This window comes from Microbispora bryophytorum, from assembly GCF_043197435.1.
Lineage (GTDB): Bacteria > Actinomycetota > Actinomycetes > Streptosporangiales > Streptosporangiaceae > Microbispora > Microbispora bryophytorum.
Window position 1 is genome coordinate 1 of record NZ_JBICTF010000005.1, and the last position, 111,665, is coordinate 111,665.

The 111,665-nt window shown below is 71.2% G+C and carries 107 protein-coding genes (1 of these 107 running past the window's edge); 47 read left to right on the forward strand and 60 right to left on the reverse strand.

The annotated features are described in order from the left end of the window. The 4 genes from ACGFIB_RS17365 to ACGFIB_RS17380 all read right to left on the reverse strand — a co-directional run. A partial coding sequence (locus tag ACGFIB_RS17365) for a hypothetical protein (RefSeq protein WP_393372836.1) occupies positions 1–405 on the reverse strand: 405 nt, incomplete at its 3' end. A gap of 95 nt (positions 406–500) precedes the next feature. Continuing rightward, on the reverse strand, positions 501–1,136 hold the full coding sequence (locus tag ACGFIB_RS17370; RefSeq protein WP_393372839.1) for a hypothetical protein: 636 nt from the start codon (positions 1,134–1,136) through the stop codon (positions 501–503). 195 nt (positions 1,137–1,331) lie between these two features. After that, a complete protein-coding gene (locus ACGFIB_RS17375; RefSeq protein ID WP_393374108.1) occupies positions 1,332–3,707 on the reverse strand; it encodes a family 43 glycosylhydrolase in 2,376 nt (791 codons plus the stop codon). Positions 3,708–3,992: 285 nt separating this feature from the next. Beyond that, positions 3,993–6,926 carry a family 43 glycosylhydrolase gene (locus tag ACGFIB_RS17380; protein WP_393372842.1) on the reverse strand — a complete coding sequence of 978 codons (2,934 nt, stop codon included), beginning with the start codon at positions 6,924–6,926 and terminating at the stop codon, positions 3,993–3,995. A 667-nt stretch (positions 6,927–7,593) separates the two neighbouring features. On the opposite strand from ACGFIB_RS17380, the gene ACGFIB_RS17385 reads away from it, so the two are divergent. Further along, the gene (locus ACGFIB_RS17385; protein WP_357253069.1) at positions 7,594–8,400 is read left to right on the forward strand and encodes an SAM-dependent methyltransferase; all 807 of its coding nucleotides are present in this window, start codon (positions 7,594–7,596) and stop codon (positions 8,398–8,400) included. Between the two features lie 25 nt (positions 8,401–8,425). Here the strand turns inward: ACGFIB_RS17385 and ACGFIB_RS17390 are convergent, their stop codons facing one another. Together ACGFIB_RS17390 and ACGFIB_RS17395 are read right to left on the reverse strand one after the other, a co-directional pair. Beyond that, positions 8,426–9,547: an FAD-dependent monooxygenase gene (locus ACGFIB_RS17390; protein WP_357253068.1), complete on the reverse strand. Its 1,122-nt coding sequence runs from the start codon at positions 9,545–9,547 to the stop codon at positions 8,426–8,428. A gap of 228 nt (positions 9,548–9,775) precedes the next feature. Beyond that, positions 9,776–10,525, reverse strand: a complete 750-nt coding sequence (locus tag ACGFIB_RS17395; RefSeq protein ID WP_393372846.1) for a sulfotransferase family protein — start codon at positions 10,523–10,525, stop codon at positions 9,776–9,778. 334 nt (positions 10,526–10,859) lie between these two features. On the opposite strand from ACGFIB_RS17395, the gene ACGFIB_RS17400 reads away from it, so the two are divergent. Both ACGFIB_RS17400 and ACGFIB_RS17405 read left to right on the forward strand, forming a co-directional pair. Continuing rightward, complete coding sequence (locus ACGFIB_RS17400; RefSeq protein ID WP_393372849.1) at positions 10,860–13,268, forward strand: extracellular catalytic domain type 1 short-chain-length polyhydroxyalkanoate depolymerase; 2,409 nt, start codon at positions 10,860–10,862, stop codon at positions 13,266–13,268. 200 nt (positions 13,269–13,468) lie between these two features. Further along, on the forward strand, positions 13,469–15,202 hold the full coding sequence (locus ACGFIB_RS17405) for a protein kinase domain-containing protein (protein WP_393372852.1): 1,734 nt from the start codon (positions 13,469–13,471) through the stop codon (positions 15,200–15,202). On the opposite strand, the gene ACGFIB_RS17410 is transcribed toward ACGFIB_RS17405, so the two are convergent. The 3 genes from ACGFIB_RS17410 to ACGFIB_RS17420 are packed head-to-tail and all read right to left on the reverse strand — an operon-like array spanning position 15,193 to position 16,772. Next, positions 15,193–15,483, reverse strand: coding sequence for a DUF6510 family protein (locus ACGFIB_RS17410; protein WP_357253095.1), 291 nt, complete (start codon positions 15,481–15,483; stop codon positions 15,193–15,195). The two genes, ACGFIB_RS17405 and ACGFIB_RS17410, sit on opposite strands and share 10 nt — an antisense overlap. Before the next feature lies 1 nt (position 15,484). After that, positions 15,485–16,180: a ferredoxin reductase gene (locus ACGFIB_RS17415; protein ID WP_393372856.1), complete on the reverse strand. Its 696-nt coding sequence runs from the start codon at positions 16,178–16,180 to the stop codon at positions 15,485–15,487. Then, positions 16,173–16,772 carry a sulfite oxidase-like oxidoreductase gene (locus ACGFIB_RS17420; RefSeq protein WP_142576309.1) on the reverse strand — a complete coding sequence of 200 codons (600 nt, stop codon included), beginning with the start codon at positions 16,770–16,772 and terminating at the stop codon, positions 16,173–16,175. Before ACGFIB_RS17420 ends, ACGFIB_RS17415 begins: the two co-directional genes overlap by 8 nt. Before the next feature lie 293 nt (positions 16,773–17,065). Between ACGFIB_RS17420 and ACGFIB_RS17425 the strand changes: the two genes are divergently transcribed. Further along, entirely contained in the window at positions 17,066–17,446 is a 381-nt protein-coding gene (locus ACGFIB_RS17425; RefSeq protein ID WP_393372859.1) for a PLD nuclease N-terminal domain-containing protein, read from the forward strand. A 165-nt stretch (positions 17,447–17,611) separates the two neighbouring features. Here the strand turns inward: ACGFIB_RS17425 and ACGFIB_RS17430 are convergent, their stop codons facing one another. Further along, complete coding sequence (locus ACGFIB_RS17430; protein WP_393372862.1) at positions 17,612–18,703, reverse strand: winged helix DNA-binding domain-containing protein; 1,092 nt, start codon at positions 18,701–18,703, stop codon at positions 17,612–17,614. 64 nt (positions 18,704–18,767) lie between these two features. Next, on the reverse strand, positions 18,768–19,610 hold the full coding sequence (locus tag ACGFIB_RS17435) for an NAD(P)H-binding protein (RefSeq protein WP_393372865.1): 843 nt from the start codon (positions 19,608–19,610) through the stop codon (positions 18,768–18,770). A 133-nt stretch (positions 19,611–19,743) separates the two neighbouring features. On the opposite strand from ACGFIB_RS17435, the gene ACGFIB_RS17440 reads away from it, so the two are divergent. Further along, positions 19,744–20,703: a helix-turn-helix transcriptional regulator gene (locus ACGFIB_RS17440; protein WP_393372868.1), complete on the forward strand. Its 960-nt coding sequence runs from the start codon at positions 19,744–19,746 to the stop codon at positions 20,701–20,703. Between the two features lie 89 nt (positions 20,704–20,792). Here ACGFIB_RS17440 and katG read toward each other — a convergent pair whose 3' ends face one another. The 3 genes from katG to ACGFIB_RS17455 form a co-directional block, all read right to left on the reverse strand. Next, the gene (katG, locus tag ACGFIB_RS17445; protein ID WP_393372871.1) at positions 20,793–23,024 is read right to left on the reverse strand and encodes a catalase/peroxidase HPI; all 2,232 of its coding nucleotides are present in this window, start codon (positions 23,022–23,024) and stop codon (positions 20,793–20,795) included. A gap of 33 nt (positions 23,025–23,057) precedes the next feature. After that, positions 23,058–23,495, reverse strand: a complete 438-nt coding sequence (locus ACGFIB_RS17450; RefSeq protein WP_142576285.1) for a Fur family transcriptional regulator — start codon at positions 23,493–23,495, stop codon at positions 23,058–23,060. 183 nt (positions 23,496–23,678) lie between these two features. Beyond that, positions 23,679–24,278: a hypothetical protein gene (locus ACGFIB_RS17455; protein ID WP_393372874.1), complete on the reverse strand. Its 600-nt coding sequence runs from the start codon at positions 24,276–24,278 to the stop codon at positions 23,679–23,681. Positions 24,279–24,709: 431 nt separating this feature from the next. On the opposite strand from ACGFIB_RS17455, the gene ACGFIB_RS17460 reads away from it, so the two are divergent. The 5 genes from ACGFIB_RS17460 (at position 24,710) to ACGFIB_RS17480 (ending at position 29,331) form a co-directional block, all read left to right on the forward strand. Then, positions 24,710–25,012 carry a hypothetical protein gene (locus ACGFIB_RS17460; RefSeq protein ID WP_357246895.1) on the forward strand — a complete coding sequence of 101 codons (303 nt, stop codon included), beginning with the start codon at positions 24,710–24,712 and terminating at the stop codon, positions 25,010–25,012. A 39-nt stretch (positions 25,013–25,051) separates the two neighbouring features. Continuing rightward, complete coding sequence (locus ACGFIB_RS17465) at positions 25,052–26,419, forward strand: cytochrome ubiquinol oxidase subunit I (protein ID WP_393372879.1); 1,368 nt, start codon at positions 25,052–25,054, stop codon at positions 26,417–26,419. After that, complete coding sequence (locus ACGFIB_RS17470; protein ID WP_393372882.1) at positions 26,419–27,432, forward strand: cytochrome d ubiquinol oxidase subunit II; 1,014 nt, start codon at positions 26,419–26,421, stop codon at positions 27,430–27,432. The genes ACGFIB_RS17465 and ACGFIB_RS17470 overlap by 1 nt, the downstream gene beginning before the upstream one ends. Before the next feature lie 69 nt (positions 27,433–27,501). Further along, positions 27,502–28,917 carry an MFS transporter gene (locus tag ACGFIB_RS17475; protein WP_393372885.1) on the forward strand — a complete coding sequence of 472 codons (1,416 nt, stop codon included), beginning with the start codon at positions 27,502–27,504 and terminating at the stop codon, positions 28,915–28,917. 24 nt (positions 28,918–28,941) lie between these two features. Further along, on the forward strand, positions 28,942–29,331 hold the full coding sequence (locus ACGFIB_RS17480) for an MmcQ/YjbR family DNA-binding protein (RefSeq protein WP_393372888.1): 390 nt from the start codon (positions 28,942–28,944) through the stop codon (positions 29,329–29,331). A gap of 12 nt (positions 29,332–29,343) precedes the next feature. Here the strand turns inward: ACGFIB_RS17480 and ACGFIB_RS17485 are convergent, their stop codons facing one another. Then, the gene (locus ACGFIB_RS17485; protein WP_393372891.1) at positions 29,344–30,720 is read right to left on the reverse strand and encodes an MFS transporter; all 1,377 of its coding nucleotides are present in this window, start codon (positions 30,718–30,720) and stop codon (positions 29,344–29,346) included. 41 nt (positions 30,721–30,761) lie between these two features. Next, the gene (locus ACGFIB_RS17490; protein ID WP_142574060.1) at positions 30,762–31,427 is read right to left on the reverse strand and encodes a GntR family transcriptional regulator; all 666 of its coding nucleotides are present in this window, start codon (positions 31,425–31,427) and stop codon (positions 30,762–30,764) included. A 324-nt stretch (positions 31,428–31,751) separates the two neighbouring features. Between ACGFIB_RS17490 and ACGFIB_RS17495 the strand changes: the two genes are divergently transcribed. The 5 genes from ACGFIB_RS17495 (at position 31,752) to ACGFIB_RS17515 (ending at position 38,423) form a co-directional block, all read left to right on the forward strand. Continuing rightward, complete coding sequence (locus tag ACGFIB_RS17495) at positions 31,752–33,044, forward strand: dicarboxylate/amino acid:cation symporter (protein ID WP_393372896.1); 1,293 nt, start codon at positions 31,752–31,754, stop codon at positions 33,042–33,044. Positions 33,045–33,255: 211 nt separating this feature from the next. Further along, on the forward strand, positions 33,256–34,893 hold the full coding sequence (locus ACGFIB_RS17500; protein WP_393372899.1) for a M1 family metallopeptidase: 1,638 nt from the start codon (positions 33,256–33,258) through the stop codon (positions 34,891–34,893). Between the two features lie 102 nt (positions 34,894–34,995). Next, positions 34,996–35,751: a two-component system response regulator CseB gene (gene cseB / locus ACGFIB_RS17505; RefSeq protein WP_393372901.1), complete on the forward strand. Its 756-nt coding sequence runs from the start codon at positions 34,996–34,998 to the stop codon at positions 35,749–35,751. A gap of 1 nt (position 35,752) precedes the next feature. Next, positions 35,753–37,138: a sensor histidine kinase gene (locus ACGFIB_RS17510; protein ID WP_393372904.1), complete on the forward strand. Its 1,386-nt coding sequence runs from the start codon at positions 35,753–35,755 to the stop codon at positions 37,136–37,138. Positions 37,139–37,379: 241 nt separating this feature from the next. Beyond that, positions 37,380–38,423 (forward strand): D-alanyl-D-alanine carboxypeptidase family protein, encoded by a 1,044-nt coding sequence (locus tag ACGFIB_RS17515; protein WP_393372907.1) that lies wholly within the window; start codon positions 37,380–37,382, stop codon positions 38,421–38,423. Between the two features lie 67 nt (positions 38,424–38,490). On the opposite strand, the gene ACGFIB_RS17520 is transcribed toward ACGFIB_RS17515, so the two are convergent. Beyond that, a complete protein-coding gene (locus tag ACGFIB_RS17520) occupies positions 38,491–39,183 on the reverse strand; it encodes a TetR/AcrR family transcriptional regulator (protein ID WP_393372910.1) in 693 nt (230 codons plus the stop codon). A 54-nt stretch (positions 39,184–39,237) separates the two neighbouring features. Between ACGFIB_RS17520 and ACGFIB_RS17525 the strand changes: the two genes are divergently transcribed. Then, positions 39,238–40,356: an FAD-dependent oxidoreductase gene (locus ACGFIB_RS17525; RefSeq protein WP_393372913.1), complete on the forward strand. Its 1,119-nt coding sequence runs from the start codon at positions 39,238–39,240 to the stop codon at positions 40,354–40,356. A gap of 123 nt (positions 40,357–40,479) precedes the next feature. Then, positions 40,480–42,591, forward strand: a complete 2,112-nt coding sequence (ligA, locus tag ACGFIB_RS17530; protein WP_393372916.1) for an NAD-dependent DNA ligase LigA — start codon at positions 40,480–40,482, stop codon at positions 42,589–42,591. Between the two features lie 100 nt (positions 42,592–42,691). Here ligA and ACGFIB_RS17535 read toward each other — a convergent pair whose 3' ends face one another. After that, positions 42,692–43,159, reverse strand: coding sequence for a tetratricopeptide repeat protein (locus tag ACGFIB_RS17535; protein WP_142574075.1), 468 nt, complete (start codon positions 43,157–43,159; stop codon positions 42,692–42,694). A gap of 208 nt (positions 43,160–43,367) precedes the next feature. On the opposite strand from ACGFIB_RS17535, the gene ACGFIB_RS17540 reads away from it, so the two are divergent. From ACGFIB_RS17540 to ACGFIB_RS17555, 4 genes are all read left to right on the forward strand, one after another. After that, positions 43,368–43,790, forward strand: a complete 423-nt coding sequence (locus ACGFIB_RS17540; protein ID WP_393372920.1) for a winged helix-turn-helix transcriptional regulator — start codon at positions 43,368–43,370, stop codon at positions 43,788–43,790. 405 nt (positions 43,791–44,195) lie between these two features. After that, positions 44,196–45,260, forward strand: coding sequence for an LLM class flavin-dependent oxidoreductase (locus ACGFIB_RS17545; protein ID WP_393372923.1), 1,065 nt, complete (start codon positions 44,196–44,198; stop codon positions 45,258–45,260). A 23-nt stretch (positions 45,261–45,283) separates the two neighbouring features. Further along, positions 45,284–46,000: an NADPH-dependent F420 reductase gene (locus tag ACGFIB_RS17550; protein ID WP_393372926.1), complete on the forward strand. Its 717-nt coding sequence runs from the start codon at positions 45,284–45,286 to the stop codon at positions 45,998–46,000. 51 nt (positions 46,001–46,051) lie between these two features. Beyond that, positions 46,052–46,903, forward strand: a complete 852-nt coding sequence (locus ACGFIB_RS17555; protein ID WP_393372928.1) for a siderophore-interacting protein — start codon at positions 46,052–46,054, stop codon at positions 46,901–46,903. 88 nt (positions 46,904–46,991) lie between these two features. Here ACGFIB_RS17555 and ACGFIB_RS17560 read toward each other — a convergent pair whose 3' ends face one another. Both ACGFIB_RS17560 and ACGFIB_RS17565 read right to left on the reverse strand, forming a co-directional pair. Beyond that, positions 46,992–47,366 (reverse strand): hypothetical protein, encoded by a 375-nt coding sequence (locus tag ACGFIB_RS17560; protein ID WP_393372931.1) that lies wholly within the window; start codon positions 47,364–47,366, stop codon positions 46,992–46,994. Between the two features lie 218 nt (positions 47,367–47,584). Beyond that, positions 47,585–47,836: a helix-turn-helix domain-containing protein gene (locus tag ACGFIB_RS17565; RefSeq protein WP_142574086.1), complete on the reverse strand. Its 252-nt coding sequence runs from the start codon at positions 47,834–47,836 to the stop codon at positions 47,585–47,587. Positions 47,837–48,133: 297 nt separating this feature from the next. Between ACGFIB_RS17565 and ACGFIB_RS17570 the strand changes: the two genes are divergently transcribed. The 6 genes from ACGFIB_RS17570 to ACGFIB_RS17595 all read left to right on the forward strand — a co-directional run bounded on the left by ACGFIB_RS17570 (position 48,134) and on the right by ACGFIB_RS17595 (position 55,112). Beyond that, on the forward strand, positions 48,134–49,060 hold the full coding sequence (locus tag ACGFIB_RS17570) for an ABC transporter ATP-binding protein (RefSeq protein WP_317984982.1): 927 nt from the start codon (positions 48,134–48,136) through the stop codon (positions 49,058–49,060). 2 nt (positions 49,061–49,062) lie between these two features. Next, positions 49,063–49,875, forward strand: a complete 813-nt coding sequence (locus tag ACGFIB_RS17575; RefSeq protein WP_357246958.1) for an ABC transporter permease — start codon at positions 49,063–49,065, stop codon at positions 49,873–49,875. A 195-nt stretch (positions 49,876–50,070) separates the two neighbouring features. Next, a complete protein-coding gene (locus ACGFIB_RS17580; protein WP_393372935.1) occupies positions 50,071–51,234 on the forward strand; it encodes a YcaO-like family protein in 1,164 nt (387 codons plus the stop codon). Between the two features lie 34 nt (positions 51,235–51,268). Continuing rightward, on the forward strand, positions 51,269–52,654 hold the full coding sequence (locus ACGFIB_RS17585; protein ID WP_393372938.1) for a TfuA-like protein: 1,386 nt from the start codon (positions 51,269–51,271) through the stop codon (positions 52,652–52,654). Between the two features lie 165 nt (positions 52,655–52,819). Continuing rightward, positions 52,820–54,085, forward strand: coding sequence for a cytochrome P450 family protein (locus tag ACGFIB_RS17590; RefSeq protein WP_393372941.1), 1,266 nt, complete (start codon positions 52,820–52,822; stop codon positions 54,083–54,085). Next, on the forward strand, positions 54,078–55,112 hold the full coding sequence (locus ACGFIB_RS17595) for a methyltransferase (protein WP_357246969.1): 1,035 nt from the start codon (positions 54,078–54,080) through the stop codon (positions 55,110–55,112). The genes ACGFIB_RS17590 and ACGFIB_RS17595 overlap by 8 nt, the downstream gene beginning before the upstream one ends. A 147-nt stretch (positions 55,113–55,259) precedes the next feature. Here the strand turns inward: ACGFIB_RS17595 and ACGFIB_RS17600 are convergent, their stop codons facing one another. The 3 genes from ACGFIB_RS17600 to ACGFIB_RS17610 form a co-directional block, all read right to left on the reverse strand. Next, a complete protein-coding gene (locus tag ACGFIB_RS17600; protein ID WP_393372944.1) occupies positions 55,260–56,237 on the reverse strand; it encodes a zinc-binding dehydrogenase in 978 nt (325 codons plus the stop codon). A 117-nt stretch (positions 56,238–56,354) separates the two neighbouring features. Next, positions 56,355–57,815, reverse strand: coding sequence for a DHA2 family efflux MFS transporter permease subunit (locus ACGFIB_RS17605; RefSeq protein WP_393372947.1), 1,461 nt, complete (start codon positions 57,813–57,815; stop codon positions 56,355–56,357). Positions 57,816–57,821: 6 nt separating this feature from the next. Continuing rightward, positions 57,822–58,550: an NADPH-dependent FMN reductase gene (locus tag ACGFIB_RS17610; protein WP_393372950.1), complete on the reverse strand. Its 729-nt coding sequence runs from the start codon at positions 58,548–58,550 to the stop codon at positions 57,822–57,824. Between the two features lie 14 nt (positions 58,551–58,564). Here ACGFIB_RS17610 and ACGFIB_RS17615 point away from each other — a divergent pair, with 14 nt between their 5' ends. Continuing rightward, positions 58,565–59,251: a TetR/AcrR family transcriptional regulator gene (locus ACGFIB_RS17615; protein WP_393372953.1), complete on the forward strand. Its 687-nt coding sequence runs from the start codon at positions 58,565–58,567 to the stop codon at positions 59,249–59,251. 85 nt (positions 59,252–59,336) lie between these two features. Here ACGFIB_RS17615 and ACGFIB_RS17620 read toward each other — a convergent pair whose 3' ends face one another. The 4 genes from ACGFIB_RS17620 to ACGFIB_RS17635 form a co-directional block, all read right to left on the reverse strand. After that, positions 59,337–60,854, reverse strand: coding sequence for an NAD(P)/FAD-dependent oxidoreductase (locus ACGFIB_RS17620; RefSeq protein WP_393372956.1), 1,518 nt, complete (start codon positions 60,852–60,854; stop codon positions 59,337–59,339). 82 nt (positions 60,855–60,936) lie between these two features. Then, positions 60,937–61,248: a PqqD family protein gene (locus tag ACGFIB_RS17625; protein WP_167748383.1), complete on the reverse strand. Its 312-nt coding sequence runs from the start codon at positions 61,246–61,248 to the stop codon at positions 60,937–60,939. 11 nt (positions 61,249–61,259) lie between these two features. Beyond that, the gene (stsB, locus tag ACGFIB_RS17630; protein WP_341874023.1) at positions 61,260–62,723 is read right to left on the reverse strand and encodes a StsB family radical SAM/SPASM domain sactipeptide maturase; all 1,464 of its coding nucleotides are present in this window, start codon (positions 62,721–62,723) and stop codon (positions 61,260–61,262) included. 84 nt (positions 62,724–62,807) lie between these two features. Further along, a complete protein-coding gene (locus tag ACGFIB_RS17635) occupies positions 62,808–63,089 on the reverse strand; it encodes a StsA-related sactipeptide RiPP (RefSeq protein WP_142574110.1) in 282 nt (93 codons plus the stop codon). A 315-nt stretch (positions 63,090–63,404) separates the two neighbouring features. On the opposite strand from ACGFIB_RS17635, the gene ACGFIB_RS17640 reads away from it, so the two are divergent. Both ACGFIB_RS17640 and ACGFIB_RS17645 read left to right on the forward strand, forming a co-directional pair. Beyond that, entirely contained in the window at positions 63,405–64,013 is a 609-nt protein-coding gene (locus ACGFIB_RS17640) for a ClpP family protease (RefSeq protein ID WP_357246991.1), read from the forward strand. After that, positions 64,010–64,597 (forward strand): ClpP family protease, encoded by a 588-nt coding sequence (locus ACGFIB_RS17645; RefSeq protein ID WP_142574114.1) that lies wholly within the window; start codon positions 64,010–64,012, stop codon positions 64,595–64,597. The genes ACGFIB_RS17640 and ACGFIB_RS17645 overlap by 4 nt, the downstream gene beginning before the upstream one ends. A gap of 12 nt (positions 64,598–64,609) precedes the next feature. Here ACGFIB_RS17645 and ACGFIB_RS17650 read toward each other — a convergent pair whose 3' ends face one another. Both ACGFIB_RS17650 and ACGFIB_RS17655 read right to left on the reverse strand, forming a co-directional pair. Next, entirely contained in the window at positions 64,610–64,987 is a 378-nt protein-coding gene (locus tag ACGFIB_RS17650) for a helix-turn-helix domain-containing protein (protein WP_357262133.1), read from the reverse strand. Positions 64,988–65,149: 162 nt separating this feature from the next. Beyond that, positions 65,150–65,887 carry a helix-turn-helix domain-containing protein gene (locus ACGFIB_RS17655; RefSeq protein WP_393372961.1) on the reverse strand — a complete coding sequence of 246 codons (738 nt, stop codon included), beginning with the start codon at positions 65,885–65,887 and terminating at the stop codon, positions 65,150–65,152. 129 nt (positions 65,888–66,016) lie between these two features. Between ACGFIB_RS17655 and ACGFIB_RS17660 the strand changes: the two genes are divergently transcribed. The 4 genes from ACGFIB_RS17660 to ACGFIB_RS17675 all read left to right on the forward strand — a co-directional run bounded on the left by ACGFIB_RS17660 (position 66,017) and on the right by ACGFIB_RS17675 (position 70,700). Then, positions 66,017–66,562 (forward strand): RNA 2'-phosphotransferase, encoded by a 546-nt coding sequence (locus ACGFIB_RS17660; RefSeq protein ID WP_393372964.1) that lies wholly within the window; start codon positions 66,017–66,019, stop codon positions 66,560–66,562. Between the two features lie 99 nt (positions 66,563–66,661). Next, entirely contained in the window at positions 66,662–68,803 is a 2,142-nt protein-coding gene (locus ACGFIB_RS17665) for a TerD family protein (RefSeq protein WP_393372966.1), read from the forward strand. 421 nt (positions 68,804–69,224) lie between these two features. Next, entirely contained in the window at positions 69,225–70,142 is a 918-nt protein-coding gene (locus ACGFIB_RS17670; protein ID WP_393372968.1) for a hypothetical protein, read from the forward strand. 285 nt (positions 70,143–70,427) lie between these two features. Next, positions 70,428–70,700 (forward strand): hypothetical protein, encoded by a 273-nt coding sequence (locus tag ACGFIB_RS17675; protein WP_393372971.1) that lies wholly within the window; start codon positions 70,428–70,430, stop codon positions 70,698–70,700. Between the two features lie 107 nt (positions 70,701–70,807). Here the strand turns inward: ACGFIB_RS17675 and ACGFIB_RS17680 are convergent, their stop codons facing one another. From ACGFIB_RS17680 to ACGFIB_RS17700, 5 genes are all read right to left on the reverse strand, one after another. Beyond that, positions 70,808–71,677 (reverse strand): HNH endonuclease, encoded by an 870-nt coding sequence (locus ACGFIB_RS17680; RefSeq protein WP_393372974.1) that lies wholly within the window; start codon positions 71,675–71,677, stop codon positions 70,808–70,810. A 120-nt stretch (positions 71,678–71,797) separates the two neighbouring features. Further along, positions 71,798–72,316: a hypothetical protein gene (locus ACGFIB_RS17685; protein ID WP_357247013.1), complete on the reverse strand. Its 519-nt coding sequence runs from the start codon at positions 72,314–72,316 to the stop codon at positions 71,798–71,800. A 115-nt stretch (positions 72,317–72,431) separates the two neighbouring features. Then, entirely contained in the window at positions 72,432–74,024 is a 1,593-nt protein-coding gene (locus ACGFIB_RS17690; RefSeq protein ID WP_393372978.1) for a CocE/NonD family hydrolase, read from the reverse strand. Positions 74,025–74,049: 25 nt separating this feature from the next. Continuing rightward, positions 74,050–74,499, reverse strand: a complete 450-nt coding sequence (locus ACGFIB_RS17695) for a DUF3237 domain-containing protein (RefSeq protein WP_393372981.1) — start codon at positions 74,497–74,499, stop codon at positions 74,050–74,052. A 56-nt stretch (positions 74,500–74,555) separates the two neighbouring features. Further along, positions 74,556–75,743, reverse strand: coding sequence for a flavin-dependent oxidoreductase (locus ACGFIB_RS17700; RefSeq protein ID WP_393372984.1), 1,188 nt, complete (start codon positions 75,741–75,743; stop codon positions 74,556–74,558). Between the two features lie 69 nt (positions 75,744–75,812). On the opposite strand from ACGFIB_RS17700, the gene ACGFIB_RS17705 reads away from it, so the two are divergent. Both ACGFIB_RS17705 and ACGFIB_RS17710 read left to right on the forward strand, forming a co-directional pair. Further along, complete coding sequence (locus ACGFIB_RS17705) at positions 75,813–76,379, forward strand: MarR family winged helix-turn-helix transcriptional regulator (RefSeq protein WP_229689601.1); 567 nt, start codon at positions 75,813–75,815, stop codon at positions 76,377–76,379. Positions 76,380–76,479: 100 nt separating this feature from the next. Then, on the forward strand, positions 76,480–76,680 hold the full coding sequence (locus tag ACGFIB_RS17710) for a hypothetical protein (protein ID WP_393372987.1): 201 nt from the start codon (positions 76,480–76,482) through the stop codon (positions 76,678–76,680). A gap of 27 nt (positions 76,681–76,707) precedes the next feature. On the opposite strand, the gene ACGFIB_RS17715 is transcribed toward ACGFIB_RS17710, so the two are convergent. The 3 genes from ACGFIB_RS17715 to ACGFIB_RS17725 form a co-directional block, all read right to left on the reverse strand. Continuing rightward, on the reverse strand, positions 76,708–79,536 hold the full coding sequence (locus ACGFIB_RS17715) for an FAD-binding and (Fe-S)-binding domain-containing protein (protein WP_393372990.1): 2,829 nt from the start codon (positions 79,534–79,536) through the stop codon (positions 76,708–76,710). A gap of 40 nt (positions 79,537–79,576) precedes the next feature. After that, a complete protein-coding gene (locus ACGFIB_RS17720) occupies positions 79,577–80,590 on the reverse strand; it encodes a zinc-dependent alcohol dehydrogenase (RefSeq protein ID WP_142574138.1) in 1,014 nt (337 codons plus the stop codon). A 79-nt stretch (positions 80,591–80,669) separates the two neighbouring features. Beyond that, positions 80,670–81,569, reverse strand: a complete 900-nt coding sequence (locus tag ACGFIB_RS17725) for an SMP-30/gluconolactonase/LRE family protein (RefSeq protein ID WP_393372994.1) — start codon at positions 81,567–81,569, stop codon at positions 80,670–80,672. Between the two features lie 320 nt (positions 81,570–81,889). On the opposite strand from ACGFIB_RS17725, the gene ACGFIB_RS17730 reads away from it, so the two are divergent. Continuing rightward, positions 81,890–82,432, forward strand: coding sequence for a YceI family protein (locus ACGFIB_RS17730; protein ID WP_142574142.1), 543 nt, complete (start codon positions 81,890–81,892; stop codon positions 82,430–82,432). Positions 82,433–82,486: 54 nt separating this feature from the next. Here ACGFIB_RS17730 and ACGFIB_RS17735 read toward each other — a convergent pair whose 3' ends face one another. Beyond that, positions 82,487–83,053: a TetR/AcrR family transcriptional regulator gene (locus ACGFIB_RS17735; protein ID WP_357247045.1), complete on the reverse strand. Its 567-nt coding sequence runs from the start codon at positions 83,051–83,053 to the stop codon at positions 82,487–82,489. A gap of 118 nt (positions 83,054–83,171) precedes the next feature. Between ACGFIB_RS17735 and ACGFIB_RS17740 the strand changes: the two genes are divergently transcribed. Then, a complete protein-coding gene (locus ACGFIB_RS17740; protein ID WP_357247048.1) occupies positions 83,172–84,098 on the forward strand; it encodes an SDR family oxidoreductase in 927 nt (308 codons plus the stop codon). 33 nt (positions 84,099–84,131) lie between these two features. Here the strand turns inward: ACGFIB_RS17740 and ACGFIB_RS17745 are convergent, their stop codons facing one another. From ACGFIB_RS17745 to ACGFIB_RS17765, 5 genes are all read right to left on the reverse strand, one after another. Beyond that, a complete protein-coding gene (locus ACGFIB_RS17745) occupies positions 84,132–84,779 on the reverse strand; it encodes a 4'-phosphopantetheinyl transferase family protein (protein ID WP_393372998.1) in 648 nt (215 codons plus the stop codon). Between the two features lie 133 nt (positions 84,780–84,912). Further along, the gene (locus tag ACGFIB_RS17750; protein WP_393373001.1) at positions 84,913–85,884 is read right to left on the reverse strand and encodes a TerC family protein; all 972 of its coding nucleotides are present in this window, start codon (positions 85,882–85,884) and stop codon (positions 84,913–84,915) included. A gap of 166 nt (positions 85,885–86,050) precedes the next feature. Further along, a complete protein-coding gene (locus tag ACGFIB_RS17755; protein WP_142574153.1) occupies positions 86,051–86,359 on the reverse strand; it encodes a helix-turn-helix transcriptional regulator in 309 nt (102 codons plus the stop codon). Positions 86,360–86,435: 76 nt separating this feature from the next. Then, positions 86,436–87,398: a glutathione S-transferase family protein gene (locus ACGFIB_RS17760; protein ID WP_393373004.1), complete on the reverse strand. Its 963-nt coding sequence runs from the start codon at positions 87,396–87,398 to the stop codon at positions 86,436–86,438. 234 nt (positions 87,399–87,632) lie between these two features. Further along, positions 87,633–88,109, reverse strand: coding sequence for an SPW repeat protein (locus tag ACGFIB_RS17765; RefSeq protein WP_142574157.1), 477 nt, complete (start codon positions 88,107–88,109; stop codon positions 87,633–87,635). A gap of 190 nt (positions 88,110–88,299) precedes the next feature. Between ACGFIB_RS17765 and ACGFIB_RS17770 the strand changes: the two genes are divergently transcribed. After that, a complete protein-coding gene (locus ACGFIB_RS17770; protein WP_142574159.1) occupies positions 88,300–88,494 on the forward strand; it encodes a CsbD family protein in 195 nt (64 codons plus the stop codon). A gap of 338 nt (positions 88,495–88,832) precedes the next feature. On the opposite strand, the gene ACGFIB_RS17775 is transcribed toward ACGFIB_RS17770, so the two are convergent. Together ACGFIB_RS17775 and ACGFIB_RS17780 are read right to left on the reverse strand one after the other, a co-directional pair. Further along, positions 88,833–88,958, reverse strand: coding sequence for a hypothetical protein (locus tag ACGFIB_RS17775; RefSeq protein ID WP_263407671.1), 126 nt, complete (start codon positions 88,956–88,958; stop codon positions 88,833–88,835). A gap of 329 nt (positions 88,959–89,287) precedes the next feature. Next, the gene (locus ACGFIB_RS17780; RefSeq protein WP_357262050.1) at positions 89,288–89,932 is read right to left on the reverse strand and encodes a hypothetical protein; all 645 of its coding nucleotides are present in this window, start codon (positions 89,930–89,932) and stop codon (positions 89,288–89,290) included. Positions 89,933–90,107: 175 nt separating this feature from the next. On the opposite strand from ACGFIB_RS17780, the gene ACGFIB_RS17785 reads away from it, so the two are divergent. Next, positions 90,108–90,692 (forward strand): DJ-1/PfpI family protein, encoded by a 585-nt coding sequence (locus ACGFIB_RS17785; protein ID WP_393373006.1) that lies wholly within the window; start codon positions 90,108–90,110, stop codon positions 90,690–90,692. Between the two features lie 39 nt (positions 90,693–90,731). On the opposite strand, the gene ACGFIB_RS17790 is transcribed toward ACGFIB_RS17785, so the two are convergent. The 6 genes from ACGFIB_RS17790 to ACGFIB_RS17815 are packed head-to-tail and all read right to left on the reverse strand — an operon-like array spanning position 90,732 to position 96,989. Beyond that, complete coding sequence (locus tag ACGFIB_RS17790) at positions 90,732–91,733, reverse strand: M24 family metallopeptidase (protein WP_357247067.1); 1,002 nt, start codon at positions 91,731–91,733, stop codon at positions 90,732–90,734. Continuing rightward, the gene (locus tag ACGFIB_RS17795; protein ID WP_142574165.1) at positions 91,730–92,677 is read right to left on the reverse strand and encodes an ABC transporter ATP-binding protein; all 948 of its coding nucleotides are present in this window, start codon (positions 92,675–92,677) and stop codon (positions 91,730–91,732) included. The genes ACGFIB_RS17790 and ACGFIB_RS17795 overlap by 4 nt, the downstream gene beginning before the upstream one ends. Continuing rightward, positions 92,674–93,477, reverse strand: coding sequence for an ABC transporter ATP-binding protein (locus ACGFIB_RS17800; protein ID WP_393373010.1), 804 nt, complete (start codon positions 93,475–93,477; stop codon positions 92,674–92,676). Before ACGFIB_RS17800 ends, ACGFIB_RS17795 begins: the two co-directional genes overlap by 4 nt. Beyond that, complete coding sequence (locus tag ACGFIB_RS17805; RefSeq protein ID WP_229689600.1) at positions 93,474–94,349, reverse strand: ABC transporter permease; 876 nt, start codon at positions 94,347–94,349, stop codon at positions 93,474–93,476. Before ACGFIB_RS17805 ends, ACGFIB_RS17800 begins: the two co-directional genes overlap by 4 nt. Continuing rightward, on the reverse strand, positions 94,346–95,371 hold the full coding sequence (locus ACGFIB_RS17810) for an ABC transporter permease (protein WP_317984975.1): 1,026 nt from the start codon (positions 95,369–95,371) through the stop codon (positions 94,346–94,348). The genes ACGFIB_RS17805 and ACGFIB_RS17810 overlap by 4 nt, the downstream gene beginning before the upstream one ends. Positions 95,372–95,393: 22 nt before the next feature. Next, positions 95,394–96,989: an ABC transporter substrate-binding protein gene (locus ACGFIB_RS17815; protein WP_393373013.1), complete on the reverse strand. Its 1,596-nt coding sequence runs from the start codon at positions 96,987–96,989 to the stop codon at positions 95,394–95,396. 130 nt (positions 96,990–97,119) lie between these two features. Between ACGFIB_RS17815 and ACGFIB_RS17820 the strand changes: the two genes are divergently transcribed. Then, a complete protein-coding gene (locus ACGFIB_RS17820) occupies positions 97,120–97,839 on the forward strand; it encodes an Lrp/AsnC family transcriptional regulator (RefSeq protein ID WP_393373015.1) in 720 nt (239 codons plus the stop codon). 10 nt (positions 97,840–97,849) lie between these two features. On the opposite strand, the gene ACGFIB_RS17825 is transcribed toward ACGFIB_RS17820, so the two are convergent. Both ACGFIB_RS17825 and ACGFIB_RS17830 read right to left on the reverse strand, forming a co-directional pair. Further along, entirely contained in the window at positions 97,850–98,200 is a 351-nt protein-coding gene (locus ACGFIB_RS17825; RefSeq protein WP_142574174.1) for a hypothetical protein, read from the reverse strand. Between the two features lie 127 nt (positions 98,201–98,327). Then, positions 98,328–99,356, reverse strand: a complete 1,029-nt coding sequence (locus tag ACGFIB_RS17830) for an ROK family protein (protein WP_142574176.1) — start codon at positions 99,354–99,356, stop codon at positions 98,328–98,330. Between the two features lie 462 nt (positions 99,357–99,818). On the opposite strand from ACGFIB_RS17830, the gene ACGFIB_RS17835 reads away from it, so the two are divergent. Next, positions 99,819–101,144 carry a cellulose-binding domain-containing protein gene (locus ACGFIB_RS17835; RefSeq protein WP_393373018.1) on the forward strand — a complete coding sequence of 442 codons (1,326 nt, stop codon included), beginning with the start codon at positions 99,819–99,821 and terminating at the stop codon, positions 101,142–101,144. 126 nt (positions 101,145–101,270) lie between these two features. Further along, positions 101,271–101,852 (forward strand): hemerythrin domain-containing protein, encoded by a 582-nt coding sequence (locus tag ACGFIB_RS17840; RefSeq protein WP_357247092.1) that lies wholly within the window; start codon positions 101,271–101,273, stop codon positions 101,850–101,852. A 65-nt stretch (positions 101,853–101,917) separates the two neighbouring features. Here ACGFIB_RS17840 and ACGFIB_RS17845 read toward each other — a convergent pair whose 3' ends face one another. The 3 genes from ACGFIB_RS17845 to ACGFIB_RS17855 all read right to left on the reverse strand — a co-directional run bounded on the left by ACGFIB_RS17845 (position 101,918) and on the right by ACGFIB_RS17855 (position 104,369). Further along, complete coding sequence (locus ACGFIB_RS17845; RefSeq protein WP_191053743.1) at positions 101,918–103,117, reverse strand: hypothetical protein; 1,200 nt, start codon at positions 103,115–103,117, stop codon at positions 101,918–101,920. Positions 103,118–103,228: 111 nt separating this feature from the next. After that, positions 103,229–103,903, reverse strand: a complete 675-nt coding sequence (locus ACGFIB_RS17850; protein ID WP_142574183.1) for a DUF6766 family protein — start codon at positions 103,901–103,903, stop codon at positions 103,229–103,231. Between the two features lie 94 nt (positions 103,904–103,997). Continuing rightward, complete coding sequence (locus ACGFIB_RS17855) at positions 103,998–104,369, reverse strand: hypothetical protein (protein ID WP_357247100.1); 372 nt, start codon at positions 104,367–104,369, stop codon at positions 103,998–104,000. A gap of 142 nt (positions 104,370–104,511) precedes the next feature. On the opposite strand from ACGFIB_RS17855, the gene ACGFIB_RS17860 reads away from it, so the two are divergent. Next, a complete protein-coding gene (locus ACGFIB_RS17860) occupies positions 104,512–104,925 on the forward strand; it encodes an STAS domain-containing protein (RefSeq protein ID WP_393373022.1) in 414 nt (137 codons plus the stop codon). 57 nt (positions 104,926–104,982) lie between these two features. On the opposite strand, the gene ACGFIB_RS17865 is transcribed toward ACGFIB_RS17860, so the two are convergent. After that, positions 104,983–106,104, reverse strand: a complete 1,122-nt coding sequence (locus tag ACGFIB_RS17865; RefSeq protein WP_393373025.1) for an MBL fold metallo-hydrolase — start codon at positions 106,102–106,104, stop codon at positions 104,983–104,985. A 115-nt stretch (positions 106,105–106,219) separates the two neighbouring features. Between ACGFIB_RS17865 and ACGFIB_RS17870 the strand changes: the two genes are divergently transcribed. From ACGFIB_RS17870 to ACGFIB_RS17880, 3 genes are all read left to right on the forward strand, one after another. Further along, positions 106,220–107,452 carry a MurR/RpiR family transcriptional regulator gene (locus ACGFIB_RS17870; protein WP_393373028.1) on the forward strand — a complete coding sequence of 411 codons (1,233 nt, stop codon included), beginning with the start codon at positions 106,220–106,222 and terminating at the stop codon, positions 107,450–107,452. Positions 107,453–107,637: 185 nt separating this feature from the next. Further along, the gene (gene hutU / locus ACGFIB_RS17875) at positions 107,638–109,302 is read left to right on the forward strand and encodes a urocanate hydratase (protein WP_393374110.1); all 1,665 of its coding nucleotides are present in this window, start codon (positions 107,638–107,640) and stop codon (positions 109,300–109,302) included. Further along, positions 109,295–110,542, forward strand: coding sequence for an allantoate amidohydrolase (locus ACGFIB_RS17880; protein ID WP_393373031.1), 1,248 nt, complete (start codon positions 109,295–109,297; stop codon positions 110,540–110,542). Before hutU ends, ACGFIB_RS17880 begins: the two co-directional genes overlap by 8 nt. A gap of 56 nt (positions 110,543–110,598) precedes the next feature. Here ACGFIB_RS17880 and ACGFIB_RS17885 read toward each other — a convergent pair whose 3' ends face one another. From ACGFIB_RS17885 to ACGFIB_RS17895, 3 genes are all read right to left on the reverse strand, one after another. Beyond that, entirely contained in the window at positions 110,599–111,078 is a 480-nt protein-coding gene (locus ACGFIB_RS17885; protein ID WP_393373034.1) for a hypothetical protein, read from the reverse strand. A gap of 9 nt (positions 111,079–111,087) precedes the next feature. Continuing rightward, positions 111,088–111,366: a hypothetical protein gene (locus ACGFIB_RS17890; RefSeq protein ID WP_393373036.1), complete on the reverse strand. Its 279-nt coding sequence runs from the start codon at positions 111,364–111,366 to the stop codon at positions 111,088–111,090. Positions 111,367–111,456: 90 nt separating this feature from the next. Beyond that, positions 111,457–111,665, reverse strand: partial view of a Tex family protein gene (locus tag ACGFIB_RS17895; RefSeq protein ID WP_393373040.1) — the 3' portion only. Its footprint extends 2,209 nt past the window's final position; only the last 209 of its 2,418 coding nucleotides appear in the window; its start codon lies beyond the right edge, outside the window; the stop codon is at positions 111,457–111,459.

The following is a 111,665-nucleotide window of genomic DNA, read 5'->3' on the forward strand; positions in this document are numbered from 1 at the left end:
GCTGCGGCCGTCGGGGCCGTCTGCGTTGGCGGGGACGACCGACCAGGTGGTGTCGGCGTGGGCCGGGGCGGTGAAGACGACCACTGTCACCACGGCGACGGCCACGGCGGCGGCCACGGCGGCAGCACGAGCGGCCAAGCGGGCGGCGCGGGCGGCCCAGCGGGCGGCCACGGTGGTGAGGGCAGCGCGGATGGCCAGGGCGGCGCGGGTGATCGCGGCGGCGGCCCTGGTGATTAGCGCGGTGGTGGTCAGCGGGGTGGTGGTCGGCGGGGTGGTGGTGACCAAGGCGGTCGCGCGGGCGGCCTGATCGGCGGCATCGGCGCGGGGGGCGCGGGCGGCCTGACCGGCACCGGCGGCGGCGCTGGGGGCGCGGCGGGGGGTGCGGGGGCGGCTCTTGGTCGGCAATGGGGTCTCCTGGTTTGTCGTGGGTGTCCGGGACGTGTGTCAGGGTGGCACAGGTCCCGGACGTCCACATCGGGCGGTGGCGCCGCGCCTGTGGTTCAGGACTGGTTGAACAGGGACAGCGTCAGGGTGGAGTGGTATTCACCGGCGGCGACGTCGGTGGAGGTGCGCAGGGCGAGGTCGGCGTTGACCTGGGAGGTGCCGATCTCGTCGGTGGAGTTGGCGGTGGAGACCAGCAGTTCCTGGCCCTCCAGGCCGACCTCGGGGGCTCCGGTGCCGTCGCCGATGACGCTGGAGACCGGCTCACCGGCCGCGACCGCGCCGGTGGTGGACTGGCTGAGCAGGCGCGGCTTCCAGCCCAGGTACTCCGGGCCGATGGTCTTGGCCGGGTCGTCGGCTGCGACGAACTGGCTGGACTGGCCGACGACGGCCCAGAACTCCCCGGTGGGGATGTCTTCGGGCCGGCGGGTGTCGGTGACCGTGACGGTGGGGAGGGTGCCGACGAACTGGCGGGCGGTGGCGTCGGAGCCGTTCTCCTGCAGGGACACGCCGTCGTTGTCGGCGACGGTCATGGAGATCTGGCCGGGGGTGGTGGTGGGCTCGATCTTGACCGAGACGTCGATGCCGCCGGTGGGGTCGTCGTCGGCCGCGGCGGGGCCGGCCAGGCCGGCGCCGGCGAGGGCGAGGCCGAGGACGGAGGCGGCGAGTATCTGGGTGGTCCGGGTGATTTTCACGTGATCATCGCTCCATTTATGGGGGGCGGGGCCGGCCGGCTGATCGGCCGGCCGGCCCCGTGTCGTGCTGAGTCGTGGCTGACGCTCCTGGGCGGTGTCCCCGTCGCCGGGACCGTGGTGACCGTGGTCACCGCCGGATGGTCACCGCCGGTGCGGCCGGCCGTTCAGTAGCGCGGCCGGCCGCGGTCAGGCGGTTCAGCGGCAGCTGGCCGCGGCGTAGTCGGCGTTGTAGGTCGAGGTGACCTGCTTGCCGTCGATCGTGGCGGTCGCCTTCACCGTGACCGTGCCGGCGTCGATCTGCCCGGCGCGGGTGTTGAAGGACTGGTAGGCCTGCTTGCCCGGAGCCACGTCGGCCACGGTCTTGGAACCGAACGGGGTGGTCAGCTCCACCGTCGCCGGGACCCCACCGTTGTTCACGGCAGTCACGGCGACGTACGTCGAGGCGCCGATGCAACGGGAAGAGGCCGTCACGGCCAGGTCGACCCCCTGCGAGGACGCGGCCTCGAACGACCAGGAGTCGACCTCGAAGAGGTCCGCCCCGTCGGGGCCGGCGTAGGTGAAGTACACGTCGTGCACGCCCGTGACGCCGTCGAGCTGGGCGGTCAGCTTCGTCCACTCGCCGAGTGGCGCGTCGACCGGGATGGTCGCCACCACGGGCGAGGTGCGGCCGTCGAGACGAACCTGGATCTTCCCGCCGGTCGCGAGGGGGCGCACCTTGGCGGTGACGGCACTGGCGCCGTCGTCGCCGAAGTCGACCTTCGCCAGCGACGTCCAGTCGCCGTTGTCGATGTCGTGCACCACGAGGTTCGGGGCCTGCGCGCCGAACTCCTCCGACCCGCCGTCGATCTTCTTCGTGGCGATGCCCTGCTGCCAGGCGATCGTCTCGGCCTCGATGACGCGGTACGGGGCGAGGTTGTGGATCTGCTCGACGCCCTTGTAGTCGCCCTTCACCTCCTTGATCGTGCCGTCGGCGTTGAAGTCGAGCTTGGCGAGGTGCGGGCTGCGGAAGCCCTGGGTGGCGCCGCCCGTGATGCGGCTGTTGAGCGTCTGGGCGTGGTAGGTGAAGTAGTACTGCCCGTCGAGCTGGAACACCGACTGGTGGTTGTTGCCGCCGGCGCCGAAGTAGGTGCCGGGGTTCTTGAAGATGATGCCCTTGTACGTTTCGGGGGTCCAGGGGCCCATCGGGCTGTCGGCCATGAGGTAGGCGATCGCCCCGGTCGGCGGGCCGTTGGGGTCGATCGCACCGCCGAAGCCGAAGTTCGACGAGTACGAGTAGTAGTACTTGCCGTCGCGCTTGAACAGGTGGCCGGCCTCGAACACGAGCGGTGCGTCGATGACCTCCGCCGAGCCCTTCGTGCTGATCATGTCGTCGCCGAGCTTGATCACGCGCGTGGACTTCGGGTGGTTGGTGTTCTCGGCGCTGCGCGTCCCGTCGTCGCCGCCACCGCCGAAGACGAGGTAACCCTGGCCGTCGTCGTCGATGAACACACCGGGGTCGAAGAGCCAGTTCTTGCCGTTGGAGGCCCCCGGAGTCGAACCCGTGATGAGCAGGCTGCCGCGCTCGTCGTGCCACGGGCCGACCGGCGAGTCACCGACGATGACGCCGGAGCCGCCGCCGTTGTTGGCGAAGTAGAGGAAGAACTTCTCCTTGCCGTCGACGACCTTGCTCTCCATGGCGGGGGCCCACGAGTTGCTCGCGTAGCGGGCGACTCCGCTCGAGCCCGCGACCGGGATCTCGCCGTGGTCGACCCAGTTCATGAGGTCGTCGGACGAGATGACCGTGATCGTGTTGATGCTGGCGTAGGTGTTGGTCGAGGAGACCCCGGTGGGACCGGGCTTGTACTCCTGCGTGTCGTTGGTCATGTAGATGTACACGCGGCCGTCGTGGACGAAGGCGTTGCCGTCGGCCCCGAACTTGTGCGAGATGAGCGGGTTGCCCTCGCCGGGGTTCTTGCCGAGCGCCTCGATGGTCGTCGACGGCACGAACTCCGCGACGGACACGTCGTCGACCTTGAAGTCCATGAGGTGCGTGTCCGGAGCGGACGCGGGGTCCGACGTCCAGGGCGTCTCGATGAAGAGCCTCGCGGTGGAGACGCTCTGCCCCGCGGGGATCGTGAAGGTGCCCTGGATGAGCCCCCACTGCCCGCGCGCCACCGTCACCGTGCCGACGTTCGTGTAGGTCCCGCCGCCGTAGTGCATGGTGGCGAAGAACTGCTTGGTCGCCGGGCTGTTGGGGTTCTCGTACTTCACCCGCGCGGTGATCGCGTACGTCTTGCCGGCCTGCACCTTGCCGGACAGGTCCTGCATCGGGCCGGAGCCGGTCGTCTTGCGGTTGGTGACGAGCACGGCGTTCGACCCGCCGTAGGCGTCCGTCGTGGGCGACAGCGTCGCACCGTCGGTCGCGTTCCCGTTGTTGACGAACCAGCTGGTGAGGCCGTCCTCGAACCCGCCGTTCACGATGATGTTCGGGGCGGCGGCCTGCACCGGCCCCGTCGTCGCGGCGACCGCCGCGGCCAGCATGGCGCCGGCCACCGCAATCGCGGCGACCCGTCGCCGGGTCGTCTTTCGCACACGCTTCAACACGAAATATCCTCCTTGGCCTCAGACTTTTCTGGGGACATGGACGCCCCGGGGCGGGTCGGCTCACTGCGATGGATGAGCGGCCGCACGCCCCGGCGAATCGCGCAGGTGCGCGCGACACGTTCATGGGGGTGCGGGGCCGGCCGGCTGGTCGGGCCGGTCGGCCCCGGGTTGTGCTACGGCGGTGTCCTCGTCGTGAGGACCGTGGTCACCGCCGGGTGGTCACCGCCGGTGCGGCCGGCCGTTCAGTAGCGCGGCCGGCCGCGGTCGGGCGGTTCAGCGGCAGCTGGCCGCGGCGTAGTCGGCGTTGTAGGTCGAGGTGACCTGCTTGCCGTCGATCGTGGCAGTGGCCTTCACCGTGACCGTGCCGGCGTCGATCTGCCCGGCGCGGGTGTTGAAGGACTGGTAGGCCTGCTTGCCCGGAGCCACGTCGGCCACGGTCTTGGAACCGAACGGGGTGGTCAGCTCCACCGTCGCCGGAACCTCACCGTTGTTCACGGCAGTCACGGCGACGTACGTCGAGGCGCCGATGCAACGGGAAGAGGCCGACACGGCCAGCTTGACCTCCGGCGAGGCGGTCTTGAGCGTGGCGAGCCGGGCCAGCTGGTAGCTGAGCGCCCGCTCCGGAGCGTCGATCTGGTTCTGGGTGCCGAACTCACCGGCCCGTGCCGCCTGCGCGCCGTCGAGCGCGGCCCGCATGCCGGCCCAGGCGTCCGCGGGGTAGTCGCGCTCGTCGAGCGTGCCCGCCTGCGCGATGGCGGCGTCGAGGGCGCTCGTGTCCAGCGCCTTGTTCTGCGACGTCAGCGTGTCGCTGAGCTTGTAGTAGTCGAAGTCGACGTGCCCGCCCTTCTCCTTCGTCGCGTAGTCGAACAGGCCGACCCGGTGTCCCATGAAGTGCGAGAGGCTGCCGTCCAGCGTCTGCGGGCCGACACGGCTGCCCAGCTGGGTCCACTTCAGCCCGTCGAGGCTGTAGTAGAACGTCGTCCACAGCTGCCCGGCGGGCGAGCTGAAGTCGAGGTCCGCCTTCACGTACACCTGGGTCGCGTCTCCCAGCGGCACCGTCGTGCCCGACACGAAGTTCTCGATCGCCGCCTGGTCGATGTCGACCGCGAACGGCTGTCCCCGGTTGACGACGCCCAGCGTGTTCTGGCCGTCGACGCGCTTGACCGCCACGTAGGAGAACCCGCGGTTGTAGGCGGCCAGGCCGGCGACGTCGCCGTTCTTCATGCCGGAGATGTCCATCCTGGTCTCGACGGACTGCCGCGGCCCGAACGTGCGCTGCGACAGCGTGTTCCGCGCCTCCTCGAACCAGGTCAGCTCGTCCTTGCCGGAGAGCTTGCCGTAGACGTACTTGCCGGTGACCACCTTGCCGGTCGTCAGCCGCAGCCATCCGTCCCGGTCGGTGAGCGACCAGTAGCGGTTGTCCGGGGCGTGGTTCCACTCCCACACCGGGTCGAGCCGCGACCCGTTGGGGGCGATCTCCTCCTTGGAGGGGGCCTCGATCGTCACCGGCTGACCGACGACCGAGACATCGTCGACGAGGTAGTCCACGCTCGACGACGCCGGCTGCGGGTTGGCCCACGGAGTCTCGACCGCGAACTTGAAGTTGTCCACGTTCGCCGTCGAGGGGACGGTGTACTGGCCCGTCACGGTCGTCCACTGCCCGGAGGGAACGTTCCCGGACGCCATCGTCTGGACGCCCGCGCCCCAGTCGGCCACCAGGTTGAACCGGATGCTGCTCGGGCCCGAGGTGTACTTGATCTTCGCCGACACGGTGTAGGTCACACCGCGCTGCACCTTGCCGTTGAGGAACTGGTTCGGCCCGGAGCCGTTGAGCGTGCGGGTGCTCACCTTCAGCGCCGCCGAGCCCGCGGCGGGGCCGGTCGTGTCACGGCTGATCGTCGCGCCGTACTGCGTGCCCCATGGCGAGACCGCGTCGGCCTCGAACCCGGGGTTCTGCAGGAGTTCGACGCCGATGAGCGAGTCGTCGTACTCGGGCGGGTCAGGGATCGTCCACTGCTCGTCCATGTACGGCCTGTGCGGAGCGTCGTTGGCGAAGTCGTCGGAGGCGACGATGCTCTTCTGCTGCTCGAACCTCTCCTCCTCCGGGCTCAGCGTGATCGGTTTGGCGAACGCGCCGCCCACCGGCACGACTCCGTTGGTGCCGAAGGTCGGCCAGCCGTCCTGCCACGTCGCGGGGATGAGCGCGGGGGTGCGCCCGATCGGGAAGTTGTCGCGGAAGAACATGCCGTACCAGTCGGTGCCGCCGTTCTCGCCCGCGATCGGCACGAGGCTGCCCTGGGCGAAGCCGTTGGAGTTGAGAACCCCGCGCGCCTCGTAGGTATTGGTGCCGTCGGCCGAGGTGTAGCGCCCGAGCAGGTCCTTGGACCGGAACATGGCGACCTGGCGTCCCTGCCCGGACGGCCAGGTGATGATGACCACGTAGTAGTAGCCGTTGATGTGGAAGACCTGGGCGCCCTCGAACAGGCCGCCGATGAACGGCTTGCCGGCGTAGTCGCCCGCGGTGAAGATGCTCGGGAAATCCTTGTCGATGCCCGACATGTCGGACTTGAGGCGCACGGCGCTCGTATTGCCCGAGCCGTAGAAGATGTAGGCCGTGCCGTCGTCGTCGAAGAACAGCGACGGGTCGTGCAGGCCGCGGCCAAGCGGCGTGCGCGTCCACTTCCCGTTCTCGACGTCGTCGGTGCTGTAGAGGTACGCGCCGCCGAGGTTGTTGGTGTTGAAGACGACGTAGAACTTGCCGTCGTGGTAGCGCAGCGACGACGCCCACTGGCCCTGGCCGTAGGAGTTCTGCCCGTTGCGCAGGGAGAACGCGTCGCCGATGTCGGCCCGGTCGAACACGTAGTTGACGATCTCCCAGTTCACCAGGTCGTACGACTTCATGATCGGCGCACCCGGGCTCAGGTGCATCGTCGTGCTGATCATGTAGTAGACGTCCCGGTGCTCCTTGCTCTCCGCGGCCGGAACGCGTTCAACGCTGATGTCGGGCACGTCGGCGTTGGTGATCGGCACGGTGTAGGTGCCGTCGCCCTTGTCGGTCGAGGTGTACGACGGCGCCGGCGACCAGCCGGCGGCGCTCGCCACACCGCCGTAGGACACGAGACCGCCGCACACGAGCGCGGCGGCCGTCGCGAGCGAGATCCTCCGGAACCGTCGGGGGATCGCCGTGGATCGGCGATTTTCGGGCACGCGAAACTCCTCTGCAGAACGATTGTCAGGACATGCCTGACGTGAGGGGGGTGGGATCTGAGTGAGCGGTCGACGGGGACGCGAGCGAACCGTCGGCTCGCGAAGGTGGAGCTCGTCCTGGGTCAGGTCGGCGTGGCGGTCCCGCTGGAAGGGGTGGAGCCTGCGGGTTCGCGTGAAGGCGATGTCCTACCGGTAGCGCGGCGTGGAGAGGCGGGCGTTCACCTCAGGTGCGCAGGTAAGGCGGTCATGAGGCGGTCGCGCATGAAGGGGGCCGTATTGGTGCGGGCGGGGCGGTGTGAAACGTTCCCGCGGAGGGGCAGGGTGAGCTGCGGCGGGGGGACCGCTCTCATCAGGGGGGCTCCTCGACCTGTTAGCGCTAACATTTCCGGCTGCCGGCAATGACGGTGATCTCCCGTGACCGTAGGTTGGGGCGGCGGGCACTGTCAAGAGTGGGAGACGTGCGCCGAGACCAGTAATGTCCTATCCGTAAGTGGGAAGATTCCCCTTTCGGCACGTCGGGGAGCGGTCCAATCTGGTGGATAACGGGAATTCGCCTACATGACCCCTCTTCGTGCCGATTTCCGATGGTTGATGACAAATTGATGACGCGTCCTCCTTATCGCGATCAAGGGCCGTACCATCCTTGGTGTACGACGAGGAGAGTGTTGTGGACGAGCACAAGGTGCCGGGGGGTGTCGACCCGTTTACACCGAGCGTCGCCCGGATGTACGACTACTACCTGGGTGGCAAGGACAACTTCGCGGCGGATCGTGAGGCCGCGAAGAAGATCATCGAGATCCTGCCCAACCTTCCCGACATCGCCCGGGAGAACCGCGAGTTCCTCATCCGAACCGTCACCCACCTCACGCGGCAGGGCATCCGCCAGTTCCTCGACGTCGGCGCCGGGCTTCCGACGCAGCGCAACGTCCATCAGGTCGCCCAGGAGCTGGCTCCGGAGTCCCGGGTCGTCTACGTGGACAACGACCCCATCGTCCTCGTCCACGCGCGGGCCATCCTCGCCGAGAACGAGCGGGTGCGCGCGGTCGGGGCGGACATGCGCGACCCCGAGGCGCTGCTGGAGCATCCGGAGGTCCGGGAGCACATCGACTTCTCCCAGCCGCTCGCCCTCCTCCTGCTCGGCGTGCTGCACTTCGTCCCGGACGACGACGAGGCCGTGGAGATCGTCTCGACGCTCCGGAAGCCCCTCGTGCCGGGCGGCTATCTGGTCGTGTCGCACGGCTCCCTCGGCGACCTGAGCGATGACCAGGAGGAGCAGGGCCGCAAGGTCTTCAGCCGCACTTCCGTCCCCGGCACCACCTCCCGCTCCTACGACCAGGTCCTCGCGTTCTTCGACGGCCTCGACCTGGTCGAGCCGGGAGTGGTGCCGCTGCACGAGTGGCGGCCCGACACCGACTTCCCCTTCGTACGGAACGGCAAGGCCGGCGCGCTCGGCGGGGTGGGCCGCGTCCGCTGACCCCCGAGGCGGCCGTCGAGCGTGATTACGGCCGCTCCGCCATGAGCGCGCTGATCCGGCCGGCGAGGCCGGGCACGTCGGCGTCCGGCGTCGGATTCAGCTGCCAGTCGGCGAGCTGCAGGGACGCCTCGACCACCGCCTTCGCCCGTTCGTGACGGCGGTCCATGTACGCGTCGAACAGCGACTGGTCGAGCCGGTCGGCGGCGAGCAGCAGCTCGGCCAGGACGGCGGCGTCCTCCAGGCACTGGGCCGCGCCCTGGGCGAGGGTCGGCGGGCAGGCGTGCGCGGCGTCGCCGGCGAGCACGACACGGCCGCGGTTCCACGGCCGGTCCACCAGCAGCGACTCGAACCACGTGTAGTTGATGCGGTCGGGGTCGGTGATGTCCTCGCGGATCTCGTCCCAGGCGCCGCCGTATCCCTCGGCGAGGGCCCGCATCTGCGCGACCTTGTCCCCGATCGCCTCCCGGGGCCTGGCCTTGTCCGCCAGGTAGGCGTACATCGTGTCCGGGCCGGTGGGGCAGTATCCGGCGATGAAACAGGGGCCGCCGTAGACGAGGTCGGTGCGCTCGACCCCGGCGGGGCGGCGGGTGTGCACGCGCCAGATGCCCATGCCGGTCGGCCGCGGGGCGACGTCGATCCCGATCAGAGCGCGCACCGCCGAGCGGATGCCGTCGGCGCCCACCACCAGGTCGTAGGTGCCGCTGGTGCCGTCGGACAGCCGCACCTCCACCTGGTCGCCGGTGTCGGTCAGCGCCTCGGCCGTCACCCCGAACCTGGTCCGCGCCCCGGCCTCGCGTACGGCGTCGGCGAGGATGGCGGCCAGTTCGGGGCGGTTCATGCCGAGGGTGGCCGGCAGGGCGGGGCCGCCGGTGCGGGCGTCGGGGATCTCCGTGAGCAGCGTGCCGTCCGGGGCGCGTAGCCCCAGCGAGTCGAACGGGAAGCCCGCGGCGGCGACCCGGTCCCACAGTCCGAGGTCGCGCAGCACCCGCAGCGCGTTGCCCTGCAGGGTGATGCCCGAGCCGAGTGCACTGGTCCCCGGCCGGATCTCCGCGATGTCCACGGTGACGCCGGCGCGGGCGAGCGGGATCGCCAGGGCCGACCCGGTGGTGCCGCCGCCGACGATGAGGACGTTGCCTACTGCTGGCATGAGTGACTCACTTCATGACGAGGGGGTTGACGGGGGAGTAGACCACGCCCTTGATCGTAAACGGGGCGGCGGCGAGTGGTCCTGGCGGTGCCCGGGTACGTGCGCGAACGGGTACGTGCGCGAACGGAGAGGGCGCCGCGAGGCCGGGCCGCACCCTCGTGGTCGCCGGTCCGCCCTCGCCGGCCCGGCTGTTCGAGTCGATCGCGCAGGACGCGCGCCGGCCCGCCGTCAACCTCTGGGCGGGAAGGGCACGTGGACGCGGCCCTCGGTGCGCATGAGCTCGAACGTCCTGCGGATGGACGCGGCGTCGTTGAGGCGCGGGAACGGGGCGTCCGGGGGAGCGGAGACCCCGAGGAAGGCGCACAGCGGTCCCCATCCCTCGCGCACGTCGAAGACCAGGAGCCGCTCGGCGGGAAGGGCGGCCAGCACCGCGGCGACATGCCGGTGGTAGGCCGCGACGGCCCGCTCCTCGTCCGGACTGTGACCGGGCCGCCAGTCCTCGCCGAAGACCGACTCGCTGATCCGCTCGAAGAGCGGCCGGAGGCTCGTCATCGCGGCGACGACGGGACGGATGGCCTCGGGCGCCTCGTCCTCGCGCATCGGCTCGCGCGGGCTGAGCGAGACCAGCGCGCGGAAGCTGGCGTACCAGCTGCGCGGGTCGCGGACCGTGAGGACGACCTTGGCGTCCGGATAGGCCCGCGCCAGCTCCCGCCAGAAGAAACTGGCGGGCCAGTCCACGCAGGACCGGAAGCCCTCGAAGACGCGTTCCCAGTCACCCGGCCCGCCCGAGCAGACGGGCAGCCACCGTTCGGCGAGCTCCGGGCGGAGCAGGACCTCGAAGGTGTGGTAGCACGGTCCGAAGCCGAGCCGTTCCAGTGCCGCCTTCGTCGACGTCGTTCCCGTGCGCGGAAGTCCCGCGCCGATGACCTCCAGCATCTGCAGGCTCCCGTCGTCGCGCCGGCTGACGCGGTAGACCATGCCCGCCCGCCGGGTGTTCTCACGGCGCGGTGACGCTCCCTCGGCACGCCGCTCCCACGATCTGACAACTTTTCGGCGTTCTCATGAAACTTTCCAAGAGTCACCACCCGTCGAGCGTGCCGGGGTGCCGCTGACGTCCTCCTCTTCGTCGGCGCAAGATTCGCGGTGATCTGCGGCTTGAGTCGCCAGAAAGTTTTAGGCACGCTTCGGAAACATTCACGTCGCCGGATCCGGTGAGGGTGTGGCATCCGCGAGCTGCGAGCAGTACGGGAGCCCGTCCCGGGCGCCATGGCCACACGTCCCGATCGGCGCAACCGGAGGAAGGACAGCTCACGTGAGACGACGCATCGTGGCCTTACTGGCCGCCGTGCTGATGCCCGTGGTCGCGGCGACCACGTTGCTGGTCACCCAACCGGCCGCCGCGGCCTCGCTGACCCGGGTGACCAGCTTCGGCAACAACCCGAGCAACCTGAACATGTACATCTACGTGCCGGACCGGGTGGCCGCCCGGCCCGCGCTGCTGGTCGCGGTCCACTACTGCACGGGCACCGCGTCGGCGCTGTACAGCGGATACTTCCGCGACTACGTGACCGCGGCCGACCAGTACGGGTACATCATCGTGTTCCCCGAGGCCACCCGCAGCGGCCAGTGCTTCGACGTGTACTCGCCCCAGGCGTTGCGGCGGGGCGGCGGCAGCGACCCGGTCGGCATCATGTCGATGGTCGACTACGCCAAGTCGCGCTACAACGTGGACCCCGGCCGCGTCTACGTCAGCGGCGTCTCCTCCGGCGCGATGATGACCAACGTGCTGGCGGCCGAGTATCCGGACGTCTTCACGGCGGGCTCGGCCTTCATGGGCGTCCCGGCGGGCTGCTTCGCCACCACCGACGGCTCCACCTGGAACAGCCAGTGCTCCGGCGGGCAGAGCATCAAGTCCGCCCAGCAGTGGGGTGACCTGGCCCGTTCGATGTACTCCGGCTACAGCGGCTCCTATCCGCGCATGCAGCTGTGGCACGGCACCAACGACACCACGCTCGCCTACCCGAACTTCGGCGAAGAGATCAAGCAGTGGACCAACCTCAACGGCGTCAGCCAGACGCCCGCGTCCACCGACAGCCCCTCGTCGGGGTGGACCCGCACCCGGTACGGCGCCACCGGCACCCAGCCGCCGGTCGAGGGCATCAGCGTCTCCGGTCAGGGGCACTCGCTGCCCCTCAACGGCATGATCTCCTATGCGATCAACTTCCTCGGCCTCACCACCACGAGCTCTCCGTCGCCGTCGCCCTCTCCGTCGCCCACACCCTCGCCCTCGCCGCCGAGCAGCCCGTCCCCGAGCCCGTCCCCGAGCCCGTCCCCGAGCCCGTCGCCGAGCCCGTCGCCGAGCCCGTCGTCCGGCCCGAGCGGTGGCCCGCCGGCCACGACCCTCGGTGCGGCCGCGGCCCGCAGCGGCCGGTATTTCGGTACGGCGATCAGCTCGAGCAGGCTGGGTGACTCGAACTACACGACGATCGCGAATCGTGAGTTCAACATGGTCACGGCCGAGAACGAGATGAAGATCGACGCGACTGAGCCGAACCAGGGCCAGTTCAACTTCAACAACGCCGACCGGATCTACAACTGGGCGGTGCAGAACGGCAAGCAGGTGCGCGGGCACACGCTGGCCTGGCACTCCCAGCAGCCGGGCTGGATGCAGTCCCTCAGCGGCAGCGCGCTGCGCCAGGCGATGATCAACCACATCAACGGCGTCATGGCCCATTACAAGGGCAAGATCCCCTACTGGGACGTGGTCAACGAGGCCTTCGACGACGGCAACGGCGGGCGGCGCGACTCCAACCTGCAGCGCACCGGCAACGACTGGATCGAGGTCGCCTTCCGCACCGCGCGGGCCGCCGACCCGGCCGCCAAGCTCTGCTACAACGACTACAACATCGACAACTGGACCTGGGCCAAGACCCAGGGCGTCTACAACATGGTCAAGGACTTCAAGTCCCGCGGCGTGCCGATCGACTGCGTCGGCCTGCAGGGCCACTTCAACAGCGGCAGCGCCTACAACAGCAACTACCGCACCACGCTGCAGAGCTTCGCCGCGCTGGGCGTCGACGTGGCGATCACCGAGCTCGACGTCGAGGGCGCCTCGTCCACCACCTACGCCAACATCGTCAACGACTGCCTCGCGGTCGCCCGCTGCGTCGGCATCACCGTGTGGGGCGTGCGCGACAGCGACTCCTGGCGCTCCAGCCAGACCCCGCTGCTGTTCGACGGCAACGGCAACAAGAAGGCCGCCTACACCTCGGTCCTCAACGCCCTCAACGCCGCCGTTCCCGACACCTCGCCCAGCCCCACTCCCCCGGTCAGCCCGAGCCCCAGCCCGACCCCGCCGGTGAGCCCGAGCCCGAGTCCGAGCCCGAGTCCGCCGGTCAGCCCGTCGCCCGGCACCTCACCCCAGCCGGGTGGATGCAGCGCGACGATGCGTACGGTGAACTCCTGGCCCGGCGGCTTCCAGTCCGAGGTCACGGTCACCGCCGGCAACTCGGCGGTCAACGGCTGGACCGTGAACTGGAGCTGGTCCGGTTCCCCGTCCATCACCCAGGTGTGGGGCGGCCTCAAGTCCGGCTCCGGCGCCTCGGTCTCGGTGCGCAACGAGTCGTGGAACGGCACGTTGTCCGCCAACGGCACCACCACCTTCGGTTTCCTGGCCAACGGCAGCGCCGAGACGTCGACGCCGACGTGCAGCGCCTCCTGACCGGTGGAACCGCGATGACGCGCTCCTGACCAGGAGGAGCGCCACGGGCACCCCCGCCACGTGCGGGGGTGCCCGTCCGCGTGCGGGGAGTCGGTTCGGCGGGCCTGCTCATCGGGTCCTTTCCACCGAATTCGGTCCTGTCGCCGATCTTCGGCGGGATACTGGGGTTTCCGAACGTGCCACCGACCCACCGGAGAGTCATGCCGCAGCCGCTGGAGCCGGGCGATCCCGCAGGCCTGGGCTCCTACCGCATCACCGGCAGGATCGGCGAGGGAGGGCAGGGCGTCGTCTACCTCGGCGAGGCTGAGTCCGGCGATGTCGTCGCGGTCAAGCTCTTCCACACGCGGCTCGGCCAGGACGCCGCGGCCCGCGCCGACTTCACCCGCGAGGCGGAGCTCGCCCGCAGGGTCGCCCGGTTCTGCACGGCCCAGGTGCTGGAATCCGGCATGGACGGCGGCCGGCCGTACATCGTGAGCGAGTACGTCGAGGGACCTCCGCTGAACCAGGTGGTGGCCGGGCGGGGGCCGTTGTCGGGCGGCGCGCTCGAACGGCTCGCCATCGGCACGGCCACCGCTCTGGTCGCCCTGCATGACGCCGGGGTCCTCCACCGGGACTTCAAGCCGCAGAACGTGCTGATCGGACCGGACGGGCCACGCGTCATCGACTTCGGGATCGCCCGCGCCCTCGCCACCACGAGCACGATGACCAGCCAGATCGTCGGCACGCCCGCCTACATGGCGCCCGAGCAGCTCGCGGCCGGCGAGCTCGGCTTCGCCCTCGACGTGTTCGCCTGGGCGTCCACGATCGCGTTCGCCGCCACGGGCCGCCCGCCGTTCGGCGCCGACGCCATCCCCGCCATCATCAACAGGATCCTCAACCAGGAGCCCGACCTGGAGGGGATCGAGGCGCCGCTGCGCGACCTGCTCGCGGTCTGCCTCGCCAAGGACCCCCGGCGGCGGCCGACCGCGCGGGAGATCGTCGACCGCCTCGTCCGCCCGCGCCACGACGCGCAAGCCGCGCAAGCCGCGCCGGTCATGCCGCCGGTCATGCAGGCCACGCCGCCGGAATCCGCCGCGCCCGGCGTGCCGGTCACGCCGGCCGTACTCGTCTCATCCGGTGTGCCGGCCGGACCCGCCTCCTCAGAGCCGCCGGCCCCGGAAACGCCCCCGCCCGGCACCGACCCGTCGTCCGGGCCGGGCATCGACCCGGGCATCGAGCCGGTCGTCGGGCCGGTCACCGTGCCGGGAGGTGGGCGGCGCAGGCGGGTCCGGGCCGTCGTCGCCGCCGTCGTCGTGGCGGCGGCAGCCACGGTGGCCGCCGTCGTCGCGCTGCTGCCGTCTGTGCACCTGCCGTTCACGGGGGCCGGGTCCGCGGCGACGGAGCGGGCGGCGGCGGTCGCCACGGCCCCGGCCACCTCGGTGGACACCGGTGGTGGCGGCTCGTCCCCGTCCGGGGCCCCTTCGCCCTCCGCCGCCTCGCCCTCCGCGTCGCCCGGCTCCTCACACCGGCCGCGGGTGCGCCGGTCCACGGCCGGGCCGGACACCACCGGGTCCGACACCACCGGGTCCGACACCACGGGGCCGGTCCCGACCCGGACGGTCACCGCACGGCCGACCGTCCGCCGCTCGAAGACGACCGCGCCGGTCCCCGCCGATTCTCCGGCGGCGAAGCCCGCGAAGCCCTCGCCCACGCCGGCCAAGCGGGTCGTGGAGCTGGGACCGGGACGCTTCACCGACTACTGCGTGAGCCTCGGCTGGGAGTGGGTCGAGTATCGAGAGACGCCCACGCCCGGCGCGTACTGCATCAAGCGGAAGGGCGACACCATGTACCTCACCCAGAGCCGGCGCGACGCGGGCTGCCGCTGGCGCTATCACGACCCGAAGGCCTTCCACCGGTTCAAGGGCAAGTCGAACTACTGCTACGCCTACCGCTGACCGCCGGGCCCTGTCCCGTCGCGCAGCGGGATGCGCAGGGTGACGGCGCCGCGCAGGTCGAGCCAGGCCGAGTCCGGGCTCCGGACCAGGCGCAGCACGACCTCTTCGCATCCGGGGCAGCGGGCCACGAGACCGGGGGCCCGGTCGTACACGCGCAGCGAGGCCACCGGGCCGGTCTGGCCGCAGGCGGCGCAGCGGCTGACGGCGGCGGAGACGTCCGCCGCGAAGATCTCGGCCAGCGGACCGGCCAGTGCGTTCCCGTCGAGGTGGTCGGCCTGCATGTCAGTCTCCCGTGGGGCCGAAGCGTTCGGTTCTGATGCGCGCGGGGTCGTGACCGAGCCCCACCAGGAGCGCCGCCGCGGACTCCACGAAGCCGGTGGGGCCGCACACGTAGCAGTCGGCCTCGCCGTACGGGCCGAGATCGGCGGCGGTGAGGCGGCCGGGCGGCCTCGAATGCCCCTCGGGGGCCCGGCGCGTGTAGGCGAGCGAGACCGACACGCCGGGATCGGGCCGCAGCAGCTCGTCGGTGTAGCAGAGCTGTTCGGGCGAGCGCACGGCGTAGACCAGCCGGAACGGCGTGTCCGCACCCGCGGCGCGGCGGGCCCTGATCATGGCCATCAGCGGCACGATGCCCGCGCCTCCCGCGACCAGCAGCACCGGCGCGGGTCCGTCCGGACGCCAGACGAACCAGCCGCCCACCGGGCCGCGCAGCTCCAGCTCGTCGCCGGGCTCCATGTCCAGGGTGAGATACGGCGAGACCTCGCCGTCGGGCACCCGCTGCACGGTCAGCTCCACGCCCTCGGGTCCGGCGAGGGAGTAGCTGCGGCGGGCGGAGTAGCCGTCCCCGGCGGTGAGCTTGACGTCGACGTGCTGACCGGCCAGATGGCCGGGCCAGTCGGGCACGTCGAAGACCAGCGTGCGGGCGGTGCCGTTCTCGTCGCGCACCTTGGTCAGGCGCGCGACGCGCCACCTAGTCATCGGCGTAGCGCTGCTCGCGCCACGGGTCGCCGTAGTTGTGGTAGCCCGCGGTCTCCCAGAAACCCGGCCAGTCCTCGGTCAGCAGCCGGATGCCGTGCACCCACTTGGCCGACTTCCAGAAGTACAGATGCGGCACGAGCAGCCTGGCCGGTCCGCCGTGGCTCGGCGTCAGATCCTCGCCGTCGTAGCGGTAGGCGATCCACGCCTTGCCGTCCATCAGGTCGTCGAGCGGCAGGTTCGTCGTGTAGCCGCCGTACGAGTAGACCAGCGCGTAGTCCGCCGTCGACTCGACGTCCTCGAAGAGCACGTCGAGGGAGACTCCCCGCCAGGTGGTGCCGAGCTTGGACCAGCTGGTCACGCAGTGGATGTCGACGACCGGCTCCTCGTACGGCAGCGCCGTCAGCTCCTGCCACGTCCACCGGTGCGTCTGCCCCGCCTCGGTGTCGATCGTGAACTCCCACCGGTCGAGCGGCACGTGCGGCGTGGGCCCGGCCGACAGCACGGGGAAGTCCTCGGCGAGGTACTGGCCGGGCGGGAGCCGGTCGTCCTCGCCCCTGCGTCTGCCGTGGAATCCGCGGGTGAAGGTGGTCACCCGAGGATCGTAGAGTCCGCCGCGACGTGCGCACCGAGCGGGGGGCGGGGGAGACCTCCGGAACCCGGTTACGGCGTCAGGACGACCCCGCGACCGCCGCCACGGCACCGCCGCGGCATCGCCACAGCACCGCCACCGTATCGACACGGCACCGCGGGATCTCCCCTCGCGCCGGGAGCCGGGGGAGCCGCCGGTCGGCGCGCGCATCGGGAAAGAGTACCTACCGGGAAAGTCCCGCCGGACGATGATCGAATCCACTACGCTCTGCGCGTCTGAAACTGGGAGGATTCGGGATGCCCCTCATCTACGGCGGGTTCGGTCTGGTTCTGCTCGCCTTGTGGATCTTCTGCCTGTTCGACGTGATCATCACGGCGGAGCAGGACTGCCGCAACCTGCCCAAGGGGTTGTGGATCCTGATCGTCCTGTTCCTCCCCGAGATCGGGTCGATCCTGTGGCTGGTCGCGGGCCGGCCGCAGACCGTTTCGCGGCCCGGCGGGCCGCCGTACAAGGGCGACACCGGGCGCTTCCCCGAGTACGACCGGCCGGGCCGGTTCGTCCCCTCCAACCCCGACGACGACGAGGAGTTCCTCCGCCGCTGCCGGGAGCGGGCCGAGGAGCAGCGCCGCGCCTACCACGAGCGGCAGCAACAGACGGAGAAGAACAAGGACGAGTAGCGGCGGGCCGGCGCCGGGTCGCCGGCGAGATCCTGCACGTCGACGGCGGCATGAGCGCCGGCCACCGAGCATCCGATGAAGACCGGCACGGACACTGAGGCGATCTTGCGATTCAGCGGGGGTGTCCCGGCGTCGCCGCGCGCATGGCTGGGGAGCAGTCACGTATCAGGTGGCCACACGGAGGTCGTGTGCGGCTCCGGGCGCGGCGAACTCCAGAAGCCGGGTGCCTTCCGCCTCGACCTCGGCGCGTTCGGCGGCGGACAGCGGCCAGAAAGAGTCGATCTCCAGAGTCGCCGACGTCCTGTGCGTGTCGAGTTTCCACGCGCCCCTCACCTGGCCGTCCACCAGGAAGGTCGCGCGCATGCCGTTGCGCGTGCCCACGCGTCGGCGGGCTTCGTCTGAGATCACGCGGGTGCGGTCAGCATGGGAGGCCAGCAGGTTGTCGTACTCGGGCAGGAAGCGAACCGGGGCGGGGACGTCGGCGCCGGGGCGCGGCGCGTCCGGCAGGTCGAACAGCTCCACTCCATGCTCGTCGCGGAAGACGGCCAGTCGTGGCCGCAGTCGCTCCATGACGGCGTGCAGCCGGGTCAGGCCCGCCCACGTCTGCACATCCTTGACCGAGGCCGGGCCGAACGCCGCGAGGTAGCGCAGCACGATCCGTTCGGGGTCGGGCGCGGGGGCGGGCGCGGTTCCCGTCCAGGGCGCCGCCATCGCGTACCGCGTGGCACCGCCGACGCCCCAGACGGCGCGTGGCGGCACCTGAACCAGTGGCACCCGGTTCCGCACCACTGTGGCGAGCGCGCGGGGCTCGCGGTCGGGCCATCGCTCGTTCAGCGCCTGCCCGAGTTCTTTGGGAGTGAGGTGCCGCTCGTCGAGCAGGGCGCGCCCCGCCTCCACCACCGCCGCGAGGTCCAGGCCGGCCAGGGCCTTCTTGTACGCGGTGTCCAACTCCCGGTCGAGCGCGGGCTGGACCCATGTCCGCAACGAGTGGCAGTCCGCCGCCGTGACCAGGTGGACGGTGCTGCGCATCAGCGCGACCCGCACCACCTGGCGCCCTGTCAGCGCGTCCGCCAGGTCATCGGTGCAGAACCCCCGCACCCTGGTCCAGAGCCCGAAGTAGGGCGCGTACGGAGCCTGCGCCTGCATTCCGGCCAGCCGCGCGATCACCTCCTCGGCTGTCGCGTCGATCCGCTCCAGCAGCATCTGGCGGGCCAGCAGTGCTCGCCCCAGCTCGCGCCGCTCCAGCATCGGCGGCATTGCCGACTCCTTTCGGTTGTCGAGGCAGGGGGACGGCGGTCGTCCGTCCCCCTGCCCCGGTCGGTCAGCCGCCGAAGTCGGCCTTGTGATCCGTGGTCCACTGGGCGTAGGTGCGCGCGGGGTGCCCGGTGATCTGCTCGACGACGTCGTTGACCGGCGCCGGCTTCCCGACCGCCTTCGCCATGAGACCGAACAGCGCCGCCAGGAACTCGGCGTCCATGAACTGACTCATCTGCGCTCGCACGGGCTCGGGATCGAGGTCCTCGACGGTCAGCGTGCGTCCCAGCGTTTCGCCCAGGATGCGTACCTGCTGTGCCTGGGTCAGCGACTCGGGGCCGGTCAGGTCGTAGGCCCGGCCCGCGTGCCCGCCGCCGGTCAGGATCCGCACGGCCACCTCGGCGACGTCCCGCTCGTGCACGGCGCTGAAGGCGGCTTCGGTGTACGGCGCGCGGATCACATCGCCGCCCGGCAGTTGCATCGCGAACGTCAACGAGTTGACGGCGGGGAACAGCAACCGCAGGAACGTCCACTCGATCCCGGAGGCCTCGATGGCCCGCTCGACGTAGCGGTGGTATCGGGCGATCACGTCGGGCTGCCGCCCGGCCCCCGCGTCGACGGCCCCCGACGACAGGAACACCAGCCGCCGCACACCGGCCTCGCGCGCGGCCTCCAGGAGCGGGGCGACGTCGGCTCCGTACTGCAGAACCAGGAAGGCGGCCTCGACACCGTGCACGACCGCCGGCAGCGTCTCGGGTTTGGTCAGATCACCCTGGACGACCTCGACGCCCTCGGGCAGCCCGGCCTTCTCGGGAGACCGGGTCAGCGCACGCACCGGCGCCCCGGCGCGGACGAGCTCCTCAACCGCCTGACGTCCGAAGTGAGCCGTGGCGCCAACGACCAGATACATGAAGGGTTTCCTTTCACCCGAGATGAACAGCGTGAATCCGGAACAGGGTGATCGCGGTGCCGTTCGTTGTGGTCATCACGATAGAAAGCAATTAGGCACAGTTCGTTCCTAATTGCCTGGCAGACTTCGGGGAATGTTGGAAACCTCGGCGCGGCTGCTGCGCCTGCTCTCCCTGCTGCAGACACCCCGCGAGTGGACCGGCGCCGAGTTGGCCGAGCGGCTGTCGGTCAGCACCCGGACCGTCCGCAACGACGTGGACCGCCTGCGAAACCTCGGTTATCCGGTGCACGCCGGGCGGGGCGCCGTGGGCGGCTACCGGCTCGGCGCCGGGGCCACGCTGCCGCCGCTGCTGCTCGACGACGAGGAGGCGGTCGCCGTCGCGATCGGGCTGCGGACCGCCGCCGGTGGCACCATCACGGGGGTCGAGGAGACCTCGCTGCGTGCGCTCGCCAAGCTGGAGCAGGTGTTGCCGTCCCGGCTCCGGCGCCGGGTCAGCACCCTCCAGCAGTACGCCGTCGCGGTGCCCAGGGACGAGCCCGGCCCGCGGGTCGACGCGGACACCCTGACCACGATCGCCACCGCCTGCCGGGACCATGAGCGACTGCGGTTCGACTACCGCAGTCACGACGGTTCGGACAGCCGGCGGGACGTCGAGCCCTACCGGCTGGTCAACTGGGGGAGACGGTGGTATCTCATCGGCTTCGACGTCGCGCGGGCCGGCTGGCGGACGTACCGGATCGACCGGATCAGCCCGCGTACCCCGACGGGTCCCCGGTTCACCCCACGCGAGCTGCCGGAGGACCCCGTCGACCAGGTGCGCCGGGGAGTGTCCTCGGCCGCCTGGCGATACCGGGCCCAGGTCATCATGCACGCGCCGGCCGAGCTGGTCGCCGAACGGATCAACGCGGCCATCGGCACCGTCACGCCGATCGACGACAGCCGGTGCCTGCTGGACACCGGCGCCGGCAGCATCGAGGCGCTCGCCGTCCACCTCGGCCTGCTCGGCATCGACTTCACCGTGACAGAGCCGCCGGAACTGGTCGAACTCGTACGTGCCCTCGCGTGCCGATACCACCGCGCCACCATGCGCTGATCGCCCGCATGGCGAGAACATCGTCTGGGTCCTGAAACGACGAACGTCCGGGCCGGCCCGTGGGGGCCGGCCCGGACGTCATGTCAGGCTCAGACCAGGTCGTACCGGTCGAGGTTCATCACCTTGTCCCACGCCCGGACGAAGTCCTTCACGAACTTCTCCTTGGCGTCGTCGCTCGCGTAGACCTCCGCGACCGCGCGCAGCTCGGAGTTCGCCCCGAAGACGAGGTCGGCCCGGGTGCCGGTCCACTTGACCTCGCCCGTGGCGGGGTCGCGCCCCTCGAACGTGGTCTGGTCCTCCGACGTCGACTTCCACTCCGTGCCCAGGTCGAGCAGGTTGACGAAGAAGTCGTTGGTCAGGACCCCGGGGGTCTCGGTGAAGACACCGAGCTTCGACTGCTGGTGGTTGGCGTCCAGAACGCGCAGGCCACCGATGAGGACCGTCATCTCCGGAGCGCTGAGGTTCAGGAGGTTCGCCCGGTCGACCAGCAGATATTCGGCCGGCAGCCGGTTGCCCTTCCCGTAGTAGTTGCGGAACCCGTCGGCCGCCGGCTCCATCGCGGCGAACGACTCGACGTCCGTCTGCTCCTGCGACGCGTCCACGCGTCCCGGAGCGAAGGGGACCGTGACGTCGTAACCGGCGTCCGCGGCGGCCTTCTCGACGGCGGCGCACCCGGCGAGCACGATCACGTCGGCGAGGGAGACCTGCTTGCCACCGGTCTGGGCGGCGTTGAACGACTGCTGGACGCCCTCCAGGGTGCGCAGCACGGTCGCGAGCTGCTCGGGGTCGTTGACCTCCCAGCCGCTCTGCGGCTGCAGGCGGATGCGCGCGCCGTTGGCGCCGCCGCGCTTGTCGCTGCCGCGGAAGGACGCGGCCGACGCCCACGCGGTGGACACGAGCTGGGAGACCGACAGGCCCGAGGCGAGGATCTGGCCCTTGAGGTCGGCGATGTCACCGGCGTCGACGAGCTCGTACGTCCGCTCCGGGAGCGGGTCCTGCCACAGGAGCACCTCGGACGGGACCTCCGGGCCGAGGTAGCGGACGACCGGGCCCATGTCGCGGTGGGTCAGCTTGTACCAGGCGCGGGCGAACGCGTCCGCGAACTCGTCGGGGTTCTCGTAGAAGCGCCGCGAGATCTGGCCGTAGATCGGGTCCACCTTGAGCGCGATGTCGGTCGTCAGCATGGCCGGTGCGTGACGCTTCGACGGGTCGTGGGCGTCGGGAACGGAGCCCTCGCCGGCGCCGTTCTTCGGCTTCCACTGCCACGCGCCGGCCGGGCTCTTGGTCAGCTCCCACTCGTAGCCGAACAGGTTCCAGAAGAAGTTGGTGGACCACTTCGTGGGCGTCGAGGTCCAGGTGACCTCGATACCGCTGGTGATCGTGTCGGCGCCCTTGCCGGTGCCGTAGCTGTTCTTCCAGCCCAGGCCCTGCTGCTCGATCGGGGCGGCCTCGGGGTCGACACCGACGTTGTCGGCCGGGCCCGCGCCGTGGGTCTTGCCGAAGGTGTGCCCACCGGCGATGAGGGCGACCGTCTCCTCGTCGTTCATCGCCATGCGGCCGAACGTCTCACGGATGTCGCGGGCCGCGGCGAGCGGGTCCGGGTTGCCGTTCGGGCCCTCCGGGTTGACGTAGATGAGGCCCATCTGGACCGCGGCGAGCGGGTTCTCCAGCTCACGGTCGCCGCTGTAGCGCTCGTCACCGAGCCAGGTGGTCTCCGGGCCCCAGTAGACGTCGTCGTCGGGCTCCCAGGCGTCCACCCGGCCGCCGGCGAAGCCGAAGGTCTTGAAGCCCATCGTCTCCAGGGCGACGTTGCCGGTGAGGACCAGGAGGTCGGCCCACGAGATCTGCTTGCCGTACTTCTTCTTGATCGGCCACAGCAGCCGGCGGGCCTTGTCGAGGTTCGCGTTGTCCGGCCAGCTGTTGAGCGGGGCGAAGCGCTGCTGGCCCGATCCCGCGCCGCCGCGGCCGTCGCTGATCCGGTAGGTGCCCGCGGAGTGCCACGCCATCCGGATCATGAGCGGCCCGTAGTTGCCGAAGTCGGCCGGCCACCAGTCCTGCGAGGTCGTCAGCACCTCCGCGATGTCCCGCTTGACCGCCGCGAGGTCGAGGGACGTGAACGCCTCGGCGTAGTCGAAGCCCTCATCGAGGGGGTTGGCCACGGCGGGGTTCTTGGCGAGGATCTTCAGGTTGAGGCGCTCCGGCCACCACTGGTGGTTGGCGCTGCCCTGGGTCGGGTGCGGGGCGCGCGTGTGCGCGACCGGGCAGCCGCCTTCGCCCTCCGTCTTCGGGTCGACAACGATTGCGTCGTGGTTCTCAGTCAAGGCAATCCTTCTGAACTAGCTGGATCATGGGGCTCACGAAGTGCGAAGGGTGGAACAGCCGGGGCACACGCCCCAGTAGATGACGTCGGCCTCGTCGATCATGAAGCCGTGTGTCTCGGACGCGGAAAGGCACGGCGCCTCGCCGACCGCACAGTCGACGTCGGCGACGACACCACACGACCGGCACACGACGTGGTGGTGGTTGTCGCCGACGCGGCCCTCGAACCGCGCCGGGCTGCCGGCCGGTTCGATGCGACGTACGAGCCCCGCCGCGGTGAGCGCGTGGAGAGCCTCGTACACGGCCTGTAGAGAGACGTGGCCCACGCGATCGCGCACCCCGGCGGCGATCGCCTCGACGTCGAGGTGGTCACCGCTGCGGACGGTCTCGAGCAGTGCGACGCGGGCGGCCGTCACCCGCAGGCCGGCCCCGCGCAGCTCCTCGGCGGTCGTCGGAGTCCTGGGCGCGATCATGGCGCTAACAATATCGCCCTAAACACGAAGAGTTCAAGAGAGCGAATTACCCAAATATTAGGGTCTCTAAGGTGATGTACGTCTCATTACGGCACGCGCGCCGTGCGAGCGGTGCCGGGAGCGTCACGGACATGCCGGCGCCCACCCCCGGGGGCAGGGGGTGGGCGCCGGGAGCCGGATGGGTTACTTGAGGATCGGGTAGCGGCGGACGAGTGGGGTGGCGGCCCATTGGGTGCCGAGTCCGAGGGTGGTGCCGGCGCCGGTGAGGGCGAGTCCGATCAGGACGATGGCGTAGATGATGTGTTCGTCCATGAAGGGGTTGGTGGTCAGGGGCAGCTCGGCGGCCCACATCATGAGCAGGAGCAGTCCTGCGGTGGTGGCGGCGATGCGCATGCCCACGCCGAGGATGAGGGCGGTGCCGATTGCGGCGAGGCCGGTCATGAACAGCCAGTCGACCCAGGGCTGGCCGGCGAGGGTGGTGAACAGGCCGCCGAAGGTGTGGTCGGCGGTGCCCTTGAGGAAGCCGGCGGTGGGGCTGCCGCCGTTGGTCCAGGCCTTGGCGGCGGGGGTGGCCAGGCCCCAGCCGAACAGCTTGTCCAGGAAGGCCCACAGGAACACCCAGCCGATGGCGATGCGGGCGGCGGCCCACACGTAGCGGACCGGGCCGGCGGTGGTGGCGGGGATCGTGTCGCCGTGGGTGCGGGGGGCGGGGACGGTGACGGCGGTGGGAGCGGCGTCGTGGAGGCGGTGGTTCCTCTGGTTGCGCTCTTGGGTGGTGGCCATGACCGGCCCCTTTCAACGTTCTTGCTCTCTTGGTGACGTCTCAAGGAAACCGCGATCACCGGGTGTGCCACAGGAGCCGTACGGCACGCTCCGGCCGTCCCGAAGTCCCGTGATCGCGGGACCTTCGGCCCAACCGGTTCCCCGGCTGAGGAATGCCGGCGGAACGGGTGACGCGGGACCCGTACGGAAAGGTCCATGGGCCCTGCCCGGCCGGTCCGGCAGCCGGGCACCGTTGGACGAGTCCGGCGGTGCGACCGGGTTCAAGGCGCTCTGGAGGATCGACGCGCAGTGGGCGGGCATGGCGCGGTGCCTCAAACGCCGGTAGAGCCTTTCGTCGGCTTGCGCAAAGGCCGGTCGCGGCGCTGCCTTCCAGAGCACGCGCGGGGGTACCTACGCACCAGTCCGTGGTTTCCGAGGAGGGGAATCCTCCCATGAGCACAATGACCGAGCACCATCAGCACACGGAACACGATCACCGGCACGGCGCCGGGTGCGGCCATGTCGCGGTGCCGCACGGCGACCACGTGGACTACGTCCACGACGGCCACCTGCACCGGGTGCACGAGAACCATGTCGACGAGTGCGAGGCGAGCGGGCACGCCGTGCACGACGTGCACGACCACGAGCACGGGCCGGAGTGCGGGCACGTGGCCGTGCCGCACGGCGACCACGTCGACTACATCCACGACGGGCACCGTCACGTCCGCCACGACGGTCATTGGGATGACCACTGACCTCAGCCCCAGCCGGGGTCTGCCGGCGGGGAGCGGACGATGCGACCGGCGCTCGCGGCGCCGCTGATCGCCGCGACCGGCCCGGCGGGCGGGGCCGACCTGGTCGCGGCGCGGACCCAGATGGCCCTGTCCCTGGGCTGGCACATCATCGTCGCGTGCCTGGGGGTGGGCATGCCCGCCCTCCTGCTGTTCACCGAGTGGCGGGGGCTGCGCCGAGGCGACGACGACTACCTGCGCCTCGCCCGGCGCTGGGCGAAGGCGGTGGCCGTCCTGTTCGCCGTCGGGGCCGTGTCGGGCACGATTCTCAGCTTCGAGATGGGCCTGCTGTGGCCGGGCCTGATGGGCGCGTACGGCCAGGTGATCGGGCTTCCGTTCGCGCTGGAGGGCATCGCGTTCTTCCTTGAGGCGATCTTCATCGGGATCTACCTCTACGCGTGGGACCGGCTCTCGCCCAGGGCCCATCTGCTGAGCGGGGTGCCGGTGATGGTCGCCGGTGTGGCCTCGGCGTTCTTCGTCGTCTCGGCCAACGCGTGGATGAACCAGCCGCGCGGTTTCGTCCTCCAGGGCGGCCGCGTCACCCACGTGTCGCCCTGGGCGGCCATGTTCAACCCCGCCACTCCGCCGCAGACCATCCACATGATCGTCGCGGCGTTCATGGTGTCGGGCTTCGCCACCGCCTCGGTCTACGCCGTGGCGCTGCTGCGCGGGCGGCGGGACCGCTACCACCGCCTCGGTTTCCTGGTGCCCTTCACCGTCGCGGGGGCGCTGGCGCCCGTCCAGATCCTGGTGGGCGACTACGCCGCGCGTTTCCTCGCCCGCTACCAGCCCACCAAGCTCGCCGCCATGGAAGGACTGACCAGGACCGGCCCGCACGCGCCGCTGAGCGTCGGCGGGATCTTCGTGGACGGCCGTCTGCGCCACGCATTCGAGATCCCCAACGGACTGTCGCTGCTGGTGGGCTACAGCCCGGACACCGTCGTGCAGGGGCTGGACCGCACGCCGCCCGCCGACCGGCCGCCCGTCACGCCGGTCCACCTGTGCTTCGACGCGATGGTCGGCATCGGCGTCCTGCTCGTGCTGCTGGCGGTCTGGCTCGCCTTCAGCTGGTGGCGCCGGCGCGAGATCCCGCGCTCCCGCCTGTTCCTGTGGCCGGCGGCCGCCTCCGGCGTGCTCGCCGCCGTCGCCGTCGAGGCGGGCTGGGTGGTGACCGAGGTCGGCCGTCAGCCGTGGGTCGTGTACGGCAGGCTGCGCACCGCGGACGCGGTCAACCCCGCGCCCCATCTGTGGGCGGGACTGCTGCTGCTGGTCGCCGTCTACACGGTCCTCACGGTGTCGACGGTGTACGTGCTGCGGCTCATGGCCCGCGCCCGGCCGGTGGCCGCGCCGCAGGAACGGGAGACGGCCTGATGGAGGCGGCGCAGGTCCTGCTCGGGGTCATGTGGGCCGGCCTGACCCTGTACGCGCTGCTCGGCGGCGCCGACTTCGGCGGCGGCCTGTGGGACCTGCTGGCCGGGGGCAGCCGGGCGGGCCTGCCCCAGCGGCGCCTCGTCGAGCACTCGATCGGCCCGGTCTGGGAGGCCAACCACGTCTGGCTGATCTTCGTGCTCGTGGTGTTGTGGACCGGTTTCCCGCCGGTCTTCGCGGCGGTGATGTCCACGCTCTACATCCCGCTCACGCTTGCCGCGTTCGGGATCATCGGCAGGGGAGCCGCGTTCGCGTTCCGCAAGAGCAGCACCGAGCTGTGGCAGCAGCGCCTGTTCGGCGCGGCCTTCGCGCTGTCGTCGGTGCTCACGCCGTTCTTCCTCGGCACGGTGGCCGGGGCCGTCGCGTCCGGCCGGGTGCCGCCCGGCCTGGCCAGGGGAGGCCTGGTGGGCGCGTGGGTCAACCCGACCTCGATGCTGGGCGGCGTCCTGGCGGTGGCCGTCTGCGCCTGCCTGGCCGCGGTCTACCTGTGCGACGACGCCGTGCGCTCCCGCCTGCCCGGAATGGCCGAGGTCTTCCGGCGCAGGGCGCTGGCCGCGGCCGCGGTCACCGGTGTGGTCGCCCTGGGCGGCATCGGGGTGCTGCGCGCCGACGCCCCCCGGCTCTTCACCGGCCTCACCCACCGCGCGCTGCCGCTCGTGCTGGCGAGCGCCGTGCTCGGCGTCGTCTCCATCGTGCTGCTGTGGCTGCGGCGCTACCTGCTCGTCCGCGGCACCGCGGCCCTGGCCGTGGCCGCCGTGATGTGGGGGTGGCCGATGGCGCAGTATCCGCTCATGCTGCCGCCGGCGGTGTCCTTCCGGCAGGCGGCGGCGGAACCGGCGGTGATCACGGCGGTCCTCGCCGTCGCCGGGGCGGGCGCGCTGCTGGTGCTGCCGTCGATCGCGTGGCTGCTCGCCGTCCAGCACCGCCTGCCGTTCGAGCGGGGCGGCCCCAGCTGAGCCGTGCCGACGGCGGGCGCCAGGGGCCGTCCCGACCTGCGGAGATAGGCTGGGCGAAGGGGTCGGAGAATGCGTGATCTGTTGCGGGAGTCGCGCCGCCCCCACCGCGTGCGCGAGCACCCGTACGCCCCCTGGTTCGCCGTGGGCGCGGTGTGCATCGGCGCGTTCATGGGACAGCTGGACGCGAGCATCGTCACCCTGGCGTTCCCGGCGCTGGAGCGGGAGTTCGGCGCCTCGCTGGCGGCCGTTCAGTGGGTGTCCCTGGGCTACCTGCTGGTGCTGGTCGCGTTGCTGGCCGGGGCCGGCAGGCTCGCCGACGTGGCGGGCCGCAAGCTGGTCTACCTCTACGGCTTCGTCGTGTTCACGGTCGCCTCGGCCGCCTGCGGACTGGCGCCGTCTCTGGCGGTGCTGGTGGCCTGCCGGCTGGTGCAGGCGGCGGGCGCGGCGATGCTCCAGGCCAACAGCGTGGCCCTGGTCGTGTCGAGCGTCCCCCGGGCGCGGATGCGGGCCGGCCTCGGCATGCAGGCGGCGGCCCAGGCGCTCGGCCTGGCCCTGGGGCCGGCCCTCGGCGGAGTGCTCGTCGCCACGGCGGGATGGCGCTGGGTGTTCTGGATCAACGTGCCGGTCGGCTGCGCGGCCGTGGTCGCCGGGCGTTACCTGCTGCCGCGCACACGGCAGCGGGGGAGGGGCGGCCGGTTCGACTGGCAGGGGCTGATCCTGCTCGCGGCCTCCACCAGCGCCCTGCTGCTCGCCGCCTCCGTGATCTCGGGCCTGGAGCTGCCGTCCTGGTCGGTCCCCGTCCTGCTCGCCGTCGCCGCCGGCGCCGCGATCGGCTTCTGGCGGTGGGAGGCGCGGGCGCCGTCCGCGCTCATCGACACCGTCCTGCTCCGCGACCGGGTCGTCGCGGCGGGGCTCGCCGGAGCGCTGGGCGGCTACCTGGTGCTGTTCGGCCCGCTGGTGTCGATCCCGCAGGTCCTCGTGGCCGGTGGGACCGGCGAACTCGTCGCCGGCCTGGTCCTGACGGCCCTGCCCGGGGGCTTCGCGGCGAGCGCCCTCATAGGCGACCGTCTGCTGCCCCGGGCCTGGGGCGACCGGCGCAGGTGCGTCGTCGGCGCCGTGGCGGCGGCCGCCGGCTGCGCGCTGCTGGCCGCGGATCCCGCCGCCGAAGGCTGGGCCGTGGCCGGCCTGACGCTGACGGGCGCGGGGCTCGGCCTGTTCGTGCCCGCCAACAACACCGTTGTCATGGCCGCCGTCCCCGAACGGCTGTCCGCCACGGCCGGCGGCATGGTCAACATGGCGCGGGGCATCGGCACGGCGCTCGGCATCGCCGCGGTGACCCTGGCCCTGCACCTCGCGGGGGGCTCCCACGCGGCGGGCGCCCACGCCGCCCCGGCCGTCCTGGCGGCCGTGGCGCTGCTGGCCGCCCTCACCGCTTCGGGCAGGGTGGTGCGGCCGGGGGCCGGCCCCTACCCTGGTCGCTCATGACGAGCGTGCGAAGGGGCGATCCCCGTGAGCGATGAGGATGTGGCCGCTCTGCTCCGGGAGATCTGCCTCGGCCTGCCGGAGGCCGTGGAGAAGCCGTTCGGGGGCCATACCGCGCCCTCCTACCGGGTCGGCGACAGGTTGTTCGCGATGACCGGTGAGGATGGGCGGTCGCTGACGTTCAAGGCCGGGCCGGGGGTGCAGAACGCCCTCGTGGCCTCCGACCCGGAGCGTTTCTTCGTCCCGCCGTACGTCGGCCGCAACGGCTGGGTGGGCGCGCGCCTGGACGTCGGGCAGGACTGGGACGAGATCGCCGGGCTGATCGAGGACAGCTACCGGTTGATCGCGCCGAAACGGCTGGTCCGGCTCCTCGACGAACGACCGGCTATTCGGCCGGCGCCTCACAGCGGCGGGTAGCTCCAGTGGTCGTCATCGCGCCGGGGCCGGGGGCTGGGTGACGCGGGCGCCGGTCACGACGAGGCCCAGGCAGACCAGGGCCGCGGCCGCCACCGCCGCCAGCATGACGGGGTAGGAGAGCCACGACGACAAGGTGGCCAGCACGGTGGGGAGCAGGAAGCCCGCGTAGGCGAGCATGTAGTAGATGCCGGTCAGGCCGGCCAGGTCGTCGGGGCCGGCCATGCGCTGGATCTCCAGCAGCCCGGAGACCACCGCGATGCCGTAACCGGCGCCCAGGACGGCCGCGGTGACGGCCGCGAGCCACGGCGACAGCAGCACCGCGTTTGCCGCGCACAGCGCCGCGCCGAGGAGCATCACCGCCATCGCCGCCATCGGAGCCCGTCCCGTACGGGTTCCCGCCTCGCCCTTGCCGGCCTCGCCGTTTCTCGCTTCACGGTTTCCCGCATCATGGTTTTCCCTATCACCGTGCAGCCACCTGGCCACCGGCTGCACGGCCGCGCCCGTGCCCAGGGCCAGCACGGTCAGCCCGGTCGCGTACGCCGGCCCCCAGTCCCCGACGCGGAAGCCCACCAGCTGGGGCATGACCGCGTACGCCAGTCCGGCCGCGCCGAACACCCACGGCGCCATCGGCAGGACCACGAGCCGGAACCGCCTGCGGGCCGGCGCGGGGACACGCAGGTCGTCGACCAGCGCCGTGAGGAGCTGCCGGACCGAACCCGACGCGTGCGCGAGCGGCGGCCGCGTCTCCGGCACCCGCAGGAGCAGCACGGGTATCGCCACGGTGATGAGGAGGTGGACGGCGTACGGGCTCACCATGGGCCACGGCCCCCACTGGGCCAGCACGCCCGCGACACCCGCGCCGAGACCGAATCCCGCCGTCTGGAACAGGGAGGAGCGGCGGGCGGCGAGCCCGCCGCCGGCCCCGCCCGACAGCTCCTTCACCCAGCTGCTGCCCACCGACATGGCGATGCCGACCGCGAAGCCGGTGATCAGCCGTCCCGCGTAGATGGGCCAGGCGCTCTGGCCGCCGAAGCTGAGCACCAGGCTCGCGACGGCCGAGGCGGCGGTGCCGGCCACCAGCACGGGACGTCGCCCGCGCCGGTCGGAGACGGGCCCGGCGAGCAGGAGCCCCGGCACGAGTCCGACGACGTACGCGCCGAGGAAGGCGTCGACGCTGAGCGTGGAGTAGCCGCCCAACCGGCGGTACATCAGCAGCAGCGGGGTGAACTGGTTGCCGCCCCAGCCGCAGGCGAACATCGCCGCGGCGACGGTCCGCCAGGAGTCCGGCCGGAGTGCTTGGGCGGGAGCGCGGGCAGATGCGTGGGCAGATGCGGTGGCAGGCGAGGGGGCGGCCTGCCGGGGTTCCGGCATCCGCTGGGTTCGGGGCATGGAAAAGTCAGACCTTCACGAGAAGTGTGCGTGAGACGCGGTCAGCGGTCGTCGCGGCCGGCGGCGTAGGGCGAGCCGTGCGTCGCGGTGAGATGACCGAGCAGGGCCGAGGCGAAGGCCGCGCTGTCGCCGTCGAGGAGGTGGCGGAGGAGGGCCTCGTGCTCGTCGGCGAGCAGGGACAGCCGCTCCGGCCGCGGGCGCAGCGCGGTGATGCTCATCCGCCGCTGCCGGTCGCCGAGCGTGGCGTAGAACCGGCCGGCCAGCCGGTTTCCCGACGCTTCGACGATGCACCGGTGAAACGCCTCGTCCGCGTCGGCGAACCGGCCGATGTCCGCCGCCTCGGCGAGGGCCCGCTGACGCCGCAGCAGTTCCCGCATCCTCTCGTGGTGATCGCCGCGCAGGCCGATTCGCGCGATGCGCTCCGCCGCGGACCGCTCAAGGGCCAGCCGCAACTCCAGGACGTCCGCGGCCTCTCCCGGCGGCACCGGCACCACCACCGCACCGCGCTTGGGGTGCAGCGCCAGCAGTTCCTCCGACTCCAGCCGCAGGAACGCCTCCCGGACGGGCGTTCTGCTCACGCGTACGCGTTCGGCGATCTCGCCCTCGCTGATGAGGCTCCCGCCGGGCAGTTCGCCGGACAGGATCAGCTCCTTGGTCACGGCGTACGCGGTGTGGGCGGCGGACGGGCGCTTCGCGGGATCGGCCATGCGAGGAGCGTAGCAGCCATGGATACAAGCTTGTATCTATGGGTCGTCACGGCGCGCCGGGGCGCCGCCCGCCCTGACTGGAGGCTTTTCTCGCGCAGGGGAACGTGATACAGATCACAGAGGAAGCGGAATTTTCAGTCGGTTGAGGAGGCTTTGTCGCGGTATGAGGTTCTTCCCGGTGATCGTGTGGCTCGTTGAGCGGCTGCACGTCGACCTGTGCCGCGTGAGCAGTCGTCTCTGTCCCTGAGCGCAGTCACCACTCCCTTCCCCCTCACCTCGCATGCCGCCTCGGCGTCAGCATGCCCTTCTGCCGGAGTCTCGTACGTGAAGAAACTCTCCTTTTCCCTGCAGTTGCTCCTCGGTCTGGTGATAGGCGTCGCTCTCGGGTTCGTCGCCCGCGCCGGTGACGTCACCTGGCTCACCGCCACCCTCACCGAAGTAGGCAAGATCTTCGTCCAGCTCCTCAAGCTCGCGGTCGCGCCGCTGGTCTTCACCGCGGTCGTCGTCAGCGTGGCCAACCTCCGGAACGTCGGCGGCGCCGCCAGGCTCGCGGGTAAGACGTTGCTGTGGTTCCTGATCACCTCGCTGATCGCGGTGGCCTTCGGCATCGGCCTCGGCCTGATTCTCAATCCCGGCCAGGGCGTCACCATCTCCACCGCGGGGGCCAAGGCCCCGGAGAATGCGGGTACCTGGCTGGACTTCCTGACCGGCATCATCCCGACCAACATCGTCACCGCCTTCACCGAGCTCAACGTCCTCCAGATCGTCTTCCTGGGGGTCGTCCTCGGCGCCGCCGCCCTGGCGGTCGGCGACAAGGCCGAGCCGTTCCTCGACTTCAGCCGGTCCATCCTCGACCTGGTGCAGAAGGCTCTGTGGTGGGTCATCAGGCTGGCCCCGATCGGCACCGCGGGTCTGATCGGCAAGTCGGTGGCCAGCTACGGCTGGGACCTGCTCGCCCCGCTCGCGAAGCTCAGCGCGGGTGTGTACATCGGCTGCCTGCTGGTGCTCCTGGTGAGCTACCCGGTGCTGCTCGCCTTCGTCGGCAAGGTCAGCCCGCTCACCTTCTACCGAAAGGCCTGGCCCGCGATCGAGCTGGCCTTCGTCTCCCGCTCCTCGGTCGGGACCATGCCGCTCACCCAGCGGGTCACCACCGAGCGCCTGGGCGTGGACCGCGGCTACGCCGCCTTCGCGGTGCCGTTCGGAGCGACCACCAAGATGGACGGCTGCGCCGCCATCTACCCCGCGCTCGCGGCGATCTTCGTGGCCCAGGTGTTCGGCGTTCACCTCGGTGTGGGCCACTACCTGCTGATCGCGTTCGTCTCCGTGGTCGGCTCGGCCGCGACCGCCGGTCTGACCGGCGCGATCGTGATGCTCACCCTGACCCTGAGCACGCTGGGCCTGCCCCTGGAGGGCGTCGGGCTGCTCCTGGCGATCGACCCGATCCTCGACATGATCCGTACCGCGACCAACGTCACGGGGCAGATGGTGGTGCCCGTCCTGGTCGCCCGTTCCGAGGCCCGTCTCGACGAGGCGGTCTTCAACGCTCCGCCGCAGCCTCTGGACGAGGCTCCCGTCGTGGTCCGCCCCGCGAAGGGTACCGAACCCGCCCTCGCCTGAGCCTCCGTCCCGTCCGCCGGTGGCGACGGCCTCGCCCGCGACTCCCGGTCGTGGGCGAGGACCGTCCGCCCGCCGGCGGCGGGCGGCATCGCGCGGTGATACACGCCTGAGCGGCAGCGGATACACGGTCCAGACGGCGTCGACACATACCCCACCCAGCATGGGCACAGTGCGCGAACCGGCGCACCTTCTCCTCTGAGGTGGTTGATCGATGTCCTCTGCCCGCGTACCCGGCCTGCGACCGCGGCCCGGCACAGACAGCACGCAATCTCGCGAGCCGCAGCCGTCGGGCCCGCAGCCCCGGCCACGTCGGCGCCGCACGCGGGGATCGCTCACCGCGCTGGCCACGACGGGCGCGCTGGCGCTGGCGCTGTCCGCGTGCGGCGCGGTGGCCCGAGCCGGTGACACCGCCGCGACCGGCAGGAGCGACGTCCACGCCGGTGCGTCCGCGTCCGCCGCGGGCACGCCCCGGCCCGGCGCCCACAGTGCCGGCGACCCGCTCTTCACCTACCTCGGCAACGGCGGGTACGACGTCGTCTCCTACGACGTCCGGTACGACTACCGGGCCGGCACCACGAAGATGAACTCCTCCGTGCGCATCACGGCCACGGCGAAACAGGCTCTGTCCAGCTTCAGCCTGGATTCGAAGGTGGATCGCGTCGGCTCGGTCTCCGTGCAGGGCAAGCGGGCCGCGTTCAAGGCGTCCGGCGAGAAACTCGTGATCACGCCGCGGCGTGCTCTGCGCGAAGGCGCGTCCTTCCGCGTCGACGTCTCCTACCGGGTCGATCGCAGCGACGACCCGCGGTCGCCCTCCTATCCGCCCGGGGCGCACTACCTGCAGGCCTGGGTCGAGAAGGACGACGGCTTCGCGGTCATGGGTCAGCCGGACCGCGCCCACATGTTCTTCCCCGGCAACGACCACCCCAGCGACAAGGCCCGCTTCACCTTCCGCGTCACCACGCCCAAGAACCTTCAGGCGGTGGCGAGCGGGACACTGCGGTCGCGCAGGACGACCGGGGGCCGCACCACGTACACCTACACCACCCGCGATCCCATCCCGACCGACGTCGCCCAGGTCGCCGTCGGCCGCTTCACGAAGGTGACGGCGCGTGGGCCGCACGGCCTGCCGATCCGCAGCTACGTCGCGACGGACAGCTACAAGGCGGCGAAGCCCCGGGTGGATGACATCCCCGAGCAGGTCGCCTGGGTGGAGAAGGAGATCGGCCGCAGGTATCCCTTCGAGACCTACGGGGTGCTGGGGGTGCCGGGCGGCTACGACGGCGTCGCTCTGGAATCCGCGACGCTCTCCACGTTCAGCGCCGAGGGACTGGCGAGCCCGGCCGCGGACATCGCACCGACCATGATCCACGAGTTGGTCCACCAGTACTTCGGTGACGCCGTCTCGGTGCGCAACTGGAACGACATGTGGATCAGCGAGGGCCACGCCGACTACTACCAGCTGCTCTATTCGGTGGACAAGGGGTATCGGAAGCTCGACGACGTCCTGAAGCAGCGCTACCAGTTCGAGTTCGACAAGCGGCTCGAATCCGGGCCCCCCGCGCGGCTCAAGACGGCGCAGGACGTGCTGACCGGCGGGAACAACGGGGGCCTGCTGATGCTCGCGGGTCTGCGGCACCAGGTCGGCGACTCCGTCTTCAAGAAGATCGAGCAGACGTTCTACGACCGATACCTGGGCAGGTCCGCGACCACCCGGGACTACATCGACGTGGCCAACCGGGTCAGCGGGCGCGACCTCACCTCCTACATCGAAGGCTGGCTCTACGGGGCCAAGGTCCCCCCGATGCCGGGCCACCCGGACTGGAAGCCCGCGAAGGCCCCGGCCTCCTGACGCTTCCCTCCACCGTCACGCCGTCAGAGGAGGGGAGCACCGGATGTGTCCTTATAAGCTCACAACCACGCCATTCGCCGCTTTTAGGGAGATATTTCGGGTTTGGATGTCAGAAGCGGGCCGCAGAGCCGGGTCACCGTACTGCTCGTCGAGGACGACGAGGTGATCCGCAAGACGGTCGGGATGGCCCTGGAGCGCTACGGCTACGAGGTGTCCACGGCCGGCGACGGCCTGACCGGCCTGGAGCTCTTCCGGGAGGGGCGGCATGACCTGCTGTTGCTCGATGTGATGCTGCCCGGCCTGGACGGCATCGGCCTGTGCCGCAGGGTCAGGGAGACCAGCCTGATCCCGATCCTGATGATGTCGGCGCGCGGCGACTCGCTGGATGTGGTGTCGGGCCTGGAGGCGGGGGCGGACGACTACGTCGTCAAGCCGGTCGACACCGGCGTGCTGGTGGCCCGGATCCGCTCGCTGCTGCGCCGGGCCACGTTCGCCCCCGATCGCGAGCCCGCTTCCGAGCCCGCTTCCGAGCACGGGCCGGACGATTCCCCGCAGCCCGCATCCGGGGGGACGGGCGACCTCGTCTTCGGCGACCTGACCATCGACACGCAGGGCCTTGAGGCGCGCCTGGCCGGCGAGCCGGTCGCGCTCGCCCCCACCGAGCTCCGGCTGCTGCTGGAGTTCGCGGCTCATCCGGGGATCGTGCTGGACCGGCAGACGCTGCTGCGCAACGTCTGGGACTACGGCTGGGACGGTGACAGCCGCGTCGTGGACCTGTGCGTGCAGCGGCTGCGCAAAAAAATCGGGGCCGACCGGATCGAGACCGTCCGCGGTTTCGGCTACAAGCTGCGGCGCTGACGTGAGCACCGAGCCCGCCGAGTCCCGCCGTACGACGCGGGTCCGGCGGCGGACGCCGCCGGACCCCCTGCACCCGCCGGACGCCCTGCATCCGCCGGACCCCCTGCACCCGCCGGACCCCCTGCATCCGCGGCGCACCCGGGCGCCGCTGAATCCCCTGTCGGCACTGGACCCCCGATCGCTGCGATGGAAGATCGCCGCGCTGGCGGCCGCGGCGTCCTGCGCGGTCGCCGTGGCGGTCGGGGTGCTGGTGCACACGACGACGTACGACTGGTCGCTCAATGTGGGCAGGGCCACTGCGCTCCAGGCCCTCATGAGCAAGGCGACCGGCGCCGGCGGCGGGGACGTGTCAGGCTCCGCCTCCGAGGACCCGGCCGCGCTCCCGCCGGAACTGCTGCGGCAGGTGGCAGCGGGGAAGACCGTCACCTGGTACGACGACACCAAACCCGACGAGCCATGGATGTGGGCGGCCGTCCGCGACAACGGTCGCGTGCTGGCCGTCAAGATGGACATGGGTGCCGAGCGGCGCAGCCTTCAGGCGCTCGACCGGCACATCGTCATGGCCACGCTGGCCGCTCTCGCGATCGTGATGCCCCTCGCGGCGCTGGTCGCCGAACTGTCGAACCGGCGCCTGCGGCGCGTGGCGGGAACGGTCCGGCGCATCGCGGGCGGAGACCTCGACGCCAGGATCGGGGCGGGGGGCCGGACCCGCGATGAGATCGGTGAGATCTCGGCGGCCGTCGACTCGATGGCGAGCGCCCTGCAGGAGCGACTGCTCGCCGAGCAGCGCTTCACCGCGGATGTGGCCCACGAGCTGCGTACCCCGCTGATGGGTCTGATCACCTCGGCGGAGTTGCTCCCGGAGGGAGAGGTCACCGAGCTGGTACGCGACCGGGTCGGGGTGCTGCGCGCGCTCGTCGAGGACCTGCTGGAGATCTCCCGCCTGGACGCGGGGGCCGAGCGGGCCGATCACGTGCCGGTGCCGCTGGGCGGGGTCGTCGAGGAGTCCGTGCGCCGGACCGGGCTGCCCGCCCGGGTGGAGGTGACCGCTCATCCCATGGCCGACACCGACCCGCGCCGTCTCGACCGGATCATCGCCAACCTGGTCGCCAACGCGCACCGCCACGGGCGGCCCCCGGTCGAGGTGAGCGTGCGCGGCACGACGATCGTCGTGCGCGACCATGGGCCCGGGTTCCCCGACACGCTGCTGGCAGAAGGGCCGCGGCGTTTCCGTACGGGCGCGAAGGAACGCGGCAAGGGTCACGGCCTGGGCCTGACCATCGCCCTCGGGCAGGCACAGGTGATCGGCGCCGCCCTCGACTTCGCCAACGCTCCGGACGGCGGCGCGGTCGCCACCGTCCGCCTCGAAGCCGGCGCCCGCGACTGACACCCGGGCACCCGGGCAACCCGGGCACCCGGGGCTCGGTGCCCGCCGGAAGGCCACCGGCGGGCACCAGCGGGCATCGGCGGGCATCGGCGCGGAGCCGAGGAGCCGATACGCGGCGGATACACAGCCGCGCGAGTTTCGAGCGACCGCTGACGCACCGTGGCGGTAGCACGGAAATTCGCCCGGCCCAGGGTGGGTGACGTGCGCAAACGGCGCACCGACCACCCCGGAGGTGCCTTTCATGCCCCCAGCCCGCCTGTCCGCCGTTCCCGCCGGAGAGCGGCCGGACGACCGCCCGGCCCTGCCGCTCCGCCGCCGTCGCACCCTCCGCCTCGCGGCCTCGATGTGTGCCGTCATCCTCGTCGTCGCCGCCGTTCGCGGCTGCTTCGGATCTCCTGCGGGCGGCGAGAACACGACAGACGGGGGCCTCGCGGCCGGAATGGCGCTGCCCTGGCCGCAGGACGGCCAGACGAGCGTCGCGGTCGAAGGTCTCGGCGATCTCGGCAGCAAGGGGGAGCAGGAGCCCGTGCCGATCGCGAGCGTCACCAAGGTGATGACCGCCTACGTGATCCTCGGCGAGCATCCGCTGAAGGGAGCCGCCACCGGGCCGGTCATCGAGGTCGACAGGCAGGCCGCGGACGAGTCGTTGTCCCTTGAGGAGTCGAGCGCGCCGGTCAGGGAAGGCCAGAGGTTCACCGAACGTCAGATGCTCGAATTGATGCTGATCCCCTCGGGCAACAACATCGCCCGCCTGCTCGCCCGCTGGGACGCCGGAACGCAGGAGGCGTTCGTGGCGAAGATGAACCGGGCCGCCGCCGGTCTCGGCATGACCCACACCACCTACACCGGCGCCAGCGGCATCGAGCCGACGACCGTGAGCACCGCCGTGGACCAGTTGAGGCTGGCCCGGCAGGTGATGAAGGACCCGGTGCTCCGCTCGATCGTCGCCAAGCCCAGGGTCACGATCCCCGGGATTCCCGGCGCGATCGTCAACACCAACACACTGCTGGGCAGATCGGGCGTGATCGGCCTCAAGACCGGTTCCACCACGCCGGCCGGCGGCGCCCTGATGTGGGCGGCCGAGGCGGCCGCCGCCGGCCGTACGTGGCTGATCCTCGGCGTCGTCCTGCACCAGCGCGCCGGCTCGCCCCCCGCGACCGGCCTGCAGGCCGCCCTCGACCGCAGCCGGATACTGATCGACGCGGTCCGTGAGTCGCTTGATTCGGTGGTCGCGGCACAGTCCTTCGAGCGCCGCCCGGTCGTTCACCCCCAGAGCCTGTCCTGATGGGGACGAGCAGGTGGATGCGCGGTCCGGCGTCATGCGGCGCCGCGGACGTCACCTTGTCCGAGCGTCACCCCGTCGGCCGGGCCAGTTTGGCGGCCACGGCGTCGAGGACCCAGTCCAGGCCGGTCGCGAAGGACACCTCGGCATCCACCTCCGTGCCGTCGTGCACGACCTTGGCCAGCGCCGGGAAGCGGCCCGTGGCCAGCATCCTCATCAGATGCGGGCCGGAGGCGCGCTGCCAGTCGCGGTCGGACAGGCCCGTGGCGCGCTCGGCGCGCAGGTTCGCGATCTCGCGCCTGATCGCGCCGGTGAAGTAGGCGCTGACGGTCTCGACGGCGCGCATGACGGTCTCGACATCGGCGAGGCCGTCGACGGCGGCCAGCGTGGCCTCCGTCACGGCGAGCGCGTTCGGGCCCAGAGCCGGACGGCCGCCGAGCAGGTCGGCCAGCCATTCGTGACGGCGGGTGGCATGCCTGGTGCGGTGGGCGAGGCCACGCAACGCCTCCCGCCAGTCGCCGGGCTGCTCCTCGGGGAGAATCTCGGCGTAGACCTCGTCCACCATGAGGTCGAACAACTCCTCCTTGGTGGAGATGTATCCGTACAGCCGCATCGGCCCGACGTCCAGCCGGGCGGCGACCTTGCGCAACGACACCGCCTCCAGCCCGCCCTCGTCGGCCAGCGCGACGGCGGCGGCGACGATTCGCTCCCGGTCGAGCGGCGCGGGGCGGGGCGGGGGCTCCGGCCGGTCCCACACAGTCATGGATTGCATCGTACAGTTGCGATACGCCGAATCAGTTAAATACAGTGTATCGACATGAGGCATCGTATAGCTGTGGTCGGAGGCGGCCCCGCCGGCCTTACCTTCGCTCGCGTCCTGCACCGTCACGATCACCCCGTCACCGTCCTCGAACGCGATCCCGCCCCCGACGCCCGTCCCCCGGGCGGCACGCTGGACCTGCACGAGAAGCTGGGCCAGCTCGCGCTGGACAAGGCGGGGGTGCTGGCGGAGTTCCACGCGCTGTCACGTCCCGAGGGGCAGGCGATGCGCATCCTGGACACCGACGGGACCGTCCTGCGCGACTGGAGACCCCGCCCGGGTGAACGGGCCAACCCCGAGATCGACCGCGGGCAACTGCGTGACCTGCTGCTCGGCCCGCTGGACGTCCAGTGGGGGCGGGGCGTGGCCGAGGTGGTGCCGGGGACCCGGGACGGCGTGCTGGTCCGCTTCGCGGACGGGAGAGAGGAGACGTTCGACCTCGTGGTCGGCGCGGACGGAGCCTGGTCGCGGGTCCGCCCGGCGGTCTCGTCCGCGACGCCGAACTACACCGGCGTCACCTTGGTCGAGACCTCCCTGGACGACGTCGACACCCGCCACCCCGACCTCGCGCGGCTGATCGGCGACGGTTCCGTGGCCGTGTACGGCGTGAACCGCGCCCTCGTCGCCCAGCGCAACAGCGGCGGGCACGTCAAGGTGTACGCCCAGTTCCGTGCGCCGCTGGACGGGCATCTGGGCCTGGACCCGGCCGACGCCGAGGCCGTGCGTGCACACCTGCTGGCTCTGTTCGACGGCTGGGCGGATCCCGCTCTCGACCTCCTCCGCCGCGGCGGCGCCTTCGTCCACCGTCCCCTCTACGTGCTGCCCGTGTCCCACACCTGGGCCCACGTTCCCGGGGTGACGCTGCTGGGCGACGCCGCACACCTGATGCCTCCGTTGGGGGTGGGCGCGAACCTCGCGATGCTGGAGGGCGCCGAGCTCGCCGAGGCCGTCGCCGCCGCCCCCGGCGATCTGGACGAGGCCGTCCGCGCCTTCGAGGAACGGATGTGGGCGCGGGCCGGCAGGTGGGCGAAGATGACGGTGGCCGGTCTGGAACGCCTCGTCAGCCCGGACCCCACCGACGCCCTCGCGCTCTTCGACGAGATCCAGGCATCCTGACCGCCGACGCGAGAGCGCCGGCGGCTCGCCACGGCTTCACCGGTCGGCGTCACCGCCGCGGTTCCTGACGAGAGTCGGCGGTGACGGCCGCTTTTTGTCGGTCCCGCCCGGCACCATGACCGCATGACTGAAGCGCCCCCGATCGACGCGATCCCCGATGAGACCGCCTACGCCGAGGCGGTCCAGCTGGCGGCCGACGCTGCCGCGGCCTACTACGGCGACGGCACCTCCCCGCTGGACGATGACGCCTACGACAGGCTCGTCCGCGGCATCGCCGCGTACGAGAAGGCCCACCCCGGCCACGTGGTGGAGGACTCGCCGACGGGCAAGGTCGCCGGAGTCGTGGGTGACGTCCCGCACATCGTGCCGATGCTCAGCTTGGACAACGTGTTCGGTCCCGAGGAGCTGGCCGGCTGGACCGCCTCACTGGAACGCCGCCTCGGCCGTCCGGTGACCGCATGGTCGGTGGAGCCGAAGCTGGACGGGCTGGCGATCGCCGCCCGCTACCGTGACGGCCGCCTCGTCCAGTTGGTCACCCGCGGCGACGGGAGCGCGGGCGAGGACGTCTCCCACGCGATCGGCACGATCGCCGGTCTCCCCGGGCGGCTGGCCGACCCGGTCACCGTGGAGCTGCGCGGCGAGGTGATGATGACCGCCCGGCAGTTCGAGGAGGCGTGCGCGAAACGGCAGGCGCATGACGGGACCACGTTCGCGAACCCGCGCAGCGCCGCCGCGGGCACGCTGAGGGCGCAGGACCGGCCGTACGTGTGCGAGCTGACCTTCTTCGGGTACGGCGCCTTGCCCCTGCCCGATGACACCTCCGACCTCGCGACGCGGCTCCGGGAGTCGCCGCACAGCCAGGTGATGGACTGGGTTGCCGGGCAGGGCGTGCACACCACGGCCGGGACCGCGGTCGCCGGGATCGTCGCGACGACCGTGGAGCAGGTGTGCCGGCGCGTCGAGGAGATCGCGGCCGTGCGTCCGGAGCTGCCGTTCGGGATCGACGGCATCGTGGTCAAGGCGGATGATGCGCAGGATCAGGCCGAGGCCGGGTTCGGCTCGCGGGCGCCGCGGTGGGCGATCGCGTACAAGCTGCCCGCCGTGCAGAAGATCACGAAGCTGCTCGGCGTGGAGTGGAACACCGGCCGGACCGGTGTGATCGCCCCGCGGGCGGTTCTGGAGCCGGTGGAGCTGGACGGCTCCGTCGTGACGTACGCGACGCTGCACAACCCCTCCGACATCACGCGCCGCGGGCTGATGCTGATGGACAGCGTCGTCGTCTACAAGGCCGGCGACGTGATCCCGCGCGTGGAGTCCCCGGTGGTGCACCTGCGCACCGGCGACGAGCAGCCCATCGTGTTCCCGGAGGTGTGCCCGGCCTGCGGTGACGAGATCGACACCTCCCAGGAGCGGTGGAGGTGCGTGCGTGGCCGCGACTGCCGCGCGATCGCCTCGATCGGGTACGCGGTCGGCCGCGACCAACTGGACGTGGAAGGACTGGCCGACAACCGCATCCAGCAGATGCTGGACACCGACCTGATCGCCGACTTCGGCGACCTGTTCTTCCTCACCCGTGAGCAGTTGCTGGGCCTGGAGCGGATGGGGGAGGTGTCCACCGACAATCTCCTGACCGCCATCGATAGGGCCAGGACCCGACCGCTGAGCCGGGTGTTCTGCGCGCTCGGGGTCAGGGGGACGGGGCGCTCGATGAGCCGCCGCATCGCCCGGCACTTCGGCACGATGGAGGCCATCCGCGCGGCGGACGCGGAGGGGTTCCAGCAGGTGGACGGCATCGGCCCGGAGAAGGCGCCCGTGATCGTCGCCGAGCTGGCCGAGCTGAGCGACCTCATCGACAAGCTCGTCCGCGCCGGGGTGAACATGGCCGAGCCCGGCGTGGCGGCGAAGGTCAGGGACGAGGCCGGCGGCGAGGGCGGCGACGAGGGCGACGCGACCACGGCGGCGCCGGGCGGCGACGAGCCGGGCGCTCTGCCACTGGCCGGGATGACGGTCGTGGTCACGGGCGCGATGAGCGGACGGCTGGCGGCATTGTCCCGCAACCAGACGAACGAGCTCATCGAGAAGGCCGGAGGCCGGGCGTCGTCCGGCGTTTCGGCGAAGACCGCGCTGGTCGTCGCGGGAGACAACGCGGGATCCAAGCGGGCGAAGGCCGAATCCCTCGGCGTGCGGATCGTCTCCCCGGAGGAGTTCGCCGAGATGGTCGCGCGGCTGCTGTAGGCGACCCTGTCGTCGGCGTGCAGCCACATCCGGCGAGCACGCTCCGGGCACGTGGTCGCTAAGAAGATCGACAGCTGGCGCGGAGGTCGCCGGGGCGCGGTCAGGCGGTGGCCTCGCCCAGCTGTTCGGCCACCCGCTCCAGGCCGCCCCTGATGAGCTGTCCGTACTCGTCGTCGCCAAGCGCGCCGATCCCGGCCCGCGCCTGCCGGAGGTGCTCACGGGCGCGGTCGAGATCGCCCAGCTTGCGATAGCACTCGCTCAGGTTCAGGTGCAACGACGGATACAAGCCGGCCACGGAGAGCGGCACTCCAGCCTGGGCCACCCGCTCATCGGTGACGAGATCGACGGCGGCAAGCGCCCGCAGATCCCACATCAGCTCCTGGTGCACGTCGTCCTGCACGTCGGCCATGGAGTGGGCAAGGACACAGACATGCAGCGGGTCGCCCTGCTCGCCGCCGATGTCGTCCCAGATCTGCGCGAACAGGTCGCGAGCGGCTTCGCGCCGGCCTTGGTGGTGATGCAACTCCACCCCCTGGCCGATCCGGATCATCGTCGGGTCCGGCGTCATAGGCAGTCCTTTACCTTCGCGGGCGATCGCGGGCAGCCTACTCGCCTGACGCGCGCGACGACCTTGAAGCCGCCGACCGGTCAGTGCGTCCTCCGCGGGCATGGTGCGGCTCCCCTGGGAGTTACCTCTGGTCACCGAGGTAGTCTTCGTCAACCGCTAACAGGAACATGACTTGGTCACCGTCAGGTGACGGAGGAGGCGGGAGCCCATGTCGCACCAGGCCGAGGCGGACAGGGTGCTGCGCTCGTTGGGCAGGGCCTGTCTCGACCACGACCCGGATGTTCTCCGCTCCGTGCTGGACCGGGTCGGTGACAAGTGGAGCCTGATCCTCATCGGGCTGCTCGACAAGGGGCCGATGCGCTTCACGGAGTTGCTGCGGACGGCCCCCGGTATCTCCCGCCGCATGCTGACGCTGACGTTGCGCAGCCTGGAGCGTGACGGGCTCGTCAAGCGCGTGATCTATCCGGAGAGCCCGCCCCGGGTCGAGTACGAGGTCACCCCGTTCGGACGCACCCTGTCCGAGCCCGTCCTGGCGCTCACCCGGTGGGCGGCCGACAACCAGGACAGGATCCGCGCCAACCGTCACGCCTTCGATAAGGCGGCCGGCGTCGACGGCGACGATCTCGGCTGAGACCTGGCCGGTTCACCTCATGTGACCACGGTTCAATTGAAGTTACCGATCACCGGCGTGTACTCAGGATCCGGACGGTTTCGAGGCCGGCGGCGAGGTGGGGGTAAGGCCCCGCTCCATGCCACCGGCGTACGTACGGGAGCTGATCGGTATGTCTGACGTGCCGGAATCGCCGTCCGTCGCGACCCGGGCGAGGTAGGGGACGAGGATCCCGCCCGCCGTCGTGGTGACGGCCCGCTGGTTCCCCCACCCCCTGAGCCGGCCGACGGCCGGCGATGATCCGAGCCTTATCCCCGCTTCGCCAGGCCGCCTCAGTCCGCGCCGGGCCGGGGCCGTTCGTGCCACCCGGCTTGGCACGGCGATCCCCCCCCCGCACACCCCATCACGATCAAAGCAGGAGGAACAGTGACCGTCGGAAGGATCGAACACCCCCGCTTCGAGCTGGGGCTCAACTCGTTCGGGGAGGTGGCGACGGACGGCGGGCGCGTGCTCGACGACGCCGAGACCGTGCGCCTGCTCGTGGAGGAGGCCCGGCTGGCCGAGGCGGTGGGGCTGGACGTCTTCAGCCTGGGGGAGCACTACCGGGACGGGCACAACGACTCGGCGACTCCGGTGCTCCTCGCCGCGATCGCCACCGCGACGCGACACATCGGGCTCGGCACGTCCGTGACGGTGCTGAGCACGAACGACCCGGTCCGGCTGTACCAGGAGTTCTCCACCCTCGACGCGGTGTCCGGCGGCCGTGCCCGGATCGTGCTGGGCCGCGCCTCCGTGACCGAGTCGTTCCCGCTGTTCGGCTACGACCTGGCGGACTACGAGCGGCTGTTCGAGGAGAAGCTCGATCTCTTCCTGCGACTCGAACGCGAGGAGCGGGTGACCTGGTCGGGCACGGTGCGGCCGCCGCTCACCGGGCAGCGGCTGCACCCCCGGATGCGGCCGGGAGGCATCCCCACCTGGATCGGCGTGGGCGGCAGCCCCGACTCCGTGGTGCGCGCCGCCCGTCACGGCCTGCCCCTCATGATGGCCATCATCGGCGGACGGCCACAGCGGTTCGCGAGGAACGTCGAGCTGTACCTCACGGCGCTCGATCGCTTCGGCCGTCCCGAACTGCCGATCGGCCAGCACTCGCTCGGTCTCGTCGCGGACACCGACGAGGAGGCCGTCGAGACCTGGTGGCGTTACTGGCGGCCCGTCGTCGAGGATGTCGCGGCCGAGCGCGGCTTCTACGCGCCGAATCGTGAGCGGTACGAAGCCGAGGTCGAGAACGGCGCGCTCTTCGTGGGATCGCCGGAGACGGTCGCCCGCAAGATCGTCCGGATGGCCCGTGACCTGCGCCTGAGCCGATTCGATCTCAAATACGACATCATGCACCTTCCCCGCGACGCCCGCGCCCGCACGATCGAACTTCTCGGCCGCGAGGTCGCCCCGCGCGTACGCGAACTGCTCGCCGCGGACACGGTCCACGCGTGACCGGCCGACGACCTGGAGCGACCATGAAACCCGGCGACGTTCGCACCATCGGCATCCTCGGCGCGGGCAAGGTCGGCACCGTCCTGGCCCGCCTCGCCGTCGCGGCCGGCTACCGCGTCCTGATAGCGGGCTCAGGGGAGGCCGCACGGATCTCCCTCACCGTCGAGGTCGTCACGCCCGGCGCGGTCGCGGTGACCGCGGTGGAGGCCGCGTCCGAGGCGGACGTCGTGGTGCTGGCCCTGCCGCTCGGCAAGCATCGCAACGTCCCCGGCGAGGCGCTGCGGGGCAGGCTGGTGCTCGACGCGATGAACTACTGGCAGGAGGTGGACGGAGTGCGGGACGACCTCACCGACCCGCGTACGTCCTCCAGCGAGATCGTTCAGGCGTTCCTGCCGCACTCCCGGGTCGTCAAGGCCTTCAACCACATGGGCTACCACGACCTGGAAGACAGCGCCCGTCCCGCCGGCGCTCCCGGCCGCCGCGCGATCGCCGTCGCCGGCGACGATCCGGACGACATCGAGGTCGCCACCTCGATCGTGGACGCGCTCGGCTTCGACCCGGTGATCGTCGGCCCGCTCGCCGAGGGCGTCCGCATGGAGCCGGGGACGGCGCCGTTCGGCGCGAACGTCGACGCGGCCGAACTGCGCGTCCTGCTCGACCGTTTCCCCGAGTCGCAGCGCGGCGGCGAGGTGCTCCGCGTGCGCGGCGAGGTGACGTCGTCGCCCCGTCCGACGCCCTGATCCCGAAACGAGGTTAGGCTCACCTAAGCAGCCTGATGAAGGGAATCACTCATGGCGACGACCGAACCGGCGCGGCGCGCCCCCCGGGCGACCACCGGCGTGGTGAAGCGCACCGAGCGGCTGACCCCGCACATGATCCGGGTGGTGCTCGGCGGTGAGGGGCTCGCCGGTCTTGAGGCGGGCGAGTTCACCGACCACTACGTGAAGTTGCTGTTCCCGCCGCCGGGAGCGGCCTATCCGGAGCCGTTCGACGTGGCGGTGATCCGCGCCGAGCTGCCCCGCGACCAGTGGCCGAAGACCCGGACCTACACCGTCCGGGCCTGGGACCCGCAGGCGCGGGAGCTGACCGTCGATTTCGTCTACCACGGAGACGAGGGACTGGCCGGGCCCTGGGCGCTGCGGGCCCGGCCGGGCGACGTGATCCACTTCCTGGGACCCGGCGGGGCGTACGCGCCGAGCGCGGAGGCGGACTGGCACCTGCTGGCCGGGGACGAGAGCGCGCTCCCGGCGATCGGCGCCGCACTGGAGCGGCTTCCCGCGGGGGCGCCCGCCCGGGTGTTCGTGGAGGTGGAGGGCCCGGAGGAGGAGCAGAAGCTGCGGACGGAGGGCGATGCGGAGATCGTGTGGCTGTACCGCCGCGGCGCGCAGGTGGGCGAGGCGCTGGTGCGGGCGGTGCGGGCGCTGGAGTTCCCCGAGGGCGTCGTGCACGCCTTCGTCCACGGCGAGGCGAACTTCGTGAAGGAGCTGCGGCGATACCTGCGGGTGGAGCGCGGCCTGCCGCTGGAGTGGCTGTCGATTTCCGGCTACTGGCGGCGGGGCCGTGACGAGGACGGCTGGCAGTCCTCCAAGCGGGAGTGGAACCGCGGCATCGAGGAAGAGGAGTCCGTCGCTCTCGGCGGCTGAGGGTCCGGCGGACACCACCCGCCGCATGGCGGGCGTGACGACCGGGGACACCGCGGGCGCGTGCACCCGGCGCCGGGCTGTTTTAGATTCACGTTACGCGCTCGCGGCTACGGTGACGCCTGACGACGTCTCGGAGAGCGATCTCGGGAGTGCCCGTGTCACAGCGAAAGGTGAAGCGCATGCGCGCCGCGATGCGGCGCGAGGAAGCCATGCGGCGCGCGGAACGCAGGCGGACGACGCGCAGGGTGACGTATGCCACCGCCGCGGTCGTGGCGGTGGTGGCCGTCGCAACGGGGGTGCTGGTCCTCATCTCCGCCGGAGCGCCGAGGACGGCGACGCCCGTCGCGAACGCCTCGCCGCATCCGTCCTCCTCGGCCACGAAAGCGGCCACGGGATCCGCCACGAAGGCGGCCACGGGATCCGCTACGAAGCCGGCTACGAAGGCGGCCACGAAGGCGGCCACGGGATCCGCCACGAAGGCGGCGGCGGACTCGCCCGAATCGCCTGTGTCGCCGTCCGCCGGTACGTGACGTACGGCGATGGCACGGCGCCGATGACACCCGGCCGATGACACGGCCTGGAGGCCCGGGGCCGTGACCGCTCGGCAGGACCGTTCGGCAGGGCCGGGCGGGTTCACCGCGCCGGCCTTCTCGTGCCCGCGCGTGGGCGGACGACCCGGCCCTACCCGACGACGCCGGAGACGCTGGGCGGCCAGATGCCGACGTTCAGGAGCCGGTGTGCGTAGAAGTAGGCCACGAGCTGACTGCGGTTGCTGCAGGCGTACTGGACGAGCAGCTTGCTGATGCGCTCCGCCACGGTGTACCGGCTGAGGTGCATCTCTCGGGCGATCCTCGTCGTCGTGTAGCCCCTGGCCAGCATGACGATCAGCCACCTGTCGCGATCATTTATCAGGCCGTCGGAAACAAGGTCCATATGCAGTCCCGGATCGCCGTTCGACTGAAGGGAGCCTGGTAGGGGTCCCTTTTGCGCGACCATAGAAAGGGGCGCTTAACGATCGGTATGGCCTGACCATGGCCCCGGTTATGGTCCTCCCGGCCACGCTGGTAGCCCACGTTTGTGGGGTTGTGTTACCTGCTCGTCCCCGGCTCATACTCAACCTGCGACGCGTTCCGGTCAGGCCGGGGACGAGCGGGAGAGCCGCTCACATCGCTCAGGAGCAGACCGAAAGCAGGAGGGCGAAGTGAAGGGCAGGCTGTGTTGAGAGATGTCGTGACGGCCGTTGGGGTCACCAAGCGCTATCGAGGCAGCGAGAGACCGGCCGTGGACGACGTCTCCTTCGAAATCGCCGAGGGGGAGACCGTCGGGCTTCTCGGCCCGAACGGCGCCGGCAAGACGACACTCATCAAAATGATCTGTGGGGTCACCACCCCCACCTCCGGTGAGATCCGGGTCTTCGACGCCGATCCGGTGCGCCAGCCCGTCCTCGCGAAGAGCGGCATCGGGGCGATGCACCAGACCGGTCCCTTCGACATGATGCTGCCGGCGCTCGACAACCTCCGGATCGCCGCCCGGTTCCGCGGGCTGCGGTGGCGCGACGTGCGGCCGTGGGCGTTGGAGGTGTCGGACTTCCTCGGCCTCGCCGGTTCGATGCAGCGCCTGGTCTTCCAGATGTCGGGCGGCCAGCGGCAGCGGTTGCAACTGGTACGGGCGCTGCTCACCACCCCGCAGCTGCTCATCCTCGACGAGCCCTCCGCCGGCCTGGACGTCGCGGGACGGCGCCAGGTCGAGCGCTTCGTGACCTGGCTGCGCGAGGAGCACGGCGTGACGGTGCTGTGGACCAGCCACCACATCGACGAACTGGAGCGCAACAGCCAACGCGTCCTCGTCGTCGACCGGGGGAAGGTGCTGCGCTTCGCCAAGCCGCGCGAACTCGTGGAGGAGTTCGGCAGCACCCACCTGCTGGTGACCGTCGAAGACCCCGCCTCGGGCGGCCTCGTCGCCGCCTGGGCGGAGTCCGCGGGGCTGCGGGCCAAGGCCGAGGACAACGAGGTGCGCATCGACGACGCGAACGCGCGCGACGTGCTGCCGGAGCTGTCCCGATACTGCCAGGACCACGCGATCGCGATCACGGGAGTGTCGACCGCCGTGGACTCGCTTGAGGAGGTCTTCCTCCGGATGACCGGAAACGAGGGCTGACGATGGCCGCCGGGCTGCACTTCCACACCGCGCCCCCCGCCCGGACCGCGAGGGCGGCGGATCTGTCCGCGGTGCTCTACCGGGAGTACGCGCTGCTCGCCCGCAACCGGGTCTACCTCATCCTCGGCCTGACGCCGATGCTGGTGTACCTGCTGCTGGTGAACACCTCGCTGAGCAACCTCATCAGGGCCGTCGACTACAAGGGCGTCAGCGTGGGGTTCGCGGTCTTCCTGCTCCCCATGACGCTGGCGATGTCGGTCGTCAGCGCGGCGGGCACGTCCGCGATGGCCGTGTTCCAGGAGGAGATGAGCGGGGTGGCCACGCAGTTGTGGTCCTATCCCATGCGCCGGTCGCGCTTCCTGCTCGGCAAGATGATCGCCGGAGTGTCGCTCGTGCTGGGGCAGACCCTGCTGGGCCTCGCCGTAGCGGCGATCATGTTCGACCTCCCGTTCGGCATGGAGAACTGGCTCGGGCTGCTGACGGCGCTCGCGCTGTCGGCCCTGGCGCTGAACGGGCTGTACCTGGCGGCCGCGATCACGATCACGGACTACCAGGCCTTCATGGTGCTGTCGAACGTGTCGATGCCCGTTCTCGTCTTCAGCGCCCCCTCGATGTACACCACCGAGAGCATGCCGACCGTGCTGCAGTGGATCTCCGTGGTCAACCCGCTGACATACGCGATCAACGGCATGCGGGACGCCGCGGTCTTCGGCTTCGGCGAGGCATGGGTGGACCTGCTCGTGCTGGCGGTCATGGCGGTCGTCGGCTACGCCGTGGGCGGCCGGGCCCTGCTCAACCGTGCCCGCAACATCTGAGCCCGCGACATCTGAGCCGGCGACATCTGAGCCCGCAACATCTGAGCCGACGGCAACGCCTGAGCCGGCGACGTCCGGGCCCGCGATATCCGGGCCCGCGACATCTGAGCGCACCATCCGACCCCGCCGGCTCGATCCGGCACCTCACCTCGACACCTCACCTCGGCACCTCATCTCGACCAGGGCAAGGGGACGATGCGGACAGACACCTCCTCCCACTCATGGATCCTCTCCCTTCCTGACCAGTCGAAGGTCCGGTTGCCGGGGACGGACCGGGCCAGGGACCCGGCCGCCTCGCTGGAGATGGCCGGCCGGGCCGGGCGCAGGGCCGGGATCACCCGGGTCGCGGACATCACGATGCTCGACACCCTCGGCATCCCGACGTTCCAGGCGATAAGACCCACGGCCCGGACCCTGGCCGTCTCCCAGGGGAAGGGCGTCACCGCCGACCTGGCGAAGCTGTCGGCGATGATGGAGGCCATCGAACTCTGGCACGCCGAGCAGCCCATGCGGCCGGTCGCCACGACCTCCCCCCGCGAGGTGGCCGGAGAGCTGGGCTACGACGTCCACGCGCTCCCGCTGTGCACGCCGACCCTGCTGCACGACGGCCTTCCGGTGGACTGGGTCGCCGCCAAGTCGCTGGTCGACGGGGCGCGGACCCTCGTCCCGAAGGACGTGGTGGAGTTCACCCTCGTCCGCAGGACGGGCTGGAACCCGCCGGTGTTCTTCTCCTCGACCAACGGCCTGGCCAGCGGGAACACGCAGGCCGAAGCCGTCCTGCACGCGTTGTACGAGGTGATCGAACGGGACGCGGTGACGGGCTTCATGATCGGCGGCGACCGGGGCGTCCGGGTCGACCCGCGCTCGCTCGGGTCGCCGGTCGTCGACGACCTGTGCGTGACGATGGAACGGGCCGGGGTGCGCCTGGAGGCGAGGTCCCTGACGTCGCCCACCGGGCTGCCGTGCTTCGTCGCCCGGATCACCTGTGACGACTATCCTCCGCCGTTCCTGGGCTTCGGCTGCCACCTGAGCTCGGACATCGCGCTCAGCCGTGCCCTCACCGAGGCCGCGCAGGCCAGGCTGGGCTACGTCTCGGGCGCGCGTGACGACCTGCGTCCCGACATCCAGGAGGACCTGGGCGCCAGGCGCCGGCCGGAGCCGCCGCGGGAGGCCGAAGCGCCGATATCGCCCATGCGCGCGCACGAGAGCCTGGTCGACGACCTGGAGGACGTGGTGAAACGGGCCGCGGTCGCCTTCTCACACCCGCCCCTCGTCGTCGACCTGGCGAGGGAGGACATGGGTGTCCCGGTCGTCAGGGTGCTGGCGCCGGGGAGCCGCGTATGCCCGGAGGTTTTCTGATGAGCGGGGTCTTCTGATGAGCGGGGATGTTCTGATGAGCTCGCCGAACGTGGTCGTCTTCACCGGCCCGACGATCTCCCGTGACGAGGTCCTGAGCGTCCTGCCACAGGCGCGGGTACTGCCGCCCGTGGCTCGCGGCGACCTTCTCTCCGAGTCCTGGAGCCCGGACGACACCGCCGTCATCATCGACGGCTACTACCGCGAGCGGCTGTCGGTGGGCCACAAGGAGATCCTCTGGCTGCTCGACGAGGGTGTCCACGTCATCGGCGCGGCCAGCATGGGCGCGTTGCGCGCGGCGGAGCTGAGCCCGTACGGCATGAGCGGCGCGGGGACCGTGTTCGACATGTACGCGACCGGCGAGGTCGACGGGGACGACGAGGTCGCCGTGGTGCACGGACCGGCCGACCGGGGATACCCCGCCGGCACGGTGGCGCTGGTCAACATCCGGTACGGCTGTCGCGAGGGCGCGCGGACGGGCCTGATCCCGGCGGCGGCCGGGGAGCGGATCGTCCGGGCCGCGAAGGCGCTGCCCTTCATGCGGCGGAGCTGGCGCGAGCTGGACGCGGCGGTGGACGCGGCGGTGGACGCGATGGGGGACGTGGCGGCGGACTCCGGCGACCGCGACCATCTCGCAACGCTGCAGCGGCTGATCGGCACGGGTGAGTGGGACGTCAAGCGGCTGGACGCGATGGCGGCGCTGCGGGCGGTCGGCGGGCGCACTGCCGAAGCGTCCGGTGAGAGGTCCGGCGAGGGGTCCGCGGACTGGGAGGCCGGTACGGCGCTGACGGGGATCACCCACTACGAGGCGCTCAAATGGCGGTCGAGGCGCGAGTACGCGCCCGGCAGGTGGATGACCGACCTCGACGTCGTGAACGCGGGGCGGCTGTTCGGCGACGACTACCCCCTCCTGCACGAGGAGGCGCTGACCGGCCTGCTGACGGACTTCGCCGCGGCCCAAGGCCTCGACCTGGAGGCGTACGCCCGCGCCCGGCTCGGGGTCGCCGAGCCCGCCGCCCTGCCGCCCGTCCTCGCGTCGTGGCTCACGGAGGCGGAGCTCGCCACCCTCGCCGTCGCCGAGCAGCTCCGGCTGGTCATGGTGCGGGTCTGGCCGATCTGGCAGTCGGAGGACTGGAGGCCGGTCGTCCTGGAACGGGTCAGGGAGTCGGACCGCTGGCACGAGTGGTCCGAGATCGTCGCCCGCGCCGACGAGGCCGCGGAGCGGACCCGCGGCAGGCTCGCCGTCCCGCCGCCGGAGATCTGCGCGAAGATCTTCCTGCGCCACTGGCAGCGCAAGGGGACCACGGTGGAGGTGGAGCTGGCCCGGCGGGGTTTCACCGGCATGCCGGAGCTGGGGAACACCGTCAGGAGGTTCTTCGCCCTCGACGTCCAGAACGCGCGTGCCCCGGAGCGTGCCTCATGAGCAGGGCCGCGCGCCTCATGAGCAGGGCAACGCGCCTCATGAGCAGGGCCGCGTGCCTGATGAGCAGGGCACGACCATGAGCACGGGAGCCGCTGACGCCGGCCGGGCCGGCCCCGGCGGACGGCCATGGCCGGAACCGTCGGCGCGCCCCGTGAGGAGAGGGTCATGACCGCGACCACGATCGAGCAGCCGTTCGACCCGGCGGCCGCGCGGCATCGTCCGAACCCCCACCCGCTGCTCCACCGCATGCGCGAGCACGCGCCGGTCTACCGGTACGTGAGCCCGGTCAGCGGCCGGGTGCTGTGGTACCTGACGCGGTACGCCGACGTGCAGCGGGTGCTGCTCGATCCGGACGTCGGGCGGCAGCTCGACCGGCTGCCGCCCGAACTCGCCGCGCCGCACCGCCGGGCGGAGAGCCGTGACCCGCTGGCCATGCTGCGGCGCAACGTGTTCCATCTCGACCCGCCCGACCACACGCGCATACGCCGGCTGATGGCGCCGGCCTTCGGCACCCGTACGGTGGCCGTGCTGGAGCGGCACGTCCAGCGGGTCGCCGGTGAGCTGGTGGACGGCATGGCGGCCGCCGGAGGCGAGGCCGACCTGATCCGGGACCTGGCGCTGCCGCTGCCGATCCTGGTCGTCGCCGAGCTGCTCGGCCTGCCCTTCGAGGACCGCGCCCGGCTGCGCGGGTGGAGCGACGAGATCGTGGGCAGCGGGGACCCGTTCCGGGTGCGCCGCGCCGGCATGGAGTTCATGGCGTACGCCGGCGAGAGGATCGACGAGCGGCGGGCGCACCCGGGGGAGGACCTGCTGTCCCGGCTCGCCGAGGCGGAACGGGCGGGCGCGATCGGCCGCATGGAACTGATCTCCAGCGTGTTCCAGCTGCTGCTCGCCGGGGACGAGACGACGGTCAACCTGATCGGGAACGGCGTGCTGGAGCTGCTGCGGCACCCCCGCGAGCTGGAGCGGCTGCGTGCGCGCCCCGAGCTGATCGGCTCGATGGTCGAGGAGGCGCTGCGGTACAACGGCCCGGTCGGGCACTCCCGGCCGCTGTACGCCCTCGCCGACGTGGAGATCGGCGGCAGAGTGATCCCTCATGGGGACATCGTGGTCCCGGTGCTGCTGGCGGCCAACCGCGACCCGGCCGCCTTTCCCCGGCCGGACGTCTTCGACATCGGCCGCAGCCCGAACCGCCATCTGGGCTTCGGCCACGGCGCCCACTTCTGCCTCGGCGCGGCACTGGCGCGGATGCAGGCCGCGGCCGCGATCGGCGCGCTGCTGCGCGGCTTCCCCGAGATCGCCCTGGCGGCCGACCCCGCCGACCTCGAGTGGACGCCCGACCTGTTCCTGCACGGCGTACGCCGCCTGCCCCTGCGGTTACGCGCTCACCGGACACCTGTCAGCCGCCGAAAGGAGCCGGCCCATGAGTGACCGACCGCGAGGCCTCGCGGGATACGCGAACCTGTCCCGGATGGCCTTCGGCTACGCGTCCTCGCAGATCCTCTACGCGGCCGTCCGGCTCGGCGTGCCGGAGCTGCTGGCGCAGGGGGACGTACCGGTGACGCGGCTCGCGGAGACCACCGGGTCGGACCCGCACGCGCTGGGCCGGCTGCTGCGCGCGCTGGTGGTGCTGGGCGTCGCGGAGGAGGGGGAGCCCGGGTGCTTCACACTGACCGAGCAGGGGCAGCCGCTGCGCGCCGACCACCCGTGGTCGATGCGCTCCAGCCTCCTGCTGCTCGGCGACCCCGACACCTGGCGGGCGTGGGGGGCGCTGACCCACAGCGTCAGGACCGGTGAGGTGGCGTGGGACCACGTGCACGGCAGGCCGCTGTTCGACCACCTCGCCCGCCACCCGGAGCTGTCGGCGGTGTTCAACACAGCGATGCGCGAAGGCACCGAACGGATCGCGCCCGCGCTCCCCAGGGCGTACGACTTCAGCGGCGCCCACACCGTGGTCGACGTCGGCGGCGGGAACGGCTCGCTGCTGGCCGCGGTGCTGGCCGCCACCCCGGGCATCAAGGGAATCCTGTTCGACACCGCCGAGGGGATTGCGGGCGCCGCCGAGGAGCTCCGGCGGGCGGGACTGTCCGACCGGTGCTCCATCGAGGCAGGCGACTTCTTCGAGGCGGTGCCCGAGGGCGACGTCATGCTGGTGAAGGGTGTCCTGCACGACTGGGACGACCGGCGCTGCATCGCTCTTCTGCGTGGTTGCCGCAGGTCGATCGCGGCGGACGGCCGCCTGCTCGTGCTGGAGCCGGTGATGCCGTCCGGTCTCGGCACGCCGGAGGCGGCAGGGGCCGTCATGAGCGACATCGCCATGCTCGTCTACACCGGTGGCCGGGAGCGCGGCATGACCGAGTTCCGGGACCTGTTCGCCGCGGCGGGCTTCGAGCTGGCCGAGGTCACGCCGCCGCTGGGAGGCTCGGAGATCCGGGTCCTCGTGTCGAAGCCGGTCTGAGTGTCGGAGTCGGCCTGAGTGTCGAAACCGGTCTGGGGCCCGTTCCCGTTGGGGCCGTGGCGTCCCGGGCAGCTCCCGCGTACGGCGCCGGCCACCGCCGGCCACGGGGGGTGCCGCGGTCGACCGCGGGGCGGGACGTCGATCGGGCTAAGGGACAAGGACGATCTTGCCCGTCGTGCGGCGGTTTTCCAGGTCGGCGTGCGCGTCACCGGCGCGGCCGAGGGGATAGCGGGTTATCAGTGGGTGGAGTACGCCGTCGGCGGCTGCGCGGATCGCGCGGTCCTGCAGCGCGTTGATGGTGCCGGCGCGTTCCAGCATCTGCGGGCCGATCGCCCAGGTGACGGTGCAGGCGTGCTCGATGATGTCGTCGGTGGTGATGCGGGTGGCGGCCCCGGAGGACCAGCCGTGCAGGAGAAATCTGCCGCCGGGGGCGAGCAGGTCGAACGCCTGCCGGCCCGCGGTTCCTCCGACGCCGTCGAACACGATGCCGACTCCTCTGTCCTTGAGGGCGTCGCGCACCGCGTCCGGCCAGTGCGGGTCGCGGTAGTCGACCGCGATGTCGGCGCCCAGGGACCTGGCCAGCCGAACCTTTTCCCGCCCGCCGGCCACGCCGACGACGATCACACCCTGGTGGCGTAGGGCCTGCACGAGCAGAGCGCCGATGCCACCGGCCGCCGAGGTGACCAGCGCGACGTCGCCGGGCTTGGCGTTTGAGCTGTCGAGGATCCCGAGCGTCGTCGTGCCCGTGGTGATCACCGCCACCGCGGTTTCCGCGGTCAGGTGGTCGGGGATGTGGTGAAGGGCGTCGATCGTCGTCACCGCCTGTTCGGCGTAGCCGCCGTACGACTCGAGCGTGCCGACGACCCGGCGGCCCAACCAGCTCCCGTCGACGTCCGGGCCCAGCGCGCTCACGACACCCGCGACCTCACCCCCCAGAACGACAGGTAGTTCGGGAGCACTGTGCGGCCCCACGCCGCGACCGGCCCGCAGCGTCGTCTCGATGACGTGCACGCCGCTGGCCTGCACGTCGATGCGGACCTGCCCCCTGCCGGGCACCGGTGCAGCGACCTGCTCGTATCGAAGGTTCTCGGCGGGCCCGAACTCGTGGAGCCTGACTGCGTACACGGATGATGCGCCTTTCTGGAAAGAGCGGCCGGCCACGCCGGATTCGCCGTACGCGTGCGGGTCCCGGAGCGTGCTGTCCGGTGACCGGCCTGCAACCGGCGCCGTGCCTGCTCGGGATCAACGGGTGCGGATCGCGGTCGCGGTCACCGGCGCCGCGGTCGACGGGCCAGGGGAACGCCGTCGGCGTGGCAGGAACAGCGCGGGTATGCTCGCCAGGGCCAGCAACGTCACCGCCCACCAGTAGGTGTGCTGGAACGCGGCGGCCTGCTGCCTCTGGCTCGCGGCGTCGGCCATGTGCGAGGCGAGGACCACCGACATCAGCGCGGTTCCGATGGATGTGCCGATCTGAGAGACGATGTTGATCGTGGTGCTTCCTGAGGGAACGTCATCGGGGGCCAGCGTGCGGGTCGCCGTCGTGTTGACCGGCATCATCACCATGCCGACACCGGCGCCCATCACCAGCATCGCCGCGCACAGCCGCCAGTAGGGCGTGCCGAGTCCGAGTTGAAGGCCGAACAGGGACAGCCCGAGTGCGGCGACCACGATGCCGGAGACGACCATCAGCCGGGGAGACACCCGGTCGATCCGCCGCGTGGCGATCTGCATCGAGGTGCCGACGGCGACGGCCAGCGGAACGCCCAGCAGGCCGGACTCGGTCGCGGTGAGTCCTCGTGTCGTCTGGTAGTACATCGGCGTCAGCAGCATCGAGCCGAAGTAGCCGGCGGGGAACAGCACCATCGTCGCGATGCCGGCGGCGAAGGTACGGTCGCGGAACAGGCGCAACTGCAGGAGCGGGTGACGGGTGGTCAGGCCGCGCGCGACGAATCCGGCGATCAACAGCAGTCCCGCGACGATGGGCGGCAGCGCGCCCTGCAGCGTGAAGTCGCCGTGCGCGCCGCCGGCGGTCAGGCCGTAGATCAGCAGGGCCAGGCCCGGCGACAGCATCAGCAGGCCCGGCACATCCAGCCGGCGCGCCGGCCGCGTCTCGTCGCTTGGCAGCAGCCGCGCCGCGAGTACGAGCGCCACCGCGCCGACAGGCAGGTTGACCAGGAAGATCCAGTGCCAGGAAGCGGCGTCGATCAACCAGCCGCCCAGTATCGGCCCGCTCACCGGACCGATCAGGACCGGAACACCCAGCACGGCCATCGCCCTGCCCATGTGCTCCCGGTCCGCGGCGCGGATGACCATCGCCATGCCGACCGGCACCAGCAGGCCGCCGCCGAGCCCCTGCACCACCCGGAACAGCACCAGTGTCTCGATGCCGGACGACAGCGCGGCCACCGCGGAGCCGCCGGTGAACAGGGCCAAGGCGGTGAGGTAGGTGCGCTTGGCGCCGAAACGGCCCATAGCCCAGGCGGCCACCGGGATCACGGCGCAAAGAGCGAGCGTGTAGCCGGTCGCCACCCACTGCACGGTGGCGAGTGGCGCGTCGAACACCGTCGCCAGCGGATGGAGAGCGACGTTGACGATGGTCACGTCGAGCACGGCCATGATCGAGCCGATGACTACGACCACGAGGGTACGGGCGAGAGCGGCCGGGGGTCCGGCGGTTCGTGCCGGTCCGGTGACGGTGCTCATCGCCCGTCACTTGCCGTACGGATGCTCGGCGCGAGCGGTGCGCAGCGCGCGGCCCCACCACAACAGCTGGTCGACCATGTTCTTCGCGGCGCTCTCGCACACCGCCGCATCCAGCGGCCTCCCGTCATCGCCGAGCCGTGACCAGGGCCCGTGCAGGCTGACGGTGTCACGCACAGTCATGGCGTGCAGCTCGGCGAAGACCTGGCGAAGCTGCTCGACGGCACGCAGCCCGCCCCCCAGCCCGCCGTAGGAGACGAAGCCGATCGGCTTGGCCTGCCATTGCGTGTAGTGCCAATCGATGAGGTTTTTCAAGGAGGCCGGAAAGCTGTGGTTGTACTCGGGCGTGACGACGACGAACGCCTCGGCGGCAGCCAGGCGTGGGCTGACGTCGGCGAGAGCGGCCTGAGTTTCCGGGGCGGGGGCGGGAAGGCCGTCCCACCCGGGCATCGACACGGGAAGGTCCAGGTCGGCGATGTCGACCACGTCAAGCTCGATGTCGGTGCGGTGGCCCACATGGTTGGTGAACCATTCGGTGACCGACAGGCCGGTGCGGCCGCCGCGGGCGCTTCCGATGATGACGGCGACCCGGAGCGCGGAGTCGTTCGGAGGTGGGTGGCCAGGCATCGTGGTCTCCTGGTTCTCTCGTTGCGTTGCCACGATTCGCAGCACATCGGGTAACGTACAACGAGCATTGTAAAAAGTAAAACGTTGGTTGTAATAGACCTCGATCGGCATGTGAGGGACAAGGGATGACCAGCACGGGCGCCAAGGGCGAGACAACGACCACCCGGCCGCGGCGGAGCCGGGCGGACAAGGCGACAGCGATCGTGCAGGCCGCGTGCGAGGTCTTCGGACGGGACGGCTACTCCCGGGCCAGCATCGACACGATCGCCACCGAGGCCGGCGCCTCGACACGAACCATCTACAACCACTTTCCGGGCGGGAAGGAGGAGCTGTTCCGCTCCGTCATGCAGTGGAGCTCGGAGCGCGTCAGGGACGAACAGCTCGCTCAGCTGCGCAGATACCTGGATCCGGAGCGCCCGCCGCATCCCGACGACCTCGAACGCGACCTGCTCGTCCTGGCCCGCGCCTGGGTCGGCCTGATGGCCGACTTCCGCGACCACTTCTCACTGGTGCGGCACATCTACGCCGAAGCCGGGCACATCCCGCCCGAGGTCCTGGAAGCCTGGCAGGAGGCCGGACCGCGCGCCGTGGGCCGCGAGGTGACCGCCGCCATGGCCGCGTTGGCCGACCGCGGTCTGATCGACGTCCACGGCGACCCGGCCCAGGCCACCGTCCATTTCATGGCGTTGATCTCGACCGAGATCACGCAACGGTCCTACTGGGGCCTCAGCCCGCTCCCGCAGGAGGAGGCGGACCGGCTGACCGCAGCCGGAGTGCGGGCGTTCCTCCGGGCGTACGGCTCCGCAGGGTGAGCCGGAGCCGCCCGCGCACCCGAGATCAACGTCTGGCCGTGGCCGCGTTCGCGGGGTCCCGGCGTGCGTGTGGGATCCAGGGGTTTCAGCCGGTCGCGGCGGCGAACCGTGAGCGCAGCCACGCGGCCAGGGCCGGGTGCTGCCCGATCGCCTCCTCGCCGGTGAGCAGTGGCTCCGGCCGCCCGGTCAGCACCCGGGCGATCTCCGACCTGTCCGTCGCGGTGTCGTCGCAGATCAACGTCTGGACGCCGAAGAACGCGGCGGCGAGGCGCGGGCTGCTCAGCTTCGCCTGGGCCAGGCGGGTGCGGATCTCGCGTTCGAACGCGTTGGGCTCCCGTCGCGGCACATTGTCGCCGCCGGCCCGCTCAGTGACCCGTTCTGTGACCTGCTCCCCGGCCCGCTCAGCGCCCTGCTCCCCGGCCCGTTCTGCGGCCTGCTCTCCGGCCCGCTCCCCGATTCGCGCTGTGACGCGCGCTGTGACCCGCTGCCCGTCCTGCTCGATCGCCATCCGCCAGGACCGCTCCGCCTCCGCCGCGAGGGCGGCCTGGAGCCCGGCGAACAGGGACGGCCCGATTCCGTGCCGCGCGAGTTCGTCGCGCAGCCTGAGCGCGCCCAGCGCGGCGACCGACATCCCGTGCGAGTGGATGGGATTCACCGCGACGGCGGCGTCGCCGACGACGGCGAAACCGGCGGGCAGGCGCGCCCGCTCGAAGAACCGCCTCCTGTTGACGGTGTCGCGGTACGGCCGGACGGCGCCGAGGGGGGTGGCCTCCGCCATGAGGTCCGCCACGATCGGGTGGCGCAGCGAGCGCGCGAAGGCCGTGAAGCCCTGCTCGTCCGTCGGCGGCTCGCCGCCCCGGGTGCCGGTCAGCGTGACGATCCATCGGCCGTCCTCGACGGGGAACAACGTCGCCCCCCGAGCCGGCTGTCCCTTCGCCGTCCCCGGATGCAGCATGATCGCCGGGATCGCGGCGGCCAGGTCGCCGGGCGCCTGGTAGAGGCGCGTCGCGTAGGCAAGTCCGGTGGCGACCGACACCTCCTCGATGTCCCCGGCGCCGACCCCGGCGAGCCACCGGGGTGCGTGCGACCGGCGTCCCGTCGCGTCGACGACGAGGTCCGCGCGTACGGTCTCGGGCGGGGCGCCCCGCCGGCTGACCGAGACTCCGGTGATGCGGGCCTCGTCTCCGGTGAGCCCGAGCGCCCGCGTGTCCTCCCAGACCTCGACGCCGCCGCCGCCGAGCGCGCGCCGCCGCACCACCTGGTCCAGCAGTCCGCGGGTGCAGGAGATCAGGTGCGCGTCGGTGCGCAGACGGCGGAACCAGCCGTCGGCGGAGAAGATGAGGGCGTCGCCGGGCAGGCCGCGCAGGTGCGCGCCGTTCGCGAGGAGGGCGTCGACCGTCCCGGGCAGCAACGCGTCCAGCGCCCGCGCGCCACCGGCCACGAGCACGTGACTGTGGTGCGACTGGGGCAACCCCCGCCGCGGACGCGGACCGGACGGGTAGCGGTCGCCTTCGACCAGGACCACCTCGTCCGCGTGCCCGGCGAGCACCGCGGCGGCGAGCACTCCCGCGAGGCCACCGCCGAGGACGACCGCCCTGCTCATCGGGTGAGGCCGGGCGGAAGCGGTGCCGATGGGGACGCAGCCGGCGAACGCGGTGCCGGCTGACACGCCGCCGGCGGACGCGTCACGACAGCGACTCTTCCTTGACCGCGGGCTCCTCGGCAGGGACCTCCTCGATGAGGCCCTGCTCGATCATCGCGCCGATGAACTCCTCGACGTCGGTCACGATGCGCCTGCTCATCGCGGAGTTGCTGCCCGCGAAGTCGCGGGACAGCTTGAACATGACCGGCTCCCGTTCGCCGTCGCTCGCCACCAGTCTCCAAATCCTGGAGCCGGTGTCGTTCAGGCTGTGGAAGTCGCCCGTCTCGGTGTGGTAGAGCGAGATGCCCTCCCCGGTCTCCTGCCAGATCACGGCTTCGCTGATCCGCAGTGACACACTGACCTCCTCTATACCGGCGTGATGGGAAGCAACTCGCCGACCCTGACGGTGTCGCGCGAGGGGCGAACATAGGTCTTCCAGTCGTCGAAGACGGGATGGACGTCGCCGTTGGCGACCAGGCGGGGCGTCGTCATCGCGCGGTCGTCGGCGGCGAGCTCCGACGGGGCGATACCGGCCTCCAGCCACAGCTGGGTGGCGATGCCGTGCCGCAGGATCCGGCACTGGTGGCGGCTGTTGCGCCGCAGGTCCCCGGACTCCGCCATGTGCGCGGCCCGGCATCCGCCGCCGCAGGACGCCTTGATGTAGCACTTCGCGCAGTCGGCGTGGTAGTCGCCGTCGAGCACGGTGCTGGTGCGCATCCCACGCAGGAGCGGCCCGCCGAAGATCTCCGACAGCTGCTGCCGCCGTATGTTGCCCGCGTGGTGCGACCGTCCGGTGACGAGCTTGCACGGGTAGACGTCGCCCAGCGAGTTGATGTAGATCTCGTTGCCGCCCATCCCGCAGTTGGCCTTCACCGAGCAGGGCGTCAGCGGCCTCGGGCCGTCCGGCAACAGCTTGCCGGCGGCTGGAGACGTCCAGGTGATCTGCTGGATCCGCATGTGGTCGTCCCAGCCGAAGTCGTACTCGTCGGTCTCGCCCCGGCCCAGGTCGTTGTGGTACATCAGCCGGATGCTGTGGACCTCGAGCCCCTCGGCGAACTTGGCGAAGTCCTCCAGCTCCTCGACGTTCTCGGAGGTGACGATGTGGTTGATCCGCGGCACCACGCCGGCGTCGTTGAGCAGCCGCAGGGCGTGGTAGGTCCGGGCGAAGGAGCCGGCGCCGCGGGTGCGGTCGTGGGTCTCGGCCGTGCCGCCGTCGACGCTCACCGTGACCATGCCGAACAGCTCGGCGAACCGCTTTGCCTGGGCGGGCTTCCTGATCATCGTGGCGTTGGTGATGATGTTCGACGTCAGCCCGCTGTCGTTGGCGTGCTCCACGATCCGGAACAGGTCCTTGCGGAGCATGGGCTCGCCGCCGGTGAAGATCATGGTCTTGGCACCGAAGGCGGCTACCTGGGAGACCAGGTCGAGCGATTCTTCGGTGGTGAGCTCCCCGGGGAGGCATTTCTCGGAGGAGGCGTAGCAGTACGGACAGCGGAGGTTGCAGCCGTCGGTGATCGCGTAATACACCTGGCGGAGCGCCGGCTCCCTGATGCTGAGCTTCGGACGGTTCCCGTTGTAGTAGACGATGCAGTTCAGGATGAGCTTGGCGAGGGTCCGATCGGTCTCGTCGGTCTCGTCGAGGGGGGGCGGCTCCCCGCCCGCCCGGGGACGGGCCAGGGCCGCCAGGATGGCGAACTCGCGTGCGTCGAGGACGTACCGGCCGCCCACCTGCGGGTTGACGACCAGGTACTTCCCGTCGTGCACGAAGTAGGTCAGGTCTGCCGGTACGTCGATCAACGAGCGGTTCCGGGCGAGTTTCCCAGGCATCATTCCCCTTTACGCTCCCAGCCGCAGGTGCGGCCCCAAATTTTGTGGGTGACGCGCGGCAGGAGCCGCACCCGCGAACCGTTCTGACTACTCTGCTCCGGACCCGGAGCCCGACCAGGCCCCGCACAGGCACTTGCCCTCGACGGGCGCCACATAGGTGTGGGCCTCGACCTCGGGCCGGGACCACTCGCCGCCGGCACCGGCGTGCGCCAGCACACCGGGCAGCGCGTCGGGGAGCTTGTCCTTGAGCGAGATGAGCAGGTCGACTTCCTCCCGGGTCAAGGTGGCGAACGCCTCCTCGACTTCGGCGGCCAGCGGGCTGTTCAGGATGCCGGCTTCACGCAGAGCTTCCCTCGGATCGAAGGCCATGCCTTCACCTCTCTGTCTGACGGGAATGCGGTGTATGACGAGTATGTGCTGGTAGGAGATGGGTGAGACAACCCCACAAACGTGGGCTAGCCGCGATCAGCGGCGGCGCGGTCGTCAGGCGGGCCGGGCACATCGAACGGCGGCCGCCCGCTCATCGCGTCGCCAACCCGGCGCGGGGGACCGGCCGATGACGCGCCACTACGGTCGCCGGGCGCCTGCCGCCGAGCGGCGACTCTTCTCGTCACGACGCACCACCGGTCTGCCCTCAGCAGACATATCGACAGGTCACGGGGTTATCGCGGATACAACTGCGCCATGAGTGTTTCACCGAGTACGAGTTACCGGGATCGGCTGAACGAGAAGCTGTTCCAGCAGCGGACCCTGTTGCTGACCGGAGAGGTCGACGACGAGATGGCCGAGCGGGCGTGCGCCGAAATGGTGCTGCTGGCCTCGGCGGATCCCGAACGCGACATCATCCTCTACATCAATTCGCCGGGAGGGTCGGTGCTGGCCGGCTTGGCGATCTACGACACGATGAAGCTGGTGCCGAACGACGTGGTCACCGTCGCGCTGGGGATGGCGGCGAGCATGGGCCAGGTGCTGCTGGCGTCCGGCACCCACGGCAAGCGGATCAGCCTCGCGCACAGCCGGATCATGATGCACCAGCCGTCGGCGGGCATCGGCGGCACGGCGATCGACATCTCGATCCAGGCCGAGAACCTCAAGTACATGAAGCGGCAGTCCGAGGAGATCCTCGCCGCGGAGACGGGACGCACGATCGAGGAGATCGCCGCCGACAGCGACCGGGACCGCTGGTTCACCCCGGAGGAGGCCCGCGACTACGGGATGATCGACACGATCGTCGACTCCTTCCACAACATCGCGCCGTACGCCGTTCCCAACCGGATGGGGTTCTCGTCATGAGCCAGTACACGATCCCGTACGTGGTCGAGAAGACCCCCGTGGGGGAGCGGTCGTTCGACATCTTCAGCCGGCTGCTCAACGAGCGCATCGTCTTCCTCGGCACGGAGATCGACGACGGCGTCGCCAACGTCGTGATGGCACAGTTGCTGCACCTGGAGGCGGAGAGCCCGGACCAGGAGATCAACCTGTACATCAACTCCCCGGGCGGCTCCTCGACCGCGATGCTCGCGATCTACGACACCATGCAGTTCATCCGGGCGAAGGTCGCGACGTACTGCATGGGCCAGGCGGCCTCCGCCGCCGCGGTGCTGTTCGCCGCCGGCGCCCCCGGACGGCGGTTCATGCTCGGCCACTCCCGCGTGCTGCTGCACCAGCCGTCCACGCAGGGGCAGGGCACGATCTCCGACCTGACCCTGCAGGCGGCCGAGGTGATGCGCGTGCGCGCGCAGACCGAGGAGATCCTCAGCCTTCACACCGGGGTGGACGTCGCCCGGCTGCGCGAGGACACCGACCGGGACCGCATCTTCGGCGCTCGCGAGGCCGTCGAGTACGGCCTGGCCGACGAGCTGATCATGACCCGCTAGTAGCCGTAGCCCTCACGCCGCCAGCAGCTGCACCCGTGGCGTACCGGCCGATCCGCGCGTCGCGATCCGCCTGGAGGCCGTGATCCGCCGGACGGCACGGGTGAGCAGGTGCTCGATCGGCAACCCGAGGGCGTCGCACACCGAATGCAGCATCTCCGACGACGGCTCCTTGCGGCCGCGCTCGACCTCCGACAGATACTGCTTCGACATGCCCACCGCACGTGCCACGTCGTCGAGCGTGCGGTCCTGGTCCAGCCGCTCGTCGCGGAGGATCTCCCCGTACACCGTGCGCAGCAACGGGTCCGGGCCCTCGGGGATCGCCGGGTCGCGCTCCTTGCCGGCCCGGCGCGTCCGGATGTCGATGACCACTGATCGGCCCGAGACTGCCATGCCTGGCAGTCTGGCACGTCCGGACCTCCGGCGGACCGTCTGTTCGCGCACAGGTGAGCGAGCCCCCCGGGCCGCCCATGAGCGAGCGTGCTGTCTCGCCGGACTCATCGGAAGTCTCCGTGAACGACGCCTCGTCTGACCCGCCGATGCCGTACCCCGGCGTCAGGGGGTGAGCCGGTGGCCGCCCAGCGAGATCGGCGAGTCGGGTACGTGCGCGACGAAGTCGAAGTTGGGCGGCGGCCCGACCCTGCGCTCCAGGGTCTTCACCACGTGCCTGACGTCGTCGTGCGGGCCTGCGATGTAGAAGGGCTTGCCGTCCTTGCCGAAGGTGACCGCCGACTTCTCCTCCCACGTGCCGAGGTGTCCGGCCGTCCCGGCGAAGTCCGGTGCCGGTTCGAAGCCGAGATCACGCGCGTAGTCGACCGCGCCGAAGACGAGGTGCCGGACCAGGTCGAGCGGCGCCTCACGCCAGCCGTGCGAATAGATCCTGAACCACTTGGGGAGGAAGCGGTGCAGCTCCACCTCGCTCATCACGTCGGGGCCGAGGGCGTGCTTGACGCCCAGGCAGTAGACGTCGACGAGGTAGGCGCAGACCGACAGCTTGTCCCAGCCGTGCTTGCGCGCCACCACCACGCTCACCGTGCCCGCGGTCTCCTGGCCGGCCGGGGCGTCGTCCGCCCAGCCGGTCGTGCCCGGCACGCCGAGTCCCTCGCCCCAGCCGACGTTGATCCAGCACCCCGCGAGTTCGGGCTCGGCGGCCTGCCCGCCCGTCTGCTCGGCCACCGCCCTGACGTACGGTGCGACCGCCGCCGGCGCCATGCCCAGGGCGCGGGCGATCTGCTTGGGAGAGTGGCCCTGTCCGCGGAGCTCGCGGACCTTTTCCAAGATCGAGCTATCCATAGGGTCCGAAGCCTATCGGCTGTCCCTGACGGGCCGGGGTGCGGAAGACCATATGATGATCTTGACGCTTATGGGGCTCACTTTCGGACCGAGCCGGCTCAACGGCAGGGCAGCGGGCGCTGGAGGAACATGGACGAGCGGCGGTTGGTGCGGGTCTCGAAATACCTGGCCAAGCACCTGCGGCACCAGCCCGAGCGCATCGGCATCGAACTCGACGCGCACGGCTGGGTGGACATCGACGCGCTGCTGACGGCGGCGGCCTCGCACGGGTTCCCGATCTCGCGTGCCGAACTGGAGCAGGCGGTCGCCGGCAACGACAAGCGGCGGTACGTGATCGAGGACGATCGGATCCGGGCCAGTCAGGGGCACTCGGTGCCCGTCGACCTCGACCTGCCGGTGGTCGAGCCGCCCCCGATCCTCTATCACGGCACGGTCGCCCGGAATGTGGAGGCGATCCGCGGGGAGGGGCTGCGGCCGATGGCACGCCATCACGTCCACCTGTCGCCGGACCGGGAGACCGCCACCCGCGTGGGCGCGCGCAGGGGTGAGCCGGTCGTGCTCGTGGTGGACGCGGCGGCGATGCACGCCGCCGGACATCACTTCCGGGTGAGCGCCAACGGCGTCTGGCTGGTGGATCACGTCCCGCCGCACTTCATCGGGTGGAGCGGCGACTGAGAGACGGCCGTTCTGGGCGGGAATCGCCATTGGAGGGGGCATAGGCAGGCCGCGTATTTCAGTGGCGACTTGCGGATATCCGCCCGATATCGTTCCTGCGTGGAAGATCTCATCATTGCCCGGCGTCTGCGTGTTCCGGTCGACGACGCTGGGGACGACACGCCGGGTTGGGGTGGGGTGGCTGCCCGGCAGCTCGACGCGGCGCTGCTCAGCGTCGGCTTCACGTGCTCACCGGCGCTGCTCGGCCGCCTGACCCGGCTGCCCGGCGAGCAGGTGATCGACCTCGGCGTACGCGTTCTGGCCGCGGTGCGCCGCCTGGTCGGCGACCACGTCGAACACAACGCCTACTTCGTCGACTTCCCGAAGAACGTGCCGGACACCCTGGAGTTCTGGGCGGGGCTGTTGCGCGAGGCCGTGCTCGATCCGGTCGCCGCCACCCGGCTCCAGCCGGGCACCCTCAACCTGCTGGACCTGCCGCGATACGGCGGCTACCAGCACACCTACGCCGATCTGCTGGCCGCGCACGCCGAGCTGATCCCCCTGGCCAAAGACCGGGTGACCGTGCTTGAGCTGGGTGGAAGCCTGCGAGACGAAGCGCGGGAGCTCTACCTCTCGCTGGCCGGCTCCGAGATCCCGCTCGCCGCCGAGGACCTGGCCGCTCTGCGCGCGCTGGCCGCCTTCTGCGCCGACTTCGGGGCCGACTTGGGGGCCGACTTCGGGGCCGACGACCGGCCCGAGCACGTCCCCGTACGCGAGAACCGGGCCGTCGTCAACGAGGTGCGGCTGGCCGCCCGGCAGCCCCTGCTCGTCGACACCGTGACGGATGTGCTCCGGCTGGCCGCGCTCTGCTCCGATGGCGATGTGACCCTGTCCACCCCCACCCGCCTGCGCTCCTTCCGCCGCGCCGAACGCCGCATCCTGCTGGCCGCCCTGGACGCCGTCCCGGCCGCGAAGCACGGGGACGTGCTTCGCCACCGGGAGCAGTGGAAGCGGCTCGGCGAGCGGCTGCACCCCCACGAGTACCCGCAGTTTCCTCGGGCGGCTCAGGTCTTCGACGTGGCCAGGGGAGTGCGCGAGGCGGCGAGCTTCGGCGGCCGGGTCGAGGCCGCGCTGGCCGCGGGACGTACCGACGAGGCCGTCTCGCTGCTGGAGCACACACCCGGCGCACTGCTGCGCCGCCTCGATCATCTGCTGCGGGCGGGTGACGGCTCTGCCGTGCTGGAGGCGGCGGAGAGGTCGGTCGCCCGTGCCTCCGGCCGCGTGCTGCTGTCTTTGCGGGAGCACCTGCAGAACCGGTTCGCTCCCGTGAACCGGGTCTTCACCAACCGGTCCGGCAGAGCGTGGACCACACCTGACACCCGTGCCCCGCTTGATGAGGAGACCCTCAGCCGGACGCTCGCGATCCTGGACGAGGAGATCGGCCGCCGTCTGCCCGACCTCGGCGAGCTGATCGTCGACCCAGCCGTCCTCGACGTGGCGCTGCCCCTGTCGGGCAAGGCGGTCGCGCCGGGGCTCGGGATGCTGCCCCGCGGCTCGTTGTCGCCCGTGGACGGTGAGCTGCTCCGATTCTTCGTGCACTGGCGACAGGCCGAGCGGCGCACCGACTACGACCTGTCCGCGCTCATGCTCGACGCCGGCTATGACAACCCGACCAACATCTCGTGGACGTCCTACGCCAACGAGTTCGCGACCTACTCGGGTGACCTCACCGAGGCCCCCGACGGCGCCTCGGAGTTCATCGACGTGCGTCTGTCCCACGCCACCAAGCCCATCATCATCCCCCAGGTCCACATCTACGCGGGGGAGCCGTTCGAGGAGGCCGCCGAGGCGTTCTTCGGCTATATGACCAGGGACGCCGCCCAGGAGGGCAGGCCGTTCGAACCGCGTACGGTCCGGATGAAGTCCGACCTGCGCGGATCCGGCCGCGTCGCGCTCCCGCTCGTCTTCCTCCGCGGGGACGACGGCGCGTGGCGGGTGAAGTGGTTGCACCTCTACCTGTCGGGCTATCCGGCGTTCAACCAGGTGGAGGGCAACCGGGTCACCGCGTCGCTGCTCGTACGCTCGATCGTGGAGCGCCACTACCTCAGCGTCGGTTACCTGGTCGGCCTGCTCCGGGCCAAGTCCTCCGCGTCCTCAACGGGCGGGCACCTCACGTACATCGGGCTGGAGGCGCCTGCCGACCTCCCGGAAGGGGCGCGGGTCTACACGCCCGCCACGCTGCACGAGTTGATCCCAGCCTGATAATCTTTCCCAGCGCAAGGCCATGGGAGGGCTTCCTTCTTACTCTTTTGGAACCGGTCTGCCCGTACGGGCGCCGGTCTGGTTGCAGCTCTTCCGCTTTCCTTGCGCTCCGGCGGGTGAGGCCATTCGGGGGCTTCCTTCTCACCTGGTTCAATTCCAGGTAGGCCCGTAAGGGCCTGCTGGCGATATTAGCTTCCGAGCCCTCCTCACCCGTCCGGCCGGAGAACCGCCCCGCGCAAACAGTTTTCACCCCCGTCCCCGATTGCTGCGGCAGGCAACCGAGGGACCCGCTCCCGCCTCGCGAGCCGAAGAAAAACCTCGCGGCAGGGCCACGAGGGACGGTTATAGCACAGGGTAACGAATCAATTACGACTGGTAACTGTGCGGCTGTCATCCGTCTTGGCGTGGATACGGTCACGCAGTGGCACTAGCCGAACACGAAGCCCTCGTCCGTCTGTTCTGCGAACGACCCGACCTCGCCGCCGACTTGCTCACGCGCTCCCTCAGAGTCCAGTTGCCCGACTACGACTACGCGGGCCTCGAATCGGCCGATCTCACTGAGGTCACACCCACCGAACGTCGCGCCGACTCGGTCATAGCATTCCGTCGTAAGAGCACCGACGACGAGCCCGAACCCGTCCTGGCTGTGATCGTGGAAGTCCAGCGCGACCGTGATTCGGACAAGCTCTGGTCGTGGCCGCTCTACCTCAGCAGTCTGCGTAGCCGGTTGAAATGTCCGGTCATGCTCTTGGTTATCGCGCCCGATGCGTCGATCGCCCGTTGGTGCGCCCGCCCCATCGGGCTGGGTCACCCCGGTATGGTGCTGACCCCGCTCGTCGTCGGACCAGCCGAGGTTCCGGTGATCACCGACCCTGGCCAGGTGGCGGAGGACCTCGAACTCGCCGTACTGTCGATGATCCATCATGCCGACACGCCTCAGGGGCCGGAGATCCTCGAAGCCCTGCTCACGGCGTTGCACAATCTCGACCGCGACCAGGCGGGTATGTACGCTGACATGGTGCGTGCGGCGCTGCCCGGGGAGATCTGGGATCACTTGGAGAGGCACTTGAAGACCGAGACCTACGAGTACCTGAGTGACTGGGCCCGCGACAACATCGCCAAGGGCAAGGTCGAGGGCAAGGCGGAAGGAAAGGCCGAGGGCAAGGCGGAGGGGCAGGCCGAGGCAATCTTGACGGTTCTGTCAGCCCGGGGCATCGAGCTACCCGAGGACATTTCCGAAAAGATCCGGAAATGTCATGACCTCGACCGGCTGGCTGCCTGGCTACGAGCAGCCGCCACGGTCGACTCCTCTGACGCGTTGCTCGATGACATCTCCTGACGCCGTCCCGTGACGTGGTCCCCACTGCGGGGGCGTCACAGAATGCCGCCGGGCTGCTCCTCGAGTCCGCAGGCGAAAGGCTCCGCTATGGATGTCGTCCCCTGGCGGTTCGCACCCACGGCCCTCGAGTGAGCCTGCCTTCATTGCATGCGCGCGGAGGAAGCCCATGATCGCGCACTTCCGCTCGTACGCGCAGTACCGGGGCCGGCCGGCGTGGTCGCCTTGCCCGAAGGACATGGTGCGTGCGGCGCTGCCCGGAAAGATCTGGACCACTTGGAGAAGCATGTGAACACCAAGACCTACGAGTACCTCAGCGACTGGGCCCGCGAGAACTTCGCCAAGGGCAGAACCGAGGGCAGAGCCGAGGCACAGGCAGAAGGCAAGGCCGAGGCCATGGCAGAGGCCGTCGTGATAGTCCTGGACGCCCGGGACATACAGGTGCGCGACGAGTTGAAGGACAAGATCCTCGTGTGCCGTGACTTCGATCAGCTGAACGCCTGGATCGCGGCGGCCGCCACGATCGAGTCCTCGGACGCACTCCTCGACGAGAAGCTCTGACACTGACCACCGGTGACATGGCTGCCGGAAGGCTCTGCGATGTACGTCGTCCCACGGCGGTTCGCATCGACGGCGGCCTGAACGCATAAGGCCGCCTCATGTACGGCCTACGCGTCGAGGAAGACCTCGTCGAGATGCCATTCGAGGGCCTCGCGGTTCGGTCGGTCGCGAGGGCGGTCGGGAACGGTTATCTCCTGACCGGCCCGGCGGTAGAACTCCTCGCCGTTGCCGAACTCCTCGCGCAGGCGTGGGCTGACCAGTAATCGGTGCCTGGGGTCGACCGCCAGATAGCCGCGGTCGAAGAGCGTGTGCACGTCCGAGCGGAGCAGGAGCCCGTTGTCCAGCCGATGCTCGCCACCCGCTGTCACCGGACGGATGTGCGCCGCCTGCAGGACCGGCCTGATCCGGTCGCCGGTGATCGCGCATCGCCGGTCGTACGCGTGCAGGACCACAGCCTGGAAAGCCCGCTGACCGAGCCTGCGCGGGGCCAACCGAGGATCGCCGAAGACCGGCCCGTCGCGGTGCCACGACTCGGACAGGTCGACGTTCCCGCCGATCCCTGCCCGGTTCAGCAGGTCATAGAAGTAGCCGGCGGCCGGGTGGGTGGCCAGGTTGTAGCTCTTGCCTTGGACGATGTTGGATGCGAAGTCCGGCGGCGGCCCGGCGACACGATCCTCGGGATAGAAGAAGACGTCGCGGATGATGACGCAGCCGATGACCGGATCCTCGTCTGATGCCATCGGCTGACTGCGGTATTTCCCGACCTGCCGGCGCAGTTCCGTCAGGTGCAGTACGCCGTTGCCCTCGGCGAAGAACTCCCACGCCTCGGAGACCCTGAGAGGTGCGAACCCGCTGAAGAAGCCGCCGCCGACCACGCGGTTGTGCGGGTGGTGGGTCTTGAAGAAGAACGGCTCGCCGTGGTCGATCGCACGGAACTCCCGCCCGCTGGACGGCCGCCAGAAGTTGACCTCGCTCAAGTCCGGACGTCCGGCCAGAAAGCGGTACCAACCCGCGTCAGTCACCCCGACGTACGCCTTCACAAAGGTCATTGTGCCTATACGTGATCAACTCCGCCAGAGTGCCACGGCGTAGCGGAGTCAGGCGCGAGCAGGCGTTTGCCGCACAGGTCGAATCGAGGACAGGTACACCGGGATAACCGAGGCCGGTTCGCGGGCGACGCCGCCGAGTTCGACTTCGAGCACGGCGGCGTCGGATGCGCTCAGCTCAAGCAGGGGCCGCCGGAGGCGGATGGACCAGGACTTGATGTCGGGGAAGGCATCCAGCCGGGGAACGAGGGGCCCCAGCTCGACCCCGGTGAGGTACGGCGTGAGCGACCGCAGGCCGATGTCGCACCCACGGGTGAAATCCCGGCCCGCTATCGTGACCGGCTTCTCGTAGGCGACCACAGGCGAGGCGACCTCGGCCATGCCGATGATCCTCGTCCGGTCACGGGTCGGGTTGTGCCAGCAGCCACGGGTGGTCAGGACGAAGAGATCGTCCCCCACCTTGAGCCGGTTCACCTCGCTGCGACTGGTCGGCGGGAAGGCCATCCGGGACTCGCGCAGCACCCAGGCGACGGCCTCCCGCTCCCCGAGGATCAACAGGTACGCGGTCACGATCGGCACGGTATCGGATCTCCGGGGCAAGCCCGTAGAGACGGAGGACGGGATCGTCCGCTACCACTGGGTGGGCGGCCGGGAGGTCGCGGCCGGGGATGAGTGACCGACCGGGTCAGCGGGGGACGATCGGCAGCGTGACGTACGAGTCGGGGAAGACCTTCTGACGCTGGACGACGAGGTCCGCCTCGGCCGCGCCGATCCGGCCGGTGCCGGTGTTGCGGTCGAATCGGGGGAAGTTCGAGCTGGAGACCTCCACCCGGATGCGGTGGCCGGCCTTGAAGACCTGGCTGGTGGCGACCAGGTCGATGGTGAAAATCCCGGACGACTCGGTGACGCGGACGATGCCGTCGATCACGCTCATCGCCCGGCCGTCCGGATAGACGTCCACGAGCTTGGCCGTCCAGTCCGTCGAGGCGGCCGAGGTCTCGGCGTGCAGGGCCACCGACACCGGGCCCGTCACCTCGACGTCGAAAGTGAGCACCTCGGTCGAGTAGCAGAGCACGTCGGGCCGCCGTTCCACGTCGCGCTGGTCCTGCGGGCCGACATTGGTGGGGTCCGGCAGCAGGGTCGGGCCGCCGACGGTCGGGACCGGGTCGCGCGGGTCGAAGGTGAAGGTCGCCGGCTGGGACGCCGAGGAAGGCTCGGGGGAGAGCAGGCCGCCGGTGTGCAGGAAGTAAGGGGTGCCGACGGCGCGCTCCAGCGGCCAGGCCTCCTCGTCCCGCCAGACGTCGTCGCCCATCACGAAGATCTTCACGGCGGGGCCGGTGTCCTCGCCCTTCAGGAACGCGAGCTCCCGTTGCTCCAGCCCGATCGCCTGGGCGGAGGCGGCGCCGCCGAAGAACAGCCGTCCGGTGCCCGCGGCGCCCGGCGCGAGGTGGGACCAGGGGCCGATGACCAGGGGGCCGCCCAGGCGGCGGTGGTTCTCCAGCGTTCCGCCGAGGAACAGGTCGAACCAGCCCGCCACGTGCATGACGGGCACCGCGACGCGGTCGTGGCGCAGGGTCTCGGCCAGTTCCTCCCAGTAGGCGTCGCGTTCCACGTGCGAGGTCCAGTCGCGCCACCAGGGAATGCCCGGGATGTCGCCGACCGGCAGGGTGCGTGCCGCTGTGTCCTGGCCGCCCAGCACGGGAAGAACCGCGGCGAGCCCCGCGCCGGTATCCTCGCCCGCCTCGGCGGCGTGCAGCAGGCCGAGCATGGTCTGAAAGGCGCCCCAGTTCAGGGCCGAGCCCAGCGCGAACGCGCCGCCGTGATACTTGAGGCCGTCGTGGAAGTCGTGCGGCGTCATCGAGGCGACGACGGCCTTGAGCCCGGGCGGGCGCGTCACCGCCGCCTGCAGCGCGCATCCGGCGAGGTAGGACATGCCGCTCATCACGACCTCGCCGTTCGACCAGGGCTGCGCGGTGATCCAGGCGATCGTGTCGTGGCCGTCCGCGCCCTCGTCCGCCCACGGCCGGAACTCGCCGTCGCTGCTTCCGCGCCCCCGGCAGTGCTGCAGCACCACCGCGAACCCGGCCCGCAGCGCGGGTGTCACCGGCGCCGTCCGGAACGAGTCCTCGCCGTACGGCGTGCGCATGAGCAGGGCCGGGAACCGGCCGCCGCCGGCCGGCCGGTGGACGGTGCCCCGCAGGATGGTGCCGTCCCGCATCGGCATCGGAACATCGTGCTCGACGCTTACCGGAAGCGGGGGGCGGTCGAGCTTCGGCATGCGGGCTCCCCAGAATCAAGTCGGATCAGGTCAGGGCATAGGCGTCGTAGCGTACGGCGGTGGCCACGCGGGCGGCCGAGGCCACCGCGAGGGTGCGGTTGAGCCAGAGATACCGATCGTCGCCCGTCTCGAAGCGGCAGAACAGCCGGAAGTAGTACTCCGCCGGGTCCACGTCCTCGCCCCGCGCGAGGCGGCCGAGCACCTCGGGGGAGCCGTGCCGGACTCCGCTGGTGGTGATGTAGACGTGCGCGCCGTCGTGGGTGCGCAGCGTGTAGCGCGTGTCGATGCTGATCATGCCGTCGGCGTGCACGACCTGCCAGTCGGCCCCGCCGGGCAGCACGGTGCCCGACAGGCGGGGACCGTCGAACGCGCCGCCCACGATGTTGACCACACGGCGGTGGCCCCACTGCGAGTCGCCGAGGTCGAGCATGGGGTCGAGATCCACGCGGAACGTGGCGAGCGGTTCCAGATTCACGGGTGGCAGGTTCACGGGTGGCAGGTCCACGGGTGGCAGGTCCACGGGTCGCGGGTTCACGATGCGGCACTCCGATCGACGCTCCAGGAGGGGCGTTCGCTGAGTGAGGCGGGGTCGAAGCCGGCCGTGCGCTTGTAGGACGCGGCGATCTCCGCCCGTTCCCCGTGGGGGATGACCTGCTCGACGTCGTCGAACCCGCCGGGCGCGCGTTCGTGAGCCAGCTTCATGACGACCTCCGGGCCCATCTCGCGGTTGGACAACTGCAGCGCCGTCGTGGCCGGGCGGCGCGTCTCCTCGTAGTCCGCCAGGTCTCCCCGGGCGAGGGCCCACGCCAGCACCCGGGCGTCGATGATCGCCTGGGAGGCCCCGTTGGAGCCGATCGGGTACATGGCGTGCGCCGCGTCGCCGAGGAGCGTGACGTCGCCGAAGGTCCAGCGGGGGAGTGGGTCGCGGTCCACCATCGGGTACTCGTACGCGGTCTCGGCCCCGGCGATGATTCCCGGCACGTCGAGCCAGTCGAAGCGCCAGCCGGCGAAGTGCCTGCCGATCTGGGCCAGGTCGGCGGGGCGGTTCCAGTCCCCCCGGTCGGCGGCCTCGCCGTCCAGGGGCCGCTCCGCGATCCAGTTGATGAGTGTGCGCTCGCCGGTCTCGATCGGATAGGCGACGAACTTCTGCGTGCCGTCGCCGGCCATGATCATGGATCGGCCGGTCAGGAACGGCTCGCCGTAGGTGACCCCCCGCCACAGGACCAGGCCGTTCCACGGCGGCGGGCCCTCGCCGGGGTACAGGTGGGCCCGCACGGCCGAGTGGATCCCGTCCGCGCCGATCAGCAGGTCCTCGTCGCCGGGGCCGGTGATCCGGCTGCCGGTCCGTACGGCGTCCGGGCCCAGCCGCTCGACCACCGCCTCCAGCAGGAGCATCTGCAGCGTCCCGCGGTGGACGGAATACTGCGGCCAGGCGTAGCCCGCGGCCAGTCCCCGGGGTTCGGACCAGATCGGCGTGCCGTAGCGGTTGAAGTAGGCCAGCTCGGCCGTGGCCACGCCGATCTCCGCCAGGCGGCCGGCCAGTCCCAGCTCGGTCAGCTCCCGCACGGCATGAGGGAGGATGTTGATCCCGACGCCCAGCGGACGGATCTCGGAGGCGGCCTCGTGCACGGTCACGTCCTCGAACCCCGCGGCGTGCAGGCTGAGCGCGGCGGTCAGTCCGCCGATGCCCGCTCCGGCGATGACGATGCGCACAGGCACCTCCGGAAAGATGTTGTTATTGCCGTAACAATATCCACGACACCTTTACGGCTACGCAAGACTTGAGCGGTGAACAGCGAGCCCGACACCCGGCCGGACCTCGGCGTGGACCTGCCGCCGGACCTGCCGCCGGATCTCCCGCCGGACCTGCGCTACGCGGCCTACGCGCGCGAGCGGCTGGCAGGCATGTCGCCCGCGGCCGACCCCGAGGCATTCACGCTGGCCTACCACCTGCTCCAGCTCGCCTACCTGCTGGTCACCGACCTGGAGACCCGCATCCATCGCCCGCGCGGCCTGACGCTGCCCGGGTTCCGGCTGATGTTCAAGCTCTGGCTGCTCGGCCCCACCCAGCCCGTACGGCTCGCCGAGATCTCCGCCATGTCGCGGTCCGCGGTGACCAACGCCGTCAACACCCTCGAACGCGGCGGCCTGGTCGAACGCCGGCCGGTGCCGGAGGACGGCCGCGCGGTGGTCGTCACGCTGACCGCGGCGGGCGAGGCGGCCGTGCGTGAGGCCTTCGCCGAGCAGACCCGCAGAGAGCGGGAGTGGTTCGCCTGCCTCGGCCCCGCCGAGCGCGAGCAGATGACCGCCTTGCTGGCCCGGATCCTCCGCGTCCGCCCGGCGGATCTCTCCTGAGCGGGGACGAACCAGGGCAGTCGCCCAGAAGCTACGCGTACAGTTCTCGCAGGCGTCCCCGGGGGCGGGACGCGCCCGCTTCACCGTGAGGACCGCACGCGTGGCCGTTTCCGAGCAGTTCCCGCCGTTCGCAGCCCCGGACGCCGACGTCGCAGCCGAGGGCGAGCCCGGCGGCACGGGGCCGGACCCGTTCCCCGGGGACACCCACTGGTACGACCTGCCGGACGACGACGCCGCGCCGGAGGAGGACGATCACCTCACCCCGGGAAGGCGCCTGTGGCGGGCGCTGAGGCGGCACTGAGGCGGCGCTGAGGCGCCCGCCAGGCGCTCAGGTGGTGACCTGGTCGAGCAGTTCGAGCAGGTGGTGGTAGGTCTTCCCGGTGGCGCGGGTCATGCCGATCTCACACGTGCGGTTGACCGACGCGTGGGCGGCGAAGCCGCCCTCGGCCACCGAGGCGGCCTCGGCCCGGGTGGCGGAGGCGGTCAGTTCCGGGTGCAGCAGCCCCCGGTCGCCGGCGAAGGCGCAGCACTGCCAGCCGTCGGGGACGACGATCTCCTTCGCCACCGCCTCGGCCACCTTGGCGACGGCGGCGTCGAGGCCGAGCCGGACGGACGAGCAGGTCGGGTGCAGGGCGAGCGAGGCCAGCCTGCGATCCTCCGGCGGCTGCGGCAGGCGAGGGAGGACGTGCTCGGCCACGAAGGTCACCGCGTCCAGCACCCGTACGGCGGGGGAGGCGGCGGCCACGAGCCGTTCGAACCCTTCCGTGCAGGAGGCGGCGTCGCTGACGACCGGAAGCCGGCCGCCGTCGGTCGCCGTCAGAAGTGTCTCCCGCACCCGGCGGCCCATCACCTCGTAGCCCTCGCCGAAGCCCTTGGAAGACCACGGCGTGCCGCAGCACATGCTCCCGACGCCCTCCGGAACGCGCAGCCGCAGACCGGCCCGCTCGGCGAGCCGCCGCACCGCGGCCATGACACCGGGACCGCCGTCTGCGGGGGCGAACAGCGTGTTCAGGCACGACGGCACATACACCGCGTCGGCCTCGTGACGCGGCGCGGGGCGGCGGGGCGTGCCGCCGCGCGGCAGGTCACGGCTCCACTGGGGGACGGTGTCGGGGTCGCCTACGGCGCGGGCGGTCCGGCTCACTCCCTCGGCGAGCCCCGCCGGGGCCGCGGCGGCCGCGTCCATCGCGAGGTCCATGGCGCGGGTCACCGCGCTCCAGTGCTTCGCGGCGGTCTTCCAGCCCGCCCGCGCCGCCCGCCCGTGACGTTCGCCGCGCAGGCGCTTGGTGAGGTCGCCGGTGTTGATCAGTACGGGACAGGCCGTGGCGCACATGCCGTCCACGGCGCAGGTGTCGACGGCGTCGTAGCCGTACTCCTCCTCCAGTTGCCGGGCGAGCGCGTGGTCCCCGGCCGCGCGGGCCGCGGCGATCTCGCGGCGCAGCACGATGCGCTGGCGCGGCGTGGTGGTGAGGTCGCGGCTGGGGCAGACCGGCTCGCAGTAGCCGCACTCCACGCACCGGTCGACCTCGGGCTCGACGCTGACGACGGTCTTGAGGTCGCGCAGGTGCGCTTTCGGGTCGTCGGTGAGCACGACGCCGGGGTTGAGCGTGCCGGCCGGGTCGCACAGCCGCTTGATCTCCCGCATGACCTCGTACAGCTCGTCGCCGTACTGGCGGCGGACGAAGGGGGCCATGACCCGGCCGGTGCCGTGCTCGGCCTTGAGCGTGCCGCCACGGCCGAGCACGGCGGCGACCATCTCCTCGGTGAACTCGGCGTAGCGGTCGAGGTCGGTGCCGAAGCGCTCGTTGAGCATGAAGTGCAGGTTGCCGTCCTTGGCGTGCCCGAAGATCACGCTGCGCTCGTATTCGTGCCTGGCGAACAGTTCGGCCAGGTCGCCGCAGAGATCCGCCAGGGCGGGCACCGGGACGGCGACATCCTCCAGCAACGCCGTCGTGCCGCTGGGCCGGGCCCCGGCGACCGCGGCGTACAGGTTCTTGCGGATGCGCCACAGGGCCGCCCGGCCGGCGCTGTCCCGGCTGAGCCGCGCGGGGGCGGCGAGGTCCAGCCGGGCGAAGACCCGCCCGGCCTCACGCTCATGGGCGGTGAGCGCTTCGGGGTCGGGCTCCTGCCACTCCACCAGCAGCGCCGCGTGCGACCGCACGTCCAGGGCGCGCAGCGGCTCGTCGGCCTTCGGGTCGAGCCGGGCCACCCGCAGCGACTCGGCGTCGAGCAGCTCGACGGCCGCGGGGCCGGCCGCGACCAGCTCGGGAGTGGCGGCCATCGCCTCCCGCAGCGAGGAGAAGACCAGCAGGCCGGTCGCGGCGTGCCGGTGCGCCGGCACGGTGCGCAGGACGGCCTCCGCGACGAAGCCCAGCGTGCCCTCGCTGCCCACGACGAGATGAGCGAGGATCTGGGCCGGCGAGTCGTGGTCGAGGAAGCTGTTGAGGCCGTAGCCCATCGTGTTCTTGATGGCGAACTGCGCCGTGATCCGGCGTACCGAGTCCGGGTTGCCGCGGATGCGGTCGCGCAGCCGTTCCAGGCCCTCGGCCAGGGCGGGTTCGAGGGCGCGCAACCGGGCGTCGGCGTCGGGCGCGCCGGTGTCGATCACGGTGCCGCCGGGCAGCACCAGGACCATCGACTCCAGCGTCCGGTAGGTGTTGGCGTGGGTGCCGCAGGTCATCCCGCTGGAGTTGTTGGCCACCACCCCGCCGATCGTGCACGCCGACTCACTGGCCGGGTCGGGGCCCAGCCGGCGGCCGTAGGCGGCCAGGCGGGCGTTGACCTGCCGCAGCACGGCCCCGGGCCGCACCCGCACCCGCTCGCCGTCGCCGAGGACCTCGATGCCCCTGAAGTGGCGGCGGGTGTCGACCAGCAGATGGCCGGTGACGCCCTGCCCGGACAGGCTGGTGCCGCCGGACCGGAAGGTCAGCGGCAGCCCGGTCCGCATCAGCGCCGCCACCTGCGCGGCGCTTTCCGGCACCACGACGGCCTGCGGGGTCAGCAGATAGTGCGAGGCGTCGTGCGCCATGCCCAGGCGGTCGCTCGCCCGCGCCCGGGTGATCCCCGGGACGGCGGCCTCCACCGCCGCCAGCACGGCGGGGTCGGACGGCGCCGGTCGTCGCGGTCCTGCGGGGGTTCCGGCATCGGTGAGGCTCATGATCTCAAGGTTTCCGTCCGGAGGCGCCCATGCGCCCCCTTTATCGCCGAGGGTCGATATGGATCTTCGGGCCCGGACCCGCGCCGGCCGGGCGGTGTCCCGCCAGCACGCCGGCGGCGTCGTCCAGGCCGACGGTGGCGGCCACGAGCGGGCGGGCGTCGACCGATCCGTCCGCGTACGCCTCGATGGTCCCGGCCAGACCGGCCGATCCGCTGAGCACGCCGACGGCGGTGACGTCCCCGAACACGATGTCGCGGGTGTCGATGCGGCTGGGAGACCCCGCGAGACCGACATAGACTACCCGGCCCGCGGGCCTGACCAGGTCGAGCGCGAGCGCCGGCAGGTCCGCCGCGTTGGACGCGTCGACCACGGCGTCCCACGGCAGGGACGGCAGCGACGATCGGGTCCACGCGCCCGCGAAGCCGAGGTCGCGGGCCGGCCGGAGCGTGGACTCGTCGCGGCCCATCAGATGCACCTGCGCGCCCCGGGCCCGCGCGAGCAGCGCGACGAGCAGGCCGATCGTGCCCGTGCCCAGCACCAGCAGCCGATCACCGGTGTGCAGGGCGGCGCCACGCACCGCGCGCAGGGCGCTGCCGCCGGGTTCGACCAGCGCGCCCATCGTCGCGTCGATCGTCTCGGGTAGCGCGTGCAGGGCCCGCGCCGGTACGGCGAGCCGCTCGGCGAGCGCCCCGGGGAAGCCCTTGCGGATGCCGATCTCGGCCCGGTCGGGGCAGATGTGGTGCAGTCCGTCGCCGCAGAGGCGGCAGCGCCCGCAGCCGAGCTGGGTGTCGGCGGTGACGCGGCGGCCCAGCCAGCGGGGATCAACGCCCTCCCCGAGCGCGGTGACGACGCCGCACCACTCGTGGCCGGGGCGCATCGGATACCAGGCGTGGCCGGAGTGCAGATAGCTCATCTCGCCGGTGAACAGCTCCACGTCGGTGCCGCAGACGCCGACCCGCTCGACGTCGACGACCACCTGCCCCGCCGCCGCGACCGGCGGCCCCACGTCCACGACCTCGGCCCTGCCGGGGCCGGTGATGACCAGTGCCCGCACTACGGAGAGGAGGGAAGGGGCGCGACGGCGCCGATGCGGGAGAGGGGCAAGGTTCTGTCTCCTCGACGGGGATCGGGGCTCATGTCCGAGGCGGCACCCAGTAGGGCGTCGCCAGGCCGCGTACGCCGACTTCGGCGGTGAACAGGCGCCCGGCCCCCGGGTGCTCGGCCGGATCGACCCCACCGGCGGACGTGGTGATGACGAGGACGTCGAGATCCGGTCCGGCGAAGGCGGGGCAGGTGACGTTGGGCGCGCCGACCTCGACCGTGGCGAGCAGGCGCCCGCCGGGATCGCGGCACTCCACCCGGCCGCCGCCGAAGACCGCGATCCACAGGTTGCCCTCGGCGTCGACGCACATCCCGTCGGGCATTCCTTCGGTGAGCCTGAACAGCTCCCGCCGCGGCCCGGTCCGGCCGGTGGCCGCGTCGTAGTCACGCTCCCACACCACGTGCGGGGTGCTGTCGATGTTGTAGAGGCGGTCGCCCGCGGGGCTCCAGGCCAGGCCGTTCGACAGGGTCAGGTCGTCGTCGAGGCGGACGCAGGTCGTGCCGTCGAGGCGGACCAGCACATCCTGGCCCTCCCGGTCGTCCAGCGCCATGCTGCCGATCAGGAAGCGCCCGGCCGGGTCCACGGCGCCGTCGTTGAGTCTGCTCGGCACGCCGCGAGGCAGCACCCGGGCGAGTTCGGTGCGGCGGCCGGCGGTGTCGACCCGGGTGAGGACCTCGCGCTCGGCGACGACGAGCTCCCCGCCGGCGGAGACGGCGACCGCGCCCACCGTGGTGCCCGCCGCGCCCCCGAAGGTGTGGACCGCGGTGGCGGCGACGGCGCCGGTCGCGGGGTCGAGCCGTCCCTCGTGCACCGCCCCCGCGTCGATGTCCACCCACAGCAGGCGCTGCCTGCCGGGATCCCACACGGGGCCCTCGCCGAGGGAGCACACCTCGGCGGAGGCCTGGGCGGCGGTGAACCGCCTGATCGTCATCGGGCCTCCTGACCGGCGGCGAGCGCATGGATGGACGGCAGGTCGTCGGGAACCGCCCGCCTTCGAGCGGGCGGAGGCGAGATCATGTTCCGGATACTAAGGCCGATTTCGGGCGGGAGGAAAGGTCTCACCGCGATCTGGGACCTGACCCCGTGCGGCACGCACCCGAACGAGGTTCGCCGGTGCCCCCGGTTCCTTCTCTGCGCGGCGGCGCTCACCAGATCGACGAGGCGGCCCGGAGGAATGCGACGCCGGCGTCTCCTCACATTCCCGGGTGTTGCGTCGTCGTACTGCTGACGACAGGAAGGAGTGGCGAAAACATGTCGACCACGACCACGCTCAGCGAGCTGACCGGTGATTACGTCCTCGACCCCGCCCGCACGACGATCGGGTTCGTCGCCCGGCACACGATGGCCAGCAGGGTGCGCGGGCGCTTCACCGAATTCGAGGGCGGCGCCTCCCTCGACGGCGACGACCCGTCGAGGTCCAGCGTCCGGCTCACCGTTCAGGCCGGCAGCGTCCAGACCCGCAACTCCCAGCGCGACGACCATCTGCGCGCCAGGTTTCTGAAGGTGGACGCCCACCCGGCCCTCACCTTCACCTCGACCGAGGTGGAGCGGACCGCCGGCGCCGGCTTCAAGGTCACCGGTGACCTGACCATCCGCGGCGTGACCAGGCCCGTGACGGTGGACGTCGAACTGACCGGCGTCGAGAACGGCCCGGGGGGCGCTGCCCGAGTCGGGTTCAAGGGAAGCCTCATGATCGACCGCACCAGTTGGGGGGTGAACTGGAACGCCGTGACCGCGGTCGCCGTCAGCCCGAAGGTGCTGCTGGAGTTCGACGTCACCGTGATCCGGCGGTAGGACCCCCGTCGCGCGGGTCGTGTGCGTCCCGCGTAGCGAGCTCGCGGAGGCGGGTCACCTGCCCGCCGCCACGGCTTTCAGCTCGTCGAACGACTCCCGGACGATCTGCGACATGTCCGGCTCGCCGGGGTCGCCGATCCACCGTTCGAACGCGATCTTGAAGACGGCGATCCCCGCCTCGGCGGCCAGGCTCGCGGCCGGGTCCGTGACGCCGCGCCGCCGCAGCGCGTCGGCGAGCGCCGCGGACAGTGATGCGAGCTTGATCAGCTCCCGTTCCCGCAGTTCGGCGTTGGCGGCGATGACGGTGTGCCGCTGCCGGGCGCTCTCGTGGCGCTCCCGGAAGATGGCGCCGATGCTCTCGACGGCTCCGGCGATCACGTCGATCGGCGCGGCCGAGTCCGGCACGGCGGCGACGGCGTTCACGAGGTGGTCGCGCAGTGTTCCCGACCCCCAGAACAGCACCTCGCGCTTGTCGGCGAAGTGCCGGAAGAACGTGCGCTCCGTCAGTCCCGCCCGCTTGGCGATCTCCGCCACCGTGGTCTGCTCGTACCCGCGTTCGATATAGAGCTCGATCGCCGCCTTCTCGAGGCGGCCGCGCGCGTTCGGCTCCCATCGACCCATGCCTCGGATCCTAGCCGGATGACAGTGACTGACATCGGTGCTACGTTGATGACAGTCACTGACATGGCCGTCCGCTCCAACTCGGCGCGGAGGGCAATCGACCTCTTGGAGTTACCTCATGCGTGTGTTCGTCACCGGCGCTTCCGGCTGGATCGGCTCCGCCGTCGTCCCCGAGCTGATCGGCGCGGGGCACGAGGTCGTGGGCCTGGCGCGGTCCGACGCGTCGGCCGCCGCGCTCACCAGGGCCGGGGCGCAGGTGCGCCGCGGCACCATCGACGATCTCGACACCCTGCGGAGCGCGGCCGCGGAGTCGGACGGTGTGATCCACCTCGCGTTCAAGCACGACATCGCCTTCACCGGCGACTTCCAGGGCGCCGCCGCCGCGGATCGCCGCGCCGTCGAGACGTTCGGCGAGGTGCTGGCGGGCTCCGACCGGCCGCTCGTCCTCGCCTCCGGCATCCTCGGGCTCGCGCCGGGGCGGGTGGCGACCGAGCGGGACGGGCGGGATTCCGGCCTCACCGGAGCGCACGGCGACGGCCCGCGGGTCCGGCAGGCCACCGCGCTGAGGACGCTGGACCTCGCTTCCGACGGCGTCCGCTCGTCGGTGCTGCGCCTGCCCCCGACCGTGTACGGCGAGGGAGACCACGGCTTCATGGCGGCACTGGTCGGCATCGCCCGCGACAGGGGCGTCTCCGGTCACGTCGGCGACGGGTCCAACCGCTGGCCGGGGGTGCACCGGCTCGACGCCGCACACCTGTTCCGCCTCGCGCTGGAGAAGGCTCCGGCGGGTTCGGTGCTGCACGCGGTCACCGACGAGGGCGTGCCGATCCGCGCCGTCGCCGAGGTGATCGGCCGCCACCTTGGACTGCCGGTGGTCTCGATCCCCAGCGAGGAGGCGGGCGAGCACTTCTCCTGGCTGGGCGCCATGATCGGAGCCGACGCCCCGGCGTCGAGCGCGCTGACCCGTGAACTGCTGGGATGGCAGCCGGTTCAGCCGGGGCTGATCGACGATCTGGACAAGGGCCACTACTTCCGCGCCGGGTGACCGGCGACCGCTCGGCGTGCCGGTGCGGGATCGTCAGGGGCGGGGGAGGGCGATGGAGGTCGCGATGTGCCCGTCGCTCACCACCCACCGGCCCGGCAGGGTGTTCGTCGCGATGGCCGGGTCGGCTTCCAGGAGCCGTGCGCGGAACGTGCCCGAGGGCTCGATGTCCACGATCGCCCCGGTGAAGTCGAGCCAGCGGCCGGTCAGCGGGAACCACACCTTGTAGACCGACTCCTTGGCGCTGAACAGGATTCTGTCCCAGCAGACCTCGCCGTCCGCGTCGCCCATCGCCCGCAGGGCCGCGATCTCCTCAGGGGAGGCGATGGTGGACAGGACCTCATCGGGCAGGGGTTCGTGCGGTTCCGCGTCGATGCCGACCGCGCGCGCGACGTCCGCGGAGGCGACGGCCGCCGCGCGATAGCCCGAGCAGTGCGTGATGCTGCCGACCGTGCCGGCGGGCCAGACGGGCGCGCCTCGCTCGCCGCGCGGAATCGGCACCGGCGTGACGCCGATCCGGGCCAGCGCGAGCCTGGCGCAGTGGCGTCCGGTGACGAACTCGCGCCGCCGCCGGTCGACCGCCCGCGCGATGAGCGGCCTCTCCTCCGGAAACAGCGTCTCCTCCGGCACGTCGCCGAACTTCTCGGCCGACGCCACCCACGGAGGCAGGATCTCGTCGATCACGCGGCGGTTCCCGGCGCCGCGAACATCCCCTCCACCGACGCGGCCATGTGTGGAGAGTACAGATCTCCGCGCCGCAGCGGAAGATCGATTCAGGCGGCCGTACGGGCGGGGCCCATCGAGCGGAGGACCCTGGCTACCGGCGATCCCGGACGGTCAGGTCCTTCCCCTCCTCGCGGCGGTTCCGGTACTCGCTCGCGCCCACGGAGACCACGAGGCAGGCGCAGATGACCGCGAGCGACAGCCATACGGGGATCTTGTACACGTCCGCCAGGAGCATCTTCGCGCCGACGAACACGAGGATCGCCGCCAGGCCGTACCGCAGATAGCCGAAGCGGTGCATGGCCCCGGCCAGCAGGAAGTACATCGCGCGCAGCCCCAGGATCGCGAACGCGTTGGAGGTGAAGACGAGGAACGGCTCGGAGGTGACGGCGAAGATCGCCGGAATCGAGTCGACGGCGAAGACGATGTCGCTGGTCTCCACCGCGACCAGGACCGCCAGCAGCGGCGTCGCGGCCCATCTGCGGCCCGGCCGCCCGTCCTGCCCGTCCGTGTCCTGCCGCACGAGGAACCGCTGGCCCTGGTAGGAGCCGGTGACGGGGATGAGCCGGCGCATCGCGCGCAGCACCGGGTTGCGGTCGGGGTGCACCTCGATCGCCGAATGCCTGGCCATCTTCACGCCGGTGTAGAGCAGGAACGCCCCGAAGACGTACAGGATCCAGTGGAAGCGGTCGATCAGGACGGCGCCCGCGCCGATGAACGCCGCGCGGAAGACCAGCGCGCCGAGCACGCCGAAGAACAGCACGCGATGCTGCAGCTCGCGTGGGACCGCGAAGAACGAGAACAGCAGCGCGATCACGAAGACGTTGTCGACGGCCAGGGACTTCTCGATGAGATAACCGGCCAGGTATTCCCCGCCCGCCTCCGGCCCCCAGACGAGCCAGACCACGACCCCGAAGCCGAGGCCCAGGGCGATCCACACGCCCGACCAGCCCAGCGCCTCGCGGATGCCCACCACGTGGGCCCGGCGATGGGCGAACAGGTCCACGGCGAGCATGGCCAGGATGACCGCCAGAACCGCGGCCCAGACCCATAGGGGCACAGACATCGTCTACCTCCTCACCGCCCCATGGGCGGGCTCGGAAGGCCGACGGTCTCCCCGTGCCACCGCCAGCGGTGACCCTCGCGCCGGGACGCCTTACGCGGCGGCCGTGATGACGACGCTGAGGAAGCCGGGTACTCCCCCTCGATCTTTCACCAGAGTATTCATGCAATCAGCTTCGTACGTCAACCGCCGCCCCGAGCAGTTCGAGCAGCTCGCCGATGTGCCGGTGCCGCTCTATCGGGTGGCGGAACGGGGCCAGCGGGTTGATCGTGTAGTGGTTGCGCCGCCCCACGCGCTCACGGTGCAGGTAGCCCGCCGCCTCCAGGTCGGAGACGATCGTCTGGGCCGCCCGCTCGGTGATCCCGACCGACTGGGCGACGTCCCGTAGCCGGCTGTCGGGATCGCGGGACAGCGCGAGCAGGACGTGCGCGTGGTTGGTGAGGAACGTCCAGCCGCCCGCGGGGGAGGAGGTACTCATACCTCATTATGCGATGGCGGAGTCGCGGCAGCGGGGGTCGGTCATCCCGTCGCCGCGCCCGCCGCGGCGTCGTGGGCTACGAGTTCCAGTCGATGATCGGCCCTGCGGGCACGATGCGCATCGGGTTGATCTTCGGGTGGGTGCCGTAATAGTGCCGTTTGATGTGGTCGAAGTGCGTCGTGCCGCCGAAGGCCGGGTTCGCGTAGAGGTCCCGGGTGTAGCGCCAGAGGTTGGGGTAGTCGGCCAGGCGGCGGAGGTTCGCCTTGAAGTGGGTCACGTAGACCGTGTCGAACCGGGCCAGTGTGACCCACAGGCGGACGTCGGCCTCGGTGAGGCTGTCGCCGAACAGGTAGCGGCTGCCGGCCAGGCGTTCCTCGAGCTCGTCGAGCGCCGCGAACAACGTCGTCACGGCCGCGTCGTAGGCCCCCTGGCTCTCGGCGAAGCCGCACTTGTACACGCCGTTGTTCACATCGGCGTACACGCGATCGTTGAGCGCGTCGATGTCGCCCCGCAGGTCCTCCGGATAGAGGTCGATCCCCGGTCTGGCCCACCGCGCGAACGCCTGGCCGAGGTCGATGCTGATGTCGGGAAAGTTGTTGCTGACGATCCGGCGGTTGTGCCGGTCCCACAGGACGGGCACCGACACGTGGCCGTCATAGCCGGGCTCGGTCGCCTCGTAGGCCTCCCTCAGCAGGGTGAAGCCGTTGGGCTCGTCGGGGCCGTGGCCGGGGCCCTCGCGGAACGCCCACCCGCGCCCGTCGCGCACGGGATCGACGACCGACATCGACACGACGTCCTCCAGCCCGAGGAGCGCCCGGACGATGACCGAGCGGTGGGCCCACGGGCAGGCCATCGACACGTACAGGTGATACCGGCCGGGCTCGGCGGGCGATCCGCCGCTCCCGTCAGCCGTCACGCGGTCGCGGAAGCGGTACAGGGGCCGCTCGAACGACCCGTCCGGCCGGGTGGCCGCCTTGATCGTGTAGTCGCCGTAGGCCGCGAAGTCCACCGGACTCGCGACGGGGGCCGTTGTCGTCACGCCGCCACCGTCCTCTCGTCTCCGACGAGACGAGCGTAACGGGAGCCGGTGACGTGACCGCAACGGCGGGGCGCCGGCCGCGCCCGGACGGTGTCCGGAGCGCGACGGTGCCGCGCCTGCCCCTGCCCGTGCGGCCGCCCGCTTGCCCGCCGTATGGCCGCCTATGTGGTCGGCGCCCGGTGTGGTCGGCGGCCCCGTGTGGTCGTGCGCGTTGTGTGTCCGGCCCGCGTATGGTCAGTGGGTCGGTCCCATGTGGGCCGGTCCCGTCGTGTGGAAGCCGCCGGACCGCCCGCGCTCCATCATGCCGAACCGCATGGTCGCCAGGCCGAAGAGCAGGATGAGCGCGCCGACGACCACGTTGCTGATGATCGTCGAGGTGGTCGCCATGCCTCCGCGGATCACCCAGGGGGCGATGATGGTCCAGATACCGAGCAGCGGGGCGACCCAGGAGATTCCGTAGGTGCGCCCGAACGCCGAGCTGTACCCCATCGCCAGGAGCGCTACGGCGAGGCCCGTGATCAGGTTGTTCACGGTGAGCGGAGTGCGCGTGCCGCTGAATCCGACGATCCACGGCGAGAGCGCTAGATACAGGCCGCTCAGGAGTGTGAGACCGTCGGCGAGCTGCGCGGCGGGATTCGCCGCGGCGGCCTCGTAGCGGGCTCGCATCTGCATGATGTCGGGATGCGTCCCGATGTCGGCGCCGTGTGTCATACGTCACACCACCCTTCAGAGGTGTGTGCTTTAGTCCTTATTCATAGCGTACGCCCGTTTCGTCACTTTTTCCCGTTTCAGTGGGATTGTGTTTGCGGGATGTGAGCGGCGACACACCGAGCGGCGTTTAGCCCCTTCACCAGCGGAAAGAGGGAGTTCGTCAGCTTCTGGAACCGAGAGGAGCGCCCTGATGAGCACGGAAGACAAGTTCCGCAACAAGTCGGAAGAGGTCGCCGGCAAGGCCAAGGAGGGGCTCGGCAAGGTCACGGACGACGAGAGTCTGGAGGCCGAGGGCCGGGCCGACCAGTCCGAGAGCCACATGAAGCAGGCCGGCGAGAAGGTCAAGGACGCCGCCGGCAAGGTGAAGGACGCGTTCAAGGACTGATCCGCGCGGGAGCGCCGATCGCGCGAAAGGCGACAGGTCGCAAATGTGCCCGGACGAACGGGCCGGCGACCGTCGCCTGGTGACGAGGGGCCGCCGAGCCGGGCAGGACAGCCCGGCGCTCCCGTCCCCGTTGATGGTGTGGAGAGCGGCCGGCTCTGCGAGGAGCCGGCTTCCGCATTTACGGGGCTGTTCACCGGCTTGTCCGCCGGCCTGTTCACCGCTTGTTCACCGGCTGGTCGCCGCGTGCAACGGTCGTATCGGTGGGACCCGTCGGTTCCGGGGCGGCGGCACCGGCCCCGCGACGACTCGGCCCCGCGACGACGAAAGACGCCTGCCGGTCAGGCCGCGTGCGGCACCGGGACGCGGAAGGTCGACGTCACAAGAGACTGGATGAGACGCACAAGCAGCGCCTCCAGGACCATGATGGCCGCCCGGGAGAGTACGGCGGCGAGGAACTCAGACACTTGACACCTCGGTATGACAAATCGGCTTCTAGGGAAGAGTGACGCATCAACCTCCCAAAACGGCGTAGTTAAGGTTACCGTTCGGTGAACGGCCGGTGGCCGTTGCGGAGACGCGTCCTGATCATGCGTTCCCTGTGCCATGTCTTGTACCGCGAGGCCCGATCGTCGTTCGCGCCTTGTGCGGCCGGTGCGGCCAGTGCGGCCGGTGGGACGTGGCCCGGGCGGATCCCGCGTTCCGCCGCCGGCCGCGGGATTCCGCCGATCATGCTCTGATCAAGCGCCGATCGCGCGGTGCCGCCGGTTCGCGGACCCGCGCGAGGCGTCCCGCGTTACTTGCCGCCGGCCCTCGTGCGCCGGGCGGTGGTGCCGGTGGGGGTGGCGGTCTTCGCCTCGCCCTTGGCCGTGCCGGCTCTCCTCCCGGCCGCCCGCGCTGTCGCCGGCTCCTGCATGGCTCCGGCTCCGGTGTCGGCCGTCCCCGGCGTGCGCGTCCCGCGGGTCTCCTTCTGCGGGCCGCCGAGCGGGGACCAGCGCTGCTCGCGGCCCCTGGTGCGCTGGGCGATCATCGTTCCCGCGCCGATCGCCGCCGCCACCGGCCACTCCAGAATGCCGAGAGCGGCGAGGGCGCCGAGACCGCCGTAGTACATGATCCGCTCGGGCGGCGGAAGGAACGTGCGGGCGACGTCCACGGCGTGCCCGACGTCCCGGCCGCTGATGTGCGGCATGCCGACATGCGGCAGGTGCATTTCGGGCGCCCGCAGTTGGACTCTCAGGAACGGCAGGTTCAGGTTCAGCTCGGGCCGGTGCTCCTCCTTCATCTCCATGCCCGCGCCGGTGGGCGGAGTGGGCGTGGGCGTGGGTGGCCGGGTACGGGTCGTCCGGCCCCGGGCGGTCGTCGTGCCGGTCGTGGCCGTGCCGGTGGTCGTACCAGTGGCCGTACCGGCGGTCGTGCCCGGCGTCGCCTCGGTCGTGGTCATGGATCCTCCCCCGATGATGTGTCCCCGATGCGGATCTCTACCCCGCGAGAGCTTCGGGAAAATGACCTTTCCATCCTCTATCGAGCCTCCTGTGGTTGCTGGTGCTGATAGCGACTATTTGCCCATTTTTGCCGGTGCTTTCGTCTCCGTGCGCCCCTACGCGAGGATGACGGGCATGACACGGATAGGGATCTTGCTGTTCGATCAGGTGGAGGAGCTGGACGCGGTGGGCCCCTGGGAGGTCTTCGGCGTGTGGGCGAAACTGCACCCGGACGAGGCGGAGGTCGTCGCGTTCGCGCCGCGGGCGGGAGCCGTACGGGCCGCCAAGGGGCTGACGCTCCATGCCGACAGGTCGATGGCCGACGTCGGCCACCTGGACGTCTTCCTGCATCCGGGCGGCGCAGGGACCCGCCCCCAGCTCAAGGACCCCGACCACCTCGCCCAGGTGCGGGACCTGCGCGAACGCGTGCCCCTGATGACCAGCGTCTGCACCGGGTCGCTCGTCTTCGCCGCGGCCGGGCTGCTGACGGGCCGCCCGGCGACCACGCATTGGGGCGCCCTCGACCTGCTCGCCGAGCTGGACCCGACCGTCGACGTGCGGCGCGAGGAGCGCTTCGTCGACGACGGCGACGTCGTCACCTCGTCCGGGGTGTCGGCGGGCATCGACATGGCGCTCCACCTGGTGGCACGGCTCGCGGGAGTCGAGCGGGCCCGGAAGGTGCGCCGACACATGCAGTACGACCCGGAGCCGCCCGTGTGAGCCGGGCCGACACGGTGATCACACGCAGGAAGGTCGTGACTAACACTCGAGAACGTGCAGTGCGCGGGAGCCGGTGCTGAGCAGCTCCGGCCCCTCCTCACCGCACACGACCACGTCGGCCACTCGGGCGCCGAAGAGCTCGGGCAGGTAGATGGCGGGCTCCAGGCAGACGGTCATCCCGGCCTCGAACCTCTCCCCGGCCGCCAGCCAGGGCCCCTCCACCGGGCTCAGTCCGATGCCCCGGCCGGCTCGGGCGGCGGCGTAGTCACCGTAGCCGCTGCCGTCGATGACCTCGCGGGCGATCGTCGCGGCCTCGGCGCAGTCCACTCCGGGGCGTACGCGGTCGACGGCGGCCCGCTGCGCGGCGAGGACGACCGAGTACATGGCGTCGAAGTCCTCCGGCGGCTCGGCGACCGCGAAGACCCGGGCGACCTCGGCGCAGTAGCCGTTCCAGCGCCCGGCGACCGAGACGAGCAGCGCGTCGCCCGGGTTGATCACCCGCTCGCACGGCCGGTGCCGCGCGTCGGCGGAGTGCTCGCCCGCGGCGACGAGCACGAAGGCGGCTCCTTCGCAGCCCGTCTCGGCGAGCATCGCCCGCAGTCTGCGGGCCATCGCCAGCTCCGTGGCGCCGAACCACGCCAGCTCGCGGGCGGCGAGCAGCACGGCGTCGGCCGCCGCGGCGGCGTGCCGCATCGCGGCCACCTCGTCGGACCGCTTGCGCAGGCGGAGCGGCGCCAGCACGGCCGAGGCCAGCACGAGCTCCGCGTCCAGGCGCAGCGCGAACAGCTCGGCGGCGTGCATCTGCGGGTCCACCGCCACGCGGCGGGCCGTGGGCGGCACGAGGGCCGCCGCCTGCGCGGGGTCGCCGGCCGGGGTGGGCGGCCCGTCGAGCGCCACCACGAGGTAGCTCTCGCCGTCCGCGCCCGGCAGCGGGGCCGCTCGCAGGTACCGGAAGTCCGGGGAGGGCCGGAGCACGAGGGCGTCGATGCCCGCTCCGGCCATCCCGGCGCGTACGTCCTCCAGCATGAGGGGGTCGATCATGACGGGGAGGACGGCTCCGGCTCGTGCAGCCAGCAGGCCACCGGCCCGAAGCCCGGTTCCTTCTCCCGGCACACGTCCATGACGAGCGGGCAGCGGGGGTGGAACCGGCAGCCCGACGGTGGATCGGCGGGGTCGGGCACGTCCCCGGGCAGCTCGGCGGGCAGCACCCCCGCGCCGTCGGGGGAGGGGATCGCGGCGAGCAGCGCCCGCGTGTACGGGTGCCCGGGGTCGGCCCACACCTCCGCGGTGGGCCCGGTCTCCACGACCTTGCCGAGGTACATGACCGCGATCCGGTCGGCGATCAGCCGCACGACGGACAGGTCGTGGCTGATGAACAGCAGGCCCGCGCCGGACTCCACGGCGAGGTCGCGCATCAGCCGGGCCACCTGCGCCTGGGCGGAGGCGTCCAGAGCGGAGATCGGCTCGTCGCCGATCAGCAGGGACGGCCGGGCGGCGAGCGCCCGCGCGATGGCGACGCGCTGCCGTTGCCCTCCGGAGAACTCGTGCGGGTATCGGCCGGCGAACGCGCGCGGCAGCCCGACCCGTTCGAGCAGGTCGGCGGGGCTGGCCGCGGTGTCGCCCGCCGCGCGCAGCCCGTCGGCGATCTGCGCGCCCACGCGGCGGCGCGGGTTCAGCGAGGAGTACGGATCCTGGAACACCATCTGCACGCCGGTCAGGGCGGGGTCCCTGCGGCGCAGCCCGAGAGGCGTCACCGGATGGCCGCCGACGAGGATCCGGCCGGAGGCCGCGCCGTGCAGCCCGCACACCGCCCGGGCCAGGGTGGACTTGCCGCATCCCGACTCGCCGACCAGGCCGACGACCTCGCCGGCCGCGACGTGCAGGCTGGCCCCGGCCACGGCCCGCACGACCGGGCGGCCCGGCGTGCGGTGCTCCACGACCAGGTCCTCCACGGACAACAGGGGCCCTGTCAGAGGCATGGTCATGGCGAGTTCTCCCCAGGAGGCACGGGCAGGGCGTCGAGCAGCGAGCGGGTGTAGGGGTGGCGCGGCTCGCGCAGCACCTGGCCGCGCGGGCCGGTCTCCACGACCAGCCCGTCCTTCATCACGCTCACCTCGTCGGCGACCGCCGACATCACGCCGAGGTCGTGGGTGACGAGGAGGACGGCGAGGCCGAGGTCGTCGCACAGGCCGCGCAGCAGGCGGAGGATCCCGGCCTGCACGGTCACGTCGAGCGCGGTCGTCGGCTCGTCGGCGATGAGCACCTCGGGCTCGCAGGCCAGCGCGACGGCGATGGCGATCCGCTGCCGCATGCCGCCCGAGAACTGGTGCGGGTAGCGCCTCAGCGCCTCCTCGGGGCCCGGGATGCGCACCTTGGCCAGCAGCCCGGCGGCCCGCTCGCGCGCTTCCTTCCTGCCGACGCCCAGGTGGTGGCGCATGTGCTCGGTGAGCTGCCGTTCCACCGTCAGCATCGGGTGCAGGCTGGTGGCCGGATCCTGGAACACCATGGCGATCTTGGCGCCGCGCATCTCGTTGAGCTCGCGGACGGGCATCTCCAGCAGGTCACGACCGCCGAAGGCGATCCGTCCCGACGCGCGGGAGCCGTGCGGGAGCAGGCCGAGCACGGCCAGACCGGTCATGGTCTTTCCCGAGCCGCTCTCGCCGGCGAGGCCGTGCACGCGCCCCGCCTCAATGGCCAGGTCGACACCGTGCAGGACGTCGTGGCCGCCGATCGACACCCGCAGCCCCTCGATCGACAACGCCGCCGGTCGTGATTCGGTCGTCACAGCGCACGCTCCTTGATCGCCCCGGCGGTACGCGGGTCGAGCGCGTCGCGCAGCGTGTCGCCGAGGAAGTTGAACGCGAGGACGACCGTCAGGATCGCGAGCCCGGGGAACGTCGCGACCCACCAGCTGTCGAAGACGTCCACTCCGGCGGCGACCATCGCGCCCCACTCGGGCGACGGCGGTTTGGCGCCGAGCCCGAGGAACGACAGGCCCGACAGCAGCAGCAGCGCGGTCCCGATGTCGAGGGTGGCGAGCACCAGGATGGGCCCGGTGACGTTCGGCAGCACGTCCACCCGCAGCGACCGCCAGGCGGAGAAGCCCAGCAGCCGGCCGCTCAGCACGAACTCCCGCTCCCGTACGCCGAGCACGAGGCCGCGGGTCACCCGGGCGTACGCCGGCCAGGCGACGACGAGCACGGCGAGCACCGCGTTGCCGAGGCTCGCGCCGAGGGCGGCGGCGACGACCATCGCGAGGATGACGGTGGGGAAGGCGAACACGAGGTCGGCCAGACGCATGATCGTCTCGCCCACCCACCGGCCGAAATACCCGGCGCAGGCGCCGAGCAGGCCGCCGACCACCACCGACAGCGCCACGAGCAGCAGCGTGAGCGGGATGGACACCCGCGCGCCGTACATGATCCGGCTGAGGATGTCGCGGCCGAGCTGGTCGGTGCCGAGCCAGTGGCCCGGGCCGGGCGGCGCGAGCCGGGGCAGCTCCTGCGCCAGCGGGTCGTGCGGCGCGAGCAGCGGCGCGGCCAGCGCGACCACGATCCAGGCCAGCGCGACGACGGTGCCGACGACCGCCAGCGGCCGCCGCCACGCCTGCGGGAGCCGGCGCACGCGGCCGCGCCCGAACAGGCGGGCGCGCTTCACGAGACCCTCACCCTCGGGTCGATGACGCCGTACAGGACGTCGACGACCAGGTTGATGACGAGGTAGACCACGCCCACCACGAGACCGACGCCCATGACGGCGGGCAGGTCGAGGGTGGTGGCGCTCTTGTAGGCGTACTGGCCGACCCCCGGCCAGGCGAATACCGCCTCCACCAGCACGGTGCCGGACAGCAGGCTGCCGAACGCCAGGCCGGCGACGGTGATGACGGGCACCAGCGCCGGGCGCAGGACATACCGGAACAGCACCACGCGGCCGGGCAGGCCCTTGGCCCGGGCGGCGCGCACGTAGTCCTGCCCGAGCACCTCCAGCACCGCCGAGCGGGTGAACCGCGTCAGCAGGCCGATCGTGTAGAGGGCCAGCACAAGCGCCGGCGCGGCCAGGTGGCCGACGGCCGAGGAGAGCACGTCCCAGCGTCCCGACAGCAGGGCGTCGACCGTGTAGAGGCCCGTGACCTGCGGCGGCGGGGTCATGCCGGGATCGATGCGGCCGCTGCCCGGGGTGATCTGCAGCCGGAAGAAGAACACGTAGAACGCCACCAGCGCGAGCCAGAAGGTCGGCACCGAGATGCCGACGAGGCTCAGCACCCGCAGCACGTGGTCGGAGAGCCGGTCCCGGCGCAGCGCCGCGACCACCCCGAATCCGACGCCGAGGATCAGCGAGACGAGGATGGCGGCCCCGGCCAGCTCCAGCGTGGCCGGCACGGACTCGGCGAGGTCGTCCAGCACCGGTCGATGGCTCTGCTGGCTCGTCCCGAGATCGCCGTGCAGCAGCCCTTCGAGGTGCATCAGGTACTGCTGCGGCAGCGGCCGGTCGAGGCCGTGGTCGGCGCGCCACTGGGCCACGATCGCCGGGTCGCCGACCGCCCGCTGGCCGAGGTTGGCCGCCACCGGGTCACCCGGCACCAGGTTGGTCAGCACGAACGTGATCAGCGTGATCCCGACCGTCAGCAGCAGCGCCGTGACGATCCGCCGCACCAGGAACCGGGCGAGCGGGCTGCGCACCGCCCGGTTCCCCGTACGGCGTCTACTTGGCGCCGAGGCCGGCGACATCGATCGTCCACACGGGGTGGTACTCCACGCCGGTGACGGACGCCGCCGTCACGATGTTCTGGCCCGGCTGGATCAGCGGCATGAACGGACCGGTCGCGTTGAGCTTCTGCTGGAAGTCGGTGTACGCCTGCTTGCGGTCGTCGTCGGTCACCGTGGCGCCGGCCTTGTCGGCCGCGGCCTCGACGTCCTTGTCCGCGCCCGCCTTCCATCCGGACCGCAGGCCGACCAGCTTGCCCGGGGCGAACGACAGGTAGTTGCTGGGGTCGGGGAAGTCGGGGCCCCAGTACCACAGGCCCAGCTCCTCCTTGCCGTTGCGGTAGTTGTCCAGCGCGGTGGTGACCGGAGCGGGGGTCAGCTCGACCGTGATGCCGACCTCCTTGAGGTTGGCCTGGATGCGCTCGGCCAGCGGCTGGAAGGACAGGCCGTTCACGGTCAGCTCGCTGGGGAACTCCAGCTTGACCGTGGGGTCGCTCACGCCGCTTTCCGCCAGCGCCGCCTTGGCGCCCTCGACGTCACGCTTGGCCGCCTGGTCCGGCGGGAGCGCGCCGAGGAACATCGACGGAATGATGCCCGACGCCTGCGTCGAGCCCTCGCCGGCCAGCTCCAGCAGGCCCGGGTAGTCGATGCCCTTGCGCACGGCCTCGACGAACTTGGGGTTGGAGGTGACCTTGCTGACGCCCGAGTCCTGGTTGGCCAGCAGGAAGAACACGTACGCCGAGGCGGTCCGCTTGACCTGCAGGCCACCGGAGATGCCGGCCACCTGGTCGCCGGACAGGTTCAGCGCCACCTGGCTGTCGCCGCGCTGCACGTTGAGCTTCTGCGTGGCCGACTCGACGTTGCGGATGACCACCTTGTCGTAGTACGGCTTCTTCGCGCCCCAGTACTGCGCGTTCGCCTTCAGAACGACCTGGCTGCTGACGTTGAAGGACTCGATCGTGTACGGCCCGGAGCCCGCCGAGGCGGAGTTCAGGTACTGCTCGGCCTTGTCGTTCGGGTCGTTCGTCGCGCCGTTCTCCTTGGCGACCTTCGAGTTGAGGATGCCCAGGGCCGGGTTCGGCAGGATGTACGGCAGCGCCGGGTTCGGGGTCTTCGACGTCAGCGTGATTGTCGATTCGTCGGTCTTGGCGATCTGCACGCCGTCGAGCAGGAACGACGGCGTGCCCTTCATGTCGCGCACGCGGGTGAGGGAGAACACCACGTCGTCGGCCGTCACCGGGGAGCCGTCGGCGAACGTGGCGCCCTGCCGCAGTTTGAGCGTGAGCGTCTTGCCGTCGGACGACAGTTCGTACGACTCGGCGAGCGACGGCACCGGCTTGGTGACGTCGGAGCCCTCGAACGTGAGAAGGGTGTCGTAGGTCGCCTTGTCGACGATCAGGCCGGTCGGCTCGTAGGTCCGCCCCGGATCCGCCGTCTTCAGGTCGAACGAGGTGTCGATCACGAGCGTCTTGCCCGCGGCGCCGCTCGGGGTGCTGCTGGACGAGCCGCCGCCGGAGCAGGCCGCGAGGGCGAGGGCGCCGGTGAGCACAACCGGGAGCAGGCCGGCCCTCACCGGCCACGAACGGGTCGTCATTATGTGTCCTCCGAAAGCAGGCCAACTCTTGGCCGTATGGACGTTTGGTCGCCGATCGTCCAGGATTGTCCGGCAGAAAGTCCAGCTCGTGCGGCCAAGCCGAGACGAATCTCTCATGGGGGAATAAGCAGTGACCGAAACGTCAAGCAACTCGGGGTCCGGGGGCGGCGCCACTGGACGGATCGGCATCGGCCTGGAGATGGACGCCACCCATCTGAAGATCCTTGAGGTGCTCAGGGACAACGGGCGCGTGTCGGTGTCCGCCCTCGCCGAGCGGGTGGGGATCTCCCGGGCCAACGCCTACACGCGCTTCGAGGCGCTGCGCGCCGACGGCGTGATCAGGCGCTTCACCGCCGAGATCGACCACCAGCGGACCGGCCTCGGCATCGTCGCCCTGATCTTCGTGACCGTGCGCCAGCAGATGTGGCGGCAGTTCCGCGCCCAGCTCGCGCAGATGCCTGAGGTGGAGTACTGCGCCATCACCACCGGGCAGCACGACGCCATGATCCAGGTGAGGATGGCCGACGTGGCCGAGGTGCACGCGATGGTGACCGAACGCCTGGCCAACATCCCGGCCGTCAAGGCCACCGAGACCGTGTTCATCCTCGACGAGGTGCTCAGGCGGCCGTACGTGCTGCCGAGCGACCGGGACCGGGGCCGCGGCGCCCCGCGGCGTCCCGCCTCCTCGTCGGGGGCGTCCTCGTCCGCGTCCTCGTCTGCGTCCTCGTCCTCGTCCACGCCGGAGCCGGAGCAGGGACAGGGGCAGGGGCAGGGACAGGGGCTGCCGCTCGGCAAGATGCGTTTCGTCGGCGCGGCCGAGGGCCGCGCCGCGCTGCGCGATGCGACCTAGAAGGCACCGCTCAGGAGGGCACTTCGGCGCAGACGCTGATGTGGGTGGCGTCGTCGCCCTCGAACTGGAACTCCTCCACCAGGCGCAGCCGGCCGTCCTCGGCCGTCTCGATGCGGCTGGTGCTGCGGCCGCTCGCGCGCTCGCCGGTCTTCAGCAGGTGGACGTAGGACAGCTCGATGCGGTCGGCGTCCCGGGTGCCGACGAACCGCCCGTGGATGACGGTGTCGCCCGTGTAGTGCCCCCAGATGACGCCGCCCGACTCCTCGTACGCGAACTCGGTGGGAGCGTCGGCGTCCACCGCGCTGGCGGTGGAGCTGATCATGACGAAGCGGCGGCCGTTGAGCAGGTCTGTGTCGTTCACGAGTCCGCATCGTGCCGAACCGAACGAGATTCGCAACCCGCTCTGGACGTTCCGTTCACCGGACCCCGGCCGGGCGTGTGATCCGTCCAGATCACCCGCCGTGGCCGGGCCCGATCCTGAACAGGTGTCAGCGGCCGACGATCTCGGTGAGGGCCGCGAGCGCCGCCCCGCGGGCGCCCGCCATGTCGAGGTCCTCGACCAGCGTCACCGTGGCCACCCGCCGCTGCTCCTCGCGCAGCAGGGTGTGCTCGCGGACCTTCTCCAGGAACCACTCGCGGAAGTGCGGGGCCGCCTCGACCACCCCGCCGCCCAGGAAATACGCGTCCGGGTCGCTGAAGTTGGCCGCGATGGTGAACAGCCTGCCGATGGCCATGGCCTGCTGCTCGAAGACCTTGAGCGCGAGCGGGTCGCCGTTCTCGCCGTAGCCGCGCAGCAGCTTGGCGGCCTTCCCGACCTGCTCGACCCCGTGGAGCTCATGGCCGGGGAAGCGGGTCAGCCAGTAGGGCAGCAGGTTCTTCTCGATGCCGGTCAGCGAGGCGACGCTCTCGGCGTCCCCGAGGAAGCCGCAGTTGCACTCGGGTAGCGGCTGGCCGTCCTCCAGCAGGCCCTGCAGGGGGATGTGGACGTGCCCGAGCTCGCCGGCCATCCCTGCGGCGCCCTTCACCACGTGCCCCGACTGGATGACGCCGCCGCCGAGGCCGGTGCCGACGATCGCCGAGACGGACGAGTGCTGCCAGGCGTCCGGCCCGAAGCGTACGTGGTGGGAGTAGAGCGCCGCGGCGTTGCCGTCGTTGTTGTAGACGACCGGCAGCCCCAGCCGGGACTCCAGGGCGCCGCGGAAGTCGAAGCCGAACCAGCCGGGATCGACGAAGTTGGTCGCGCCCTTCGAGGAGATCACACCGTCGGCGCTGGCCGGGCCGGGGGTGTCCAGGCCCACCGCGCGTACGGTGGATCGCGGTGTGCCGGTCAGCTCCAGCACGTTGTCGAGGGCGAGCAGAAGCTGCTCGACCGCGACCTCGGGACCCTCCCGTACGAGGCTGGGGGTCTCGACCAGCCGGTCCACGAGGAATCGCCCTGAGGCGTCGAGAACGGTCGCGTTGTTGCTTGTGCCGCCGTTGTCGAGCCCGACGACGACCCAGGACCCTGCATCTGCCATTGGGGGTTTGTCCTTTGCGTTCGCGCGTGTCAGTGCGAAGACTACGAGAGCCGGGCGCTTGGGGGCACCGGCCGGGACTTCACGGGCAGGGCGCGTGCCGTGCCCGGGCGCGTAGGCGCCCTGGCGTGAGGGCACGCCCGGCCGCCCACGGTGAAAGATTCAGTTCGCCCCGTCGCCCGCGCCCGGCCGTCCGCGGCCCATGTGGTGCCCGTGAGCTGCGCGGGCGTCGTCACCGCTCGGGCGGCGCCGGCCCGGGAGCGACGGCGTCCGTTGACCGGTTCCGCGACCCGGAGAAAACATCTGCGTCCGGGGGCCGCAGCGTCGCGACCCATCTGTCCCAGTGGCCGCGGCCCCGAGCGGGAGCGCCTGACCTCGCCTGTCCGTGATCGTTTCGGGAGGAGGGCGGGACGCGCGAGCCGGGTGGCGTGCCGAACGAGCAGATGCGCAGAAATCGAGGTACGCATGAAGCAGTTCCGTCCCGTCCGAGGGCAGCGCCTCGCCGCCCGCGGTTTTCCGCGCTCTCCGGTGGCGCGCCTGGTCGCGGCCCTGGCCGCGCTGGTCGCCGGCCTCGTGGTCGTGCTGGTGCCCGGCCCCGCAAGCGCGGCTCCCGTCTGCAAGGTGGACTACACGATCAACCAGTGGCCGGGCGGCTTCACCGCTTCGGTGCGGCTCACCAACCTCGGCTCGGCGGTCAGCGCATGGACGCTGCGCTGGACGGCGGACAGCGGCCAGCAGATCACCAACGCCTGGAGCGCCCAGGTCAGCCAGTCGGGCACGAGCGTGACCGCGACCAACGTCAGCTGGAACGGCTCGCTGGCCACGGGCGGCGCCGCCGACTTCGGGTTCCAGGGCACCTGGTCGGGCAGCCTCACGACGCCGTCGGACTGGTCGCTGAACGGCGTGCCGTGCGGCGGCACCTCCTCCCCCTCGCCCTCGCCGTCTCCGTCCCCCTCGCCGTCCCCGTCTCCCTCGCCGACCGTGGACCACTCGCCGTCCCCGTCCCCGTCTCCGTCCCCCTCGCCGTCCCCGTCCCCCTCGCCGTCTCCCTCTCCGTCCCCGTCTCCCTCGCCCAGTCCTTCGGTGACGCCCTCGCCCTCCGGCTGCTCCGGGAGCGGCCTGGTCGTCTGCTCCGGCTTCGAGGACCAGTCGGGCACGCCTTCGGGTGAGTGGCAGGTGACCACCCCGAACTGCTCGGGCACCGGCACCGCCACGATCGACACCGCCACCGTGCACAGCGGCGGCAGGTCGCTGCGGATCAACGGCGGCGGCAACTACTGCAACCACATCTTCGCCGCGAGCACCAAGAACGTGTCCGGCGTCTCGCCCGTGGTCTACGGACGCATGTGGATGCGGCACACGACCGCGCTTCCGACGGGCCACGTCGCGATGATCACGATGTCGGACTCCAGGGACGGCGGCAAGGACCTGCGCATCGGCGGCCAGAACGGCGCGCTGCAGTGGAACCGGGAGTCCGACGACGCCACGCTGCCCGAGCAGAGCCCCTCCGGCGTCGCGCTGAGCACCCCGCTCCCCGTCAACCGCTGGGTCTGCGTGCGCTTCCAGATCGACACCACGCAGCAGGCCATGCGTACGTACCTGGACGACCAGGAGATCGCCGGCCTGCGGGTCGACGGCACGCCGACCACCGACGTGGACTCCCAGTGGCTGCGCCGCTCCACCGCGCCGCGGCCCACGACGTTCCGCCTCGGCTGGGAGAGCTACGGCAGCGACTCGGACACCATCTGGTACGACGACGTGGCACTGGGGTCGAGCCCGATCGGCTGCTGATCAGCGCGCCCCAGGGGTAAGTAGCCGGGTGTCCGCCAAGTGCGGTCAGGCTCGACCGAGGTCCCGTTTCGTCCGGCGCCCGGCCTCCCACAGGAGGCCGGGCGCCGTATCCGAGGGGAGAGGGACATGACCGACGTGCAGCACCCGGTGCCCGAACTGATGAAGGAAGGCGACGTCGTCGACCTGCTCATCCACCAGCACTCGCTGATCAGGGACATGTTCGACGAGGTGGAGCACGCCGCGCCGGGTACGCGCCACGAGCCGTTCCGGCAGCTGGTGCGCATGCTGGCCGTCCACGAGACGGCCGAGGAGGAGATCGTCCACCCCTACACCCGGCTGCGGGTGGACGGGGGAGCGGGCGTGGTGGCCGACCGGCTCAAGGAGGAGCGCGAGGCCAAGAAGATGCTCCGCAGGCTGAACGCGATGGGCCCGGAACACCCCGGCTTCATGGCCGAACTGGACAAGCTGCGGATGGCCGTGCTCACGCACGCGCGGGCCGAGGAACGCTACGAGTTCACCAGGCTCCGGGCCGAGACGACGGCGGCCGAGCGGCGGGCGATGGCGCTCGGCGTCCGGGCCGCCCTGGCGATGGCCCCGACCCGTCCGCACCCGGGGGTGGAGTCGATGACGAGGAACCTGCTGCTGGGTCCGCCTGCGGCGATCATGGATCGGGCGCGCGACCTGATCCGGCAGACGCTGCGCAGGTAGAAGCCTGATCCCCGGCACGGGTCCGTACGCGTACGCGCGCGGACCCGGGCCGGGCCCGGCCGTCCTCAGTGCGTGCGCAGGCTGTAGAGGGGGTGGGTGCCCTCGGTCTCCAAGCGGTACTCCTCGCCCGACTTGGCGCGGTTCTCGGCGATGACGCGCTCGCTGGGCGGTTCTTCCCCGCCCATGAGCTGCTCCTGCCACCGCTGGAACCGCTCGTGGGCCTCCTGGACATATCCGGTGCCCAGGGTCGTGTAGTCGATCTGGGTGGCGAGCAGCTCGCGCAGATACTCCTTGTTCGGCTCGAACGTCACCGGCTTGGGCAACTCCCGGGGCACCGACTGCTCCGGGTCGCGCCCATCGTGCTGGCGGAACATGTCCGCCGCGATCCGCAGGTGCTCCAGCTCCATGTTCAGATGCAGCTCCCAGATCGCCCTGATCCTCGGGTCGGACTCGGTCTCCATGAACGAGTGGTACAGGTAGCACTCGTTGTACTCGTGGTTGAGCCACTGCTCCCACCACGACTCGCTCGGGTCGAGCAGCGACTCGTAGTGCGTGACGTGCTCTTCCTCGATGAGCCCGATCTCCTGGTAGAGCTGCCGCGCGATCGGCTCCATGTACATAGGGCCGACGTTCATGTAGAAGTTCATCGTCTGCTGCTCGGCGGACATGACGGTCAACGCGTGCAGCTTGGAGATCGCCTGCGCGGTCTCCCGGTCGTAGTGCTCCCGGACGTTGTCGACCGGGTGGCGGTGGTGCATCTTCGTCGGCCGGCCCGGCATCACCTCGGTCAGCTGGTCGACGATCTTCTCGGCCTTGCGGTGTTCGATCATCTCGTACAGGTTGGCGTACCGGTACAGGTGGTCGAAGTCCTCCAGCACGCCGAACTGATAAGCCTGCTTGAGATAGGGATCGGGCTCCATCCGAGCCACCCAGGCGGTCAGGTCCACCGCAACCTGCTCGTAGGCGAGGGTCGTCTCCAGCACCGAGGCCAGCCCCGGCAGCAGCCAGTTGACCGCCTTCTGCTGCTGGGCCTCGATGTAGCGCACCTCCGCCAGGCGCTGCCGCACCTCCAGGTCGGGGCAGCGCCTGGCGAAATGATGGCTGAACATGATCGATTCGATCTCGATGCCGTTCATCGTGATGATCCGGCAGCGGGTGTAGGGATCGGCGCGGTCGGGATCGATCGGTGCGACATTCAGCTCGCGCCAGTTGCGTAGCTGCCGGTCCAGCGGGATCCCCCGCTCCTGCAGCGGATTGAACGTCATCTCGGTGCTCCTCCCCACGATTGGCGCAGGGCGTACCCAAAGCACGGAATGCGACAAACGTGGACAGTCGGAGGCTTTGACCGGGATTGTCATCCGGTGGCGTGGGGGTCTTCAGCCGCTGGACGCGGTCTCGGAGTGCGGGTCGCCGACCTTCTTCGACTGCGGCGAGCCCCGCTCACGCAGGAAGATCGCCAGCAGGACCATGGAGGCGACCGCCAGGAACTCCGACTGCCAGTTCTGCAGGGTGCGGTTCCAGAAGTCGGGGGAGGTCACGTAGCCGCCCCAGCCGACCGGGTCCTCCAACTGGGCGAGCTGCTCGGTGTTGTACGCGGCGAGGCCGGCGACCGACTGGGCCAGCCAGGACAGCAGGAAGAGCAGGCCCATCGCGATGCCCAGGGAGTGGCTGAAGACCGTCCTCCGCCAGCCGCCCGCCACGGCCCAGGCGGGGGAGCCGGGGACGGCGTGCGGGCCGACCTTCTGCTCGGCGTCGGACTCCAGGCCCTCCTCATGTCTGTCCTTCGACTCCGGCGAGCCGCGCTGGATCAGCCAGACGGTGATGAGGATGTAGAGGAAGAACTGCAGGTACTCCGACTGCCAGTTCTCGGCGACGTCGACGGCGAAGCTCGACGAGGTGACGTATTCGGCCCACGTGACGGGAGAGCCGCCGTCGGTCACCTGCTCCTTGTTGAAGGCGGCCGCGCCCGCGACCGACTGCCCGGCCAGGCTGGCCAGGAACAGCAGCAGGAAGCACAACGCGAGCGCGTTGTCCCTGACCAGACGCTTCACCGCCGCTACCTCCCCGCCAGGCCGACGACGATCACGTACGTGAGGACCAGCGCGATCGTGATCAGCAGCACCGCGTAGAGCGTGCGCGCACCGTTCACGTCTTCACCTCGCATTCGTACGGCTGCTCCGCGCGGGGCTCGCAGCCCGCGGCCCGCACTCGCCAGCCGTCGGGGAACCGGTGCAGGAAGAGCGTGTCGCCGTCCACTCGCACGCGCGCCTCGTCGCCCCAGACGTCGACACCGCGCACCGCACCGGCCCGCAGCCCGACCGACACGATCTGTTTCTCGCAGTCGTCCAGCGATCGTGCGGCCTCCGGGGCCAGAAGAAGGCACGCCTGCCCTCCCCGGCCTTCTCCGGCCGCGGACAGGAACCGCTCCGCCGTCGAGGTGACAGGGGTGCGCTCAGCCGAGGCGCACCCCATGGTGACCAGCGCGAGGCAGACGACCGCCGTCGCTCGTATGCCCATGGACCGTGACTACCCGGGCGGCGCAAGTGAAACCTGAGCAGAGTTTTCGTTGACGTTGTGGGATTGATCGCCCGCTATGCGTAATATGGGCGAAGCCGGAAGCGGTCCGGATAGGGTCGTCTCTCCCGCGGAGGTGGACCCCTTGCACGACTTCCAGGTGTCGGTGGCGCAGTCGCCTCCCTTCACTCTCGTCACTCTCATTGGCGAACTCGATGTGATCACGGTTCCCGAGCTGCGTGAGAGGGTGGCCCCTCTCCTGGCCCGTCCCGCGACGCGCATCCTGTTCGACGTGGAGAAGCTGCGGTTCATCGACAGCGCCGGCATGAGGGTGCTCATCGACGCCTGTGTCCGCACGCCGCCGAAGGACGGTGACGGCGCCCTCTGCGGGATGAGCCCGCAGATGCGTCACCTGTTCTCGCTGCTCGGCCTGATGTCGCGGTTCACCGTGTATCCGACGCGCGCCGACGCGGTCAGCCATCCGGTGGCCGTGCCCTCCGACACGGCGCACACGGACACGGCGCGCACGGACACGGCGCGCACGGACACGGCGGTATGACGCGGCCCACGCCGGCACGGCCCGGATGAACTGACCGGCCGGCGCGGAACCGGCTCCTCACAGGATCGTCTGCCACCAGCCGTCCACCGGCGGCGGGTCGTCGACCGTGACGCGCTCGCCCGGCCGCGGCACCACGAGACGCACGTCGCGCGCCTTGGCCTCCCGCCACAGGTTGTCGATCGGGTCGTTCCAGGCGTGCGGGGCGAGCGAGAACGTGCCCCAGTGCACCGGCAGCAGCACCCCGGCCCGTACGTCGAGGTGAGTGAGGATCGCCTCCTCGGGCGTCATGTGGATGTCCGGCCAGCCCTTGCTGTAGGCGCCGATCTGGACCACCGACAGATCGAACGGCCCGTAAGTCTCGCCGATCGCGGCGTACCCGTCGAAATAGCCGGAGTCGCCGGTGTAGAAGACCCGCCGACGGTCGCCCGCGATCACCCACGAGGCCCAGAGGGTCTGGTCCCGGCGGAGTCCGCGGCCGGAGAAGTGACGGCCGGGGGTGGCCACGAACCGGAGGCCGGACACCGTGGCCTCCTCGTTCCAGTCGAGTTCGATGATCCGGGACGTGGGCACCCGCCACCGTTCGAGATGAGCGCCGACTCCGAGCGGCACCAGGAACGGCGCGGACTGCGTGCGGGCCAGCACGCGCACCGTGTCCATGTCGAGGTGGTCGTAGTGGTCGTGTGAGATGACGATCGCGTCGAGCTCGGGCAACTGGTACAGCGGCACCGGCGGAGGGTGCAGACGGCGCGGCCCGGTGAACGACGCCGGGGAGCAACGCTCACTCCACACCGGATCGAGCAGCACCCGCCGCCCCTCGATCTCGATCAGCGCCGAGGAGTGGCCGTACCAGACGGCGTCGAGGTCGCCACCCTGGGACGGGCCGGGAGCCATCAGGGGAACGGGCAGGCGGGGCTTGCGCTGCGTCCGTCGGAGGAACTCGCGGGCGACCTGCTGCCTGGTCCCCGGCGGGAGGACGGGACTGGGCGTCGTGTTGCGGAACGCGCCGTCACGGAACTGTTTCGAGCGCCGCACCCGGCTGGCCCGCTCTCCCGACGGCCGCGCTCCCAGCGCGGCGGGAATGTTCCGCACCGCCCACACCGCCGCCGCCAGGGCTGCCGCGCCCGCCACGAGCCCCACGCGACGGCCCAGGTCGCCACTTTTCAAACCACCGGTCTTCAACGGCAATCTCCTTGCTGGGTTCTGCCGATCAGACTAGGCAATCTCCGCACCAGTCGCGCTGGCGGTGCCTTGCCTGTGGACAACGCTCCCTGGAGACTGCATCGTGAATGAAAGTATGCAGACCGAACGGTCCGCCCAGCCCGGCGCGGCCGGGCGAGGCGGGGGGACGATGAACACCGGCCACAACGCGGACGACGGCCTGGCCCGCCACCGCGACGAGCACGACGAGCACGACGAGGACGCCGAGGACGCCGAGGACGCCGAGGACGCCGAGGGTGACGGTCGCGCTGCGGGCGGCGACCGTGACGTCCTCGGTGACCTTGACGGCCTTGACGGCGTTGGTGAGCTCGACGGCGTTGGCGGCCCTGACGGCGACGCCGCTTCGCGCCTGCTGCGGCTGTTCGAGGGGCAGCGGCTGACGCCCGTGCAGCGCAGGATCGCTCATTGCCTCGCGCAGCACGCCGCCGAGGCGCCGTTCCTGTCGAGCATCGAAGTGGCCGAGCTGGCCGGGGTCAGCCAGCCGTCGGTGACCCGCTTCGCGATGGCGCTGGGCTACAGCGGATACCCCGGCCTCCGGCGCAGGTTCCGCGAGCTGGACGTTCGGCCCGGCCGGGGACGGGCCGTAGCCGGCCGGGGCGGGGAGGACACCGGACCGGATGCCGGCGCCTCCGCGCAGGCGGTTGGCCCCCGGCTCTCCGGCGGCGGTGCCGCCGTGCGGGGCGGGGGCCGGCGGGAGGAGGCCGATCCCGGCCTGGATCAGGCGACGGATCCGGGTGGCGATTACCGGCGGGCCGTGCTCGCGGAGATCGAGAACCTGCGCGCCCTCGCCCGGTCGCTCGACGACCCCGGACCCGTCGCCGAGGCCGCCCGCCTGCTCGCCGCCTCGCGGCCGCTGCCGGTGCTGGGCCTGCGGGCCGCCGCGGCCCAGGCCGCCGGGTTCGCCTACTTCGCCGCGAAGATCCATCCCGACGTACGGCCCCTGCACGAGGCGGGGTCACTCTTGGTCGACCGTGTCGAGCAGGCGGCGGCGGCCGGGGCGACGGCTTTGCTGTGCTTCGCCCTGCCGCGCTACCCGGCCGAACTGCTGGACGCCCTCCGCGCCGCCCGCACGGCCGGGCTGGCCGTCGTCACGGTCGCGGACCGGCGGGTGCCGTCTCTCGCCGGTCTGTCGCACGTTCTGCTCACCGCCGAGGTGGGCACGCACCTGGTGTTCGACACGGCGTGCGCACCCATGATGCTCGGCCGGGTGCTGATCGAGGCGATGTGCGACGCACTGCCCGGTGCGCAGGCCCGTCTGGAGGCGTTCGAGGCATCGGCCGCCGCCCGTGGAGTGTTCCTCATTGACTGAATCTATTCATTCACTCAGGATGGATGAGGCTCACTGAATAGGACCATGCGCCGCGGGCGCGGGTGGAAGGAGGGCTCGTGGCCGACGACGGCGCTCACAACGACGGCGCTCACAACGACGGCGCTCACAACGACGGGGCTCCACACGACCGGGCTTCCGGCGACCGGGCTCCCGTTCGAGCTCCCATCCGAGCTCCGCGCGGTGGCACGCTGAACACGCGGGGCTGGCAGCAGGAGGCCGCCCTGCGCATGCTCATGAACAACCTCGATCCCGAGGTCGCCGAGCATCCGGACCGGCTCGTCGTCTACGGCGGCAGCGGCAAGGCGGCCCGCGACTGGCCCTCGTACGACGCGATCGTGCGCGAGCTCACCACCCTGCGGGCCGACGAGACGCTGCTGGTGCAGTCGGGCCGGCCGGTCGGCGTGATGACCACCCACGAGTGGGCCCCCCGGGTGCTCATCGCCAATTCCAATCTCGTCGGCGACTGGGCGACGTGGCCGGAGTTCCGGCGGCTGGAGCAGCTCGGGCTCACGATGTACGGGCAGATGACGGCCGGTTCGTGGATCTACATCGGCACCCAGGGCATCCTGCAGGGGACGTACGAGACGTTCTCGGCGGTCGGGGCCAAGCGGTTCGGCGGCAGTCTCGCCGGAACGATCACGCTCACCGCCGGGCTCGGCGGCATGGGCGGCGCACAGCCGCTCGCGGTCACGATGAACGGCGGCGTGGCGATCTGCGTTGACTGCGACCCGCGCAGCGTCGAGCGCCGCATCGGCCACCGCTACCTCGACGTCCGGGCCGACAGCCTCGACGAGGCGCTGCGCCTGGCGTACGAGGCCAGGGACGCGCGCCGCCCCCTGTCGATCGGGGTCGTGGCCAACGCGGCCGAGGCCCTGCCCGCCCTGCTGGCGGGGGGTGCGGAGATCGACGTCGTGACCGACCAGACGAGCGCGCACGACCCGCTGGCCTACCTGCCGCTGGGCGTCGCGTTCGAGGACATGGCCGCGTTGGCGCGCAAGGACCCCGAGGGCTTCACCCGCCGGGCCCGCGAGTCGATGGCCCGGCACGTCGAGGCGATGGTCGGCTTCCAGGACGCGGGCGCGGAGGTGTTCGACTACGGCAACTCGATCAGAGGCGAGGCGAGCCTCGCCGGGTATGCCCGGGCGTTCGACTTCCCGGGATTCGTGCCGGCCTACATCCGGCCGCTGTTCTGCGAGGGGAAGGGCCCGTTCCGGTGGGCGGCGCTGTCCGGCGACCCGGCCGACATCGCGACGACCGACCGCGCGATCCTCGATCTCTTCCCCGACAACGAGCCGCTGGCCCGGTGGATCAGGATGGCGGGGGAGCGGGTGCGCTTCCAGGGCCTGCCCGCGCGGATCTGCTGGCTGGGGTACGGCGAGCGCGACCGGGCCGGCGAGCGGTTCAACGATCTCGTCGCCTCCGGGGACATCTCCGCGCCCATCGTGATCGGCAGGGACCACCTCGACTGCGGCTCGGTCGCCTCGCCCTACCGCGAGACGGAGGGCATGCTCGACGGCTCCGACGCGATCGCCGACTGGCCGCTGCTCAACGCCATGGTCAACGTCGCCTCCGGCGCGTCCTGGGTGTCGATCCACCACGGCGGCGGGGTCGGCATCGGCCGTTCCATCCACGCCGGGCAGGTCACCGTCGCCGACGGCACGCCGCTGGCGGGTGAGAAGATCCGCCGGGTGCTGACCAACGACCCCGGCATGGGCGTGATCCGGCACGTGGACGCCGGATACGACCGCGCCGCCGAGGTCGCCCATGAGCGGGGCGTACGCGTTCCGATGGCGGAGGCGGAGCCGGCCGGCCCCGGCGCCGATGTCTGAGGGGGCCGCGCCGGTCCTGCCGGAGGAGGTGGCGGACGGCTTCCGCCGGATGTGGCGCGGCCTGCTCCCCGTGGGCCGGTGCGACGCGACGGGCGGATACCGCCGGCACGCCTGGACGGCGGCCGACGCGCAGTGCCGGGCCTGGTTCGCCGAACAGGCTGCGTTGCGCGGCCTGGCATACGAGACCGACCGCAACGGCAACCAGTGGGCCTGGCTGGGCGACCCCACGGCGGGTGACGCCGTGGTGACCGGCTCCCACCTGGACTCGGTGCCCGACGGCGGGGCGTACGACGGCCCGCTGGGCGTGGTGGGAGCGTTCGCCGCGCTCGACGCCCTGCGGGCGCGCGGCGTGCGGCCGGAGCGGCCACTGGCGGTGGTGAACTTCACCGAGGAGGAGGGCGCCAGATTCGGCCTCGCCTGCCTGGGATCGCGGCTGATGACCGGCGCCGTCCGTCCCGAGACGGCGGGGGCGCTGCGCGACGCGGACGGCGTCACCCTGACGACGGCGATGGAGCGGGCGGGACACGACCCGGCGCTCGCCGGGCGTGACGACGAGCGCCTCGCGCGGATCGGCGCGTTCGTGGAACTGCACGTGGAGCAGGGCCGCCACCTCGCCGCCACGCCGCACCCGGTCGGCGTCGCCTCAGCGATCTGGCCGCACGGCCGCTGGCGTTTCGACTTCCGCGGAGAGGCCAACCACGCCGGGACCACCCGGCTGGAGGACCGGCGCGATCCCATGCCGGCGTACGCGGCGGCGGTGCTGGCCGCCCGGGCCAACGCCGAGCGTCTGGGCGCCCTGGCCACCTTCGGCAGGATCAGGGTCGAGCCCAACGGCACCAACGCCATCGCGTCGCTGGTCAGCGCCTGGCTCGACTGCCGGGCGCCGGAGGCCGCCCTGCTGGACAGGCTCGTCGAGGCGACGGCGCGGGCGGCCGAGGGGGCCGAGGTGATCCGGGAGTCCTACACGGCGACCGTGAACTTCGACCTGCCTCTGCGCGACCGCGTCGCGCGCGTCCTCGGCGGCGCGCCCGTGCTGCCCACGGGGGCGGGGCACGATGCGGGCATACTCGCCGGCGAGGTCCCGGCGGCCATGCTGTTCGTGCGCAATCCCACGGGCGTCTCGCACTCGCCGTATGAGCACGCCGAGGAGGCCGACTGCCTCGCCGGGGTCGCCGCCCTCGCCGCCGTCCTGGAGGACCTGCTCACGTCGGTCGGCGACGGTCTCGGCGCGGCTCCCTGAGCGCGCGGACGGCCTCGCCGCGGGTCACGCGGAGGTGGTCGTCAGGACATTCGAGGTCATGGAAGCAGCAACCGGAATCCAAAAATCACGGGGGATTCGCTCCGGGTCTTGGCAAAGCCGTAATCGCCGATCTGTTCGAGCAAAGACAGAAATTCCCGTATTTTCGGGCCTATATGCTTTTTAAGGCTAACAATGCTTGTTTGCCCCCTGATGGGTGACTGGGGGCGTTTGCTGCATCTAGCGTGAGAATCAGGGTCCAGATCCAAGGTTCGATGGATCGATTCGAGCTCCGTGAATTCGGATTTCATCCGCTTTCTCATCACGGAGCCGACGAAGGGATACCCATGTTCAAAGAAGCATTGGCTGCTGCCGTCATGACGGCTTCGGCCCTCGTCGTTCCTGTCGCGATGCAGACGCAGGCCGCCAACGCGGCCGGCACGACCGAGCAGGTCATCCGGCCGTCGACCACGGGGGACTGCCCGGGAGGCAGATGCCGCAGTAGGCACCACTACCGTCACCACCGCCACCACCGTCATCACCGGGAGTTACCGCAGCAGCAGCAGCAACAACAGCAGCAGCAGCGCGGCCGCAGTCAGCAGCAGCAACAACAGCAGCAACAGCAGGGCCGTGGGGGTCAGCAGCAGCAACAGCAGCAGCAACAGCAGTGACCCAATGACCGTCCATCGTGCCTGATCAACCCTGTGCCCCGCGTATCGTTTCGCGGGGCATTTTCCGTCGCCGGCGACGGTGCCCGGCGCACCGAGGGGTCCGGTGCACCCAGGGTCCGGCGGGCGCGGGTCCGGCGCATCGAGGGTCCAGCGCATCGAGGGTCCAGCGCATCGAGGGTCCGGCGGACTCGGGCCCGGCGCACCGAGGGCGGGCGCCGGGCTACAGAGGCCGGAACGGCGGGACCGTCAGCGGGAGCGGCGGTCGCCGGAGCCGGGGTCGGTCAGACCGGCCCGGCGCAGGGCCTCGGCCATGGCCCCTCCCAGCGGCGCGCCGCCCGAGCCCCGGCCGTTGCCGCGGCCCGACCCGCCCCTGCCATCCTGGCTCTGGCCGCCCTGATTCTGACGGGACTGGTTCTGGCGGGACGGGTTCTGCCGCGGCTGGCCGCGCCGTCCGC

What these genes read in the sequence shown, in the direction of transcription:
- ACGFIB_RS17390 (WP_357253068.1), bottom strand. Translation starts at nt 9,547, where the DNA reads ATGCCAGCAGTAGGCAACGTCCTCATCGTCGGCGGCGGCACCACCGGG.
- ACGFIB_RS17395 (WP_393372846.1), bottom strand. Translation starts at nt 10,525, where the DNA reads ATGGTCTACCGCGTCAGCCGGCGCGACGACGGGAGCCTGCAGATGCTG.
- ACGFIB_RS17405 (WP_393372852.1), top strand. Translation starts at nt 13,469, where the DNA reads ATGCCGCAGCCGCTGGAGCCGGGCGATCCCGCAGGCCTGGGCTCCTAC.
- ACGFIB_RS17410 (WP_357253095.1), bottom strand. Translation starts at nt 15,483, where the DNA reads ATGCAGGCCGACCACCTCGACGGGAACGCACTGGCCGGTCCGCTGGCC.
- ACGFIB_RS17415 (WP_393372856.1), bottom strand. Translation starts at nt 16,180, where the DNA reads ATGACTAGGTGGCGCGTCGCGCGCCTGACCAAGGTGCGCGACGAGAAC.
- ACGFIB_RS17425 (WP_393372859.1), top strand. Translation starts at nt 17,066, where the DNA reads ATGCCCCTCATCTACGGCGGGTTCGGTCTGGTTCTGCTCGCCTTGTGG.
- ACGFIB_RS17430 (WP_393372862.1), bottom strand. Translation starts at nt 18,703, where the DNA reads ATGCCGCCGATGCTGGAGCGGCGCGAGCTGGGGCGAGCACTGCTGGCC.
- ACGFIB_RS17435 (WP_393372865.1), bottom strand. Translation starts at nt 19,610, where the DNA reads ATGTATCTGGTCGTTGGCGCCACGGCTCACTTCGGACGTCAGGCGGTT.
- ACGFIB_RS17440 (WP_393372868.1), top strand. Translation starts at nt 19,744, where the DNA reads ATGTTGGAAACCTCGGCGCGGCTGCTGCGCCTGCTCTCCCTGCTGCAG.
- ACGFIB_RS17450 (WP_142576285.1), bottom strand. Translation starts at nt 23,495, where the DNA reads ATGATCGCGCCCAGGACTCCGACGACCGCCGAGGAGCTGCGCGGGGCC.
- ACGFIB_RS17455 (WP_393372874.1), bottom strand. Translation starts at nt 24,278, where the DNA reads ATGGCCACCACCCAAGAGCGCAACCAGAGGAACCACCGCCTCCACGAC.
- ACGFIB_RS17460 (WP_357246895.1), top strand. Translation starts at nt 24,710, where the DNA reads ATGAGCACAATGACCGAGCACCATCAGCACACGGAACACGATCACCGG.
- ACGFIB_RS17465 (WP_393372879.1), top strand. Translation starts at nt 25,052, where the DNA reads ATGCGACCGGCGCTCGCGGCGCCGCTGATCGCCGCGACCGGCCCGGCG.
- ACGFIB_RS17470 (WP_393372882.1), top strand. Translation starts at nt 26,419, where the DNA reads ATGGAGGCGGCGCAGGTCCTGCTCGGGGTCATGTGGGCCGGCCTGACC.
- ACGFIB_RS17475 (WP_393372885.1), top strand. Translation starts at nt 27,502, where the DNA reads ATGCGTGATCTGTTGCGGGAGTCGCGCCGCCCCCACCGCGTGCGCGAG.
- ACGFIB_RS17485 (WP_393372891.1), bottom strand. Translation starts at nt 30,720, where the DNA reads ATGCCCCGAACCCAGCGGATGCCGGAACCCCGGCAGGCCGCCCCCTCG.
- ACGFIB_RS17490 (WP_142574060.1), bottom strand. Translation starts at nt 31,427, where the DNA reads ATGGCCGATCCCGCGAAGCGCCCGTCCGCCGCCCACACCGCGTACGCC.
- ACGFIB_RS17500 (WP_393372899.1), top strand. Translation starts at nt 33,256, where the DNA reads ATGTCCTCTGCCCGCGTACCCGGCCTGCGACCGCGGCCCGGCACAGAC.
- ACGFIB_RS17515 (WP_393372907.1), top strand. Translation starts at nt 37,380, where the DNA reads ATGCCCCCAGCCCGCCTGTCCGCCGTTCCCGCCGGAGAGCGGCCGGAC.
- ACGFIB_RS17520 (WP_393372910.1), bottom strand. Translation starts at nt 39,183, where the DNA reads ATGACTGTGTGGGACCGGCCGGAGCCCCCGCCCCGCCCCGCGCCGCTC.
- ACGFIB_RS17525 (WP_393372913.1), top strand. Translation starts at nt 39,238, where the DNA reads ATGAGGCATCGTATAGCTGTGGTCGGAGGCGGCCCCGCCGGCCTTACC.
- ligA (WP_393372916.1), top strand. Translation starts at nt 40,480, where the DNA reads ATGACTGAAGCGCCCCCGATCGACGCGATCCCCGATGAGACCGCCTAC.
- ACGFIB_RS17535 (WP_142574075.1), bottom strand. Translation starts at nt 43,159, where the DNA reads ATGACGCCGGACCCGACGATGATCCGGATCGGCCAGGGGGTGGAGTTG.
- ACGFIB_RS17540 (WP_393372920.1), top strand. Translation starts at nt 43,368, where the DNA reads ATGTCGCACCAGGCCGAGGCGGACAGGGTGCTGCGCTCGTTGGGCAGG.
- ACGFIB_RS17550 (WP_393372926.1), top strand. Translation starts at nt 45,284, where the DNA reads ATGAAACCCGGCGACGTTCGCACCATCGGCATCCTCGGCGCGGGCAAG.
- ACGFIB_RS17555 (WP_393372928.1), top strand. Translation starts at nt 46,052, where the DNA reads ATGGCGACGACCGAACCGGCGCGGCGCGCCCCCCGGGCGACCACCGGC.
- ACGFIB_RS17565 (WP_142574086.1), bottom strand. Translation starts at nt 47,836, where the DNA reads ATGGACCTTGTTTCCGACGGCCTGATAAATGATCGCGACAGGTGGCTG.
- ACGFIB_RS17575 (WP_357246958.1), top strand. Translation starts at nt 49,063, where the DNA reads ATGGCCGCCGGGCTGCACTTCCACACCGCGCCCCCCGCCCGGACCGCG.
- ACGFIB_RS17580 (WP_393372935.1), top strand. Translation starts at nt 50,071, where the DNA reads ATGCGGACAGACACCTCCTCCCACTCATGGATCCTCTCCCTTCCTGAC.
- ACGFIB_RS17585 (WP_393372938.1), top strand. Translation starts at nt 51,269, where the DNA reads ATGAGCTCGCCGAACGTGGTCGTCTTCACCGGCCCGACGATCTCCCGT.
- ACGFIB_RS17590 (WP_393372941.1), top strand. Translation starts at nt 52,820, where the DNA reads ATGACCGCGACCACGATCGAGCAGCCGTTCGACCCGGCGGCCGCGCGG.
- ACGFIB_RS17595 (WP_357246969.1), top strand. Translation starts at nt 54,078, where the DNA reads ATGAGTGACCGACCGCGAGGCCTCGCGGGATACGCGAACCTGTCCCGG.
- ACGFIB_RS17605 (WP_393372947.1), bottom strand. Translation starts at nt 57,815, where the DNA reads ATGAGCACCGTCACCGGACCGGCACGAACCGCCGGACCCCCGGCCGCT.
- ACGFIB_RS17610 (WP_393372950.1), bottom strand. Translation starts at nt 58,550, where the DNA reads ATGCCGATCGAGGTCTATTACAACCAACGTTTTACTTTTTACAATGCT.
- ACGFIB_RS17615 (WP_393372953.1), top strand. Translation starts at nt 58,565, where the DNA reads ATGACCAGCACGGGCGCCAAGGGCGAGACAACGACCACCCGGCCGCGG.
- ACGFIB_RS17620 (WP_393372956.1), bottom strand. Translation starts at nt 60,854, where the DNA reads ATGAGCAGGGCGGTCGTCCTCGGCGGTGGCCTCGCGGGAGTGCTCGCC.
- stsB (WP_341874023.1), bottom strand. Translation starts at nt 62,723, where the DNA reads ATGATGCCTGGGAAACTCGCCCGGAACCGCTCGTTGATCGACGTACCG.
- ACGFIB_RS17635 (WP_142574110.1), bottom strand. Translation starts at nt 63,089, where the DNA reads ATGGCCTTCGATCCGAGGGAAGCTCTGCGTGAAGCCGGCATCCTGAAC.
- ACGFIB_RS17640 (WP_357246991.1), top strand. Translation starts at nt 63,405, where the DNA reads ATGAGTGTTTCACCGAGTACGAGTTACCGGGATCGGCTGAACGAGAAG.
- ACGFIB_RS17645 (WP_142574114.1), top strand. Translation starts at nt 64,010, where the DNA reads ATGAGCCAGTACACGATCCCGTACGTGGTCGAGAAGACCCCCGTGGGG.
- ACGFIB_RS17650 (WP_357262133.1), bottom strand. Translation starts at nt 64,987, where the DNA reads ATGGCAGTCTCGGGCCGATCAGTGGTCATCGACATCCGGACGCGCCGG.
- ACGFIB_RS17655 (WP_393372961.1), bottom strand. Translation starts at nt 65,887, where the DNA reads ATGGATAGCTCGATCTTGGAAAAGGTCCGCGAGCTCCGCGGACAGGGC.
- ACGFIB_RS17660 (WP_393372964.1), top strand. Translation starts at nt 66,017, where the DNA reads ATGGACGAGCGGCGGTTGGTGCGGGTCTCGAAATACCTGGCCAAGCAC.
- ACGFIB_RS17690 (WP_393372978.1), bottom strand. Translation starts at nt 74,024, where the DNA reads ATGCCGAAGCTCGACCGCCCCCCGCTTCCGGTAAGCGTCGAGCACGAT.
- ACGFIB_RS17715 (WP_393372990.1), bottom strand. Translation starts at nt 79,536, where the DNA reads ATGAGCCTCACCGATGCCGGAACCCCCGCAGGACCGCGACGACCGGCG.
- ACGFIB_RS17725 (WP_393372994.1), bottom strand. Translation starts at nt 81,569, where the DNA reads ATGACGATCAGGCGGTTCACCGCCGCCCAGGCCTCCGCCGAGGTGTGC.
- ACGFIB_RS17730 (WP_142574142.1), top strand. Translation starts at nt 81,890, where the DNA reads ATGTCGACCACGACCACGCTCAGCGAGCTGACCGGTGATTACGTCCTC.
- ACGFIB_RS17735 (WP_357247045.1), bottom strand. Translation starts at nt 83,053, where the DNA reads ATGGGTCGATGGGAGCCGAACGCGCGCGGCCGCCTCGAGAAGGCGGCG.
- ACGFIB_RS17740 (WP_357247048.1), top strand. Translation starts at nt 83,172, where the DNA reads ATGCGTGTGTTCGTCACCGGCGCTTCCGGCTGGATCGGCTCCGCCGTC.
- ACGFIB_RS17750 (WP_393373001.1), bottom strand. Translation starts at nt 85,884, where the DNA reads ATGTCTGTGCCCCTATGGGTCTGGGCCGCGGTTCTGGCGGTCATCCTG.
- ACGFIB_RS17755 (WP_142574153.1), bottom strand. Translation starts at nt 86,359, where the DNA reads ATGAGTACCTCCTCCCCCGCGGGCGGCTGGACGTTCCTCACCAACCAC.
- ACGFIB_RS17765 (WP_142574157.1), bottom strand. Translation starts at nt 88,109, where the DNA reads ATGACACACGGCGCCGACATCGGGACGCATCCCGACATCATGCAGATG.
- ACGFIB_RS17770 (WP_142574159.1), top strand. Translation starts at nt 88,300, where the DNA reads ATGAGCACGGAAGACAAGTTCCGCAACAAGTCGGAAGAGGTCGCCGGC.
- ACGFIB_RS17780 (WP_357262050.1), bottom strand. Translation starts at nt 89,932, where the DNA reads ATGACCACGACCGAGGCGACGCCGGGCACGACCGCCGGTACGGCCACT.
- ACGFIB_RS17785 (WP_393373006.1), top strand. Translation starts at nt 90,108, where the DNA reads ATGACACGGATAGGGATCTTGCTGTTCGATCAGGTGGAGGAGCTGGAC.
- ACGFIB_RS17790 (WP_357247067.1), bottom strand. Translation starts at nt 91,733, where the DNA reads ATGATCGACCCCCTCATGCTGGAGGACGTACGCGCCGGGATGGCCGGA.
- ACGFIB_RS17795 (WP_142574165.1), bottom strand. Translation starts at nt 92,677, where the DNA reads ATGACCATGCCTCTGACAGGGCCCCTGTTGTCCGTGGAGGACCTGGTC.
- ACGFIB_RS17815 (WP_393373013.1), bottom strand. Translation starts at nt 96,989, where the DNA reads ATGACGACCCGTTCGTGGCCGGTGAGGGCCGGCCTGCTCCCGGTTGTG.
- ACGFIB_RS17830 (WP_142574176.1), bottom strand. Translation starts at nt 99,356, where the DNA reads ATGGCAGATGCAGGGTCCTGGGTCGTCGTCGGGCTCGACAACGGCGGC.
- ACGFIB_RS17835 (WP_393373018.1), top strand. Translation starts at nt 99,819, where the DNA reads ATGAAGCAGTTCCGTCCCGTCCGAGGGCAGCGCCTCGCCGCCCGCGGT.
- ACGFIB_RS17840 (WP_357247092.1), top strand. Translation starts at nt 101,271, where the DNA reads ATGACCGACGTGCAGCACCCGGTGCCCGAACTGATGAAGGAAGGCGAC.
- ACGFIB_RS17845 (WP_191053743.1), bottom strand. Translation starts at nt 103,117, where the DNA reads ATGACGTTCAATCCGCTGCAGGAGCGGGGGATCCCGCTGGACCGGCAG.
- ACGFIB_RS17855 (WP_357247100.1), bottom strand. Translation starts at nt 104,369, where the DNA reads ATGGGCATACGAGCGACGGCGGTCGTCTGCCTCGCGCTGGTCACCATG.
- ACGFIB_RS17870 (WP_393373028.1), top strand. Translation starts at nt 106,220, where the DNA reads ATGCAGACCGAACGGTCCGCCCAGCCCGGCGCGGCCGGGCGAGGCGGG.
- ACGFIB_RS17880 (WP_393373031.1), top strand. Translation starts at nt 109,295, where the DNA reads ATGTCTGAGGGGGCCGCGCCGGTCCTGCCGGAGGAGGTGGCGGACGGC.
- ACGFIB_RS17885 (WP_393373034.1), bottom strand. Translation starts at nt 111,078, where the DNA reads ATGACGGTGGTGGCGGTGGTGACGGTAGTGGTGCCTACTGCGGCATCT.
- ACGFIB_RS17890 (WP_393373036.1), bottom strand. Translation starts at nt 111,366, where the DNA reads ATGCGCTGGACCCTCGATGCGCCGGACCCGCGCCCGCCGGACCCTGGG.